101 protein-coding genes, 14 tRNA genes and 1 other RNA gene (1 of these 116 only partly in view) are annotated in these 113,754 nt (G+C 71.8%); 67 read left to right on the top strand and 49 right to left on the bottom strand.

Annotated features, from left to right (window positions below):
- The 3 genes from ACFYOB_RS11495 to ACFYOB_RS11485 all read left to right on the top strand — a co-directional run.
- Positions 1-70: the 3' end of a YeiH family protein gene (locus ACFYOB_RS11495; RefSeq protein WP_388557948.1), read on the top strand. Its footprint begins 977 nt before the window's first position; 70 of the gene's 1,047 nt are visible here — the last part of the coding sequence; the start codon falls outside the window, past its left edge; the stop codon is at positions 68-70.
- 244 nt (positions 71-314) lie between these two features.
- Positions 315-1,277, top strand: a complete 963-nt coding sequence (locus ACFYOB_RS11490) for a trypsin-like serine peptidase (RefSeq protein WP_388557945.1) — start codon at positions 315-317, stop codon at positions 1,275-1,277.
- Positions 1,278-1,327: 50 nt separating this feature from the next.
- Positions 1,328-1,415: transfer RNA gene (locus ACFYOB_RS11485), tRNA-Ser, on the top strand.
- A gap of 206 nt (positions 1,416-1,621) precedes the next feature.
- Here the strand turns inward: ACFYOB_RS11485 and ACFYOB_RS11480 are convergent.
- The gene (locus ACFYOB_RS11480; RefSeq protein WP_388557942.1) at positions 1,622-2,245 is read right to left on the bottom strand and encodes a hypothetical protein; all 624 of its coding nucleotides are present in this window, start codon (positions 2,243-2,245) and stop codon (positions 1,622-1,624) included.
- A gap of 386 nt (positions 2,246-2,631) precedes the next feature.
- Here ACFYOB_RS11480 and ACFYOB_RS11475 point away from each other — a divergent pair, with 386 nt between their 5' ends.
- The 8 genes from ACFYOB_RS11475 (at position 2,632) to ACFYOB_RS11440 (ending at position 10,887) form a co-directional block, all read left to right on the top strand.
- Entirely contained in the window at positions 2,632-3,069 is a 438-nt protein-coding gene (locus ACFYOB_RS11475; protein WP_388557939.1) for a DUF6344 domain-containing protein, read from the top strand.
- A 654-nt stretch (positions 3,070-3,723) separates the two neighbouring features.
- Positions 3,724-4,902, top strand: a complete 1,179-nt coding sequence (locus ACFYOB_RS11470) for an acyl-CoA dehydrogenase family protein (protein ID WP_388558678.1) — start codon at positions 3,724-3,726, stop codon at positions 4,900-4,902.
- Positions 4,899-5,816 (top strand): bifunctional MaoC family dehydratase N-terminal/OB-fold nucleic acid binding domain-containing protein, encoded by a 918-nt coding sequence (locus ACFYOB_RS11465; protein WP_388557936.1) that lies wholly within the window; start codon positions 4,899-4,901, stop codon positions 5,814-5,816. The genes ACFYOB_RS11470 and ACFYOB_RS11465 overlap by 4 nt, the downstream gene beginning before the upstream one ends.
- Positions 5,816-6,853, top strand: coding sequence for an acyl-CoA dehydrogenase family protein (locus ACFYOB_RS11460; protein ID WP_388557934.1), 1,038 nt, complete (start codon positions 5,816-5,818; stop codon positions 6,851-6,853). The genes ACFYOB_RS11465 and ACFYOB_RS11460 overlap by 1 nt, the downstream gene beginning before the upstream one ends.
- A 15-nt stretch (positions 6,854-6,868) precedes the next feature.
- On the top strand, positions 6,869-7,252 hold the full coding sequence (locus ACFYOB_RS11455; protein ID WP_388558675.1) for a MaoC family dehydratase: 384 nt from the start codon (positions 6,869-6,871) through the stop codon (positions 7,250-7,252).
- Complete coding sequence (locus tag ACFYOB_RS11450; protein WP_388557931.1) at positions 7,249-8,415, top strand: lipid-transfer protein; 1,167 nt, start codon at positions 7,249-7,251, stop codon at positions 8,413-8,415. The genes ACFYOB_RS11455 and ACFYOB_RS11450 overlap by 4 nt, the downstream gene beginning before the upstream one ends.
- A gap of 135 nt (positions 8,416-8,550) precedes the next feature.
- Positions 8,551-9,084, top strand: coding sequence for a SigE family RNA polymerase sigma factor (locus tag ACFYOB_RS11445; protein WP_388557928.1), 534 nt, complete (start codon positions 8,551-8,553; stop codon positions 9,082-9,084).
- Positions 9,085-9,237: 153 nt separating this feature from the next.
- Positions 9,238-10,887, top strand: a complete 1,650-nt coding sequence (locus ACFYOB_RS11440; RefSeq protein ID WP_388557925.1) for a long-chain fatty acid--CoA ligase — start codon at positions 9,238-9,240, stop codon at positions 10,885-10,887.
- Here the strand turns inward: ACFYOB_RS11440 and ACFYOB_RS11435 are convergent.
- The 3 genes from ACFYOB_RS11435 to ACFYOB_RS11425 form a co-directional block, all read right to left on the bottom strand.
- Positions 10,884-11,459, bottom strand: a complete 576-nt coding sequence (locus ACFYOB_RS11435; protein ID WP_328926505.1) for an antibiotic biosynthesis monooxygenase — start codon at positions 11,457-11,459, stop codon at positions 10,884-10,886. The two genes, ACFYOB_RS11440 and ACFYOB_RS11435, sit on opposite strands and share 4 nt — an antisense overlap.
- Before the next feature lie 13 nt (positions 11,460-11,472).
- Entirely contained in the window at positions 11,473-14,790 is a 3,318-nt protein-coding gene (locus tag ACFYOB_RS11430; RefSeq protein ID WP_388557922.1) for a PAS domain-containing protein, read from the bottom strand.
- Between the two features lie 119 nt (positions 14,791-14,909).
- Positions 14,910-15,335: an SSI family serine proteinase inhibitor gene (locus ACFYOB_RS11425; RefSeq protein ID WP_388557919.1), complete on the bottom strand. Its 426-nt coding sequence runs from the start codon at positions 15,333-15,335 to the stop codon at positions 14,910-14,912.
- 185 nt (positions 15,336-15,520) lie between these two features.
- On the opposite strand from ACFYOB_RS11425, the gene ACFYOB_RS11420 reads away from it, so the two are divergent.
- Both ACFYOB_RS11420 and ACFYOB_RS11415 read left to right on the top strand, forming a co-directional pair.
- Positions 15,521-15,611: transfer RNA gene (locus ACFYOB_RS11420), tRNA-Ser, on the top strand.
- A 236-nt stretch (positions 15,612-15,847) separates the two neighbouring features.
- Positions 15,848-15,920 (top strand) — tRNA-Arg (locus ACFYOB_RS11415).
- Between the two features lie 79 nt (positions 15,921-15,999).
- On the opposite strand, the gene xerC is transcribed toward ACFYOB_RS11415, so the two are convergent.
- Positions 16,000-17,229: a tyrosine recombinase XerC gene (xerC, locus tag ACFYOB_RS11410; RefSeq protein WP_388557916.1), complete on the bottom strand. Its 1,230-nt coding sequence runs from the start codon at positions 17,227-17,229 to the stop codon at positions 16,000-16,002.
- A gap of 9 nt (positions 17,230-17,238) precedes the next feature.
- On the opposite strand from xerC, the gene ACFYOB_RS11405 reads away from it, so the two are divergent.
- Complete coding sequence (locus ACFYOB_RS11405) at positions 17,239-17,472, top strand: HAD family hydrolase (RefSeq protein WP_388557913.1); 234 nt, start codon at positions 17,239-17,241, stop codon at positions 17,470-17,472.
- 517 nt (positions 17,473-17,989) lie between these two features.
- Here the strand turns inward: ACFYOB_RS11405 and ACFYOB_RS11400 are convergent.
- Positions 17,990-18,205, bottom strand: a complete 216-nt coding sequence (locus ACFYOB_RS11400) for a hypothetical protein (protein WP_388557911.1) — start codon at positions 18,203-18,205, stop codon at positions 17,990-17,992.
- Between the two features lie 1,110 nt (positions 18,206-19,315).
- On the opposite strand from ACFYOB_RS11400, the gene ACFYOB_RS11395 reads away from it, so the two are divergent.
- On the top strand, positions 19,316-19,681 hold the full coding sequence (locus ACFYOB_RS11395; protein WP_376677907.1) for a PH domain-containing protein: 366 nt from the start codon (positions 19,316-19,318) through the stop codon (positions 19,679-19,681).
- 18 nt (positions 19,682-19,699) lie between these two features.
- Here ACFYOB_RS11395 and ACFYOB_RS11390 read toward each other — a convergent pair whose 3' ends face one another.
- Positions 19,700-20,611 carry an SMP-30/gluconolactonase/LRE family protein gene (locus ACFYOB_RS11390; RefSeq protein WP_388557907.1) on the bottom strand — a complete coding sequence of 304 codons (912 nt, stop codon included), beginning with the start codon at positions 20,609-20,611 and terminating at the stop codon, positions 19,700-19,702.
- 107 nt (positions 20,612-20,718) lie between these two features.
- On the opposite strand from ACFYOB_RS11390, the gene ACFYOB_RS11385 reads away from it, so the two are divergent.
- From ACFYOB_RS11385 to ACFYOB_RS11345, 9 genes are all read left to right on the top strand, one after another.
- Entirely contained in the window at positions 20,719-21,153 is a 435-nt protein-coding gene (locus ACFYOB_RS11385; RefSeq protein WP_388557904.1) for an Lrp/AsnC family transcriptional regulator, read from the top strand.
- Positions 21,150-22,037 carry a DUF2797 domain-containing protein gene (locus ACFYOB_RS11380; protein ID WP_388557901.1) on the top strand — a complete coding sequence of 296 codons (888 nt, stop codon included), beginning with the start codon at positions 21,150-21,152 and terminating at the stop codon, positions 22,035-22,037. The genes ACFYOB_RS11385 and ACFYOB_RS11380 overlap by 4 nt, the downstream gene beginning before the upstream one ends.
- 113 nt (positions 22,038-22,150) lie before the next feature.
- Entirely contained in the window at positions 22,151-22,489 is a 339-nt protein-coding gene (locus ACFYOB_RS11375) for an antibiotic biosynthesis monooxygenase family protein (RefSeq protein WP_388557898.1), read from the top strand.
- Complete coding sequence (locus ACFYOB_RS11370) at positions 22,473-23,354, top strand: amidohydrolase family protein (RefSeq protein ID WP_388557895.1); 882 nt, start codon at positions 22,473-22,475, stop codon at positions 23,352-23,354. Before ACFYOB_RS11375 ends, ACFYOB_RS11370 begins: the two co-directional genes overlap by 17 nt.
- A gap of 69 nt (positions 23,355-23,423) precedes the next feature.
- The gene (locus ACFYOB_RS11365) at positions 23,424-24,191 is read left to right on the top strand and encodes a response regulator transcription factor (protein WP_388557890.1); all 768 of its coding nucleotides are present in this window, start codon (positions 23,424-23,426) and stop codon (positions 24,189-24,191) included.
- Complete coding sequence (locus ACFYOB_RS11360; protein WP_388557888.1) at positions 24,191-25,822, top strand: sensor histidine kinase; 1,632 nt, start codon at positions 24,191-24,193, stop codon at positions 25,820-25,822. Before ACFYOB_RS11365 ends, ACFYOB_RS11360 begins: the two co-directional genes overlap by 1 nt.
- A 25-nt stretch (positions 25,823-25,847) precedes the next feature.
- Positions 25,848-27,116: a glycosyltransferase gene (locus tag ACFYOB_RS11355; protein ID WP_388557885.1), complete on the top strand. Its 1,269-nt coding sequence runs from the start codon at positions 25,848-25,850 to the stop codon at positions 27,114-27,116.
- Positions 27,113-29,320, top strand: a complete 2,208-nt coding sequence (locus ACFYOB_RS11350; protein ID WP_388557882.1) for an ArnT family glycosyltransferase — start codon at positions 27,113-27,115, stop codon at positions 29,318-29,320. Before ACFYOB_RS11355 ends, ACFYOB_RS11350 begins: the two co-directional genes overlap by 4 nt.
- 141 nt (positions 29,321-29,461) lie before the next feature.
- Positions 29,462-30,082, top strand: a complete 621-nt coding sequence (locus ACFYOB_RS11345) for a TetR/AcrR family transcriptional regulator (protein WP_388557879.1) — start codon at positions 29,462-29,464, stop codon at positions 30,080-30,082.
- Here ACFYOB_RS11345 and ACFYOB_RS11340 read toward each other — a convergent pair.
- Positions 30,079-31,659, bottom strand: a complete 1,581-nt coding sequence (locus ACFYOB_RS11340; protein ID WP_388558672.1) for an MDR family MFS transporter — start codon at positions 31,657-31,659, stop codon at positions 30,079-30,081. The two genes, ACFYOB_RS11345 and ACFYOB_RS11340, sit on opposite strands and share 4 nt — an antisense overlap.
- A 74-nt stretch (positions 31,660-31,733) precedes the next feature.
- Positions 31,734-32,147: a MarR family winged helix-turn-helix transcriptional regulator gene (locus ACFYOB_RS11335; RefSeq protein WP_388557877.1), complete on the bottom strand. Its 414-nt coding sequence runs from the start codon at positions 32,145-32,147 to the stop codon at positions 31,734-31,736.
- 118 nt (positions 32,148-32,265) lie between these two features.
- Here ACFYOB_RS11335 and ACFYOB_RS11330 point away from each other — a divergent pair, with 118 nt between their 5' ends.
- The gene (locus ACFYOB_RS11330; RefSeq protein WP_388557874.1) at positions 32,266-32,505 is read left to right on the top strand and encodes a hypothetical protein; all 240 of its coding nucleotides are present in this window, start codon (positions 32,266-32,268) and stop codon (positions 32,503-32,505) included.
- A gap of 19 nt (positions 32,506-32,524) precedes the next feature.
- Here the strand turns inward: ACFYOB_RS11330 and ACFYOB_RS11325 are convergent, their stop codons facing one another.
- From ACFYOB_RS11325 to ACFYOB_RS11280, 10 genes are all read right to left on the bottom strand, one after another.
- Positions 32,525-33,301: a hypothetical protein gene (locus ACFYOB_RS11325; RefSeq protein WP_388557871.1), complete on the bottom strand. Its 777-nt coding sequence runs from the start codon at positions 33,299-33,301 to the stop codon at positions 32,525-32,527.
- Positions 33,302-33,351: 50 nt separating this feature from the next.
- Positions 33,352-34,191 carry an RNA polymerase sigma factor SigF gene (locus ACFYOB_RS11320; protein WP_328926486.1) on the bottom strand — a complete coding sequence of 280 codons (840 nt, stop codon included), beginning with the start codon at positions 34,189-34,191 and terminating at the stop codon, positions 33,352-33,354.
- Between the two features lie 231 nt (positions 34,192-34,422).
- Positions 34,423-35,208: an RNA polymerase sigma factor SigF gene (locus ACFYOB_RS11315; protein WP_388558669.1), complete on the bottom strand. Its 786-nt coding sequence runs from the start codon at positions 35,206-35,208 to the stop codon at positions 34,423-34,425.
- A 408-nt stretch (positions 35,209-35,616) separates the two neighbouring features.
- Positions 35,617-35,778, bottom strand: a complete 162-nt coding sequence (locus ACFYOB_RS11310) for a hypothetical protein (RefSeq protein WP_215014193.1) — start codon at positions 35,776-35,778, stop codon at positions 35,617-35,619.
- 374 nt (positions 35,779-36,152) lie between these two features.
- The gene (locus tag ACFYOB_RS11305; protein WP_388557867.1) at positions 36,153-36,443 is read right to left on the bottom strand and encodes a hypothetical protein; all 291 of its coding nucleotides are present in this window, start codon (positions 36,441-36,443) and stop codon (positions 36,153-36,155) included.
- A gap of 145 nt (positions 36,444-36,588) precedes the next feature.
- Positions 36,589-36,673 (bottom strand) — tRNA-Ser (locus ACFYOB_RS11300).
- A gap of 80 nt (positions 36,674-36,753) precedes the next feature.
- On the bottom strand, positions 36,754-37,182 hold the full coding sequence (gene tadA, locus ACFYOB_RS11295) for a tRNA adenosine(34) deaminase TadA (protein WP_388558666.1): 429 nt from the start codon (positions 37,180-37,182) through the stop codon (positions 36,754-36,756).
- A gap of 59 nt (positions 37,183-37,241) precedes the next feature.
- Positions 37,242-37,790, bottom strand: a complete 549-nt coding sequence (locus ACFYOB_RS11290; RefSeq protein WP_388557864.1) for a hypothetical protein — start codon at positions 37,788-37,790, stop codon at positions 37,242-37,244.
- A 303-nt stretch (positions 37,791-38,093) separates the two neighbouring features.
- Positions 38,094-38,273: a hypothetical protein gene (locus tag ACFYOB_RS11285; RefSeq protein WP_030027564.1), complete on the bottom strand. Its 180-nt coding sequence runs from the start codon at positions 38,271-38,273 to the stop codon at positions 38,094-38,096.
- 83 nt (positions 38,274-38,356) lie between these two features.
- Positions 38,357-39,304, bottom strand: coding sequence for a universal stress protein (locus tag ACFYOB_RS11280; protein ID WP_388557861.1), 948 nt, complete (start codon positions 39,302-39,304; stop codon positions 38,357-38,359).
- Positions 39,305-39,467: 163 nt separating this feature from the next.
- Here ACFYOB_RS11280 and upp point away from each other — a divergent pair, with 163 nt between their 5' ends.
- The gene (upp, locus tag ACFYOB_RS11275) at positions 39,468-40,103 is read left to right on the top strand and encodes a uracil phosphoribosyltransferase (RefSeq protein WP_388557858.1); all 636 of its coding nucleotides are present in this window, start codon (positions 39,468-39,470) and stop codon (positions 40,101-40,103) included.
- Positions 40,104-40,131: 28 nt separating this feature from the next.
- On the opposite strand, the gene ACFYOB_RS11270 is transcribed toward upp, so the two are convergent.
- Positions 40,132-40,818, bottom strand: a complete 687-nt coding sequence (locus ACFYOB_RS11270) for a LytR C-terminal domain-containing protein (RefSeq protein WP_388557855.1) — start codon at positions 40,816-40,818, stop codon at positions 40,132-40,134.
- Positions 40,819-40,993: 175 nt separating this feature from the next.
- Positions 40,994-41,290: a type II toxin-antitoxin system VapB family antitoxin gene (locus tag ACFYOB_RS11265; RefSeq protein WP_017240525.1), complete on the bottom strand. Its 297-nt coding sequence runs from the start codon at positions 41,288-41,290 to the stop codon at positions 40,994-40,996.
- An 88-nt stretch (positions 41,291-41,378) separates the two neighbouring features.
- Between ACFYOB_RS11265 and ACFYOB_RS11260 the strand changes: the two genes are divergently transcribed.
- Both ACFYOB_RS11260 and opcA read left to right on the top strand, forming a co-directional pair.
- Positions 41,379-42,989 carry a helicase HerA-like domain-containing protein gene (locus ACFYOB_RS11260; RefSeq protein ID WP_388557851.1) on the top strand — a complete coding sequence of 537 codons (1,611 nt, stop codon included), beginning with the start codon at positions 41,379-41,381 and terminating at the stop codon, positions 42,987-42,989.
- A 122-nt stretch (positions 42,990-43,111) separates the two neighbouring features.
- Positions 43,112-44,044, top strand: a complete 933-nt coding sequence (gene opcA, locus ACFYOB_RS11255; RefSeq protein WP_388557848.1) for a glucose-6-phosphate dehydrogenase assembly protein OpcA — start codon at positions 43,112-43,114, stop codon at positions 44,042-44,044.
- On the opposite strand, the gene ACFYOB_RS11250 is transcribed toward opcA, so the two are convergent.
- On the bottom strand, positions 43,993-44,466 hold the full coding sequence (locus ACFYOB_RS11250) for a cupin domain-containing protein (protein ID WP_388557845.1): 474 nt from the start codon (positions 44,464-44,466) through the stop codon (positions 43,993-43,995). The genes opcA and ACFYOB_RS11250 overlap by 52 nt on opposite strands.
- Positions 44,467-44,554: 88 nt before the next feature.
- A complete protein-coding gene (locus tag ACFYOB_RS11245) occupies positions 44,555-45,157 on the bottom strand; it encodes an HhH-GPD-type base excision DNA repair protein (protein WP_388557842.1) in 603 nt (200 codons plus the stop codon).
- Positions 45,158-45,268: 111 nt separating this feature from the next.
- Between ACFYOB_RS11245 and ACFYOB_RS11240 the strand changes: the two genes are divergently transcribed.
- From ACFYOB_RS11240 to ACFYOB_RS11215, 6 genes are all read left to right on the top strand, one after another.
- Entirely contained in the window at positions 45,269-46,087 is an 819-nt protein-coding gene (locus tag ACFYOB_RS11240; protein ID WP_388557840.1) for a VOC family protein, read from the top strand.
- A gap of 216 nt (positions 46,088-46,303) precedes the next feature.
- Positions 46,304-46,690, top strand: coding sequence for a hypothetical protein (locus tag ACFYOB_RS11235; protein ID WP_388557838.1), 387 nt, complete (start codon positions 46,304-46,306; stop codon positions 46,688-46,690).
- Positions 46,691-46,877: 187 nt separating this feature from the next.
- On the top strand, positions 46,878-47,219 hold the full coding sequence (locus tag ACFYOB_RS11230) for a DoxX family protein (RefSeq protein ID WP_388557835.1): 342 nt from the start codon (positions 46,878-46,880) through the stop codon (positions 47,217-47,219).
- Between the two features lie 203 nt (positions 47,220-47,422).
- A complete protein-coding gene (locus ACFYOB_RS11225; RefSeq protein WP_388557832.1) occupies positions 47,423-48,352 on the top strand; it encodes a hypothetical protein in 930 nt (309 codons plus the stop codon).
- A gap of 513 nt (positions 48,353-48,865) precedes the next feature.
- Positions 48,866-49,153 carry a hypothetical protein gene (locus ACFYOB_RS11220; RefSeq protein ID WP_388557830.1) on the top strand — a complete coding sequence of 96 codons (288 nt, stop codon included), beginning with the start codon at positions 48,866-48,868 and terminating at the stop codon, positions 49,151-49,153.
- Positions 49,150-49,578: a type II toxin-antitoxin system VapC family toxin gene (locus tag ACFYOB_RS11215; RefSeq protein ID WP_388557827.1), complete on the top strand. Its 429-nt coding sequence runs from the start codon at positions 49,150-49,152 to the stop codon at positions 49,576-49,578. Before ACFYOB_RS11220 ends, ACFYOB_RS11215 begins: the two co-directional genes overlap by 4 nt.
- A gap of 129 nt (positions 49,579-49,707) precedes the next feature.
- Here ACFYOB_RS11215 and ACFYOB_RS11210 read toward each other — a convergent pair.
- Positions 49,708-49,795, bottom strand: a tRNA-Ser gene (locus ACFYOB_RS11210).
- A gap of 107 nt (positions 49,796-49,902) precedes the next feature.
- Between ACFYOB_RS11210 and ffs the strand changes: the two genes are divergently transcribed.
- From ffs to ACFYOB_RS11180, 6 genes are all read left to right on the top strand, one after another.
- Positions 49,903-50,001: signal recognition particle sRNA small type (ffs, locus tag ACFYOB_RS11205), an RNA gene on the top strand.
- A gap of 64 nt (positions 50,002-50,065) precedes the next feature.
- Positions 50,066-52,261: a DNA polymerase III subunit gamma and tau gene (locus ACFYOB_RS11200; RefSeq protein ID WP_388557822.1), complete on the top strand. Its 2,196-nt coding sequence runs from the start codon at positions 50,066-50,068 to the stop codon at positions 52,259-52,261.
- 61 nt (positions 52,262-52,322) lie between these two features.
- Positions 52,323-53,576, top strand: coding sequence for a phosphoribosylamine--glycine ligase (purD, locus tag ACFYOB_RS11195; RefSeq protein ID WP_388557818.1), 1,254 nt, complete (start codon positions 52,323-52,325; stop codon positions 53,574-53,576).
- Positions 53,577-53,875: 299 nt separating this feature from the next.
- Complete coding sequence (locus ACFYOB_RS11190) at positions 53,876-55,537, top strand: hypothetical protein (RefSeq protein WP_388557813.1); 1,662 nt, start codon at positions 53,876-53,878, stop codon at positions 55,535-55,537.
- Positions 55,538-55,693: 156 nt separating this feature from the next.
- The gene (locus tag ACFYOB_RS11185) at positions 55,694-57,181 is read left to right on the top strand and encodes a N,N-dimethylformamidase beta subunit family domain-containing protein (protein ID WP_388557810.1); all 1,488 of its coding nucleotides are present in this window, start codon (positions 55,694-55,696) and stop codon (positions 57,179-57,181) included.
- Between the two features lie 91 nt (positions 57,182-57,272).
- Positions 57,273-58,202, top strand: coding sequence for a phosphoribosylaminoimidazolesuccinocarboxamide synthase (locus tag ACFYOB_RS11180; protein ID WP_388557808.1), 930 nt, complete (start codon positions 57,273-57,275; stop codon positions 58,200-58,202).
- Positions 58,203-58,249: 47 nt separating this feature from the next.
- Here ACFYOB_RS11180 and ACFYOB_RS11175 read toward each other — a convergent pair.
- The 7 genes from ACFYOB_RS11175 to ACFYOB_RS11145 form a co-directional block, all read right to left on the bottom strand.
- A tRNA-Gly gene (locus ACFYOB_RS11175) sits at positions 58,250-58,322 on the bottom strand.
- A gap of 22 nt (positions 58,323-58,344) precedes the next feature.
- Positions 58,345-58,956 (bottom strand): response regulator, encoded by a 612-nt coding sequence (locus tag ACFYOB_RS11170; protein ID WP_388557805.1) that lies wholly within the window; start codon positions 58,954-58,956, stop codon positions 58,345-58,347.
- Positions 58,953-60,191, bottom strand: a complete 1,239-nt coding sequence (locus ACFYOB_RS11165) for a sensor histidine kinase (protein ID WP_388557802.1) — start codon at positions 60,189-60,191, stop codon at positions 58,953-58,955. The genes ACFYOB_RS11170 and ACFYOB_RS11165 overlap by 4 nt, the downstream gene beginning before the upstream one ends.
- Positions 60,179-60,349, bottom strand: coding sequence for a hypothetical protein (locus ACFYOB_RS11160; RefSeq protein WP_388557799.1), 171 nt, complete (start codon positions 60,347-60,349; stop codon positions 60,179-60,181). Before ACFYOB_RS11160 ends, ACFYOB_RS11165 begins: the two co-directional genes overlap by 13 nt.
- 145 nt (positions 60,350-60,494) lie before the next feature.
- Positions 60,495-60,570: transfer RNA gene (locus tag ACFYOB_RS11155), tRNA-Gly, on the bottom strand.
- 77 nt (positions 60,571-60,647) lie between these two features.
- A tRNA-Gly gene (locus ACFYOB_RS11150) sits at positions 60,648-60,719 on the bottom strand.
- Between the two features lie 88 nt (positions 60,720-60,807).
- Positions 60,808-61,125, bottom strand: coding sequence for an Lsr2 family protein (locus tag ACFYOB_RS11145; RefSeq protein WP_388557796.1), 318 nt, complete (start codon positions 61,123-61,125; stop codon positions 60,808-60,810).
- 350 nt (positions 61,126-61,475) lie between these two features.
- Between ACFYOB_RS11145 and purS the strand changes: the two genes are divergently transcribed.
- The 6 genes from purS (at position 61,476) to ACFYOB_RS11115 (ending at position 67,743) form a co-directional block, all read left to right on the top strand.
- A complete protein-coding gene (purS, locus tag ACFYOB_RS11140; protein ID WP_030009438.1) occupies positions 61,476-61,721 on the top strand; it encodes a phosphoribosylformylglycinamidine synthase subunit PurS in 246 nt (81 codons plus the stop codon).
- A gap of 2 nt (positions 61,722-61,723) precedes the next feature.
- Complete coding sequence (gene purQ / locus ACFYOB_RS11135; protein ID WP_008740951.1) at positions 61,724-62,404, top strand: phosphoribosylformylglycinamidine synthase subunit PurQ; 681 nt, start codon at positions 61,724-61,726, stop codon at positions 62,402-62,404.
- On the top strand, positions 62,401-64,650 hold the full coding sequence (gene purL / locus ACFYOB_RS11130) for a phosphoribosylformylglycinamidine synthase subunit PurL (protein ID WP_388557792.1): 2,250 nt from the start codon (positions 62,401-62,403) through the stop codon (positions 64,648-64,650). The genes purQ and purL overlap by 4 nt, the downstream gene beginning before the upstream one ends.
- A gap of 175 nt (positions 64,651-64,825) precedes the next feature.
- Entirely contained in the window at positions 64,826-66,106 is a 1,281-nt protein-coding gene (locus tag ACFYOB_RS11125; protein ID WP_388557789.1) for a hypothetical protein, read from the top strand.
- A 17-nt stretch (positions 66,107-66,123) separates the two neighbouring features.
- A complete protein-coding gene (locus ACFYOB_RS11120; RefSeq protein WP_388557786.1) occupies positions 66,124-66,912 on the top strand; it encodes a sterol carrier family protein in 789 nt (262 codons plus the stop codon).
- A gap of 36 nt (positions 66,913-66,948) precedes the next feature.
- The gene (locus tag ACFYOB_RS11115; protein ID WP_388557783.1) at positions 66,949-67,743 is read left to right on the top strand and encodes an META domain-containing protein; all 795 of its coding nucleotides are present in this window, start codon (positions 66,949-66,951) and stop codon (positions 67,741-67,743) included.
- Between the two features lie 6 nt (positions 67,744-67,749).
- Here ACFYOB_RS11115 and ACFYOB_RS11110 read toward each other — a convergent pair whose 3' ends face one another.
- From ACFYOB_RS11110 to ACFYOB_RS11100, 3 genes are all read right to left on the bottom strand, one after another.
- A complete protein-coding gene (locus tag ACFYOB_RS11110; RefSeq protein WP_388557781.1) occupies positions 67,750-68,220 on the bottom strand; it encodes a hypothetical protein in 471 nt (156 codons plus the stop codon).
- A gap of 82 nt (positions 68,221-68,302) precedes the next feature.
- The gene (locus ACFYOB_RS11105) at positions 68,303-69,736 is read right to left on the bottom strand and encodes a sulfatase-like hydrolase/transferase (RefSeq protein ID WP_388557778.1); all 1,434 of its coding nucleotides are present in this window, start codon (positions 69,734-69,736) and stop codon (positions 68,303-68,305) included.
- 116 nt (positions 69,737-69,852) lie between these two features.
- Positions 69,853-69,948 carry a putative leader peptide gene (locus tag ACFYOB_RS11100; protein WP_324617183.1) on the bottom strand — a complete coding sequence of 32 codons (96 nt, stop codon included), beginning with the start codon at positions 69,946-69,948 and terminating at the stop codon, positions 69,853-69,855.
- A gap of 148 nt (positions 69,949-70,096) precedes the next feature.
- Here ACFYOB_RS11100 and purF point away from each other — a divergent pair, with 148 nt between their 5' ends.
- Together purF and purM are read left to right on the top strand one after the other, a co-directional pair.
- Complete coding sequence (purF, locus tag ACFYOB_RS11095) at positions 70,097-71,614, top strand: amidophosphoribosyltransferase (RefSeq protein ID WP_356881406.1); 1,518 nt, start codon at positions 70,097-70,099, stop codon at positions 71,612-71,614.
- 103 nt (positions 71,615-71,717) lie between these two features.
- A complete protein-coding gene (purM, locus tag ACFYOB_RS11090) occupies positions 71,718-72,788 on the top strand; it encodes a phosphoribosylformylglycinamidine cyclo-ligase (protein ID WP_388557773.1) in 1,071 nt (356 codons plus the stop codon).
- A 79-nt stretch (positions 72,789-72,867) separates the two neighbouring features.
- Here the strand turns inward: purM and ACFYOB_RS11085 are convergent, their stop codons facing one another.
- Positions 72,868-73,128: a DUF3073 domain-containing protein gene (locus ACFYOB_RS11085; RefSeq protein WP_328926452.1), complete on the bottom strand. Its 261-nt coding sequence runs from the start codon at positions 73,126-73,128 to the stop codon at positions 72,868-72,870.
- Between the two features lie 289 nt (positions 73,129-73,417).
- Positions 73,418-74,512 carry a Leu/Phe/Val dehydrogenase gene (locus ACFYOB_RS11080; protein ID WP_388557770.1) on the bottom strand — a complete coding sequence of 365 codons (1,095 nt, stop codon included), beginning with the start codon at positions 74,510-74,512 and terminating at the stop codon, positions 73,418-73,420.
- A 183-nt stretch (positions 74,513-74,695) separates the two neighbouring features.
- On the opposite strand from ACFYOB_RS11080, the gene ACFYOB_RS11075 reads away from it, so the two are divergent.
- Both ACFYOB_RS11075 and bldC read left to right on the top strand, forming a co-directional pair.
- Entirely contained in the window at positions 74,696-75,550 is an 855-nt protein-coding gene (locus tag ACFYOB_RS11075) for a hypothetical protein (RefSeq protein ID WP_388557767.1), read from the top strand.
- A gap of 567 nt (positions 75,551-76,117) precedes the next feature.
- On the top strand, positions 76,118-76,324 hold the full coding sequence (gene bldC, locus ACFYOB_RS11070; protein WP_003949541.1) for a developmental transcriptional regulator BldC: 207 nt from the start codon (positions 76,118-76,120) through the stop codon (positions 76,322-76,324).
- A gap of 673 nt (positions 76,325-76,997) precedes the next feature.
- On the opposite strand, the gene ACFYOB_RS11065 is transcribed toward bldC, so the two are convergent.
- Positions 76,998-77,071, bottom strand: a tRNA-Asp gene (locus tag ACFYOB_RS11065).
- 69 nt (positions 77,072-77,140) lie between these two features.
- Positions 77,141-81,064 (bottom strand): ATP-dependent RNA helicase HrpA, encoded by a 3,924-nt coding sequence (gene hrpA, locus ACFYOB_RS11060; protein ID WP_388557764.1) that lies wholly within the window; start codon positions 81,062-81,064, stop codon positions 77,141-77,143.
- A gap of 121 nt (positions 81,065-81,185) precedes the next feature.
- Here hrpA and ACFYOB_RS11055 point away from each other — a divergent pair, with 121 nt between their 5' ends.
- From ACFYOB_RS11055 to ACFYOB_RS11045, 3 genes are read left to right on the top strand one after another with little or no spacing between them, the layout of a single operon-like run.
- A complete protein-coding gene (locus tag ACFYOB_RS11055) occupies positions 81,186-81,647 on the top strand; it encodes a hypothetical protein (RefSeq protein WP_388557761.1) in 462 nt (153 codons plus the stop codon).
- 51 nt (positions 81,648-81,698) lie between these two features.
- Positions 81,699-82,409, top strand: a complete 711-nt coding sequence (locus ACFYOB_RS11050) for a DsbA family protein (protein WP_388557758.1) — start codon at positions 81,699-81,701, stop codon at positions 82,407-82,409.
- A complete protein-coding gene (locus tag ACFYOB_RS11045; protein ID WP_388557755.1) occupies positions 82,406-83,242 on the top strand; it encodes a cytochrome c biogenesis CcdA family protein in 837 nt (278 codons plus the stop codon). Before ACFYOB_RS11050 ends, ACFYOB_RS11045 begins: the two co-directional genes overlap by 4 nt.
- 38 nt (positions 83,243-83,280) lie before the next feature.
- Here ACFYOB_RS11045 and ACFYOB_RS11040 read toward each other — a convergent pair.
- The 3 genes from ACFYOB_RS11040 to ACFYOB_RS11030 form a co-directional block, all read right to left on the bottom strand.
- Positions 83,281-83,357: transfer RNA gene (locus ACFYOB_RS11040), tRNA-Phe, on the bottom strand.
- Positions 83,358-83,379: 22 nt separating this feature from the next.
- Positions 83,380-83,453: transfer RNA gene (locus ACFYOB_RS11035), tRNA-Asp, on the bottom strand.
- A 39-nt stretch (positions 83,454-83,492) separates the two neighbouring features.
- Positions 83,493-83,565: transfer RNA gene (locus ACFYOB_RS11030), tRNA-Glu, on the bottom strand.
- 126 nt (positions 83,566-83,691) lie between these two features.
- Between ACFYOB_RS11030 and ACFYOB_RS11025 the strand changes: the two genes are divergently transcribed.
- The 7 genes from ACFYOB_RS11025 to ACFYOB_RS10995 all read left to right on the top strand — a co-directional run bounded on the left by ACFYOB_RS11025 (position 83,692) and on the right by ACFYOB_RS10995 (position 90,137).
- The gene (locus tag ACFYOB_RS11025; protein ID WP_328926445.1) at positions 83,692-84,042 is read left to right on the top strand and encodes a metallopeptidase family protein; all 351 of its coding nucleotides are present in this window, start codon (positions 83,692-83,694) and stop codon (positions 84,040-84,042) included.
- Positions 84,039-84,518, top strand: a complete 480-nt coding sequence (locus tag ACFYOB_RS11020; RefSeq protein ID WP_388557752.1) for a CrcB family protein — start codon at positions 84,039-84,041, stop codon at positions 84,516-84,518. Before ACFYOB_RS11025 ends, ACFYOB_RS11020 begins: the two co-directional genes overlap by 4 nt.
- The gene (locus ACFYOB_RS11015; protein WP_388557749.1) at positions 84,515-84,889 is read left to right on the top strand and encodes a fluoride efflux transporter FluC; all 375 of its coding nucleotides are present in this window, start codon (positions 84,515-84,517) and stop codon (positions 84,887-84,889) included. Before ACFYOB_RS11020 ends, ACFYOB_RS11015 begins: the two co-directional genes overlap by 4 nt.
- A gap of 86 nt (positions 84,890-84,975) precedes the next feature.
- Complete coding sequence (locus ACFYOB_RS11010) at positions 84,976-85,533, top strand: hypothetical protein (RefSeq protein ID WP_388557745.1); 558 nt, start codon at positions 84,976-84,978, stop codon at positions 85,531-85,533.
- 308 nt (positions 85,534-85,841) lie between these two features.
- Positions 85,842-88,136 (top strand): DEAD/DEAH box helicase, encoded by a 2,295-nt coding sequence (locus ACFYOB_RS11005; protein WP_388557742.1) that lies wholly within the window; start codon positions 85,842-85,844, stop codon positions 88,134-88,136.
- Between the two features lie 250 nt (positions 88,137-88,386).
- A tRNA-Lys gene (locus ACFYOB_RS11000) sits at positions 88,387-88,459 on the top strand.
- Between the two features lie 181 nt (positions 88,460-88,640).
- The gene (locus ACFYOB_RS10995; protein WP_388557738.1) at positions 88,641-90,137 is read left to right on the top strand and encodes a serine/threonine-protein kinase; all 1,497 of its coding nucleotides are present in this window, start codon (positions 88,641-88,643) and stop codon (positions 90,135-90,137) included.
- Between the two features lie 55 nt (positions 90,138-90,192).
- Here ACFYOB_RS10995 and ACFYOB_RS10990 read toward each other — a convergent pair whose 3' ends face one another.
- Positions 90,193-91,455 carry a hypothetical protein gene (locus ACFYOB_RS10990; RefSeq protein ID WP_388557735.1) on the bottom strand — a complete coding sequence of 421 codons (1,263 nt, stop codon included), beginning with the start codon at positions 91,453-91,455 and terminating at the stop codon, positions 90,193-90,195.
- 324 nt (positions 91,456-91,779) lie between these two features.
- Between ACFYOB_RS10990 and ACFYOB_RS10985 the strand changes: the two genes are divergently transcribed.
- Positions 91,780-91,853: transfer RNA gene (locus ACFYOB_RS10985), tRNA-Met, on the top strand.
- 368 nt (positions 91,854-92,221) lie between these two features.
- On the top strand, positions 92,222-93,265 hold the full coding sequence (locus ACFYOB_RS10980; protein ID WP_388557732.1) for a M23 family metallopeptidase: 1,044 nt from the start codon (positions 92,222-92,224) through the stop codon (positions 93,263-93,265).
- Here the strand turns inward: ACFYOB_RS10980 and ACFYOB_RS10975 are convergent.
- The 4 genes from ACFYOB_RS10975 to ACFYOB_RS10960 all read right to left on the bottom strand — a co-directional run bounded on the left by ACFYOB_RS10975 (position 93,174) and on the right by ACFYOB_RS10960 (position 98,360).
- A complete protein-coding gene (locus ACFYOB_RS10975) occupies positions 93,174-94,550 on the bottom strand; it encodes a PrsW family intramembrane metalloprotease (RefSeq protein WP_388557729.1) in 1,377 nt (458 codons plus the stop codon). The genes ACFYOB_RS10980 and ACFYOB_RS10975 overlap by 92 nt on opposite strands.
- Before the next feature lie 43 nt (positions 94,551-94,593).
- On the bottom strand, positions 94,594-95,406 hold the full coding sequence (trmB, locus tag ACFYOB_RS10970) for a tRNA (guanosine(46)-N7)-methyltransferase TrmB (protein ID WP_388557726.1): 813 nt from the start codon (positions 95,404-95,406) through the stop codon (positions 94,594-94,596).
- A gap of 80 nt (positions 95,407-95,486) precedes the next feature.
- Positions 95,487-96,719 (bottom strand): L-2-hydroxyglutarate oxidase, encoded by a 1,233-nt coding sequence (gene lhgO, locus ACFYOB_RS10965; RefSeq protein ID WP_388557723.1) that lies wholly within the window; start codon positions 96,717-96,719, stop codon positions 95,487-95,489.
- 30 nt (positions 96,720-96,749) lie between these two features.
- Complete coding sequence (locus ACFYOB_RS10960; protein ID WP_388557720.1) at positions 96,750-98,360, bottom strand: sporulation protein; 1,611 nt, start codon at positions 98,358-98,360, stop codon at positions 96,750-96,752.
- Positions 98,361-98,989: 629 nt separating this feature from the next.
- On the opposite strand from ACFYOB_RS10960, the gene ACFYOB_RS10955 reads away from it, so the two are divergent.
- On the top strand, positions 98,990-101,221 hold the full coding sequence (locus tag ACFYOB_RS10955) for an asparagine synthase-related protein (protein ID WP_388557717.1): 2,232 nt from the start codon (positions 98,990-98,992) through the stop codon (positions 101,219-101,221).
- Between the two features lie 170 nt (positions 101,222-101,391).
- Positions 101,392-104,664, top strand: a complete 3,273-nt coding sequence (locus ACFYOB_RS10950; RefSeq protein WP_388557715.1) for an ATP-binding protein — start codon at positions 101,392-101,394, stop codon at positions 104,662-104,664.
- Here ACFYOB_RS10950 and ACFYOB_RS10945 read toward each other — a convergent pair.
- Positions 104,651-106,696 (bottom strand): sigma-70 family RNA polymerase sigma factor, encoded by a 2,046-nt coding sequence (locus tag ACFYOB_RS10945; RefSeq protein WP_388557713.1) that lies wholly within the window; start codon positions 106,694-106,696, stop codon positions 104,651-104,653. The genes ACFYOB_RS10950 and ACFYOB_RS10945 overlap by 14 nt on opposite strands.
- A gap of 136 nt (positions 106,697-106,832) precedes the next feature.
- Positions 106,833-107,606, bottom strand: a complete 774-nt coding sequence (locus ACFYOB_RS10940) for a TetR/AcrR family transcriptional regulator (protein WP_388557711.1) — start codon at positions 107,604-107,606, stop codon at positions 106,833-106,835.
- Positions 107,607-107,947: 341 nt separating this feature from the next.
- Between ACFYOB_RS10940 and ACFYOB_RS10935 the strand changes: the two genes are divergently transcribed.
- Both ACFYOB_RS10935 and ACFYOB_RS10930 read left to right on the top strand, forming a co-directional pair.
- Positions 107,948-109,366: an NAD(P)/FAD-dependent oxidoreductase gene (locus ACFYOB_RS10935; RefSeq protein WP_388557710.1), complete on the top strand. Its 1,419-nt coding sequence runs from the start codon at positions 107,948-107,950 to the stop codon at positions 109,364-109,366.
- Positions 109,367-109,501: 135 nt separating this feature from the next.
- Positions 109,502-111,295: a SpoIIE family protein phosphatase gene (locus ACFYOB_RS10930; RefSeq protein ID WP_388558663.1), complete on the top strand. Its 1,794-nt coding sequence runs from the start codon at positions 109,502-109,504 to the stop codon at positions 111,293-111,295.
- 129 nt (positions 111,296-111,424) lie between these two features.
- Here the strand turns inward: ACFYOB_RS10930 and ACFYOB_RS10925 are convergent, their stop codons facing one another.
- Entirely contained in the window at positions 111,425-112,714 is a 1,290-nt protein-coding gene (locus ACFYOB_RS10925; RefSeq protein WP_388558660.1) for an MFS transporter, read from the bottom strand.
- A gap of 130 nt (positions 112,715-112,844) precedes the next feature.
- Here ACFYOB_RS10925 and ACFYOB_RS10920 point away from each other — a divergent pair, with 130 nt between their 5' ends.
- Positions 112,845-113,381, top strand: a complete 537-nt coding sequence (locus ACFYOB_RS10920; protein WP_069921218.1) for a MarR family winged helix-turn-helix transcriptional regulator — start codon at positions 112,845-112,847, stop codon at positions 113,379-113,381.
- Positions 113,382-113,754: the final 373 nt, after the last annotated feature.

Here is a 113,754-nt window from a genome sequence, read left to right as displayed (position 1 = left end):
GGCGCTCGGGCTCGGGGCCTGGGTAGTGGTCGCGGGGGTCTCGTACGTGGGCGTGATGCTCACCGTATGACGCCGGGATGGAAGGGAGTTGGCCAATTCGTGGCCGGAACCGACCGAACGTTCTGACTGCCCGCTGACAATGACGCGCGGCCGTGCCACTCTGCCCGGCAAGTCGCACGGCGCGCACAGCACACGGCACGACGCACACAGCGCAGCGCACATGGCACAGCCGATCCGCACCGACCGTTCTTCACCCCCACCCTGCCCTGGTCCGACCGACAGGACCGGACCGGGCACGGCAGAAGGAGTCATGCGTGAATCGTCATCGCACCGCCGCATCCGTCCTCTTATCGGCAGGCGCCCTGATCGCGGGCGTCCTGACAGCGGCCACTCCCTCGATCGCGGCGGACGCTCCCGCGTCCTTCCGGCAGCAGCACATCCAGGGTTTCTGGACAGCCGAGCGCATGAGGAGCGCCACCCCGCTCGACGTCACGGCGGCCCCCGGCGTGGCCCGGACGCCGGTCGCCACCTCGGCCGCGCCCACGAGCGTCCCCCCTACGGCGCCTTCATCGCCCTCGGCGGCGTCACCCGCGTCCTTCCCGCAGGCGGGCGGCGCCTGGACGGGTTCCGGCGCGGTCGTGAAGACCTCGGGCCGGGTCTTCTTCAGCATGGGGGACCGGACCGCCTCCTGTTCCGGTGACTCGATCACCAGCGCCAACGGCAGCACGGTCATCACGGCCGGCCACTGCGTGAAGTACCAGGGCGCCTGGCACACCAACTGGGTCTTCGTACCCGCCTACAACAACGGCAGCGCGCCCTACGGCCAGTGGTCGGCCACCAAGACCTTCGCCACCGACCAGTGGGCGGCCAGCGAGGACATGAACATGGACGTGGGCCTCGCCGTCGTCGCCCCGCTGAACGGGCAGACCCTCAGCCAGGCCGTCGGAGCCCAGGGCATCCTCTTCAACGGTGGATACAGCAAGAAGATGTACTCCTTCGGCTTCCCCGCGGCGGCCCCGTACGACGGCACCAAGCTCGTCTACTGCAGCGGCAACAGCGGCAAGGACTTCCTGCTGACCAAGGACCACAGCCTGGCCTGCAACATGACCGGTGGCTCCAGTGGCGGCCCCTGGTTCCAGGACTTCAACGAGGCCACCGGCCTCGGCACCCAGGTCTCGGTGAACAGCTTCGGCTACAACTTCCTGCCGAACCGGATGTACGGCCCGTACTTCGGCAACGAGGCGAAGGCGGCCTACGACAAGGCTCAGACCGCCTGACCCGTACCCTCCCCCGCCATCCCCGCCTGGCCGGTACTCTGTACCGGCCAGGTGGGTTGCCCGAGCGGCCTAAGGGAACGGTCTTGAAAACCGTCGTGGCGCGAGTCACCGTGGGTTCAAATCCCACACCCACCGCCAGGCAGGGCCAAGGCCCAGCTCAGAAGGGGTGCCACCAACCGGGCACGGTTGGTGAATGCCTTCTCCTCAGCCCCACCGGATCTATCCGGTGGGGCTGAGTGCTGTGAGGTATGAGGTGCCGGTGAGCCATGCGGCGGTACCGGGAGTTGCGCAGGCTCCACGAGCAGCATTGATTCCCACTCGACTTCGCGCCGTGACGGGGGGAGTCAGCCGTCGAACCAGACGACCAGGCGTACGCCCTCGTCGCCGTGCAGGCTTGCCAGAGTGCGCATCACAGACCAGACGGCGCCCCAGTCGCTGTCGGGCACGGCATCCTTCCGCCGGAGGCGGCCGATGCGGAAGAGACGATTGCCGTCGGGCCACTCGGTGCCCTCGGGGTAAGTGCGGCCCGCGCGGTAGAGAGCGTGGGGGTCAGCGCAGCCGGCGAGTTCGGCAAAGCGGTCGAGGCTGGTGTTCCGGCCGTGCAGCTCCCAGGCCCCGTCCGGGCCGCGGCGGTACTCGTGAACGCAGTCGTCCACCTCGTTCGCGACCTCGTCCCAGTCCGTAGCCGCCAGCTCCGCCCAGGCGATCCAGGATGTGCCGGTCGCGTCCGAGCGCCAGGACTCGAAGTCGGCAAGGGTCTCCGGCGACACGTCAGAGGGCAGGCCACGGTAGTCGGCGAGCGGGTGGAAGGACGTGGTGCCGCGCACGCCGAACAGGCAACCGAAGGCGGCGTAGGAGCGCCTGTTGTAGAGGTGGGCGAGGTCGATCGCCCCGTGCCAGTTGCGGTCGTCCTCGTCCAGCCAGCGATCCCAGCGGCACTCGATGAACCCGTGGATGTCTGTCCCCATGTCCGGAAGTGTTCTCCGTCGGGGTAAGGCGTGCGACGAGATTTCCCGCTTGCCGGCCTGCCCCGAGCGTGCTTGGCGGAACGCCGACGCGGGGCTGGTCCCCCAGAGGCCGCCCGGGTCCCGGCGATCAGCGTCGGCCGAGGGTTTTCTTGCAGGTCAGCGAGGTGAGCGCGCTGCAGCCACAGCCTCACAGGACGGCAGCGGCGCAGGCCGCATGGGGGTATCCCCATCTGCGGGCATCCCTTCTCCATCGGCGGTCCTTGGGCCTTCCGGGTGGTGTTTGTCGGAAGATCGGCGCGCGTCGAGGGGGCGGTGCGGTTGCGGCCACATCATGACGAATGTATTCAGATCCGCCCGTCGGAACATCCTGAAACGAGGCACCCGTCATGGCTCACCGCAGCATCCTCCTGTCGATCTGGACCTCCGTCCTCGCCGCGCTCGTGGCGGTCCTCTCCTCCCTCGGTCTCGCCGGTAAGGCCGCTCCGGCCGCCGCACCCGCCGCGGCTCCCGTCGGCCCGGCCGCCGTGGTGCCTCGCCCGGCCTTCACGGCCCGGCGGACCTGGCGGGCGCTGATGCGGGGAGGTTCGCTCCCGCCGACCATCAAGCAGCGGATCCGCGCCGAGGCGCACGGCAAGTCCCCGTCCGTTCGCCGGTCCACCACCGCCGCGGCCATGGGCGCCGGGACGGGAAGCACGGACCAGGCCCTGCCCCTTGTCGGATCTACGGTCGGACCCCAGGTCGCCGCCATGACCGGAGCCACGACCCGAGTCCCCGCCGCAGCCTCCGCCGGAGCCGCCCGGGACGGGCTCGCGCTCGCCGCTTAGGCCCGTACCGCAGTCGCAGGGCCCGGTGTCGTCGGCGTACGCGCCGCGACCGGACAGGAACACGTACGCGAGCAGGACCAGAGTGGGAAAAGGCGCTGGAGCCCGGTCATGCGTGACCGCGGATCGCGCCGCGTGCCCCCAGAGCGGGGCGCGGATGAATTGCCCCGGCGGGCGCCGGAGCGCGCAGGGGGCGCGAAGCTTGGCATTGCAGGGTCGCAGGCCCGGGAGACGGTGGGGTTCCCGGACGGCGCGGCCCTTTTGTGGCATGTCCGGGTCACGGCAATCCCGCGAAACGGTTCACCGGTGGGATTGAGGTTTATCCCATTCTGGGCGTTCTTGCGAGGGAGTCGATCGATTCAGGGTGGCTCGCCGCGAATTCGGTGGGTACCTCTGATCTCGCGACGTCGTCACCACACGGAAGGGCCGAGAATGCGAGCGTCGCGGACAACTTGCACCCCTGGTGGTGGCGGCCTGAGCTGCTCCGACTGTTGAGGGCGCCTGTGCGACCGTACCGGCTGGGGTCCGGTAGCGCAGGCGCCCTCGCGCATGCCCGGCCCGATCCGCGTCGTCCTCCGTCACCCGACCTTGACACCACGGGTGAATCTGACGGACAGTCAGGTTCGACCGATGATGCGATGCCGGGAGGCCAGCGCCGTGCACCTCGCCCCGACCGAAGGTCAGTTGCGGCTGCGCGCCGAACTGCGGGAGTACTTCCAGGAACTCATGCCGGACGGTCTCCCCGAGGGCCCGGCCCGCCAGCGCGAACTGCTGCGCCGCATCGGCGCCGACGGCCTGCTCGGCCTCGGCTGGCCCGTCGAGTTCGGCGGCCAAGGCCGCGGCCCCGACGAGCAGTTCGTATTCTTCGACGAGGCCTACCGGGCCGGCGCCCCCGTCTCCATGGTCACGCTCAACACCGTTGGTCCGACCTTGATGAAGTACGGGACCCAGGAGCAGAAGGACTACTTCCTGCCCCGGATCCTCAAGGGCGACATCACCTTCGCCATCGGCTACTCCGAGCCCGAGGCCGGCACCGACCTCGCCTCGCTGCGCACCCGCGCCGTCCAACAGCGCGGCGAAGGCGGAGACAGCGGCGAGGGCGGCGACTGGCTGATCGACGGGCAGAAGATCTTCACCTCCAACGCCCAGAACGCGGACTGGATCTGGCTCGCCTGCCGCACCGACCCGCAGGCCCCCAAGCACAAGGGCATCTCGATCATCCTGGTGCCCACCGACGCCGCCGGTTTCTCCTGGACCCCGATCGACACCGTCGGAGGGCTCACCACCACGGCGACGTACTACGACTCCGTCCGAGTCCCCGCCGGCAACCTCGTCGGCCCCGAGCACGGCGGCTGGGGCCTGATCACCAACCAGCTCAACCACGAGCGCGTGGCCCTCGCCGCCATAGGCATGCAGGCCGAGGACTTCTACGAAGCCGCCCTCGCCCACGCCCGCACCTGCGACCCGGTCACCGGCGACCGCCCGGCGGACCTGCCCTGGGTGCGGTCCCGGCTCGCGGAGGCCCACGCCAGGTTGGCCGCCGTACGCCTCCTGAACTGGCGCCTCGTCCAGGACGTGGGCGCCGGCACCCTGGCCCCCGGAGACGCCAGCGGCGTCAAGTTCCTCGGCACCGAATCCACCGTCGAGGTGTACCGGATGTGCCAGGAGGTGGTGGGCGAGGAGGCCCTGATCCGGGGGCCCGCGGCCTTCGCGGACGGAGAGCTGGAGCGGATGAACCGGGCCGCGCAGATCAACACCTTCGGCGGCGGGGTCAGCGAGGTCCAGCGGGAGATCGTCGCCATGATGCGGCTCGGCATGAAGGGGAGGAAGCGATGACGGCGGACAGGGGCGAGGAAGCGGCCCGTTTCCACGAGCTGCTCAAGTCCTTCGAGGGGCAGCCCGCCGCGACCGCCGGCCGGGGCAAGGACGCGGTCAACGAACCGATGATCCGCCACTGGTGCGAGGCGATGGGCGATGCGAACCCCGCCTACACCGGTCCGGACGCCATCGCCCCGCCCACCATGCTCCAGGCCTGGACCATGGGCGGCCTCTCAGGCCACACCGACCGGTCGTCCGCCTGCGACGAGCTGTTCGCGCTCCTCGACGGCGCGGGCTGTACCTCCGTCGTCGCGACCGACTGCGAGCAGGAGTACCTGCGCCCGCTGCGGCCCGGCGACGCCGTCACCTTCGACGCCGTCATCGAGTCCGTCTCCCCGAGCAAGACGACCAAACTGGGCACCGGCCACTTCGTGACCACCCGCACGGACATCCGCGTGGACGGCGAGCTCGCCGGCACCCACCGCTTCCGGATCCTCAAGTACGCGCCCGCGGCCCGACGGGACAAGCCCACCGCCCGGCGGCCCCGTCCAGTGATCAACCGCGACAACCAGGGCTTCTGGGACGGGGTCCGGGAGCACAGGCTGCTGATCCAGCGCTGCACCTCCTGCGCCACCCTCCGCTTCCCGTGGCTGCCCGGCTGCAATGCTTGCGCCTCCCCCGACTGGGACACGGTCGAGGCGTCGGGCGTCGGCACGGTGTTCAGCTACGTCGTCATGCACCACCCGCCTTTCCCGGCCTTCGACCCTCCATACGCGGTCGCGCTCGTCGAGCTCGCGGAGGGCGTCCGGATGATCAGCAACATCACCGGCGTCCCCTACGACAAGGTGCGCATAGGCCTGCCCGTCCAGCTGGAGTTCCTGCGCGTCGACGACGACCTCGAACTCCCCGTCTTCCGTGGGAACGAGGGCTGATGGACTTCCACCCCACCGAGGAGCAGGCCGCCGCGGCCGGCCTCGCCGCCCAGATCTTCGGCGACCTCGCCACCCACGAGCGCCTGGCCGCCGCGGGCACCGGCAGCGACGCCGAGCTGTGGAAGGCCCTCGCCACCTCCGGACTGATCGCCGCCGTCCAGGACATCGGCCTGCTCGGCCTGGTCCTGCTGCTGGAAGAACAGGGCCGCACCACCGCACAGGTCCCCTACGCCGCCACCTGCGCGTACGGCATGCTCCCCCTCGCCGCGCACGGCAGCGACGAGCAGCGCGCCCGACTGCTGCCCGCACTCGGTACCGGCGAGGCGGTGGCCACCGGGGTCTTCCCGGCCCGCGGCAGGATCACCGCCGAGCACGGCCGGCTCACCGGCTTCGCCCCCGCCGTGCCCTGGCTGCGCGAGGCCACACACGTACTGGTCCCGGACGCGGACCACGCGCTGTGGCTCGTACGGACGGACGCGCCGGGCGTACGGACCTCCCCGGTGGAGACCACCGCCCCCTGGTCGGCGGGCCGGCTGACGCTGACCGGAGCCGAGGCCGAACGCGTCGGGACCGGCAGCGCCCACCGGGACGCTTACGAGGACACGCTCGCCGCCGCGCGCACCGCCTTCGCCGGACTCCAGGCGGGCGTCTGCGCGGGCTCGCTCGCCCGGGCCGTGGAGTACACGTCCACCCGCGAGCAGTTCGGCCGGCCGCTCTCCACCAACCAGGGGGTCATGCTGCGCGCGGCCGACGCGTACATGGACACCGAGGCGATCCGGGTGACCGCGTACGAGGCCGCCTGGCGCATCGACCAGGGACTCGCGGCGCGAGAACACGCGTTGACGGCGGCATGGTGGGCCTCGGAGGCGGGCAAGCGGGTCGTGCACGCGGGCCAGCACCTGCACGGCGGCATGGGAGCCGATCTGGACCACCCCGTGCACCGGCACTTCCTGTGGGGGCGCCAGCTGGACGCGTATCTGGGCTGCGGCAGCGAGCTGCTGGCCGAACTGGGCGCCGTACTGGCGCAGGAGGGTTGAGTCATGGTCGGCGCGCTGAGAGTCGGCGAGGAGCTCCCGCCGCTGGAGATACCGGTCACCCGCACCCTGATCGTCGCGGGCGCGATCGCCTCCCGCGACTACCAGGACGTGCACCACGACGCGTCACTCGCCCGGGAGAAGGGCTCCCCCGACATCTTCATGAACATCCTCACCACGAACGGCCTGGTCGGCCGGTACGTCACGGACCACCTCGGGCCGCATGCCGTCCTGCGCAAGGTGGCCATCCGCCTCGGCGCCCCCAACTACCCGGGCGACACGATGACCCTGACCGGCACCGTCACCGCGGTGGCTGGCAACACCGTCGAGATCCGGGTCGTCGGCGCGAACGGGATCGGCCACCACGTCACGGGGACGGTCACCGCGGAGGTGCCGGCATGAGCGTCCGCACCCGAGACGAGCTCGGTGGCCGCGCCGCCATCGTCGGCATCGGAGCGACTGAGTTCTCCAAGGATTCCGGCCGCAGCGAGCTCAAGCTCGCCGTCGAGGCCGTGCACGCCGCTCTCGACGACGCCGGGCTCACCCCCGCCGACGTCGACGGCATGGTCACCTTCACGATGGACACCAGCCCCGAGATCACCGTCGCCCAGGCGGCGGGCATCGGGGACCTGTCCTTCTTCTCCCGCATCCATTACGGCGGTGGCGCGGCCTGCGCCACCGTCCAGCAGGCCGCCCTCGCCGTCGCCACCGGGGTCGCGGAGGTCGTAGTCTGCTACCGCGCCTTCAACGAGCGCTCCGGGCGCCGTTTCGGCTCCGGAGTCCAGCAGCGGGAGCCCTCGGCGGAGGGCGCGGCGCTCGGCTGGTCACTGCCCTCGGGGCTGCTGACACCCGCCTCCTGGGTAGCCATGACCGCCCAGCGCTACCTGCACACGTACAACCTCACCCCCGAGGCGTTCGGACACGTCGCGGTCACCGACCGCCGTCACGCCGCGAACAACCCGGCCGCGTACTTCCACGGCAAGCCCATCACCCTCGCCGACCATGCCGCCTCTCGCTGGATCGCGGAACCGCTGCGGCTGCTGGATTGCTGCCAGGAGACCGACGGCGGTCAGGCCCTCGTCGTCACCACGGCCGAGCGAGCACGCGACCTGAGGCACGCGCCCGCCGTGATCACCGCTGCCGCGCAGGGTGCAGGCCGACGCCAGGAGGGCATGACCTCCTTCTACCGGGACGACCTCACCGGGCTGCCGGAGATGGACGTGGTCGCGCGCCAGTTGTGGCGAACCAGCGGGCTGCGGCCCTCGGACATCGACGTCGGCATCCTCTACGACCACTTCACCCCCTTCGTGCTCATGCAGCTGGAGGAGTTCGGCTTTTGCGGGCCCGGCGAGGCCGCCGATTTCGTGGCCGCGGACGCACTGCCGCTCAACACCCACGGCGGCCAGCTCGGGGAGGCCTACCTGCACGGCATGAACGGCATCGCGGAAGCCGTCCGCCAGCTGCGCGGAACCTCCGTCAACCAGGCCGCGGGGGCCGAGCACGTACTTGTCACAGCCGGCACCGGGGTACCGACGTCCGGGCTGATCCTCGGCGCCGACGGCTGAGATCCGCAAGCTGCCGGGTTCCGCCTCCTCCACCTTCAGGAGGTGGAGCCCGTCCCGGCCCTACAACCTGAGGTGGACCCCCCTTCGGCACTTGCGGCCGATCCCAGGAGGAGCGTGCGCTCCTAGCGTGGAGCCATGACCACGCCTGTGTGCACGCTCGCCTCGAACCCGACGCCGTACCCGTCGTTCTCGGCGTACGTCAGGACCCGCGGCACGGTCCTCATGCGCACCGCGCGCTCCCTCACAGCCAACCCGTGCGACGCCGAGGACCTGCTCCAGACGGCCCTCGCGAAGACGTACTTGGCCTGGGACCGCATCGAGGACCACCGTGCCCTCGACGGCTATGTCCGGCGGGCCCTGGTCAACACCCGCACCTCCCAGTGGCGCAAGCGCAAGGTCGACGAGTTCGCCTGCGACGAGCTCCCGGAGACCGAGGAGTACCCCGCAGCCGACCCCGCGGAGGCGCAGGCGCTGCGCGACGCGATGTGGCGCGCGGTGACCCGGCTGCCCGACCGGCAGCGGGCCATGGTCGTCCTGCGGTACTACGAGGACCTCAGCGAGGCGCAGACCGCCGAACTGCTGGGGGTCTCGATCGGCACGGTCAAGAGCGCCGTGTCCCGCGCGCTGGTCAAGCTTCGCGAGGACCCGGAGCTCACTCCTGTCAGGTGAGCCGGGAGATGTTTCACGTGAAACGAGGGGATGTTTCACGTGAAACACCACGCAGGTTTCTACCCCCGGGTAGTGACATGCCGACCGGTACGTGCGCAGAATCGGCAGCATCCGTAGCCGCCGCAGCGCCGCAGCGCTCACCGGGAGGACGCTTTGCTGAGCACCATGCAGGACGTACCGCTCCTCGTCACCCGCATACTCCGACACGGGATGACAATCCACGGGAAGTCCCAGGTCACGACCTGGACCGGGGAGGCCGAGCCGCACCGCCGCAGCTTCGCCGAGATCGGTACCCGCGCCACCCGCCTCGCGAACGCCTTGCGCGACGAGCTCGGTGTCCAACAGGACGACCGGGTCGCCACGCTCATGTGGAACAACGCGGAGCACGTCGAGGCGTACTTCGCGATCCCCTCCATGGGCGCGGTCCTGCACACGCTGAACCTGAGGCTCCCTCCCGAGCAGCTGGTCTTCATCGTGAATCACGCCGCCGACCGGGTAGTCCTGGTCAACGGGACGCTCCTGCCCCTGCTGGCGCCGCTGCTGCCGCACCTGCCGACCATCGAGCACGTCGTGGTCTCCGGCATCGGCGACCGCTCCGCGCTCGACGGCCTGGACGTGCGCGTGCACGAGTACGAGGAGCTCCTCGCGGGCCGTTCCGACAGCTACGACTGGCCCGAGCTGGACGAGCGCCAGGCCGCCGCCATGTGCTACACCTCCGGCACCACCGGGGACCCCAAGGGCGTCGTCTACTCCCACCGCTCGATCTACCTGCACTCCATGCAGGTCAACATGGCCGAGTCGATGGGACTGACCGACAGGGACACCTCCCTCGTCGTGGTCCCGCAGTTCCACGTGAACGCCTGGGGGCTGCCGCACGCCACCTTCATGACCGGCATCAACATGCTGATGCCGGACCGCTTCCTGCAGCCCGGCCCGCTCGCGGAGATGATCGAGCGGGAGAAGCCCACGCACGCCGCGGCCGTTCCCACCATCTGGCAGGGGTTGCTGGCCGAGGTCACCGCCAACCCGCGTGACCTGAGCTCGATGAAGCACGTCACCATCGGAGGATCGGCCTGCCCGCCCTCCCTGATGGAGGCCTACGACAAGCTCGGCGTCCGCGTCTGTCACGCCTGGGGCATGACCGAGACCTCCCCGCTGGGCACGATGGCGCACCCGCCGGCCGGTCTGAGCGCCGAGGAGGAGTGGCCCTACCGGCTCACCCAGGGCCGCTTCCCGGCCGGCGTCGAGGCCCGCCTGGTCGGCCCCGGCGGCGACCACCTGCCCTGGGACGGCGAGTCGGCGGGCGAGCTGGAGGTACGTGGAAACTGGATCGCGGGCGCCTACTACGGCGGCGCGTCAGGCGAACCCTTCCGCCCCGAGGACAAGTTCAGCGCGGACGGCTGGCTCAAGACCGGGGACGTCGGCGTCATCAGCCCCGACGGCTACCTCACCCTCACCGACCGAGCCAAGGACGTCATCAAGTCGGGCGGCGAGTGGATCTCCAGCGTGGAGCTGGAGAACGCGCTGATGGCGCACCCCGAGGTCGCCGAGGCTGCGGTCGTCGCCGTCCCCGACGACAAATGGGGCGAGCGCCCGCTGGCCACCGTGGTCCTCAAGGAGGGCGCGGCCGTGGACTATGCGGGACTGCGCGTGTTCCTCGGCCAGTCGATAGCCAAGTGGCAGCTGCCGGAGCGCTGGACGGTCCTCAAGGAGGTGCCGAAGACCAGCGTCGGCAAGTTCGACAAGAAGGTGATCCGCAAGCAGTACGCGGACGGCGCGCTGGACGTCACGAAGCTCGACTAGCCGCGCGTGAGCCATGGCCGCAGCAGCTTGCTGACGGTGGGCATGGCCACGTAGGTCATCAGGGTGCTGAAGACGACGGCGAAGGCCGCCGTCCGCACCACGAAGTGCAGATCCACCAGGTACGGCCCGAGCACCGCGTTGCCGATCAGCGAGATCGGGAAGATGGCCAGCCCAGAGCTGATCGCCATCTTCCACCGTGGCGGCGCGGGCCGGGTCGTACCCGGCTTGGCGAACCACGTCTCCATGCCATGCAGTTCCCGGCGGGCTATCTCCGTGTGGTGGTGGCCGAGGCAGTTGGAGAACCACTGGGCCCGCTCCGCGGAGTCCTGCCAGCGCTGGAACGCCGCCTGGTTGCGGAAGCGGTGGACCAGGAACCACGGCCCGCCCTCGACCGCCGGGCGGAAGAGCCCGTATCCGAGGTGGTCCGGGAAGCTCGCCGCCGTCTCCAGGATCCCGTGGGCCCAGGCCTCGAACGTCTCCTCGTGCCCCGGCTCCACCTGTCGCGCGATCAGCAGGTTCACCTCCCCGTTGTCGGCGGGGACGGTCTGCTCGGTGGTGTTGATGGTGGCCATCGGGCCAGGATCGCTAGTTGGTGCCGATCTTGGCCAGCAGGTCCACGATGCGGCCCTGTACGTCCGCCGTCGTGGCCCGCTCGGCGAGGAAGAGCACGCTCTCGCCCGAGGCCAGCTTCGGCAGTTCGGACGAGTCGATGCCGGCCGTCGTGTAGACGACCAGCGGGGTGCGGTTCAGCTGCCCGTTGGCGCGCAGCCAGTCCACGATCCCGGCCCGTCGGCGGCGCACCTGCATCAGGTCCATGACGACCAGGTTGGGCCGCATCCGCGTCGCGAGTTCCACGGCGTCGGTGTCGGCGCCCGCCCGGGCGACCTGGAGGCCACGCCGCTCCAGCGCGGCGGTCAGGGCGGTCGCGATCTCGTCGTGCTCCTCGATCAGCAGCACCCGCGAGGGGTGCTGCTCGCTGTCGCGCGGAGCGAGCGCCTTCAGCAGGACGGCCGGATCCGCGCCGTACGCCGCTTCGCGCGTGGCGTGACCGAGGCCGGCCGTGACCAGCACGGGCACCTCTGCGGCCACGGCGGCCTGGCGCAGGGACTGCAGGGCCGTCCGGGTGATCGGCCCGGTCAGCGGGTCCACGAACAGCGCGGCGGGGAACGCGGCGATCTGCGCGTCCACCTCCTCGCGGGAGTGCACGATCACCGGCCGGTATCCACGGTCGCTCAGGGCCTGCTGCGTCTGTACGTCGGGCGCGGGCCACACCAGCAGCCGCCGCGGGTTGTCCAGCGGCTCCGGCGGGAGCTCGTCGTCGACCGGCCGTGGCACGGGACGGTTGACGACCTCGACTGCGCCACCGGGGCCGTCGAGCGGTTCGGGACCCTCGTCGGCGCCCGCCTCGGGGGCCTCTATCGCGAAGGCCCGGCCCTGGGGGGCGGGCTCGGAGAGCCGGCGTCGGCGGCCGGAGCCGGATCCGGTGGGGTCCACGGAGATGCCCTGGCCGAGCGTGCCGAGGGCGCGCACGCTGATCGGCTGAGCGGCCTGGCCCTCCGCCGGGGTGTCCTGCGGCTGCCTGGCCCCGGGCACCGGGACCGGGCCGGAGGCCTCGTCTGCGTCGGGAGCGGTCCGGGCCGCCGGAACCGGCCATGCCGGGGTGGCGGGCAGCGCACGACGTCGCCCGGTGGGATGTACGGGGTCACCTTCGGCCGCGGCCGACTGCGCGGCGGGAGCTTCGGCCTCGGCGACCGGCGCGCTCAGGACCCGGCGGCCACGCCGCCCGCCGGGGGCGTCGGCTTCGGACTCGGCGGGAGCGGAGGCCGAACCGGCCATCGCGGGGGCCTGAGGAGCGGAGGGGACCGAGGGCGCCGGGGTCGGGCCGGCGGGCAGCGCGAAGCCGCCTTCGGGAGCGATGGGCCGCGCGGGAGCCTGGGTGGGAGCGGGCGCAGGCCCGAGCCCGGTCGCCGGTACGGGACCGCCGGTCTGCGCGGGCCCGGCCGGACCCAGCGCCCGCCGGCGCCCCGCGGGATGCTCCGTCACCGGAACCGGAGGGACCGCGGCTACGGGCGGGAGCGCGGGCATGGCGGTGCCCTGCGGGGGCACGGGCTGCCCGGTGCCGACCGCACCGCCTTCGCCGCTGCCGTCACCGTCGCGGCCACGGCGTCGCCCGGTCCCGAGCCCCGCCGGGTTCACCGGGGACTGCGCGAGGTCCGGACCAGTCTCACCTTCGCCACCGGCCTCGCCCGCCCGCCGTCGCCCTGACGGCAGGGCCAGCGCGCCGCCGCCCTCGGCGGCCTTCCGGGCGCCGGGCGCACCGGAACCGGCCTCGTCCTCCAGGAAGGCGTCCACCCCGCGCCGGGCTCGCCGTCCACCGGATACCCGGCCCGCGGCGCCCATATCGGCCGTCTCGGCCGGGGGCTCCTCCGCCGGCTCGGGCAGGGTGACCGTCCCCGCGCCCGCGCCCAGCGGCAGCTCCAGTACGTACGCGCCGCCGGGCGCGCCGGGGACCTCCACCGTCTGCAGCACGCCTCCGTGCGCGGCCACGATGCCCCGGACGATGGGCTCGTGGACCGGGTCGCCGCCCTCGTACGGTCCGCGCACCTCGATCCGTACGACATCGCCGCGCTGGGCGGCAGCCACCACGATCGTCGAGTCGCTGTACCCGCTGCCCTGGCGGGTCTTGCCCGTGGCGTCCACCCCGGCCACATCCGCGATCAGGTGCGCGAGCGCGGTCGCGATCCGGCCCGAGTCCACCTCGGCCTCGATCGTCGGCGCGTGGACGGCGAACTGCGCGCGGCCCGGGCCGATCAGCTCGATCGCGCCGTCGACTCCGGCCGTGACCACGCCGTTGATCAGAGCCTTCTTCTTCGTGAGCCGGTCGGTGCCGGCGTCCAGGCGCTGGAAGCCGAGCACGTTGTCCACGAGGGTGGTCATCCGGGAGTAGCCGGCGGCCAGATGGTGCAGCAGCTGGTTGGCCTCGGGCCACAGCTGGCCCGCGTCGTCGGCGGCCAGCGTGGCCAGCTCCCCGCGCAGCTCGTCCAGCGGGCCGCGCAGCGAGTCGCCGAGGACGGCCAGCAACTGCGCGTGGCGCGCGGCGAGGGCGTCGTAGGGCCGCCGGTCGGTGAAGGTCATGACGGCGCCGACGAGCTGCTCCCCGTCCCGTACGGGCGAGGTGGTCAGGTCGACGGCGACCGGCTGGCCGGCCTTGTTCCACAGCACCTGCCCGCGGACGCGGTGCTTGCGCCCGCTGCGCAGGGTGTCGGCGAGCGGGGACTCCTCGAAGGGGAACGGCGAGCCGTCGGCGCGCGAGTGCAGGACCAGGCCGTGCAGTTCGCGGTTGCCCAGGTCGGTGGCGCGGTACCCGAGGATCTGGGCGGCGGCCGGATTGACCAGCACCACCCGTCCGTCCGTGTCGGTCCCGACGACGCCCTCCGCGGCGGCCCGCAGGATCATCTCGGTCTGCCGCTGGGAGCGGGCCAGCTCGGCCTCGGTGTCCACTGTCTGCGAGAGGTCCCGTACGACGAGCATCAGCAGCTCGTCACCGGTGTAGGGCTGAGGCTCGCGGTAGGCGTCGCGGCCGTCGAGATGGGCGCTGGTGACCTCGACGGGGAACTCGCTGCCGTCGGTGCGGCGCGCGGTCATCCGTTTGGGCTTGGCCCGGCCGCCGTCGTCCTCGCCGGGCCGGCGCATGGAGCCGGGGATCAGCTTGGAGTCGAATTCGGGCAGAAGATCGAGCACGCCGCGGCCGACGAGCCCGGTGCCGGGACTCTCCATGACCTCGAGAGCGATCGAATTGGCGTTGACGACAGTGCCGTTGGCGTTGACGAGCAACAGCGCGTCGGGAAGAGCGTCGAGTATTGCTGCGAGGCGAGCAGCGCCTCGGGATGGCCTGCTGCTCACGACGAGCTTCCTCCCTGACCACAACTACCGGCATGTCACGGGAGGAGTCTAAGGCCACAGTGCCCCGCCGGGGTGGCCGATGTGAGGTGGATACCGCCCGTTCCGCGCATCCTCCCAGGTCAGGAACGCCCGGGTGGAAGCAGAGGTTCCATCTCGTCCCAACGGCTGATTTCGCAACCGTTCGTCCGGCGGAAGGTCGTGTCCACCCGCTGCCCGTGCCAGGTCCCGGTGATCCGGGCGGTGGCGGGGCCCCCGTACTGCAGCGAGCAGATCTGCCGCTGGGAGACGGGTGCGAACGGGTCCTTCCCCTCCTTGGCGAGCTGCTCCAGCCGGTCGCAGGACTGCTCCTTCCAGGGGTGGTCGCCGCCCACGGGGTCGCATTCGAGCCGGAACTCGCGGTCCAGCCGAGGGGTGCCGGTGTCGGTCATGGCGATGGTGAGGCGATCGGGTGCCGCCAGCAGCCGGCCGAGGGGCAGTGGGGGCAGTGGCCCCGCGGCGGCGGTGGCGAGGGCAGAAGTGACGGCGAAGGCCGCGAGACGCAGCATGGGGCACTCCAGGTCGTCCGTACGTCGTACGCCTGACCAACGACGCGGGCCCGCCGACGTTGCGTACCGGAGGGCTTTAAGGCTTTGCCCTCCGGCCGTCCCTCCTAGTACCGTGGGAGCGGATTGGTGAGGGGCCCTGCGCCTGTGTCATCATCTGCACGCACCTTCGTACGCGGGGGTGTGCTGGAGGCGTCGCCTAGTCCGGTCTATGGCGCCGCACTGCTAATGCGGTTTGGGCTTTACGGTCCATCGAGGGTTCAAATCCCTCCGCCTCCGCACCTCATCGAAGCCCCGGTCCTGACGGACCGGGGCTTCGATGCGTTCCGGGGCTCCAATGCGTTCCGGGGTAATCCGGTCCGCTCCGACCTCTGTGCGAACCCATCCGGACGATCTCCATCCGGCTCGTTTCCGCAGGTCAGCAGTGGTTTGGGTAATGGATTTCGCGTCCCGGCGAGGTCCATGTATTGTTGTTCTCGCAAGGCCAACGGGGCGCAAAACCCCGGGAAGCTCAAGCACTCGTAGCTTAACGGATAGAGCATCTGACTACGGATCAGAAGGTTGCAGGTTCGAATCCTGCCGAGTGCACAGCAGGCCAGAGGCCCCGGACGGAAGTCCGGGGCCTCTGCCGTTTCTGGCCGTACAGCAGCGAAGTACAGCAACCGCCTCAGCCGCTGCCGCCGCCCATGGCTTCGGACAGCTTGCCGATTGCTTCCCGCACCTCTTCCTCGCTCGCCTCGGCGTAGACCTCCATCGTCATGGCGATCTGCGAGTGCCTGAGGATTCGCTGGGCCACCTTCGGGTGGACCTTGAGGGCGACCAGGAGCGAGCTGCACGTGTGCCGGGTGTTCCGGAGCGGGATGACCCGTAGACCGGCCCGCCGAGCCCGCAGCGCGAACATCCGCGTCAGATTCCCCGGCTCGATCGGCGTTCCGTACCTCGTCGTGAAGACCAGGCCGTGACTGTCCTGCCACAGCTCCCCAGCAGCCTTCCGGTCTCCGTTCTGCTGGGCCCGCCGCATCCGCAGGGCCTTGAGGCAGAGGGAGGGCAGCGGTAGGTAGTCGTCGGAGTCCTCGGTCTTGGTCTCCCGGTGCAGGATCTGCCGCCCGGCCCGCTGGATCTGGTGATCCACGTACAGCTCCCCGGCATCGAAGTCGATCGACTTCCAGGTCAGCCCCAGCACCTCACCGCGCCGGAGCCCGAGGCACAGCACGAGCATCCACGCGGCGAAGAGGTGATCCTCCCGGACGAACCCGTCTGCCAGGAAGCGGCCCGCCTCGACCACGGACCACGGCTTGATGCGCTTGCGGCGCGGCTTGGGCACCTTCACGAGAGAGGCGACGTTCTTGCTGATCTCCTCCTCGGTGACGGCGTGGGACAGGGCCGCCCGCAGTGCGTCACGCGAGCCTTGGATCACCCGCCGGGACGGGTAGGACTCGCAGCAGTCACCCGCGGCGCAGCACCGGCGGCTTGCGGGGGCCCGCCTTGCATCCTTGCCCTGAGCGCAGCACTGGCAGATGGCTGCCAGCTTGGTCAGCCACTCGCGGACGTCGCGGACGGTCAGCTTGTCCAGCCGCTTCGTGCCGATGTGCGGGGCGATGTAGAGGCGGACGCACCCCTCGTACGAGACGTAGGAGAGCGGGGCCAGGTTGGGCTTCACGATCGACTCCAGCCAGTAGGCGAGGAAGGCGGAGACGGTCCGGTGCCGGGTGGCGACGGGCTCCTTCTTCGCCTCAGCGTGGAGGTGGAGCCACTTCTCGTGGACCTCCTCGCGGGTCTTGCCGTAGGCGTACTTCCGGGCGCGCTTGCCGTCAGGCTTGGTGACCCAGACGTAGGCGGCGTAGCCGTTCTTGTAGGGGTAGATGGAGCCTTCGCCGTTACCCCGCTTGCCGCTCATGCCGCCCTGATGAAGCCGAACCCGTACCCGCTCATCACGGCGGCCGAGCAGGCGCACATGGACGTCACGCACTGCACGCTGATCGGTGACTCGCTCACGGACATCCAGGCCGCTCGGGCAGCCGGCACGACGGTCATCCGCTACGCCAACAAGCCCCACAAGGCCGCGCTGTTCGCTGACGCGGGAGCCAACGCCGTTACGGATGACATGCAGGCCATCGCCGAGGCCCTCATCGCGTCGTAGCCGGAGGAGCAGCACGGACCTGTTACAGGTTTCTCTACCTCATCAAGCACCCGGCTGCGCTCCGCTCCGCCGGGCGGGCTTCCCGGCTCCGCTCCGCGCGACGCTCCTGCCTTCGGCCCGCTCCGCGCGCGCTGCGCCGACGCCCGCCCCTGCAAGACGGGATAGGCCCAAGGGCATGAGTCGAGCCCTACGGGCCGGCGGCTCCATCGCTCATCGACATGCCTCCGGCGGGGGCGCTCCGACTCCGGGATGGCGGGGGCGCCGTTGGCGAGTGCCGGCCCGTGGGTGGCTGGGGGCGGGGAACTCCCATCCCGTCTGCCATCGGCCCAGGACAAGCCGAGCGGACACGGCACCGGGCGTCCGGGTCGTTCGTACAGTGGCGCGCTCCACCTGGACGCCCGGCACCGTGTCCGCTCCACATGCGTGTGGGCCGACGGCAGACGGGACGGGAGTTGGGGAGGGCGGTGGGTAGAGCAGGAAGCCACAGGTGCGGCCAGAAGCCAGCGGGCCTTCCGCCTCAGGAATAGAAGCCCACCCAGTACCCTTCGGGCGCCATGGTGAAGGCTTCCGGCCGTTCACGCTGTAGCACTTCATACCGGGCGTAGAACGCGAGGAAGGCATCTTGTAGCGAGCAGCCGAGGTGCTCTCGCATGGCCTTGATGCCGGGCAGGATACGACCTGCAAGGATCTCCCCGTCGGCGATGGTTACGGGGGCCGAGGCGTTCTCATCCATGTTGGCAAGATCGCACAGAGCAGTAACAGGGCGCAGCTGAGATTCTGGGTAGCGGGTTCGTCGGGCCGTTCCTGGGCCGTGGGAGGGTGGCCAAGGGCGGCCGAGGGTGACAGCCACTGACCGCCGACCGCAGGTCAGGGCAGGAGTGCCCGGTAGAGCCCCAGGCCGGAGCAACAACCGGGGCAAGAAGTACGTGCCAACCTGACACTGATCATCAGCCGCGCAGTCGGCCTAGAACGCGGCGCCTAAGCCCGGTACGTTGATCCCATGACTGACAACCGAAAGGGCAATGCCGCGTAGGCGCCCCTCTGACGTGCGGGCCAGCATCCCCATACGGAACCGCGACCACCGACGCCTCTATCCGGCGATCGACCGCCTGTCCGGAGCCTGCACAACCGACATCCGCCAGCTGGATCAGAGTCGCTACTGGTTTGAGGCCACAGCCGGAGCCTTTTGGCACTGGGCTGCCCTGGCCCATGGCCCGCTAAGGCGGCTGGCCAGTCCGCGCACCGAAACCCGATGCGACATCCGCGAATGCGGCTGCGATCCCTCTCTCTACCGCGACCACCTCGAAGAGGTCCTGCACGCCCTTCCTACGAAGTCAGCCCGCGAGCTGCGACGACGCGTATGGGCTCTCGACGCAAAGATCCTGGCCCGCGCCAAGGTCATCCCCGCCGACTGTCCTGACGCCAGATGGTGGCCAGGCCTGCTCTAGCCCCCGGTTGGTCGGTGATCACGGACTGCCGACGCGACTGGTGATGCCCGCGCTGTACAGCGGCGACGTACCGCAACCGCAGCAACCGCGCCTGACTGGCAACGACTCGGCGGGGCCTTGAAGGTGCCGGTATGACCGTCGCTGACCGATCCATTCTTAGGTACGGATCCGAAGGTTGCAGGTTCGAATCCTGCCGAGTGCACAGCAGGACGAAGGTCCCCAGGAGAGATCCTGGGGGCCTTCGTCGTATGCCTGACGCGCCCGGTCTCCTCCTTCTTGGGGAGGGGGTACCCCGGGAGTAGTCGGGGGTGAGATGGCTCTGGCGGGGGACGCGGGTTACGTCCGGCCCTCGGTACGGTTTTGAAGATCGTTCGAACCGGAAAACGGGGGCTCTCATGGGACTGTTCGGAAACGCGCACAGCGTCGACCCGGCATCGGCGCAGCGGGACTACGCGCGACTGCTGGGGCACGGCGAGCAGGTGCACGCCGCGTATCTGCTGATCCGGGACACGATCTTGTTCACCGATCGCAGGCTGGTGCTCGTCGACAAGCAGGGGCTCACGGGGAAGAAGGTGGAGTACCACTCCGTCCCGTACCGGAGCATCACGCACTTCTCCGTGGAGACCGCCGGCCACTTCGATCTCGACGCCGAGCTCAAGATCTGGATATCCGGGAGCTCGGCGCCGATTGAGAAGACCTTCACCAAGGGTGTCGACATCTACGAGGTGCAGGCGATCCTGACGCAGTTCGTCGCCCGGTAGCTGGGCGCCCCCGGATCCTCAGAGGACCCGGGGGAGACCGGTCACGGACATCACCAGGGAGTAGAGGGAGGTGGTGGCGGTGATGAAGAGGCGGTTGTTCTTGGGGCCGCCGAAGGCGATGTTCGAGACGGGTTCGGGGACGCGCAGGCGGCCGATCAGGGTGCCGTCCGCGGCGTAGCACTGGACGCCGTTCTCCATCGCGGCCGCCCACAGCCGGCCCTCGTCGTCGAAGCGGATGTTGTCGACCCTGGGGCACGAGGTGAAAACCCGGTCGCCCGTGAGGGTGCCGTCGTCGGTGACCTTAAAGGCCCTGATGTGGCCCGCGCGGGTGTCCGCCGCGAAGAGCTCGCTCTCGTCGGGGGAGAAGACCAGCCCGTTGGGGCCGAGGAAGCCGTCGGCGACCATGCGGACCTCACCGGTTGCCGGGTCGGCCCGGTAGAGGTTGCAGGCGCCGATCTCGCTGGGCGCGCGGTGGCCCTCGTAATCGCTGGTGATGCCGAAGTCCGGGTCGGAGAACCAGATCGAGCCGTCCGAGCGGACCACTGCGTCATTGGGGCTGTTGAGCCGCTTTCCCTCGAAGCGGTCGGCGATGACGGTGATGCTGCCGTCGGGTTCGGTGCGGGTGACGCGACGGCCGCCCTGCTCACAGGTGATCAGGCGGCCTTCGCGGTCCAGGGTGTTGCCGTTGGAGTGTCCGGCCGGGGAGCGGAAGACGGAGACCGCGCCGGTCGTCTCGTCCCAGCGAAGCATCCGGTCGTTGGGGATGTCGCTCCACACCAGTTGCCGCCAGGCCGGCAGGTACAGCGGGCCTTCCGCCCAGCGGCAGTCGTCGTAAAGCCGGTCCAGGCGCGCGTCGCCGTTGGCGCAGCGGCCGGTCTTGAAGCGTTCGTCCAGGATCTCGTACAAGGTGAGGTCGGCTATGGCAGACATGATTCCCCCTGAGAGAGTATTGCCGAATTTTGTTCGGTTCGATGGTGAGATTGCAGGATCAGGTACCGTCTTCGCAAGGGCCGACGGGCCCATGGGAGGAAGACCGAGTGGACGACATCGACCGGGCGCTCGTTCTGCGCCTGCAGGAGGACGCCGGCCAGTCGTACGCCGCTCTCGGCGCGGCCGTGGGGCTCTCTGCCGGGGCCACCCACGAACGTGTCCGCAAGCTGCGCGAGCGCGGGGTGATCCGGCGGACCACCGTCGAGGTCGACCCGGCGGCCGTCGGCAGTGGGGTACTCGCCTATGTGATGGTCGACTCCAACGCCTGGATGGGTGAGTCCGCCGCCGCCTTTGCCGCGATCCCCGAGATCCAGGAGGCGCACATCATCGCGGGCAGTGCGTCCGTCATGGTCAAGGTGCGCACGGCCTCGACCGGGCAGTTGCAGGACGTGCTGCGGCGGCTCTACGCGATCGACGGGGTCAGCGGTACGCACGCCACCGTCGTCCTGGAGACCTTCTTCGAGCGGCCGCTCCCGCTGTGAGCTGGTGGTGCACCGGGATCCGGTGGAACGACGGCCGCCCCGCCGTCGGCTGGTACGGGGAGGGGCGCGGCGAGCGGGCGAGCGTGCTCGCGTACGGGCAGCGGCTGGCCTTCGTCGCCCGGGCGGAGCGGCGCTGCCTCGGCGTCCGGCGGGCCGGGAAGCGGACGCCCTGCCCCACCGGCGGGACCGTGCCCGGCCGCGCCTCGAACGCGCAGTGTCCCGAATGCGCGCGCCTCGACCGGTCGTTCTCGGTGGCTGCCGACACCAATGCCGCCGATCCGCGCACCTACCGCGTCTATCTGGCGTGGTTCGGGCCCGGGATGGTCAAGGTCGGCATCACCGCCGAGGAGCGCGGCTCGGCCCGGCTGCTGGAGCAGGGCGCCGTGGCCTGGGCCTGGCTCGGTCGCGGGCCGCTCATGGCCACCCGGCGCACGGAGGAGCTGCTGCGGGCTGCCCTCGGGGTGCCGGACCGGATCGCGTATGCCCGTAAGCGCGCCGTACGGGCGCACCTGCCGGCCGCGCCCGACCGGGCCCGGGAGGTCGTCGAGCTGCACGCCCGGGCCGCCGCACTGCCCGGGTGGCCGGAATCGCTGGAGCGGGTGGAGTGCGAAGTCGCCGACCACGCGGAGCCGTTCGGGCTGGACGAACTGCCCGCACCCACGGGCGTGATCACCGAGATGGTGTCCGGTGGGGCCGTCGCGGGCCGGCTGGTGGGCGCGGCCGGTCCCGATCTGCACCTGGCGGACGGGCTGGTGGTGGACACCCGGCTGCTGGCCGGGTGGGAACTCGCCGCCCCGGAGGGCGAGGCCGTGACGACCGTGCCGGTGGCGGTGGTCCCGCCCTCAGCCGCGCGGCCGTCCGCCGAGCAGGACGGGCTGTTCTGAGGAGCGCCTCCTGCGGCCGCTCTGGCCGGGGATGGTCAAAACTTGGATCCCTTTGGCCTTCCGGGGCCGATTCCGGTGGACATGCCCGCGGCGCGCCGCCGAGGGTGGTGGACATGAGCATCCAGCCCGTACAGGCCTTCGAACCGCCTTATGTCATGGCCGTTTTCACCAACGTCCGCTCCGCCGACGACAGCGGATACCCCGAGACCCTCACCCGGATGCAGGAGATCGTCGCGGAGAATCCCGGGTTCCTCGGCTACGAGTCCGCCCGCACCCCGGGAGGCCTCGGCATCACGGTCGCCTACTTCCGTGACCACGAGTCCCTCGCCGCGTGGCGGGGGGACCTGGAGCACCAGGCGGCCATGAAGCAGGGCCGCGCCGACTGGTACGAGAGCTACACCCTGCACGTCGCGACCGTCGAGCGGAGCCACGGCTTTGCCCGCAACGGCTGAGGCCGTCCGTGCCTTCCGGGAGCGGCTCGGGCTGCCCGGACTGGTGGACGTCCACACGCACTTCATGCCCGAGCGGGTCCTGGACAAGGTCTGGGACTACTTCGACGCGATAGGCCCCCTGACCGGTGTCGAGTGGCCCATCACCTACCGGCACGAGGAGGAGCAGAGGGTCGCGCTCCTGAGGCAGTTCGGGGTCCGGGCCTTCACCGCCATGCTCTACCCGCACAAGCCGGCGATGGCCGCATGGCTCAACGCCTGGTCCGCCGACTTCGCCGCCCGGACGCCCGACTGCCTGCACACCGCGACCTTCTTTCCGGAGGAGGGCGTCGCAGAGTACGTCCGCCGGGCCCTCGACACCGGTGCCCGGGTCTTCAAGTCGCACATCCAGGTCGGTGGCTACGACCCGAACGACGAGCGGCTCGACCCCGTCTGGGGACTGCTCGCCGAGGCCGGCGTCCCGACCGTGATCCACTGCGGGTCCGGGCCCGCGCCGGGCAAGCACACCGGGCCCGAGCCCATCGCCCGACTGCTGGCCCGCCACCCACGGCTGCCGCTGATCGTCGCCCACATGGGCATGCCCGAGTACGCCGACTTCCTCGACCTCGCCGACCGGTACACCGAGGTGCGCCTCGACACCACCATGGCGTTCACCGACTTCTCCGAGCGGCTCAGCGGCTTCCCGCCCGGGGACCTCGGGCGGCTCGCCGGCCTCGGCGACCGGATCCTGCTCGGCACCGACTTCCCGAACATCCCCTACCCCTACGAACACCAGCTCGCCGCCCTCGAACGGCTCGGCCTCGGCGACGACTGGCTGCGCGCCGTCTGCCACGACAACGCAGCCCGCCTGTTCCGGCTCGACGGCTGAGCGGCGTTTCTCAGGAAATTCACAGATAGGGACAAGAACGCTCTCAGAGGCGCCGGACAGCGTGGTCGTATGACTGCGACGACCACATCCCACGCGTCCACGTCCACCAGCAACCCGACGGCCCTGACCCGGCCCGACGGCGGAGCTTGCCGGGTCCTCGTCGTCGACGACGAGGCCTCACTCTCCGAGCTGCTGTCCATGGCCCTGCGCTACGAGGGCTGCGAGGTCCGCAGCGCCGGTGACGGGGCCGGCGCGGTGCGGGCGGCGCGCGAGTTCCGGCCGGACGTCGTGGTCCTCGACATCATGCTCCCCGACATGGACGGGCTCGCCGTCCTGGGTCAGCTGCGCCGGGAGATCCCCCAGGTCCCCGTGCTCTTCCTGACCGCCAAGGACTCCGTCGAGGACCGCATCGCGGGCCTGACGGCGGGCGGGGACGACTACGTCACCAAGCCGTTCAGCCTGGAGGAGGTCGTGGCCCGGCTGCGCGGCCTGGTCCGGCGCTCGGGCGCGGCGCAGGCCGCGCGCGGCGGCTCGGTGCTCGCCGTCGGGGACCTGCACCTCGACGAGGACAGCCACGAGGTGGTCCGCGGCGGCCGGGAGATCCACCTGACGGCCACCGAGTTCGAGCTGCTGCGCTACCTGATGCGCAACCCGCGCCGCGTGCTGAGCAAGGCCCAGATCCTGGACCGGGTGTGGTCCTACGACTTCGGCGGCCAGGCCAATGTGGTCGAGCTGTACATCTCCTACCTGCGGCGGAAGCTGGAGAGCGGGCCGGGAATGGCGCCGATGATCCACACCCGGCGGGGCGCCGGCTACCTGATCAAGCCGGCCGAGTAGTGGCCGTCCGCCTCCGCCCGAAGCGGCCGGGCCGCCCCTGGTCCCTGCGGACCCGGCTCGTCGTCTCGGCGGTGGCGCTGATCGCCGTCGTGGGCGCGGCCATCGGGACCGTCACCACCCTCGCCCTGCGCTCGTACCTGGTCGACAAGCTCGACGAGCAGCTGCGGATCTCGGTCGGCATGGCCGCCTCGCCCCCCGGCATGCAGAAGGCGATCAGGGAGGGGAGGTTCGTCCTCGGCCCGGGCACACCGCTCGGCGCCGTCGGACTGCGCATCGACTCCGACGGCAAGGTGTTCATGGCCGACCGCAGCGTGCGAGACGAAGACCCCGAGCGCAGTCGCCGGCCCCTCACCGAGGCCCAGACCGCGGTCCTCGCCAAGGCCGCCCGCACGGCCGGGGAGGGCCGCAGCGCACCCGTGAACCTGAGCCTGCCCGGGCTCGGGTCGTACAGGGTGCTGCCCGCGCCCGACGGAAGCCTCGTTCTCGGCTTCCCGCTCCACGAGGTCGACTCCACCGTGAGTACCCTGGTCGCGGTGGAGGTCTGCGTCACCCTCGCCGGTCTGATCGCGGCCTCCCTCGCCGGGCAGGCACTGGTCGGAGTCGCCCTGCGCCCGCTGCGCCGGGTGGCCGCCACCGCCACCCGGGTCTCCGAACTGCCCCTGCACAGCGGCGAGCCCGCGCTGCACGAACGGGTCCGGGGTGCCGAGGCCGACCCCCGCACCGAGGTGGGCCAGGTCGGCGCGGCCCTCAACCGGATGCTGGGTCACGTCTCCTCCGCGCTCACGGCCCGCCAGCAGAGCGAGATGCGGGTCCGGCAGTTCGTCGCCGACGCCAGCCACGAACTGCGCACCCCGCTGGCCTCCATCCGCGGATACGCCGAGCTGACCCGCCGGGGGCGGGAGGAGCCGGGCCCCGACACCCGGCACGCACTGGGCCGGATCGAGTCCGAGGCCACCCGCATGACCGGCCTGGTCGAGGACCTGCTGCTGCTGGCCCGGCTCGACGCGGGCCGGCCCCTGTCCACCGGCGACTCCGACACCGACCTCGCCCCGCTCGTCGTCGACGCCGTCAGCGATGCCAGGGCCGCCGGCCCCGAGCACCACTGGCGGCTGCGCCTGCCCGACGAACCCGTGCCCGTCCGCGTCGACCCGGCCCGTATCCAGCAGGTTCTGGTCAACCTCCTCGCCAACGCCCGCACCCACACCCCGCCCGGCACCACCGTCACCGCGCACGTCTCGCTGGGGGCGCCCGCAGCGGTAGCCGGGGGAGAGACGCCGGCCGTCCGGCTGCGGATCGAGGACGACGGGCCCGGCATCCCGCCCGACCTGCTCCCCCACGTCTTCGAGCGCTTCGCCCGCGGCGACGCGTCCCGATCCCGTGCGGCGGGTTCCACCGGACTGGGGCTCGCCATAGTCCAGGCCGTGGTCACCGCGCACGGTGGACGGGTCGGCGTGCGCAGCGAGCCCGGGCGGACCTGCTTCGAGGTCCTGCTGCCGTACGAGCAGACGCACACGAAGCCGGACCCACGGACGGGCTCACGGACGGACCCAGAGACGGACCCAGAGACGGACCCAGAGACGGGCTCACGGACGGACTCACAGACGGGGCACAGGCTCATCACACAGCGGTGACAGGCCGCCCGGCGAGTGTCGGTACATGCCAATCGACGCCTCTCCCGGGGCCCTTCCGGCACGGGCTCCACTCGCGCCCCTGCCCGGCGAGCCCGTGCTCGACGTGGTGATCCCGGTCTTCAACGAGGAGAAAGACCTCGGACCGTGCGTGCGCAGGCTGCACGAGCACCTCACCCGCACCTTCCCCTATCCCTTCCGGATCACCGTCGCCGACAACGCGAGCACCGACCGCACCCCCGAGGTCGCGGGCGAGCTCGCCGCGGCCCTGGACGGGGTACGCAGCGCGCGGCTGGAGGAGAAGGGCCGGGGCAGGGCCCTGCGCACCGTCTGGTCCGGCTCCGACGCACCGGTACTGGCGTACATGGACGTGGACCTCTCCACCGACCTCAACGCCCTGCTGCCCCTGGTCGCCCCGCTGATCTCCGGCCACTCCGACCTCGCCATCGGCACCCGCCTCGCCCGGTCCTCCCGGGTGGTGCGGGGAGCGAAGCGGGAGTTCGTCTCCCGCGCCTACAACCTCCTGCTGCGCTCCTCGCTCGCCGCCCGCTTCAGCGACGCCCAGTGCGGGTTCAAAGCCATCCGGCGGGAGGTCGCCGAGCGTCTGCTGCCCCTGGTGGAGGACACCGGCTGGTTCTTCGACACCGAAATGCTCGTGCTCGCCGAGCGGGCCGGGCTGCGGATCCACGAGGTGCCGGTGGACTGGGTCGACGACCCCGATTCCACCGTCCACATCGTGAAGACCGCCACCGAGGACCTCAAGGGCGTCTGGCGGGTGGGCCGGGCACTGGCCGTCGGCGCGCTCCCGCTCGACCGGCTCGCCCGCCCCTTCGGCGACGACCCGCGCGACCGCACCGCGCTGCCCGGCGTGGACGGCGGACTGGCCCGCCAGCTCCTCGGCTTCTGCGCCGTCGGAGCCCTGTCCACCCTGCTCTACCTGCTGCTGTACTCCTCCTTCCGCACCGGAGCGGGCCCACAGGTCGCCAACGGCGCCGCCCTGCTGCTCTCGGCCGTCGCCAACACCGCCGCCAACCGCCGGCTCACCTTCAAGGTGCGCGGCCGGGACCGGGCCGTGCGCCACCAGGCCCAGGGGCTGGTGGTCTTCGCCATCGGCCTCGCCCTGACCAGCGGCTCCCTCGCCGCCCTCGGAGCGGCCGCGGCCGCCCCCGCGCACAGCACCGAGCTGGCCGTCCTGATCACCGCCAACCTCGCCGCCACCGTGCTGCGGTTCCTGCTCTTCCGCGCCTGGGTCTTCCCCGAGCGGCGCGACACTCCCGTGAAGGACGACATCCGATGACCACCGCAGCAACTCCGCTCTTCCCGATCCCCGAAGCCCGGGCCCGTACCGGCCTGCACGCCGCCGACCGGCCCCGCTGGGAACGGCCCGCCTTCGCCGCCCTGCTGATCGCCACGGCCGTCCTGCTGCTCTGGGACCTGGGGTCCTCCGGCTACGCCAACTCCTTCTACTCCGCCGCCGTACAGGCGGGCAGCGAGAGCTGGAAGGCCTTCTTCTTCGGTTCCTCCGACGCCGGGAACTCCATCACCGTCGACAAGCCCCCGGCCGCCCTGTGGCCGATGATGCTGTCGGTCCGCCTGTTCGGGCTCGGCTCCTGGCAGATCCTCGTCCCGCAGGCCCTGATGGGCGTCGCGACGACCGGTGTGCTGTACGCCGCCGTACGGCGCCAGTTCGGGCCGGGGGCCGCGCTGCTGAGCGGCGCCGCCTTCGCGCTCACGCCCGTCGCCGCGCTGATGTTCCGCTTCAACAACCCCGACGCGCTGCTGACCCTGCTGCTCACGGTCACCGTGTACTGCGTCCTGCGCGCCCTCGACGGGGCACGCACCGACTGGCTGGTGTGGGCCGGTGTCGCGGTCGGCTTCGCCTTCCTCACCAAGACCCTCCAGGCCTTCGTCATCCTGCCGCCGCTCGCCGTGCTGTACGCCGTCTGCGCGCCCACCCGGCTGCGCAGGCGCCTGGGCCAGCTGCTGCTCGCCGGGCTCGCGATGGTGGTGGCCGGCGGCTGGTGGGTGGCCGTCGTGGAACTGTGGCCCGCCTCCTCCCGCCCGTACATCGGCGGCTCGCAGAACAACTCCTTCCTGGAACTGACGCTCGGCTACAACGGCCTGGGCCGGATCAACGGCAACGAGACGGGCAGCGTCGGCGGTGGCGGACGCGCCGGTGGCGGCGGCGGTGGCGGCTGGGGCGAGACGGGCATCGACCGGCTCTTCTCGGCCAACATCGGCGGTCAGATCTCCTGGCTGCTGCCCGCCGCCCTGGTCCTGCTCGTGGCCGGACTGGTGGTCACCTGGCGCGCCCGCCGGGCCACCGACTCGCTGGAGGGCATGGCCCGTGCGGCCTTCCTGGCCTGGGGCGGCTCGCTGCTGATCACCGCGGTCGTCTTCAGCTACATGCAGGGCATCTTCCACGAGTACTACACCGTGGCGCTGGCGCCGTTCGTCGCCGCGCTGATCGGCATGGGCGTCGCCGTGCTGTGGGAGGAGCGGGGCTCCCGGGCCGCGCTGTTCACCCTGTCCGGGACGCTGGCACTGACCGCCGTCTGGTCGTACGTCCTGCTCGGCCGGGCCACCGGCTACCTTCCGTGGCTGCGCTGGGCGGTCCTGGTGGGGGGCCTGCTCGCCGCGGCCGCGCTGCCGTTCGTCGCGGCGGCCGGGCGCCGGGTGCTGCTGGCCACCGCGGCGCTGGGGGTGGGTGCGGCGCTGGCGGGCCCGTTCGCGTACTGCCTGACCACCGTGCAGACCGGGCACGCGGGCTCGATCGTGACCGCCGGACCCGCGGTCGCGGGCGGCCGGGGCGGACCCGGCGGCATGATGCGGGGCGCCGGCCCCGCCGGTGAGGTGCCGCTGGGCGGGCCCGGTGGCATGCAGCAGGGCGGCCCGCGGGGCGGCAACACCCCGCCGCAGGGCGGCATGCCGCCGGGCGGGGGCGGTCAGGGAGCCCCGGGCGGTATGGGAGCGCCGGGCGGTGCGGGGGCCCCGGGCGGTCAGGGCGGGCGCGGCACGGAGCGCGCCGGCGGCGGCCAGGGCGGGCCCGGCGGCCTGCTGGGCGGCACCCGGGTCGGCGCCGAGGCCAAGGCTGCCCTGCGGGCCGACGCCGGAAAGTACACCTGGGCGGCGGCCGCGGTCGGCTCCCAGAACGCGGCGAGCTACCAACTGGCCTCCGGTGTGCCCGTGATGCCCGTCGGCGGCTTCAACGGCAGTGACCCCTCGCCCACGCTGGAACAGTTCAAGCAGTACGTGAAGGACGGCCGGATCCACTGGTTCATCAGCCAGGGAGGCAGTCAGGGCGGCGGCCAGGCAGGCGGCCAGGCAGGCGGCCGGGGCGGCGCCCAGGCAGGCGGATCCGCCGAGGCCGTCGGCGGGATGCGGCAGGGAGGTCCGGGCGGCGGCACCAGCAGCGCCATCGAAAGCTGGGTGAAGGCCACGTTCAAGGCGTCGACCCTGGGCGGAGCCACCGTCTACGACCTCACGGCTCCCACGTCCTGATCCGGCCCGACCACGCGGCACCCTCAGGCCCTGTCGTCAAAGTAGCGCCGGTAAGGCCCTGCTTCGACGACAGGACCTAGCATCGAGAGGGCGGACCCGGGCATTCCGGGCTGATCCACCTGGTGTGAGGAGGGTGCCTCCATGGCGACCGCGGCCGATTCCTGTGATCCGCTCCGGGGCGAGTCCAGTGTGTGGCTGGCCGCCAGACCCGCCGCACCCGCCAGACGTCGCAGCGAGGCGCCCTCCGGGCTCGACCGGGAGCGGATCACCGCCGCCACCGTGCGGCTGCTCGACGCCGATGGGCTGGCCCGGTTCTCGATGCGGCGGCTCGCCGCCCGGCTCGGGGTCACCGCGATGTCCCTGTACTGGTACGTGGACACCAAGCACGATCTGCTCGAACTCGCCCTGGACAGCGCGCTGGGCGAGCTGACCCTGTCGGCCGGGCCGGTGCCGGAAGGCTGGCCCGGCCGGCTGCGTGCGCTGGCCCGGGGCTACCGGCGGATGCTGGCGGACCATCCCTGGGCGGCTCCGCTCGCCGCCGCCTATCCGAACATCGGCCCGCACGCCCGGGCCTTCGACGCCGCCCTCCAGCGGCTGTTGGACGCCACGGGCCTCGCCGACTCCGCCCGGACCGGCGCCCACCTGGCCGTCTCGCACTTCCTGCACGGCTGCGGGGGCGCGGCCCGGCGGGCGCCCGAGGGCGACTTCTGTCTCGCGCTGGACGTCCTGATCGCGGGCATCGAGGCGAAGGCCGACGCCTAGGCGGAGGCCTCGGCGGCTGCCTTGGCGGAGGCCTCGGCAGACGCCGCCGCCGGGGCGTGGGCCGCGGGCTTCGACTTCAGCGCGACCTCCTTGATGAACAGGCAGAGCAGCAGCGCCAGCAGGGCGGTGGGGGCCGCGTAGAGGAAGACGTCGCCGACGCCGTGCCCGTACGCCGACTCGACGACCGTACGGAACGGGGCCGGCAGCTTGTCGAGGTCCGGGATGGCGCCGCCGCCCGTGCCGCCGTGGCCGAGCGCCGCGGCCTTCGGGCCGAGAGCGGCCAGGCCGTCCTTCACGTATCCGGTGACCTGGTGCGCCATCACCGCGCCGAGCGCGGAGACGCCCATGGCGCCGCCGAGCGAGCGGAAGAAGGTGACGACCGAGCTGGCCGCGCCCAGGTCCTCGGGGGCCACCTGGTTCTGGGTGGCGAGGACCAGGTTCTGCATCATCATGCCGAGGCCGAGGCCGGTCAGCGCCATGTAGACCGCGATGTGCCAGTACGGGGTGTCGTACCGCAGGGTGCCCAGCAGCCCCAGGCCGGCGGTCAGCAGCACACCGCCGGAGACGAGCCAGGCCTTCCACCTGCCGGTCCTGGTGATCACCAGACCGGAAACCGTGGAGGAGACGAAGAGCCCGCCGATCATCGGAATCGTGAGGACTCCGGACATCGTGGGGGACTCGCCCCGGGCCAGCTGGAAGAACTGGCTGAAAAATACTGTGCCCGAGAACATCGCGATGCCCACGAACAGCGAGGCCGCCGAGGCCAGGGTGATGGTCTTGTTGCGGAACAGCCGCAACGGGATGATCGGGTCGCTCGCACGGGACTCGACGAGGACGAAGAGCAGGCCGAGCGCCACCGCGCCGCCGGTCATCGCCCAGGTCTGCCAGGAGATCCACTCGTAGGAGTCGCCGGCCTGCGTGACCCAGATCAGCAGCAGCGAGACGGCGCCGCTGATCAGGAAGGCGCCCAGCCAGTCGACCTTGACGTCGCGGCGCACGACCGGCAGGTGCAGGGTGCGCTGGAGCACGATCAGGGCGATGACCGCGAAGGGCACGCCGACGTAGAAGCACCAGCGCCAGCCCAGCCACTCGGTGTCGGTGATGACGCCGCCCAGCAGCGGCCCGCCGACGGTGGCGACGGCGAAGACCGCGCCGAGGTAGCCGCTGTAGCGGCCGCGCTCGCGCGGGGAGATCATCGCGGCCATCACGATCTGCGCGAGGGCGGACAGGCCGCCGACCCCGATGCCCTGGACCACGCGGCAGGCGATCAGCATGCCGGTGTTCTGGGACATGCCCGCGACCACGGAGCCCAGCACGTAGATCACGAGGGATACCTGGACCAGCAGCTTCTTGCTGAAGAGGTCGGACAGCTTGCCCCACAGCGGGGTCGCCGCCGTCATCGACAGCAGGGCCGCCGTCACCACCCAGGTGTAGGAGGACTGGGTGCCTCCGAGGTCGCTGATGATCTGCGGCAGGGCGTTGGAGACGATCGTGGAGGACAGGATCGCCACGAACATGCCGAGCATCAGCCCGGACAGCGCCTTCATGATCTGCGGATGGGTCATGGCCGGAGCCATGGCCGGGGTCACGGACGGGGTGGTGGACGTGCCGTCTGTCGGCGTCTCCGACTTGGCCATGTGTTTCCTTCTGTCTAGAAGCTCGATCGGAGTCGGGCCAGCAGGGTGTTGAGTACGTCGATGTCCTGGGCGGACCAGTCGGCCAGCGCCTTCTCCAGTGCCGCCGTGTACCGGGCGCCGAGCTCGGCGAGGAGCGCCTGCCCGGCCGGGGTGAGCCGCAGGATGCGGCAGCGGCCGTCCCCCGGGTCGGTCTCGCGCTCGATCCAGCCGCGTTCGGCGACGTGGGTGACGTGCCGGCTGGTCACCGAGATGTCGACGGCCATGAGCTCCGCCAGCCGGCTCAGCCGCATCTCTCCGTGCCGGTCGAGCACGGTGAGGACGGCGGCCGCGCCGGGCGGGCAGTGCGAAGGCAGGGCGCGGGCCAGCTCGCGCTTGACCGCGCCGACCCCGGTGAGCCGGCGCGCCAGCTCCTCGTACCGCGTGGTCATCGGCCGACCCCCCCATCTTGTTGCTTAGAGCAACCATAGAAGAGGATGGTTGCTACAGGCAAATGAATCTGGGGGCGAGGCGGTAAAGGAATCGGAAAACCGGCTAGGGTCCTGCTCCATGGCTGACAACCACAACTCACAGGTCCCCGAGGGCAACTACGACCCCGCGGGCAGCACCCAGATGTTCCGCGCCTTCGTCGAGGAGGCCGCACCGGCCCGGCAGACGCCCACCGGCTCGCGTCGCCAGCGCCGCGAGGAGGAGCAGCAGGCCGCCGGCTCCAAGAAGGGCGCGTGGCTCGGGGTGGGCATCGCGCTCGTGCTCGCCTTCGGCGCCGCCCTGTGGGTCGTCCTGCACTGACCGCCGCGCCCGCCCGGGCTCAGCTCCAGGTGGCGGTGACCTTCTGGGTGTCCACGTGCATGCCCAGCGGCACCCGCCAGGCCTCCACGCACACCGTGTAGGTCTGCGTCCTGGCGGCTCCGCCCGTGATCGGTGCGGGGAGCGGCTGGGTGGTGGTGATCGTGGCCCAGTCGACGCCGAGGGCGCCGATGATGTGCGTCGCGAAGCTGACCGTGCCCGAACGGGCCGCGGTGGTCCCGGCGTTGGTGAAGGTGACGGTGACCCGCTCGCACCAGCGATCGGCCGCGGCCGCCCTGACCGGGGTGGACAGCGTCAGCCTCGCCGGGGTCGCCGGCGGCGCCGGCGGGGTCGTGCCGGGCTTGGTGGACGGGCTCGACGGGCCGGACGGCGTGCCCGGGGAGTCTGGCGTGCCCGGGGAGTCCGGGGTGCCGGGTGGGGTGGTGGACGGGCCCGCACCGGGCGGGATCCCGGGTGTGCGTCCGGAGCCGCCGGGGGTGGTGGTCGTCGTTCCGCCCGGGGCGGAGCCGCCGAGTGCCCGGGACTCGGGAGTACTGGCCGACGTACTGGACGACACGGAGGAGCCGCCCGCCGCGGACGGGTCGCCGAGCTGCTGGAACTCCACCCGGCCCTGCGGCGCCACGTTCTCCCCCGCGCCCCGTTCGGGACCCGGGGCCGCGGCGCCCACGGCGACATAGCCGTCCCGCGGCGGGCCGCCGCAGCCGGTGAGGCCGGCGACGGCCGTGCAGCACAGGGCGAGGAGAGCGGCCGGGGCGGCCGTACGGGATCCCGTTCGCATCGCGCCAGTTTTGCTGACGCCCCGTCAATTGGGAACCCTGCGGCGCTCCGTCACTCGCCGATGAGTCCTACGCGCAGTTGCGCGAGGGTACGGGTGAGCAGCCGGGAGACGTGCATCTGGGAGATGCCGACCTCCTCGCCGATCTGCGACTGCGTCATGTTCGCGAAGAACCGGAGCATGATGATCTGCCGCTCCCGGGGCGGGAGTTTGGCGAGCAGCGGCTTCAGCGACTCGCGGTATTCGACGCCTTCGAGCGCGGTGTCCTCGTAACCGAGGCGGTCCGCGAGCGAGCCCTCGCCGCCCTCGTCCTCGGGCGAGGGCGAGTCGAGCGAGGAGGCGGTGTAGGCGTTGCCGACGGCGAGACCGTCGACCACGTCCTCCTCCGAGACGCCCAGCACGGCGGCGAGCTCCGGCACGGTCGGCGAGCGGTCCAGTTTCTGGGCGAGCTCGTCGCTGGCCTTGGTCAGCGCGAGACGCAGCTCCTGGAGCCTGCGCGGGACGCGGACGGACCAGGAGGTGTCCCTAAAGAACCGTTTGATCTCGCCCACGACGGTCGGCATCGCGAACGTCGGGAACTCCACGCCGCGTTCGCAGTCGAACCGGTCGATCGCCTTGATCAGGCCGATGGTGCCGACCTGGACGATGTCCTCCATCGGCTCGTTGCGGCTGCGGAAGCGGGCGGCGGCGTACCGGACCAGGGGCAGGTTCAGCTCGATCAGGGTGTCGCGTACGTACGCCCGGTCGGGGCTGTCCGCGTCCAGGGCGGCAAGGCGCTGGAAGAGGGAGCGGGAGAGGGTGCGGGTGTCGATGGCTTCCGAGCGGTCGGCCACTGCCGGAGTCGCGCTCTTGACGAGCGTGAGCACCTTGGAGCTGCCCTGGTCTACGGACATGCCACCCCCTTGAGGTCGCGGACGGTCGCGTGTGGCGCGCCCGTCAGAGGAACGCAGCCTCCACCTGAATACCGGAGGCGGGGCTGCGGCAAACGCGGTTCAAGCAGAATGTCACATGTCGGCAACACGCTGTAGCGCCAAGTCGACATATATCTCCAGCGACAGAAGAGGTCAGAAGGGGATCGGCCCCGTTCTGTCGGGAAACGTGTGGATGATCTCCACTCGTTACGGTTACGCCTCGATCCTGTTTGCGGATCTCAGTCGGGCGAAGCTCCGGGCGAGGAGCCGGGAGACGTGCATCTGGGACACGCCCAGCTCGGCGCTGATCTGCGACTGCGTCAGATTGTTGTAGTACCGCAGCAGCAGGATCCTTTGTTCACGCTCGGGCAGTTGTACGAGGAGGTGGCGGACGAGGTCGCGGTGCTCGACCCCGGCCAGCTCCGGGTCCTCGTAGCCGAGGCGGTCGAGGAGGCCGGGCATCCCGTCGCCCTCCTGGGCGGCCTCCAGCGAGGTCGCGTGGTAGCTCCGCCCGGCCTCGATGCAGGAGAGGACCTCGTCCTCGCTGATGCGCAGCCGCTCGGCGATCTCGGGGGTGGTCGGGGTGCGGCCGTGGAGGGTGGTGAGGTCCTCGGTGGCGGCGTTGACCTGCACCCACAGCTCGTGGAGGCGGCGCGGCACGTGGACGGTGCGGACGTTGTCGCGGAAGTATCGTTTGATCTCGCCCACCACGGTCGGCATCGCGAAGGTCGGGAACTGCACGCCGCGGTCGGGGTCGAACCGGTCGATGGCGTTGATCAGCCCGATGGTGCCGACCTGGACCACGTCCTCCATCGGCTCGTTGCGGCTGCGGAAGCGGGCGGCCGCGTACCGCACCAGCGGGAGGTTGGCCTCGATGAGGGCTCCGCGCACCCGGTGGTGCTCGCTGGTGCCCGGCTGCAGGTTCTTCAGCTGCCCGAAGAGGACCTGGGTGAGGGCCCGGGTGTCCGCGCCCCGGCTCGGCGGTCTCTGGGGCGCCAGGGCGGGCGGGGGCTCCTCCTGGGGCTCCTCCTGGGCTGCTTCCGGGGCCGCCTCCTGCCGACAGTCCTGCCGGGCCTCCTGCCGGGGCTCCTGTCGGGCCTCCTGCCGGGGCTCGCGTCGGGGCTCGTACTGGGGTTCATGCTGGGGCGGCACCTGGGGGTCCTGCTGGGGTGGCACCTGAGGCGCTGTACTGGCCGGCACGGTCACGCCACCCCTTCAGTCAACTCATCCGTCAAAAGCGGTCATAGCATCACAAGACATGTGCACTGTGTGCAAGCACCGTATATCACCGTGTTGAGGGCAAGTTGGGCATATTGGGGCATTGTGCCTAGTGATGGGTATGCAAAAAGCCCCCCACCTGTCGGAGTGGGGGGCCGGTAAGTCCGGAAGCCGCTTCAGCGTACGGGTTCAGCGCACCAGTTCGGTCATGAACTCGCCGATACCGGAGGCGGCATCGGATATGCCCTGGAAGCCGATTCCCACCATCTCGGCCGCCCGCTTGGGCTGGGTGATGATCACGAACAGGACGAAGACGGTGAGGGCACCCGTGATGAGCTTCTTGGTGTCCATGAGCGGTGACGGCCTCCCCAACCGGTCCTGCAAAGTCGGGTGAGTCTAACCGGTCAGGTTTGGACACTCACCCGCCCTTTAAGGACCAATGACCCGGTACTCCAGGTCCTTTGCCGGGGTGCCTGCGGTTGCGGGGGGCGCACGATTGATGTGCGCCCACCGGTTCTGGCAGGAAACCGGTGGGTGAGGGACAGGACCTCACTGCGGGGTCCGAGCCGCGAGCTTCCCCCTGACCGCGGCCCGGACTGGCAGGTTCCGTCCTCGTCGGGGGAAGTGGCTCGTCCCACGGTGCCACTTCTCCCGTCCCACACGTGGAAGGTCCCGACCCCGGTCGGGGCCTTCTTCGCGTTTCCCGCTCCGCGGCGCCGCTGCGGCTACTGCAGGCCGCCGGCGAGGTCCGTGAGGGGCTGTACGGGGGCGATCACGGGCGCGAGCTGGTTCGGCAGCTCCATCAGCTGGTTGAGCTGGTTGGCTCCTTCGCTGAGCTTCCCGCCGATCTCCTGGATGGACGACGGCGTGGCCCCGGCGGGCATGCCGGGGGCGGCCGTCGGGAGGTCCGGGAGGGTGAGGGGCGCGATGGGTGCGGCGGAGGCGGCGGGTGCGGCGAGGCCCGCGGCGGCCCCCGCGAGGGCGAAGGCGGCGAGCATGCGCTGGGTCTTGGTCATGCCGTGACAACGGCCGAGGGGGCGGGCGGTCACGCGGCCGTACTCCGGAGAGCGGAGCGGAGAACGCCGGGAGCCGAACCGGACACGTTGAGCCGTACGAACGCCGAAAGCCCCGACCCTTGCGGGTCGGGGCTTTCGATCGGAGCGGTAGTGGAGGGATTTGAACCCCCGATGGGTTGCCCCATACTCGCTTTCGAGGCGAGCTCCTTCGGCCACTCGGACACACTACCGAGATGGATCCTAGCCTAAGGAGGTGCATTCGCCGAAATCGGCATCCCGCGTCGGCTGCCGGCCCTGCGGACGGCCGTCGTCACAGGTCGCGGAAGAAGTCCGTCAGCTGCTGCGCGCACTGCGCCGCCAGGACGCCACGGACCACTTCGGGCCGGTGGTTGAGCCTGCGGTCCCGTACGAGGTCCCACAGCGAGCCCGCCGCGCCCGCCTTCTCGTCGTCGGCGCCGTAGACGACCCGGGCGATGCGCGACTGGACGAGCGCGCCCGCGCACATCACGCATGGCTCGAGGGTCACCACCAGGGTGCACCCCGGAAGCCGCCATTCCCCGAGTGCGGCGGCGGCCCGGCGCAGCGCCACCACCTCGGCGTGGGCCGTCGGGTCGCCGGTCGCCTCGCGCTCGTTGTACCCGGTGGCGAGGATCCCGCCGTCCGGGCCGAGCACGACGGCGCCGACCGGCACGTCGCCGGCCGGCACCGCCCGGGCGGCCTCCTGGAGCGCCAGGCGCATGGAGTCCCGCCAGGGATCCCGTACGGGATCGGGGGTGTGCGTGTCGTGCGTGTGGATCACTAGCGGACGGCCTCCAGGACCTCGGTGGCGCCGAGCGCGTCGGCGATCTCCGAGAGGGCGTCCCCGTCCAGGGTCATCAGTTGTTTGTGGGTCACCCCGAGGTCGTCCAGCAGCCGGGGGTCGCCGAGCGGACCGGCCGGTACCGGCTCCGAGCCGCTCCCGCCCGCCGCGTCCTCGTCGTCGTCCTCGTCGGTGAAGGCGGCGAGTGCTTCTTCCTCGCCGTCCTCGGTGCCGTCCAGGTCCAGTTCGTCGAGTTCGTCGTCCTCCTTGTCGCTGCCCAGCAGCTCTTTGGTCAGCATCGAGCCGTAGGAGCTGCGGGCGGCCGCGGCGGCGTTCGATACGAAGTACCGCGGGTCCTCCTCGCCGTCCACGCGGACGACGCCGAACCAGGCGTCCTCCTGCTCGATGAGGGCGACCACCGTGTCGTCGTCGACAGCGGCGGAACGGGCGAGATCGATCAGATCACTGAGGGACTCGACGTCGTCGAGTTCCATGTCGCTCGCTTCCCACCCGTCTTCGGTGCGCGCGAGCAGTGCGGCGAAATACACCGTGACTCTCCCACTGGTCTTAGGCGTGCCGGTTGGAGGTCCCCCCGGCCGGAGGATGGGGTCGAACGGCTGTCGTGCTCGCCGTCCGTACCCCGCCCAATCGGCATCGTGGCAGAAACAGCGGCTTTGCGAGAGGTCTTCCGCGCTTGCGTCGTCCCGTGCCGTGCGCCGCGCGGCCCGGACGGGGGGTGCGGCACGGCGGTGTCGTACGGCTGCCGGGCACCACCGGGGGCCGGGGCGGCTCCCCCGCGGAGGCTGCCGCGCCCGGTCGTGTCGCGGGCCTGGGCGCGGCGCCGGACCCGGTTACCAGCGGAAGGTGCGCATGCGCATCTGCTGGCGCATGCGGGCCGCGCGGGCGCGGCGGGGCTGGACGCGGTCGCGCAGGGCGCGCGCCTCCATCAGGTCGCGCAGGAACTGCGCGCGGCGTGCTCGGCGCTGCGCTGCGGTCTCCGGCGCGTCGTCGCTCGGCTGCGTGTCGGGCATCGGCCACCACCCCGGGCTGGTCGGTCGTTCCCCCTGCACCCAGCTTCCCCCGGACGGGCGGTTTGATGCCACCCCCTTGCAGGTCAGACGTCGTCCGACAGCGTCGGGACCACGGCCACCGGGCCGTGCGCGTGGTGGAGCACCGCGTGCGCCACCGAGCCGATGTGCAGGGACATGGCGGTGCGCCGCGGGTGGTGGCGTCCCACGACGACCAGCGCCGCCGTTTCGGAGGCGATGACCAGCCGGCCCGCCGCGTCCCCGGGCACGGCGGCCTGCTCCACGCGGACGTCCGGGTACCGGGTGCGGAAGGGCGCGAGCCGCTCCGTCTGGGACCGCAGCATCTCCCGCTCGGCGGGTACGGCGTCCCCGTCGTCGGCCAGCCCCTCCGGCGGGATCACCGCGAAGGGGCTGTCGATCACCATGGTCGGCGCGGGCGGAATGGCGTACGTGGACACCACCTGGACGGTGGTCCCCCGCACGGCCGCTTCCGCGAACGCGAAGGCCACCACGTCGTCGGACGTCTCGGCGGCGTGCAGGCCGAGCACCACCTGCCCGGCGGACTGCCCGGCGGCGGCGTCCTGCGCCTGCACGCTCCGCTCCGCGTGCGGGACCACCACGACCGGGCACGGCGCCGTGGCGGCCACGGCGCGACTGTTGGAGCCGAGCAGCAGGCTGGCGAAGCCGCCGCGCCCCCGGGAGCCCATCACCAGCATCAGGGCCTCCGCCCCGATCACCCGCAGCGCCTCGGGGACGGAGCCCTCCAGCGACACGTACTCGACCCCCTCGGGCAGCCCGGAGCGGCCGCCGAGCAGGGCCCCGATCCGGTCGCTCACCGGGTCGGCGAACTCCTCCGGCTGTGAGGCGTCGTGCAGCGCGGTCCGCCGCCCCGCGTACAGCTGGGCGTGGTCGGGCAGTACATGGGCGATCAGCAGCCCGCTGCCGTGCAGCAGCGCCGCGGTCCTGGCCCACTCCAGGGCCCTCAGGCTGTGGTCGGATCCGTCGACGGCCGCGATCACCGGTGCGTTGCTCACCAGTCCAGCGTGCTGGGCGTCCGGGCGGGTCGCATCCGCAGGCAGTGGCGGGCGTGGCTGCGGCTTCCGACACGAAGGGGTCGCGTCAACGCGTAGCCTTTTGGGTGCAGGTCGCGTCGTGCGGCCGTTTTTGCAGGTCGCAGGCCGAGTTTTGGAGGATGTTGTGCGTTTGCAGGTCGTCGATCACCCCTTGGTGGCGCACAAACTCACCACCCTGCGCGACAAGCGCACCGACTCCGCCACCTTCCGGCGGCTCGCCGACGAGCTGGTGACCCTGCTCGCGTACGAGGCCACCCGGGACGTGCGCACCGAGCAGGCCGACATCGAGACCCCGGTCGCCCCGACCACCGGTGTGAAGCTCTCGCACCCGCGCCCGCTGGTCGTGCCGATCCTGCGCGCCGGCCTCGGCATGCTCGACGGCATGGTGCGGCTCCTGCCGACCGCCGAGGTGGGCTTCCTGGGCATGGTCCGCAACGAGGAGACCCTGGAGGCCTCCACGTACGCGACGCGCATGCCGGAGGACCTCTCCGGGCGGCAGGTCTACGTCGTCGACCCGATGCTGGCCACCGGCGGCACGCTCGTCGTGGCGATCCGGGAGCTGATCAAGCGCGGCGCCGACGACGTCACGGCCGTGGTGCTGCTGGCCGCGCCCGAGGGCGTCGAGATCATGGAGCGCGATCTGGCGGGCACGCCGGTGACGGTGGTGACCGCCGCGGTGGACGAGCGGCTCAACGAGCACGGTTACATCGTTCCGGGCCTGGGTGACGCGGGCGACCGCATGTACGGCTCCGCGGAGTAGTTCTCCGCGGAGCGGACTTCCGGCTCGATCAGCACTTCTTGGCGGGCGCGGGCACGGGGTTGGCCAGGAGGGCCAGCGCCTTGTCCGCGTCCTCCTTCGTACTCAGCTCCTTGAAGGCGTCGCCCAGGATCAGGTCGATGTCCGCGGTCTCGCGGGCGTCCGTCTGCTGGGTGGCGCCGACGAGCTGGGTGCCCAGTACGGAGAAGGCGCCCTTGTCGGTGGCGGGGGAGCCCAGCAGTATCGCGGTGCCGGGGACCTTCTTGTCGAAGTTGGCCGGGGCGTTGCCGACGTTGCCGATGACGAAGCCGCGTTTGGCCAACTCGTCGCCGACGGCCTTGGCGAGCCCGGCGCGCGGGGTCGCGTTGTAGACGTTGACGGTGATGTCGCCGGGCTTGGGCAGCACGACCGCCGGTTCGGCCGCCGCGGAGGCGGCGTCGGCGGCTTCGGGGCCGGCCTTGGAGCCGCCCTTGGCGGCGGGATCGGCGGCCTTGGTCGGACAGTCCTTGGCTCCAGCGGCGGTATTCCGTTTCGGGCTGTTGCCCTGGAACACGTCGATGAGCTGCAGGGCCCCGTAGCCGAGCAGGGCCAGTGCGAGGACCGAGCCGAGCACGGCGAGGACGATCCGACGGCGGCTCCGCTTACGGCTCATGCGGGGGTAGGCGGCTCCCGTGACGCGGTACTTTCCGCCCATGCCGGGGGGAGTGAGCATGCTCATGGGCGCAGCGTAGTGCCGCCCGCCGACGATGCCTACTAAATGATCTGCTGATAGGTCAATACTGACCCGAAAGGCGCAATCTACGCGAAGCGGCGGCCCGCTCCGGGGTCGTTCCGAGGTCGGTCCCGAGATCGCCCCGATGCCCGTTCCGACGCCCGTTCCGAGGGGCGGGGCGTCAGTCCATTTCGAGGACGCGGGCGTGCAGGACCTGGCGCTGCTGCAGGGCCGCGCGCACGGCGCGGTGCAGTCCGTCCTCCAGGTAGAGGTCACCCCGCCACTTGACGACGTGGGCGAAGAGGTCGCCGTAGAACGTGGAGTCCTCGGCGAGCAGCGTTTCGAGGTCGAGCTGCCCCTTGGTCGTCACCAACTGGTCGAGCCGGACCGGGCGCGGCGCGACGTCCGCCCACTGCCGGGTGCTTTCCCGGCCGTGGTCGGGGTACGGCTTTCCGTTACCGATGCGCTTGAAGATCACACGGAAAGCCTACCGGGCCGGGTGCTCCGGGCGCAGCCTCGCAGCGCGGGTGCAAAAGTGGCGGACAGGGCCAATTCGGGAGTGATGCATGAGCGAGAGCACCGAAGCCGCCGCCTCGGCGGAGCAGACCGGCCCGGCCGACAAGATCGCCGCCGGGTACGCCTTCACCGGCCCCGCGCTCGATCTGGGAGCCCTGCTCTGGGACGGCGCCTGCCTGCCGGACCGGCAGATCCGCATCCCCCTGACGATGCTCAACCGGCACGGGCTGGTCGCGGGCGCCACCGGCACGGGCAAGACCAAGACCCTCCAGCTCATCGCCGAACAGCTGTCGGCGAGCGGTGTCCCGGTCTTCCTCGCGGACATCAAGGGCGACGTCTCGGGAATCTCCGTCCCGGGCGCGTCGCACCCGAAGACCGAGGAGCGGGCCGCGGACGTGGCCCAGCAGTGGGAGGCCACCGGATACCCCTGCGAGTTCTACTCGCTCGGCGGCATCGGCCCCGGCATCCCGGTCCGCTCCACGGTGACGAGCTTCGGTCCGGTGCTGCTGTCGAAGGTGCTCCAGCTCAACCGGACGCAGGAGCAGTCGCTCGGCCTGATCTTCCACTACGCCGACGCCAAGGGCCTGGAGCTGATCGACCTCAAGGACCTGCGCGCCGTCGTCGCCTTCCTCGTCTCGGACGAGGGAAAGCCTGAGCTCAAGGGCATCGGCGGACTGTCCACGGTGACGGCCGGGGTGATCCTGCGGGCGCTGACCGCCTTCGAGCAGCAGGGGGCCGCGGAGTTCTTCGGCGAGCCGGAGTTCGACACCGGCGAGTTCCTGCGGACGGCCGCGGACGGGCGCGGACTGGTCTCCGTACTGGAACTCCCTGCGGTCCAGGACAAGCCGCAGCTCTTCTCCACCTTCCTGATGTGGCTGCTGGCCGACCTCTTCCACGACCTGCCCGAGGTCGGCGACGTGGAGAAGCCGAAGCTCGTCTTCTTCTTCGACGAGGCGCACCTGCTCTTCAACGGCGCGTCGAAGGCCTTCCTCGACTCCATCACCCAGACGGTGCGCCTCATCCGCTCCAAGGGCGTCGGCGTCATCTTCGTGACGCAGACCCCCAAGGACGTGCCGTCGGACGTGCTCGCCCAGCTCGGCAACCGGGTGCAGCACGCGCTGCGCGCCTTCACGCCCGACGACGCGAAGGCGCTGAAGGCGACGGTGAGGACCTTCCCCCGCGCCGCGTACGACCTGGAGGAGCTGCTTACCCAGCTGGGCACCGGCGAGGCGGTCGTCACCGTGCTGAGCGAGAACGGCGCCCCGACCCCGGTCGCGGCGACCCGGCTGCGCGCTCCGCAGTCGCTGATGGGGCCGGTCGAGGCGGCCGCGCTGGACCGGGCCGTGAAGTCCTCGCCGCTCTGGCCGCGCTACGCGGAGCCGGTCGACCGCGAGTCGGCGTACGAGAAGATCAGCGCCGAGCAGGCCGCCGCCGAGGCGCAGGCGGAGGCGGCCGCGGCCGAGAAGCAGGCCGAGGAGGCGGAGAAGGAGACCGAGAAAGAGGCCGCGAGGGCGGCCCGCAGGGCCCCGGAGCCGGAACCCTCGCTGGCCGAGCAGGTGGTCGGGAGCGGGCTGTTCCGGTCGCTGACCCGGTCGATCGGGACACAGCTGGGCCGGGAGATCTCGCGCTCGGTCTTCGGTACGGCCCGCCGCCGCAGATGACCGCGGCCCGGCCGGGCGCGGGAGCGGCCGGCGGAGCCGGGGAGCGGCCAAGGAGGGCCGTTCGAGGCGGAATCGAGCGAACCGGGTGCCCGGACCGGGATGCGCGCTGACAGACTCGTTCCATGCGGACCGAACTGACCGACACCACGTCCAGCAAGATCAACCGGGCCCTGCTCCAGGCCCGCCGGGCCATCGGCAGCCCCACCACGGGACTGGTGCTGACCCTGGTGGTCGTCACCGACGAGGAGAACGCCTACGACGCCGTACGAGCGGCCTCCGAGGCCTCGCACGAACACCCGTGCCGCATCATCGCGGTGATCAAGCGGACCTCCCGGGGCCCGCACAAGCTCCGCGCGACCCGGCTCGACGCCGAACTGCGCGTCGGCTCGGACGCCGGCACCGGGGAGACCCTGCTGCTGCGCCTGCACGGGGACCTGACAGGGCAGGCCGGCTCGGTCGTGCTGCCGCTGCTGGTGCCGGACGCGCCCGTGGTGGCGTGGTGGCCGGCCGACGCCCCCGCCGACCTGGCCAAGGACTCCCTGGGCGCGCTCGCGCAGCGCAGGATCACGGACGCGGCCGAGGCCCCCGACCCGGTCGGCGTGCTCGACGAGCGGGCCGCCGCCTACCGGCCCGGCGACACCGACCTGGCCTGGACCCGGCTGACGCCGTGGCGGGCCCTGCTCGCCGCCGCCCTGGACCAGAAGCCGCTGCCGGTGACCGGCGCGAGGGTGGAGAGCGAGCCCGACAACGCGAGCGCCGAGCTGCTGGCGCGCTGGCTGGAGGACCGGCTCGGCACGCCGGTGGCCCGGGTGGCGAGCGACGGCCCGGTGATCACCCGCGTGGCGCTGCAGACCACGGGCGGCGAGATCCGGATCGACCGGCCGGCCGGCGCGCTGGCCACCCTGATGCTGCCGGGGAGCCCCGACCGCAAGGTGGCCCTGAAGATCCGCAGCGGCGCCGAGCTGATCTCGGAGGAGCTGCGGCGCCTCGACGCGGACGTGACCTACGGCTCCGCGCTGCGGCGGCGGCCGCTCCAGGCGGCGCTCTCCGCGTAGTGGTTGTCGTACGTCGAGGAGCTGTCCTTGATGTCCTGCACGGTGGCCTCGCCCGCGTTCACGCGGCCGAGGAGGCGGTAGTAGTCGAAGCGGCCCATGCCGGGGGTGAAGCCGACGAAGACGCTGGCCGTGTGGCCGGCGGCGGGGGCGAAGGCGTGCTTGACGCCCGGCGGGATCGCGATGAAGTCGCCGGCTTCGAGGGTCTGGACCTCGTCGTCGACCAGGATGTCGAGCCGGCCGGCGGTGACGTGGAAGAACTCGGTGGCCTTGGTGTGGAAGTGCACCGGGGCCCCGGCCGCTCCCTCGTCGAACGTGGCCGTGTTGCAGGTGAGTTCGGCGGTGTCCGTCAGTAGCGTGATGAGGCTGCCCGGGGCGTCGTAGATGGCTTCGGCGGTAGCGGCGCGGGTCACGATCTCTGTCATGTCCGCAGCTTTTCACGCCTCGGACCGCCCGGGGCGGCACGGCTGCGGGAGTCAGTCAGGTCGGCCGCTCCGCCGTGCCGCGGGCGCCTCACGAGCCGCCGGAGGCCTTCGCGGCTTTGGCCGCGGCCTTCATCTCCTGCTTGTGCGCCCGGACCTTGGCCAGGGACTCGGGCCCCGTGATGTCGGCCGCCGAGCGGTACACGTTCGCCTGTCCGTAGCCGCCCGCGGCCTCCCGCCAGCCCTTCGGGCGCACGCCGAACCGCTTGCCCAGCAGGGCGAGGAAGATCTGCGCCTTCTGCTCGCCGAATCCCGGCAGCTCCTTGAGGCGCCGCAGCAGTTCCTCCCCGGTCGTGGCGTCGGCCCAGAGGGCGGCGGCGTCCCCGTCGTAGTGCTCCACCAGGTACGCGCACAGCTGCTGGATCCGCTTCGCCATCGACCCCGGATACCGGTGGACGGCGGGCTTCTGCGACAGCAGCGCGGCGAAGGCTTCCGGGTCGTACGCGGCGATGGCGTGCGCGTCCAGGTCGTCGGAGCCGAGCCGCTGGGCGACCGTCCAGGGCCCCGAGAACGCCCACTCCATCGGCACCTGCTGGTCCAGCAGCATCCCGACGAGCGCGGCGAGCGGGCTCCGGGCGAGCAGCGCGTCGGCCTCCGGCTGCTGGGCCAGCCGGATGGTGATGTCCTTGTCCATGGATCCAGCCTGCCGCGCGGACGCGCTCCCCGCGCGGCCGCCGCACCGCGCGCCTAGCGTGTGTACGACGTCAGGTACGACGACACGTACGAGTCGAGGAGTCGATCGATCATGGTTGAGTTCACCGAGGGCGCGCCGTGCTGGGCGGACGCGATGTTCGCCGACGTGGAGGCGGCGAAGAGCTTCTACGGCGACGTGCTGGGCTGGACCTTCGGCGAGGCGAGCAGCGAGTACGGCAACTACACGCAGGCGTATTCGGACGGCAAGGCGGTGGCTGCCGTGGTGCCGCCGATGCCCGGCGTGGACGCCCCCTCGCAGTGGTGCCTGTACTTCGCCTCGCCCGACGCGGCTGCCACCGCCGAGAAGATCAAGTCGGCCGGCGGCGAGGTGGTGATGGAGCCGATGCAGGTCGGCAGCTTCGGCACGATGCTGATCGCGAAGGAGCCGAGCGGCGCGGTCTTCGGCGTCTGGCAGCCGGGCGAGCACAAGGGCTTCGAGAAGACCGGGGAACCAGGCGCGTACGCCTGGGCGGAGGTCTTCACCCGTGACCCGGCGAAGGCGGACGGCTTCCTCCCGAAGGTCTTCCCGTACGGCGTCCAGAAGATGGAGCCCGGCGACGACCCCGAGATGGCGGGGATGGACTTCAAGATCTTCAGCGTCGGCGGCACGGGGAACCCGGTCCTCGGCCGGATGAGCATGGGCGACGAGTTCCCGCCCGAGATCCCCCCGTACATCCAGGTCTATTTCGCGGTACCGGACTGCGACGAGGCGGTGGCCAAGGCGAAGAAGCACGGCGGCGCCCTCCACTTCGGCCCGATGGACAGCCCCTTCGGCCGCTTCGCCGCGCTGACGGACCAGCAGGGCGCGGCGTTCGCGGTGATCGACATGTCGACGACGACGGGCGACATGCCGAAGATGTCCGACGCGTAGCCGTACGCCTGCGCGGGCGGGGGCTCACCGGCTCGGGCCGTGAGCCCCTGCCCGCGCGCCTGGGCGACCGGCGCCCCGGGCATTACCGGCGCCCCGGGCATTACCGGCGGGCGCTGGCAAGCCACGAGATCGAGGGGCATGCCGCGACGGACGGAGCGGGGCCCAATGGAAGAGCGACCACAACGGCGCCCAAAACCCCCTTCGAGGAGCTCTCCCATGGCCCGCACCACGATCCGCCGACTCGCCCTGATCACCGCCACCACGGCACTGGCCACAGGAGCCGCATCCCTCACCACCAGCGCGTTCGCCGCACCGGCCACACCCCAGACCACGGCGACCGCAGTTCTCACCGATGACAACGGAAGTGCCGTTGGCGGCGACAGCAACACCGGCGGTGACGCCACCCCCACCAGCGGCGACAACACCACCGTCAGCGGCGAGGGCAACGAAAACGGCGAGATCACCGTCAAGCCGAGGAAGCTCGTGACGAAGTCGAGCCCCGCCATCCACGTGGGCGGCAACCAGGCCGCCCCGCCGAAGCTGTACGCGACCAAGATGTCGGCCGTCCCGCTCTACATGACCGACATCCGCGCCGGGTTCTGACGAGTGGCACCACGACGTGCGGGGGGCGTGACCGGCTGAAGCTGGTCAGGTCCACCGAGATCTCGCTCCCGCCGCCTCCGGCCCTGGGGCGCTGAAATCTTTTTTCGCGAGCCGGTCACACTCCCGTGGCGCGGCGGGTCATTGGAGTGAGACGCACACAAGGGAATCCACCAGAGGAGCAGATCCCATGTCCACCACCGCTGTTGTCGTCACCCTCGTCGCCGCCTTCATGACCGGCTTCTCGGCGGTTTCGGTCTTCATCGGCGCCAAGTGGGTCGTCGAGCCCCTCGCCGAGTACGGCGTCCCGCGCACCTGGTGGACCCGGCTCGGCGCGGCCAAGGCCGCCGGAGCCGCGGGTCTGGTCGCGGGCCTGTTCGTCCCCGCCCTCGGCATCGCCGCCGCCATCGGCCTCGCCCTCTACTACACCGGGGCCGTCATCACCGTCGTGCGGGCCCGCTCGTACGCACACATCCCCTTCCCCGTCATCTACGCCGCCCCGGCCGTCGCCGCCTTCGCCCTCGGCTTCTGACGGACCGGCGGATCAACGCCGCGCCCACGCCCTGACCGTTCCCGCAACTCCCGAGGCCCGTTGGTGGGGTGAGTGTGGGCTGAACCGTTGACGCCTGCGCGAGGCACGCGCCTGCTCGCGACCGCGATCCCCACGATGACCGAGGTGGCCCGAGGGGATCCATCGCACATCGTTCGATCCGGTTGGGAGAAGGAGCGGCGCACATGAGTCCCGAGAACAGGACCAGGTCAGTACTCGGCCCGCTACCGAGGCGGAGCGGCTGGCTGACCGGCGGAACCCTCGCATCGCTCACCCTGGTCATGGCGGGGATCGCCGGCCCGGCGCTCGCCACGGCTCAGAGCATGCGGGCGGCCGAGACGGTCAACGCCGCGACCCCGACGGGCGGGGACCACTGCGAGGCGCAGCACACGAAGCCGGACCACGGCCGCAGAGCGGCGGCGGCCGAGGCCGGTCCGCGTGGTGGTGGCGGCGACGACTGCGATCAGGGCAAGCAGGGCCCGACGGGTCCGACGGGCCCCAGGGGCCCGAAGGGCGACACGGGTCCGGCGGGCGCGACCGGTGCGACGGGGAACACGGGTCAGACCGGTGCGACCGGTGCCACGGGTGTGACGGGGGACACGGGTCAGACCGGCGCGACCGGCGCCACGGGTGCCACGGGGGACACGGGTCAGACCGGCGCGACCGGCGCCACGGGCGGCACGGGTGGCACCGGCCCCGCCGGCGCCACGGGTGCGACCGGCCCGTGTAACGACGTCGACAGCTACATGCCCAGCAACACCGAGGCCTTCAGCGCCGCGCTCACCGACGGTCACGCGTACGGCGGCCGGGCATCGGCTCCCGGTCTCTCGCCTGCCTGGCAGGACTTCTCCGACATCGAGGGCTACCCGCTCGGGGAGGCCTGCGGGATCTCCATCGAGGGATTCGCGAACAGGGCGTTCATCAAGGTACTGACGGTGGACGGCCGGGTGTACCAGCTCGCCCTCGCCATCAACGGCACCGCCTTCGGCCCCGTCCCCGACGCGACCTGGACCGAACTCACGCCGGCCCCGGTCCCCGACTTCCGCCGCTCCAAGGGCGCCCACAAGGGCGCGTACAAGGAAGACCTCGCCTACTCGGGTCGCCCGGAACACTGAGACGCGATCACGGAACGCAGAAGGCCCCGGCCGGTTTCCCGGTCGGGGCCTTCAAGTGCCCGGTGCCAGGGCCGGGATTCCTCACGCACCTGAACTGCTCCGAACTGACGAGCCGTCGGTGGTGACACGCCAGGCCTCCAGAGCCTGGGCCGGTCCCTCCGATAAACGCCCCGTGTGGAAGCGTCCGGCTAGGGCGGCTGTGCTCTGCGTCATTCGCTGCCTTCGGTGGAGGGGACGACAGCTGATCTTCGCCATGTCCCAATAACGCGGTGCACGCGACCGGCTACAAGGCGGTGCTCCCCATTGTGTCCAGCCCGACAGCTTCGTTCAGGTGGTTCCAACCAAAGGGGCATCGTTGTCGCCGGCAGGGCGGCTGCCAGACACAGCCAGCGGCGACTCGGCGGTGGGTCCCGTCAAAGCTCGGATTCGGGTCGTTTACGACCCTCTCCCGGGCCGCCCGGCCTAGGGTGGTCATCAGGCACGAGCCCGTGACACAGCGTGGAGGAGCCGATCATGAGCACTGCCCCGAATCTGCCGCTCCCGCCGCGCAGGCCCGAGGAGTCCCGTCCTCAGTCCCATCCGCTACGGACGATCCGGGAGATCCGGGAGTCTCTTCCCGAGCACCAGCTTGGGCACTTCGATGCCGAGCTGGCCGACACCGACATCGATGCCTTGCCTGACATGCTTCACCGTTGGGCGACCCTGGGCAGCGACGGATTCCTTGAGCGGCTTGCGGCGGCCCCGTTCGAGGGTCTGGAGTTCGGGCAGCGGTCCTACGACGATGCGGCGGACGGCGAGTGATCTATCTGCTCGACACCAATGTGGTCGCCGAGATCACCACCCGGCCGAAGCCTGCCCCGGCCGTCGTCGCATGGGCTCGATCGATTCCCTCTCCTGCCCTCTACCTGAGCGTCATCACGGTTGCGGAGATCGAAGCAGGCATTGAGGGAACACCTGATCCGGTGTGGCGTACGGCCTTCGAGCGGGCGCTCACGGACATCCGCGATCAGTACCGCGACCGGATCGCCGCCGTCGGCGAGCGGGAGGCACGCGCCTATCTCGCTCTTCACCGGAGGCTCAAGAGTGCCGGAACCAGCATCGATCCCCCCGATGCGCTGATCGCCGCCACTGCTCTGGCGAACGGCTGGACGCTGGTGAGCCGCAACATCAAGCATCTGGCGCGATCAGGCGCACTCCTGCTGAACCCTTGGGAGTACGAGGGATAGGCCATAGAGGCCGAAACGCACGAAACGTCCGGTTACTAGGCAAATGAATGAGACGGGAACTGAGACCACGGAACGCAGAAGGCCCCGGCCGGTTTCCCGGTCGGGGCCTTCAAGTGCCCGGTGAGGCACTGGCGGAGGATACGAGATTCGAACTCGTGAGGGGTTGCCCCCAACACGCTTTCCAAGCGTGCGCCCTAGGCCACTAGGCGAATCCTCCGCCGCAAACAATACAAGACGTTGAGGGGTGCTCGCGAACGTGATCGTCCGCGGGAGGGCAGGTCGGGGCCGGGCTCGATTCCAGGGGTGTCCATCCGCTAGGGTGGGCTCAGCCCCTCACGTGGCGCTATCTCACCCAACTCCCCCAGGGCCGGAAGGCAGCAAGGGTAAGTGGGCTCTGGCGGGTGCGTGAGGGGCGCTTTGCGTTCCGGGGGCCTTGGTGGGCGCCGGCGGGCCGCCGTTGTCGGCGGGCCCGGATAACCTCGTAGACGTGTCGTCCCTTGCGCTGTACCGCCGCTATCGCCCCGAGTCGTTCGCCGAGGTCATCGGGCAGGAGCATGTCACTGCCCCGCTGATGCAGGCCCTGCGGAACAACCGGGTCAATCACGCGTACCTGTTCAGCGGGCCGCGCGGGTGTGGAAAGACGACCAGCGCGCGCATCCTCGCCCGCTGCCTGAACTGTGAGCAGGGTCCCACCCCGACCCCGTGCGGGGAGTGCCAGTCCTGCCGCGACCTGGCCAGGAACGGGCCGGGGTCCATCGACGTCATCGAGATCGACGCCGCCTCCCACGGTGGTGTGGACGACGCCCGTGACCTGCGGGAGAAGGCCTTTTTCGGGCCCGCCTCCAGCCGCTACAAGATCTACATCATCGACGAGGCCCACATGGTCACCTCGGCGGGCTTCAACGCCCTGCTGAAGGTGGTCGAGGAGCCGCCGGAGCACCTCAAGTTCATCTTCGCCACCACGGAGCCGGAGAAGGTGATCGGGACCATCCGGTCCAGGACGCACCACTACCCCTTCCGGCTGGTTCCGCCCGGCACCCTGCGGGACTACCTGGGCGAGGTCTGCGGGCGCGAGGGCGCCAAGGTCGAGGACGGCGTGCTGCCGCTCGTCGTGCGCGCCGGCGCCGGGTCCGTGCGTGACTCGATGTCCGTGATGGACCAGCTGCTCGCCGGCGCCGCCGACGACGGTGTGACATACGCCATGGCCACCTCGTTGCTCGGGTACACCGAGGGGTCGCTGCTCGACTCCGTCATCGACGCCTTCGCCGCCGGTGACGGGGCCGCCGCCTTCGAGGTCGTCGACCGCGTCGTCGAGGGCGGGAACGACCCGCGCCGGTTCGTCGCCGACCTGCTGGAGCGGCTGCGCGACCTGGTGATCCTGGCCGCCGTGCCCGACGCCGCGGAGAAGGGGCTGATCGACGCCCCCGCCGATGTCGTGGAGCGGATGCAGGCCCAGGCGTCCGTGTTCGGGGCCGCCGAGCTGTCACGGGCCGCCGATCTCGTCAACACCGGCCTCACCGAGATGCGCGGCGCGACCTCGCCGCGGCTGCAGCTGGAGCTCATCTGCGCCCGCGTGCTGCTGCCCGCCGCCTTCGACGACGAGCGGTCCTTCCAGGCCCGGCTCGACCGGCTGGAGCGCAGCGGGCCGCCGGCCGCCGCCTTCGCCGCGCCGCCCGCCATGGGCTACGTACCGGGTCCCGAGGCGCACGCAATGGCGCCCGCCGGTCCCGGCGGGGGCGTCGCCGCCGCGCGTGCCGCCGTACAGGCCCCCGCGCCGGTTCCGGCCGCCGCGCCGGCCGCCGCCCCCGAGCCGGTACGGGCTCCCGCGCGGCCGGAGGCGCCGGTTCACGCCGCTCCCGCCGAGGCCCCCGCCCCCGCTGCCCCCGCCCCCGGGGCTTGGCCCGGAGCCGCACAGCCCGGCAGCGGCGCCCCCGGCGCCTGGCCGGGAACCGCCGCCCCGGCCGCCCCGGCCCCGGTCACCTCGGCTCCGGTCACCTCGGCTCCGGCCGCTGGTGCTTGGCCGAGCGCGGCCGCCCCCGGCCAGGGAGTGCCGGCCGCGCCCGCCCCCGCCCAGCAGGCCCCGGCCGCCGCCGCTCCCGCCGCCGCGCCCTCCCCCGGCATGGCCGCCGGCGCCGGACAGGTCCAGGCGATGTGGCCCGGCGTCCTGGAAGCCGTCAAGAACCGCCGCCGCTTCACCTGGATCCTGCTCAGCCAGAACGCCCAGGTCACCGGCTTCGACGGAACCACCCTCCAGCTCGGCTTCCCCAACGCCGGCGCCCGCGACAACTTCGCGAGCAGTGGCAGCGAGGACGTGCTGAAGGCCGTCCTGGCCGAGCAGTTCCAGGTCAACTGGAAGATCGACGCCGTCGTCGGCGGCGGCTCGCCCGCCCCGCTCCAGACGTCCTCGTACGCCGCCCCGCCCGCGCCCGCCCCGGCCTACAGCCCGCCGCCCCAGGCGCCGTCCGCCCCCGCCCCGCAGCCGCCGCAGTACCAGCAGCAGCCGCCCCAGCAGGCGGCCTCCGCCCCGCAGCCCCCCGTACAGCAGGCGCCCCCGCCGGTCGCCCCCGAGGACGACTTCGCGGAGGAGGACGATCCCGACCTCGTCGAGAGCGCCCTGACCGGACACGACCTCATCGTGCGCGAGCTCGGAGCGACCGTTGTGGAGGAATACACGAATGAGTAGTCCCTCCTGATTGGGGTGGCCGCACGAAACCGGCCGCGCCGTCCGGGCTAGTCTGAGCAGCGTGAAGGTCCTCGTCATCGGCGGCGGCGCCCGCGAACACGCCCTGTGCCGCTCTCTGTCCCTCGACCCCGACGTCTCCGCGCTGTACTGCGCTCCCGGCAACGCCGGCATCGCCGAGGTGGCCGAGCTCCGCCCGGTCGACGCCCTCGACGGCGATGCCGTCGCCGCTCTCGCCACCGAACTCGGCGCCGACCTGGTCGTCGTCGGCCCGGAGGCCCCGCTGGTCGCCGGGGTCGGCGACGCCGTGCGCGCCGCCAGCATCCCCGTCTTCGGCCCGTCCGCCGAGGCGGCCCAGCTGGAGGGCTCCAAGGCCTTCGCCAAGGACGTGATGGCCGCGGCCGGGGTCCCGACCGCGCGCAGCTACGTGTGCACCACCCCGGAAGAGGTGGACGCCGCCCTCGACGCCTTCGGCGCCCCGTACGTCGTCAAGGACGACGGCCTCGCGGCCGGCAAGGGCGTCGTGGTCACCGAGGACCGCGCCGCGGCCCGCGCCCACGCCCTCGCCTGCGACCGGGTGGTCATCGAGGAGTACCTCGACGGTCCCGAGGTCTCGCTCTTCGCCATCACCGACGGCGTCACCGTCGTCCCGCTCCAGCCCGCGCAGGACTTCAAGCGGGCCCTGGACGGCGACGAGGGCCCCAACACCGGCGGCATGGGCGCGTACTCCCCGCTGCCCTGGGCCGACCCCAAGCTGGTCGACGAGGTCATGGAGCTGGTCCTCCAGCCGACCGTGGACGAGCTGCGCCGCCGCGGCACCCCCTTCTCCGGGCTGCTCTACGCGGGCCTCGCCATCACCAGCCGCGGGACCCGGGTGATCGAGTTCAACGCCCGCTTCGGCGACCCCGAGACCCAGGTGGTCCTGGCCCGGCTGCGCACCCCGCTCGCGAGCGTGCTGCTGAACGCCGCCAACGGCACCCTGGACGCCGAGCCGCCGCTGAGCTGGCGCGAGGACGCGGCCGTCACCGTGGTCATCGCCTCGCACAACTACCCCGAGACCCCGCGCACCGGCGACGTCATCGAGGGTCTGGCCGACGTGGCCGCCGAGGACGGACCCGACGCGTACGTGCTGCACGCCGGGACCCGGCGCGAGGGCGACGCGGTCGTCAGCGCGGGCGGCCGCGTGCTGTCGGTCACGGCGACCGGTTCCGATCTGGCGCAGGCCCGGGAGAAGGCGTACAAGGCGGTGGCGCGGATCCGGCTGGACGGCTCGCAGCACCGTACGGACATCGCCGCCAAGGCGGCCGAAGGACGCTGACCAGCGGCTCCGCCGACCCGCGGGCCCGGTGCGCACGAGGTGCGCACCGGGCCCGCGGGCGTGTCCGTGCGTGTAGGCGTGCGAGTGCCTTCATCCTCGTTCGAACGCACCCAGCTTTACCCAAAGCCATTCCATCGGGTGATCGTCACCCGGTCCGCCTGACGGCCGGGCGTACCCCAACTAGGGTGCGATGCCAAGCATTCCGGCACTTGGCCCACCGGCATTGCGATGTCAGTGGCGGGTGTCACAGTGGGGGAGTGAGCAAAGCCGCCGCAGGGCAGAGGGGGTGAGGTCCGGCCGTGTCCGGAACCGGTTCGATCATGGAAGTGGGCGTGCCGTCCGCGCGGTCCCGCGCCCTGGCCGTGCTGCGCGTGCGCAGCAGAGCCCTGGCCGTCGGGCTGCTGCCCGCCGCCCTCGCGGTAGTGCTGGTGACCGCCCGGATGACGGGTCGGCTGGCCGGTGACCCCTGGCCCGCGGTGACCCTCGCCGTGTGCGCCGTCGCCGCGCTGGTCCTGCTGGCCGGCGGGGTCTTCGCAGCCGTGGTGCTGCGGGCCGGCCCCGCCGTGACGCCGACGGTGCCGGTCCCGGAGGCCGCCGCCCCCGATCTCTACCGGCTGGTGCGGGACCTGGCCGACCGGATGGACGTACCGCCGCCCTCCGCGATAGCCCTGACGCCGGACTGCGACAGCTGGCTGGAGGACCGCACGCACGCGGCCCACCGCCGCGGCGGCGCGCGAACGTTCGCCGGCATATCCGGACCCGCCGGCCCGGAGTCCGAGCCCGGCGCGGCTCCCGTGCTGGTGATCGGCTCGCCCTTCCTGTGGTGGATGCGGGTCGCGGAGCTGCGGGCGGTCCTCGCGCCGGTCGTCGCGGGTACGGGACCTTCCGCGCATCCGGACATAGCCGACGCGCGCGGCTTCGTGCGCGGCCTGGACGCCGCCGTGGACGTGGGCGGCAGGCCCGGTCTGGGCTGGATCGCCGGGCCCGCCCGGCTGCTGCTGCGGCTGTGCCGGGCGGATGCCGCCGAGATGGAACGCGGGGTGGCCGTGGCTGCCTCGGAGCGTGCACAGGGTGTGGATTACGGACTGCGCATCGTCGCCCAGGAGCAGGTCGGTCTGGCCTACGCGGGCTGGGACCGGCTGCTGACCCGGGTCGCGCTGCCCGCCTGGCGGATGGGCCGCTGGCCGGCGCATCTCGACGCCGGGGTGGTCTCCGCGCTGACCGAGCTGTCGCGGCGGGACCGGCTGGCCGAGGGGTTCACCTCCCGGCTCGGTGAGCGCCCCGCCTGTGACCTGCTGGAAGAGCCCGGGGTGGTCGACGAGGCGGCCTCCCTGCTGGCCGCGCGGCTCTTCCACGGCGGTCCGGCCGAGGCCGGTCCGGACTGGTCCCCGGTGGACTGGACGGCGTATCCGGAAGAGGTCGTGGACCGCAAGTGGCGCACGGAGGCGGCCCGGCTGCACGCGGCGCTGGACGCCCTGGCCGCCCCGGCGGGACTGCCGGTCGGCGCCGCCGGTTCGGGCGCCGCCGCCGGACCCACACTGGAGCGGGTTCTGGGCTATCTCACCGACCGGGCCGGCGAAGGCGCCGCCGGGGAGGCGCTGGCCGGACGGCTCAGCGGCGACCTGGCCCGCGAGGAGCGGGCCGCCGGTCCGTCCACCGGGGCCGGGAAGGCGCGCGGAGCGGACGCCGTACCGCTGTTCCCGCTCCAGCCGCCGCGCAGCGGCCGGGACCTGCTGGCCGACCACGTCACGGCGATGGTGTGCTGCGCCGCCGTCGACTCGGCCGGGGCCGCGCCCGGCCTGGACTGGCTCGACGGCCCGATCCTGCTGATCGGCGGCGACCGCCGGTCCGACCTGGCGCCGCGCGTGCTGTGCCTGGTCGAGGACGGGGACCCGGATCCCCTGCGCGACTGGCTCGCCGACCTCGGCGTCCGCCCGGAGAAGCCCGTCCGCCTGGTCTGACGGCCCCCGCCCCGGAGAGCGACGGATCGCACAGGCAACCGGATCTCAATGTTCCGATCACGTCAATTCGCGACGAACGGTGACGGACTACATGCGTTATGTGATGTGCTGGGCCCGATGCACGCCCGTTCGGGGGAGCGAAGGAGGGGAACGGTCATGGGAGCGGACCAGATCCGGCGTTGGGAGTCAGGTGCGCTCGCGCACGCGGTGACGGACCCCTTCGGGCAGGGCCCCCTGCCCTGGTTCCGCGGCAGCGAGCTCTACTTCGACGACACCGGCCAGGTCGTGCCCTGGTACGTGGACCCGGCCGCCGCGGCCGCCGGCACCGGCCAGATCCCCCGCGCCCGCGGCGCCGGCGGCCCTCGTACGGCCGACGACGTGCACCGGCAGATCAAGGGCTTCTCCTCCACCGGCGCCGTGGCCCCCGGCGAGGCCATCGACTTCCACATCACCGTCGACCCGCCCCAGCAGTTCTCGGTCGACGTCTACCGCATCGGCCACTACGGCGGCGACGGCGCCTCCAAGATCACCACGAGTCCCCGTCTGTCAGGCATCGTGCAGCCGACCCCCCTGGCCGCCGACCGCACCGTCTCCTGCCACCACTGGTGGCTGTCCTGGCGCCTGCAGGTCCCGTCCTACTGGAGCGTCGGCGCGTACGTGGCCGTCCTCACCACCGCCGACGGCTACCGCTCCCACATCCCCTTCACGGTCCGCGACGACCACCCCGCCGACCTCCTGCTCCTGCTCCCCGACATCACCTGGCAGGCGTACAACCTCTACCCGGAGGACGGCCGCACCGGCGCCAGCCTGTACCACGCGTGGGACCAGGAGGGCCGGCTGCTCGGAGAGCAGGACGCGGCCATCACCGTCTCGTTCGACCGCCCCTACGCGGGCGCGGGCCTGCCCCTGCACGTCGGCCACGCCTACGACTTCATCCGCTGGGCGGAGCGCTACGGCTACGACCTCGCCTACGCCGACACCCGCGACCTGCACGCCGGCCGCGTCGACCCGACCCGCTACCGCGGCCTGGTCTTCCCCGGCCACGACGAGTACTGGTCCGCCCCCATGCGCCGCACCGTCGAGCGCGCCCGCGACCACGGCACCTCGCTCGTCTTCCTCTCCGCCAACACCATGTACTGGCAGGTCGAGCTCGGCCCCTCGGCCTCAGGGGTCGACGACCGGCTCCTCACCTGCCGAAAACGCCGCGGCCCCGGCCGCCCCAGCCTGTGGCGCGAGGTCGACCGCCCGGAACAGCAGCTGCTCGGCATCCAGTACGCGGGGCGGGTCCCCGAGCCCGCGCCCCTGATCGTCCGCAATGCCACGCACTGGCTCTGGGACTCCACCGGCGCCGGCGAGAACGACGAACTGCCCGGCCTGGTCGCGGGCGAGGCCGACCGCTACTTCCCGCGCACCCAGCTCCCCGAGCACCAGGACCGGATCCTGCTCGCGCACTCCCCGTACCTCGACGGCGAGAACCACCGCCGCCACCAGGAGACCTCGCTCTACCGGGCGCCCAGCGGCGCGCTGGTCTTCGCGTCCGGCACCTTCGCCTGGTCCCCGGCGCTCGACCGCCCCGGCCACGTCGACGAGCGAGTCCAGCGGGCCACCGCCAACCTCCTCGACCGGATCTGCAAGAGGGACTGACCGACGCCCGGGACGGACACCCCCTGGACGGGGCGGACGACCAGGTACGGGAGAATGGGTTTGCGCTCGTACAGACCCACAGGGAGATCCCGTGTCCGGATTCGTCGAAAAGCCCGAGCCGGTTGAGGTTCCCGGCCTCGTCCACCTCCACACCGGCAAGGTGCGCGACCTCTACCGCGACGAGGACGGCCGCCTCGTCATGGTCGCCAGCGACCGGATGTCCGCCTTCGACTGGGTGCTGCCCACCGAGATCCCGGACAAGGGCCGCGTCCTCACCCAGCTCTCCCTCTGGTGGTTCGACCAGCTCGCCGACCTCGTCCCGAACCACGTCATCTCCACCGACCTGCCAGCCGGCGCCCCCGCCGACTGGGCCGGCCGCACGCTGGTCTGCCGCAACCTCGACATGGTTCCCGTCGAGTGCGTTGCCCGCGGCTACCTGACCGGCTCCGGCCTCGCCGAGTACAAGCAGACCCGTACCGTCTGCGGGCTCGCCCTCCCCGAGGGCCTCGTGGACGGCTCCGAGCTGCCCTCGCCGATCTTCACCCCGGCCGCCAAGGCCGAGGTCGGCGAGCACGACGAGAACGTCTCCTACGAGGAGGTCGCGCGCACCACCGGCGCCGAGACGGCGGCCCTGCTGCGCCAGACCACCCTGGCCGTCTACAGCCGCGCCCGGGACATCGCCCGCGAGCGCGGGATCATCCTGGCGGACACCAAGTTCGAGTTCGGCTTCGACCCGAAGGACGGCACGCTGGTCGCCGCCGACGAGGTGCTGACCCCGGACTCCTCCCGCTTCTGGCCGGCCGACCTGTGGGAGCCGGGCCGTACCCAGCCCTCCTTCGACAAGCAGTTCGTCCGCAACTGGCTGTCCTCCCCGGCCTCCGGCTGGGACCCGAAGGGCGAACTGCCGCCGCCGGCCCTCCCGCAGGAGGTCGTCGAGCAGACCCGCGCCAAGTACGTCGAGGCCTACGAGCGGCTGACCGGCCTGACCTGGACGGAGACGACCGGGATCACCCCGGCCTGAGACACGAAGAAGCCCCCGGTCGAGGACCGGGGGCTTCTTCCTTACAGAGCGGACAACGCGACTCGAACGCGCGACATCCACCTTGGCAAGGTGGTGCTCTACCAACTGAGCTATGTCCGCAAGCGCCGTAAGGCGAGACCTACTATACCCAACCTCGCTCCCGTGCGAGACGCACTGCCGTGTGCCGGTTCTCGGCGCCCAGCTTCGACGCCGCCGAGGACAGGTAGTTCCGTACGGTCCCCTGCGACAGCGAGGCCCGCTCGGCGATCTCCGCGACGGGCGCGCCGTCCGCCGCGAGTTCCAGCACCTCCGCCTCCCGCGCGGTCAGCGGCGAGTCCCCCGCGCTGATCGCGTCGGCCGCCAACTCCGGGTCCACGTAACGCCCTCCGGCGTGCACGGTCCGGATCAGCTCGGCCAGCCGCTGTGCCGATACGGTCTTCGGCGCGAAGGCCCGCACCCCCGCCGCCAGGGCCCGCTTCAGGTGGCCGGGACGGCCGTGACTCGTCACGATCATGGTCTTGCAGTCGGGGAGTTCGGCCCGCAGCGATGTGGCCACACTCACACCGTCGGCGCCCGGCATCTGCAGGTCCAGCACCGCCACGTCCGGCCGGTGCGCCCGCGCCATGGCGAGGGCCTCGGGCCCGGAGGCCGCCTGGGCGACGACCAGCAGGTCGTCCTCCAGGGCCAGCAGGGCGGCCAGCGCCCCGCGGATCAGGTGCTCGTCGTCGGCGAGCAGTACGCGTACGGGGCTCACGCCCGCACCTCCAGTCGTTGCGCGTGTCCGCCGGGTATTTCGGCGCACAGCCGGAAGCGGCCGCCTGCAGCCGGTCCCGCCTGCAGGGTTCCGTCCACCACCGCGAGCCGTTCCCGCAGCCCGGCCAGCCCCGATCCGGGGGGACCTGCGGGCGTTTCGGGAGCTCCGTCGTTCTCCACCACCAGGGTCACCGGACCCGCCTGCGGCGCCGTCAGCCGGATCACGCAGCTCTGAGCGTCCCCGTGCCGCAGGACGTTCGTGGTCGCCTCGCGCACCACCCAGCCGAGCGCCGACTGGACCTCGGGCGGCAGCTCGTGCCCGGCCGCCTCGAAGTCGACCCTGCAGTCCATTCCGGCCGCCCGCAGCACCCCGCGCGCGCCCTCCAGCTCCACGACGAGGTCCGCCTCCCGGTAGCCGCGCACGACGTCGCGCACCTCCCGCTGGGACTCCTGGGCGATCCGCTGCACCTCGATCATCTGGTCCACGGCCTCCGGCCGTTCGCGCCGTGCCAGCTGGACCGCCAGCTCGCTCTTGAGCGCGATCACCGCCAGGTTCCGGCCCATCACGTCGTGCAGGTCCCGGCCGAAGCGCAGCCGCTCCTCGGCGACCGCGAGGCGTGCCTGGAGCTCGCGGGACCGGTCCAGTTCGTAGACCGTCTTCAGCAGCCATGCCGAGAACGCGCAGGTGGTGCTGAAGAGCAGATTGCCGAGCAGCACAGCGACCGCGTAGCCCAGCGCCTCCCCCGGCGCCAGGCCGAGCGCGAGCACGGCCACGGCCGTACCGGCGGCCACGGCCGGGGCGACGCACCAGATGAGCTTCACCGACCGCAGGGACAGGACCAGCGAGCCGGTGGCGAAGCAGGTGAGCCCCGAGACCAGCGACGGCGCCACGGACGGGTCGAGTCTCCCGGTCGCGCGCAGCGCGAGGACGCCGAGCGCGGCCGCACCCGTCGACAGGGCCAGGGCCGCCGCGAGCCGGGTGGGGCGTTCGCGCCGCCCCACCACCCAGTGCAGGGCCCTGGAGGAGTGCCCCGCGCACAGCACCGCGTGGGTGCACGCCATCAGGGAGAGCGATACCGGCAGCAGCGGCGAGGTCCTCTCGGCCGCGCCGGTCAGCGGGGCCAGCCCGATCCCCAGGAGTTCCATGACCCCGAAGAAGTGGAACGACCAGCGCGTGTACAGCTCGACCTTCCCGGCGGTGGTGCGGTTCTTCCACCACCCCTTCAGCTTCGGCATGCCGCCCGTCCCCCGGATCTTTCTTCTTGCCCGCCGCGCGGTTCCCGGCGGAACCACCGTGGATCAGCAAACACGGTGATCATGATCCGGGCCAGTGCGGTGAGCGCGGTCCGGTGGCGCACCGGCAGCGCGGGCCGGCCGGCCGCGGTGTCGGTCATGACCCAAGCCTCGCGGCGCACGGACGGGCCCGGCAGTGCGCGCCGTCACGATCCGCGATGACATTTGTCAGGGAAGATCTGAAGCCGCAAAGGCCGGGGACACACGAAGAAGGCCCCGGTCGTAATGACCGGGGCCTTCTCCTTATGGAGCGGACGACGCGACTCGAACGCGCGACATCCACCTTGGCAAGGTGGTGCTCTACCAACTGAGCTACGTCCGCATGTACTGCGTGCACTGCCTTGGCAATGCGTGCATCACTCTACCTGATCCACGGAGGTGGCCGGTAAACCGATGCAGAGCGGGTGACAGGAATCGCACACTGCGCCTTCCCCCTGGAAGGGGGACGTTCTACTACTGAACTACACCCGCACGACCTTCGGGGCTCTGACCTGCGGCCTGGCCCCTCGGCGTGATCCACACACTAGCCGACACAGGGGGGTGGATGGCAAATCGGCCCTCAGTGAGCAGCGTTGTAGGCCTCGTAGATCTTCTTGGGGATGCGGCCGCGGGGCGGGACCTCGTACTGGTTGGACCGGGCCCAGGCCCGGACGACCGCCGGGTCGGGTGCGATGGACGTGTGCTTGAAGGTCTTCCCCGAACGCGACTGGCGGCGGCCGGCGGCCACGAACGGCTCCAGGCCCTTCCGCAGTTTCTTTGCGTTGGCCGCATTGAGGTCGATCTCGTACGACTTACCGTCCAGAGCGAACACGACCGTTTCCGCCGCTTCTCCGCCGTCGATGTCGTCGGAGAGCGTTACTACTACGCGCTGCGCCACGGATATCGGTCCCTTCGGTGCGACGCCGCCACCTGCTGACGTGCGGCGATGTCGCCTGTGTGGATGTTTCGGAGCAATGCATCTTTCCGCCCCCGTTGTGAAGCGGCGAAATGCTGTCCCGCGGGGTGATTCCTTTGTACCCCGATTCTCATTGCATTGCGAAGCCCAGTTAATTCTCTCCGCGTGTCCCGCCGCAATCCCGGACGCGTGTTTTTCCTGGTGATTTTGCGAAGCGTTGGTGAAGCCAAACCGGCCGGTGATCGCGCCCCGGAGATATCTACCCGCGTAGAAATTTCGGCCGGGTACGCTGATGGAACCGCCTTCGCACCAACCACACACGGGAGTGCCCGATGGCACGCGTCGTAGTCGACGTCATGCTCAAGCCGGAGATCCTCGACCCCCAGGGCCAGGCGGTGCAGCGTGCACTGCCGCGCCTGGGCTTCGAGGGAATCGCCGACGTCCGCCAGGGGAAGCGCTTCGAACTGGAGGTGGAGGGACCGGTCGACCAGGCCGCCCTCGACCGCATCCACAAGATGGCCGAAACGTTCCTCGCCAACACCGTCATCGAAGACTTCACCGTGAAGGTCGAGGCCTGACGGTGACCACTCGCATCGGAGTCGTCACGTTCCCCGGAACGCTCGACGACCGTGACTCGCTGCGCGCCGTCCGCCTCGCGGGGGCCGAGCCGGTTTCGCTCTGGCACCGCGACAAGGACCTGCACCAGGTCGACGCGGTCGTCCTCGCGGGCGGCTTCTCCTACGGGGACTACCTGCGCGCCGGGGCCATCTCCCGCTTCTCGCCGGTGATGGAGACCATCATCGAGCAGGCCAAGGCGGGCATGCCCGTCCTCGGCATCTGCAACGGCTTCCAGGTCCTCACCGAGGCCCACCTGCTGCCGGGGGCGATGCTCCGCAACAACCACCTGCACTTCATCTGCCGCGACCAGAAGCTGCGGGTGGAGAACGCGGAGACCGCGTGGACCGGCGACTACACCGCCGGCCAGGAGATCTCCGTACCGCTCAAGAACATGGACGGCCGGTACGTCGCCGACGAGCGCGTGCTCGACGAACTGGAGGCCGAAGGCCGCGTGGCCTTCCGCTACGTCGACATGAACCCGAACGGGTCGCTCCGCGACATCGCCGGCATCACCAACGCCGCGGGCAACGTCGTCGGCCTCATGCCGCACCCCGAGCACGCGGTCGAGCCGCTGATCGGGACGGGCCGCACCGACGGCCTCCCGTTCTTCACGTCGGTCCTGAAGAAGCTGGTCTCCGCATGAGCCTCGACACGGTCAAGAACGCCACCGAAACCCCGGACGCGGCGCAGCCCTGGAAGGAGCTCGGCCTCAAGGAGGACGAGTACGCCCGCATCCGGGAGATCCTCGGCCGCCGCCCCACGGGCGCCGAGCTCGCCATGTACTCGGTCATGTGGTCGGAGCACTGCTCGTACAAGAGCAGCAAGGTCCACCTGAAGCAGTTCGGCGAGAAGGTCCCGCAGAACGACGCCATGCTCGTCGGCATCGGCGAGAACGCCGGCGTCGTCGACGTCGGCCAGGGCTACGCGGTCACCTTCAAGGTCGAGTCGCACAACCACCCCTCGTACATCGAGCCCTACCAGGGCGCGGCCACCGGCATCGGCGGCATCGTCCGCGACATCCTGGCCATGGGTGCCCGCCCGGTCGCGGTCGTGGACCCGCTGCGCTTCGGCGCGGCCGACCACCCCGACACCAAGCGCGTCCTGCCGGGCGTGGTCGCGGGCATCGGCGGCTACGGCAACTGCCTGGGCCTGCCCAACATCGGCGGCGAGGTCGTCTTCGACGCCTGCTACCAGGGCAACCCGCTGGTCAACGCCGGCTGCATCGGCGTGATGAAGCACGAGGACATCCACCTCGCCAAGGCCTCCGGCCCCGGCAACAAGGTCATCCTCTACGGCGCCCGCACGGGCGGCGACGGCATCGGCGGCGTGTCCGTGCTGGCCTCGGAGACGTTCGACGACTCCAAGCCGACCAAGCGCCCCGCCGTCCAGGTCGGCGACCCCTTCCAGGAGAAGCTCCTCATCGAGTGCACCCTGGAGATCTTCAAGGAGAAGCTGGTCGCGGGCATCCAGGACCTCGGCGGCGCCGGGCTCTCCTGCGCCACGTCCGAGCTGGCCTCCGCCGGTTCCGGCGGCATGCGCGTCGAGCTCGACACGGTCCCGCTGCGCGACGCGACGCTCTCGCCCGAGGAGATCCTCATGAGCGAGTCGCAGGAGCGCATGTGCGCCATCGTCGAGCCGCAGTACGTCGACCGCTTCATGGAGATCTGCGAGAAGTGGGACGTCATCGCCACCGTCATCGGTGAGGTGACCGACGGCGAGCGCCTGGAGATCTTCTGGCACGGCGAGCAGATCGTGGACGTGCCCCCGGGCACCGTCGCCCACGAGGGCCCGGTCTACAACCGCCCGTACGCCCGCCCGTCCTGGCAGGACGCGCTCCAGGCGGACGACGCCGGCAACCTTCCGCGCCCGGCGACCTCGGCCGAGCTGCGCGCGCAGGTCCTCGCGCTGGTCTCCTCCCCGAACCAGGCGTCGAAGTCCTGGGTCACCGACCAGTACGACCGCTTCGTGCAGGGCAACACCGTCCTGTCGCAGCCCGAGGACGCGGGCATGGTCCGCATCGACGAGGAGTCCAACCTCGGCGTCGCCATGGCCACGGACGGCAACGGCCGCTTCGCCAAGCTCGACCCGTACACGGGCGCGCAGCTGGCACTGGCCGAGGCCTACCGCAACGTCGCCGCGACCGGCGCCAAGCCGCTGGCCATCTCCGACTGCCTGAACTTCGGCTCCCCCGAGGACCCGGACGTCATGTGGCAGTTCGCCGAGGCCACCCGCGGTCTGGCGGACGGCTGCCTGGAGCTGGGCACCCCGGTGACCGGCGGCAACGTCTCGCTCTACAACCAGACGGGCGACATCGCCATCCACCCGACCCCGGTCGTGGCGGTCCTCGGTGTGATCGACGACGTCAACCGCCGTACGCCGATGGCGTTCGCCGAGGCCGGCCAGCTGCTGTACCTGCTGGGCGACACGGCCGAGGAGTTCGGCGGCTCGGCCTGGTCCCAGGTCGTCCACGACCACCTCGGCGGCATGCCGCCCAAGGTGGACCTGGGCCGCGAGAAGCTGCTGGGCGAGATCCTGATCTCCGCCTCGCGCGACGGCATGATCGACGCCGCGCACGACCTGTCCGACGGCGGCGTCATCCAGGCGCTCACCGAGTCCTGCCTGCGCGGTGGCAACGGCGCGCGGATCGTGGTTCCCGAGGACCTGGACGCCTTCACCTTCCTGTTCTCCGAGTCCGCGGGCCGCGCCATCGTGTCCGTCCCGCGCAGCGAGGAGCTCCGCTTCACCGACATGTGCGGCGCGCGGGGCCTGCCCGCCACCCGCATCGGTGTGGTGGACGGCGAGGAGATCGAGATCCAGGGCGAGTTCACGATTCCGCTCGCGGAGCTGCGTACCGCTCACGAGGCGACGATCCCGGCGCTGCTCGCCTGATCCCGCACTCGCTTCCGAGCCCCCGTCCTGAGTTTCCGGGCGGGGGCTCGGGCATGTCCGGGGTCTCGCGGCGGCCGGCGCCGGAGCGCGCGCCGGATTCCCGGCCGCCGTTTGTAGTGATTCCGTGCCCTCGCAGGCCTTCTGACCTGCGCGTCCGCGTCCGCATACTGACGCCGTGAGCGACATCGTCAAGTTCGTGCCCGAAGCCGCCCTGCCCCGCGGTGGCGTCCGGGCCTGGAAGCCCGAGGCCGCGCGGCGCTGGCGCGACGCACGCGTCCCCCTGGTCTTCGCACCCACCGTCGTCTGCTGGCTCCTCGTGCCGCTGGTCTTCTACGGGTTCTCCGTGGTCGGCACGCAGGACAGTGAGGCCGCCGCGTCGCCCGGCACCGACTGGGTCGGATTCCACTCCGCGATCCTGTTCCTCGCGCTCCCCGCCTGGTACCGCTTCCTGCCGGCCGCCACCACCCTGTCCGCACCGGTGATCGCCCTGGACATGGCCGCCCGCCTGTACGGACCGGACGCCCCGGCCGGCGAGAACCGGGCCGGCTGCTGGCTGGTCATCGGCCTGTGCGCCTGGGCGTTCACCGGGGCCCTGCTGCGGCTGCGGTCCAGGCGCCGGCAGCGGGCCCTCTTCCTCGAAGCGACCGGGGGCGTCCGCGGCCCGATTCCGGAGCACCTCCCCGCGGGCCACCGCCACCGGGGCCGGTGGCTCCTCGTCTCCGGGGGGCTGCTCACCCTCGCCGGCGCCGTGTTCCTGGCCTGGGCCCTCGTCGCGGACCTGGGGGCGAGCACGGACGCCCCGTACGACGCCGTCGGCCAGCAGGTGGCGGCCCTGTTCCTGCTCCTCCCCGGGCCCCCCTTGCTCGGGCACGGCCTCGCGGCACGGCGCGCCGCCCGGCGGCTGCACGACGGACCGCAGCCGGTGCTGCGCGTCGGAGTCCGCCGCAAGATCCTCAAGAACAGCTGGCTGGTCGCGGACGCCCGGACGACCACCGCTCCGCCCCTTATCGCGTTCCGCGACCGGTACGAGGACAGCACCCGGCCCTGGGACCGGGGCAGCCGGACCCTCCTCGGCGGGCCCGAGGACAGGCTGCGCGTCGAGCACCACGACATCGACGGCAAACGCGAGCCCTACGAGGCGATCCTGTACGGCCTGCCCTGCGAGGGAGCCGAGGTGATCCTCGAGCACGCCGTCTACTACGACGGCCGGACGATCACCTCGCAGGTCACCGCCGCCCCGCTGCTGCCGGCCCGCCGCCACGGCCTGCGGCCGTGGACGCCGGCCGGATCCTCGCACCGCCTCCGGCGCCGGGCGGAGGAGGACCGCCGCCGTACCGAGCGGGCCGCCCGCGGCGACAGCAGCTCGGGCGGCTCCGGCTGCGGTTCGTCCGGCAGCTGCGGCAGCGACAGCAGTTGCGGCAGCAGCTGCGGAGGTGGCTGCGGCGGCGGCGACTGATCCGGCAGACTCGCCGCATGGCATCCAGGACCCGCACCCGTACGTACGACGCCGCGAAGATCCGCGCGGCCGTCACCGCGCAGTTCGGCCACATCGCGGCAGCCGTCCGGGAGCTGACCCCCGAGCAGCTCGGCCGTCCCAGCGGGCTCGGCGACTGGACCGTGGCCGATCTGGCCGCGCACATCGCGTGGATCGCCGATTCGCTGGCCGCCGGCCTGGCACGGCCGCCGGCGGCCGTGCCGGAGCTGACGGCCGTCGAATGGCCCTCCGCCACAGCCTCCCTCGCCGGGAAGATCGCCGAGGCGGCCAAGGAGACCCTCGAAGGCGGCCCGCTGCCCGAGCTGTACGAGCACGCCGGCGCCCGCATGGCCGAGGCGCTGGCCGCGAACCCCGGCAGCCGGGTGCTGGACCTGTGGATCGGGGACATGACCCTGGCCGACTTCCTGGTCACGCGGACCGTGGAGCTGGTGGTGCACGCCGACGACCTGGGCCGGGCCACCGGGGTGGACATCCCGATCGAGCGGCAGGCCCTGGCCGCCTGCACCCGGCTGCTCGCCGACGCCTTCGCGCTCAAGGCGCCCGGCGGCGCGGTCGAGGTACGGATCCCGCCCTTCGCCGTGGTCCAGTGCGTCGAAGGCCCCCGGCACACCCGCGGCACCCCGCCCAACGTCGTGGAGACCGACCCGCTGACCTGGATGAGGCTCGCCACGGGCCGTACCGGATGGGCCGAGGCCCTCGACGCGGCGCAGGTCAGCGCCAGCGGCGAGCGGGCCGACCTTTCGGCGCTGCTCCCGCTCATGAGCTGAGCGGAACCGGCCGGGCGCCGGCTCCGTCCCAGGAGCATGCGTACCTTTCGGAACCTTCCGGCAGGCCTGGCGCTCGCGCTCGCGCTGGCCGCGTGCGGCCAGTCCGAGGACGGCGGCGCCGCCGCGCTCCCCGACCCCGTCGGCTCGTGGACCGTGCAGTCCCTGACCACCGGCGGCCGCACCCTGCACGCGCCCGACGCCGCCCACGTCGACATCTCGGAGAACAAGGCCACGGGCAACTACGGGTGCAACGGCTTCAGTGCCGTGGTCGCCTTCGCCGGGACGTCCGCGGTGACCGTCACACCCGGCGGCTCGACCCTCAGGAACTGCGCGGACATCGAGTTCGAGAAACAGTTCGCCGAGCTCTTCAAGGGGCGGCTGACCATCGACCGCGGACCCGACCGCCTCACCCTGAAGACCGCCGACGGGAGCACCATCGCCATGACCCCGAAGCCCCCGCGGGCGGACGCCCCACTGACCGCGACCCTCTGGACGGTCGACTCCCTGATCAGCGGAGAGACCGTCTCCTCCGTCCCCGCCGAGGCGGTGGGCAAGGCCCACTTCACCCTCGCCGCCGACGGCACCGCGAGCGGCGTCCTCGGCTGCAACCGGTTCAGCGCCAAGGCCACCGTCGAGGCATCCACGCTCACCTTCGGGCCGGTCACCTCCACCCGGATGGCCTGCGAGGGGCCGGCGGGCGAGATCGAGCGGGCGCTGACCGGGCTGTTCGGCAGCGGCCCGCTCAGCTGGAAGATCCAGGGGCAGGCCCTGACCCTCACCGCCCCCGACGGCAAGGGCCTGACCGCCAGGGCGGCCTCCGCCGCCGAATAGCGGGGCTCAGACGTGGGCCGTGCCGCCGTCCTTCGCCATCGCTTCGGCGATCCGGCGTGCGGACTCGGCCCACACCTCGTCGGGGAGCGGCAGGCAGGAGCCGCGCAGCTGCAGCATCCCCTCCGGGCGCGCCGTCAGGAACAGGTACAGATGCGTGCCCCCGTCGCCGATCTCGCTGACGTGCACGCGGCCGATCCCGCCGAGCGTGCGGATCGTCCGCTCGATGCGCTGCGCCATCCCGCCCAGCTCGGCGGCCCGTTCGGCCGGCAGGTCCAGCAGGGTGTGGTGGCCGCGCGGGATCGGCATGAGGATGGCCGGCAGCGAGCCGTGGACGCCCTTCAGCCGCCAGTGCTCCTCCGTCCACAGGAAGTCGCGGTCCGCGGGGACGCAGCCCTCACAACCCTCCGGCCCGGCCTCCCCGTTGCGGGGCGGCTCGGGCAGGACGGGCTCCCCCAGCGGCCTGACCTGTAGCTCCACCTCGAAGGGGGACCGATCGACAACTGGCGTACGTACTCGCTGGGTTGAGTCATGCGGTGATCACGGCAGAGCGGGCGCCGGATCAGCCCGGGTACGGAAGCAGCCCCGCGTTCACGCGCTCCCATGCCGCCCGCAGCTCCGCCAGCCGGGCCGGGTGAACCGCGGCCTTGTCGGCCTGCTCGCGGATGTCCCCGGCCAGGTCGAACAGCTGGTCCCGGCCCGCCTTGCCGCGGTAGTACTTCCAGTCGCCGCGGCGCAGCGCCCGCTCCCCGCGCACCCGCCAGAACAGATCGCGCTCGGCCGGCTCCTCGCCGCGCAGCAGGTACCCCGCCAGGCTCACCCCGTCCAGCGGGTACGCCCGGTGCGGCCGGGTCCCGGCCACCTCCAGCAGCGTCGCCGTCCAGTCCGGGCTGAAGACCGGGACGTGGCTGACCTGGCCGCCGTCCAGCCGCGCGGGCCAGCGCACGATGTTCGGCACCCGGATGCCGCCCTCCTGGAGGGAGGCCTTGTTGCCGGACAGCGGCCAGTTGTACGAGAAACGCTCGCCGCCGTTGTCGCTGGAGAAGACCACGAGGGTGTCCTGCTCCTGGCCGGAGCGCCGCAGCGCCTCCAGCACCTTGCCGATCGAGCGGTCGAGGTCCTCGACCATCTCCTTGTACTTCTCGACCGAGCCGCCGTCCTGGTGCCACAGGGCGCGCCCGTCGCCCGCCTTGATCCGCCGGACGATCTCGGCGCTCTGCTCGGTGTCCCCGTCGGCGATCCACGGCCAGTGCGGGGTGGTGAAGTTGAGGTTCAGCAGCCACGGCTTGCCGTGGTGGTCGCGCGAGACGTACTCGCTCGCCCGCTCGGTGATGATCCGGGTGTAGTAGCGCAGGTCCTTGTACTCGGCGTCGCCTTCGTAGAGGTCGTACTCGCCGCCCAGGCCCAGCTTGGAGTAGTACTCCAGGGCCCCGCCGAAGTTGCCGAAGAACTCGTCCCAGCCGGACCTGGTCGGGCTGTAGTCGGGCAGGTAGCCCGCGTGCCACTTGCCGATCAGCGCGGTGGAGTAGCCGGCCGACTTCAGCAGCGAGGCGAGCGTCGGGTGGGTCGGGTCCAGGCCGGCCGACTTGTCGGCGATCGGTTCGGCCAGCCCGCCCTTGGTACGGGCCGGGTAGCGCCCGGTGTACAGGCTGAACCGGGTCGGCGAGCAGGTCGCGGAGCCCGAGTAGGCGTCGGTGAACCGGACGCCCTGGCGGGCGAGGCGGTCCAGGTTCGGGGTCTTGATGTGCGGGGAGCCGTACGAGGACAGGTCGGCCCAGCCGAGGTCGTCGCCCAGGACGAACAGGATGTTCGGGCGGCGCGAGCGCCGGCCGCGAGCCGCCCGGAAGGCGCGCTCCCCGGCATCCGCGCGCCGCTCCTCGGCGGCCTCGGCGGCCGCGGCCGGGCCCGCTCCCAGCCCCACCGCCGCGGCGGCGGCACTCACTCCGACGGCGCCGCCGAAGGCACGCCGGGACAGCTTGTTCTCGTACGAAGACACAGGTACTCCAGGGCACGGCCCGCCCGCCCGCTCCCGGCGGGGCGCGGGACGGCGCGCGGCGCGGCAGGGCAGGGCTGGGCGGAGCTGAAATGTGGAAAGGGGAGAAAGAGTTGCGGCTACGCGGAACAGCGACAGATGGCGCTCGCGACACGGACCAGGTCTACGTGGCGGCGCTCGACGAGGGTGACCGTACGGTCACCGAGAGGCTGCATGGGCCGAGAGCTTGTACGAATGCGTTTGTGTATGTCAACAAGGTGATCCGAATACCGAGACGGAGGCGTCCGGTCACCCTCTGTGCTGTGACATTTCCCGGCCGTCCCCAATTCGGACCAGTGGTCGATCTCGCCTACACTCGGAAGCGTGCCTCGTGGTGATGGACGACTCAACCACGACCTGCTCCCCGGCGAAAAGGGCCCCCAGGACGCTTGCGGCGTCTTCGGTGTCTGGGCTCCGGGTGAAGAGGTCGCCAAGCTCACCTACTTCGGACTGTATGCGCTGCAGCACCGTGGACAAGAGTCCGCGGGAATCGCTGTGAGCAACGGTTCCCAGATCCTCGTCTTCAAGGACATGGGCCTCGTTTCCCAAGTCTTCGACGAAACCTCTCTCGGCTCGCTCCAGGGTCATATCGCGGTCGGTCACGCCCGCTACTCGACCACCGGAGCCTCCGTCTGGGAGAACGCTCAGCCGACCTTCCGTGCGACCGCCCACGGCTCCATTGCCCTGGGTCACAACGGCAACCTGGTGAACACCGCCGAGCTTGCCGAGATGGTCGCCGACCTCCCCCGTCAGGACGGCCGCGCCACCCAGGTGGCGGCCACCAACGACACGGACCTGGTCACCGCCCTCCTGGCCGGCCAGACCGACGAGGACGGCAAGCCCCTGACCATCGAGGAGTCGGCCACCAAGGTCCTCCCGAAGGTGAAGGGCGCCTTCTCGCTCGTCTTCATGGACGAGGGGACCCTCTACACCGCCCGTGACCCGCAGGGCATCCGCCCGCTGGTCCTCGGCCGCCTGGAGCGCGGCTGGGTGGTCGCGAGTGAGACCGCCGCCCTCGACATCTGCGGCGCCAGCTTCGTCCGCGAAGTCGAGCCGGGCGAGCTCATCGCGATCGACGAGAACGGCCTGCGGACCTCACGATTCGCGGAAGCGAAGCCCAAGGGCTGTGTCTTCGAGTACGTCTACCTGGCGCGCCCGGACACCGACATCGCCGGCCGGAACGTCTACCTCTCGCGTGTCGAGATGGGCCGGCGCCTGGCCAAGGAAGCCCCGGTCGACGCCGATCTGGTGATAGCGACGCCGGAGTCCGGCACGCCCGCCGCCGTCGGATACGCCGAGGCCAGCGGGATTCCGTACGGCTCCGGCCTGGTCAAGAACGCCTACGTCGGCCGGACCTTCATCCAGCCCTCGCAGACGATCCGCCAGCTGGGCATCCGCCTGAAGCTCAATCCCCTCAAGGAAGTCATCCGGGGCAAGCGCCTGGTGGTCGTCGACGACTCGATCGTCCGCGGCAACACCCAGCGCGCCCTGGTCAAGATGCTCCGCGAGGCCGGCGCGGCGGAGGTCCACATCCGGATCTCCTCACCGCCGGTGAAGTGGCCGTGCTTCTTCGGCATCGACTTCGCCACCCGGGCCGAGCTCATCGCCAACGGCATGACGGTCGACGAGATCGCCACGTCGCTCGGCGCGGACTCGCTCTCGTACATCTCGCTCGACGCGATGATCGAGGCGACCACCATCCAGAAGCCCAACCTCTGCCGTGCCTGCTTCGACGGCGAGTACCCCATGGAGCTGCCCGACCCGCAGCTCCTGGGCAAGCAGCTGCTGGAGACCGAGCTGGCCGGGGGCACGGACGCCGCCGACGCGCTCCGCCGCCCGTAGTCCGCGGCTTCACCCTGGCTCAACCTGCGCTGGGCCCTCTCTTTGAGGCTTCTCCGGGGGCCCAGCACCAAACGCAGTAACGACACGAAAGCTCTCTCCTGTCATGACAGAGAAGACCACCGGTGCCAGCTACGCAGCCGCAGGCGTGGACATCGAAGCGGGAGACCGCGCCGTCGAGCTGATGAAGGAGTGGGTGAAGAAGACGCAGCGCCCCGAGGTCCTCGGCGGCCTCGGCGGCTTCGCCGGCCTCTTCGACGCCTCCGCCCTCAAGCGCTACGAGCGCCCGCTGCTCGCCTCCGCCACCGACGGAGTCGGCACCAAGGTGGACATCGCCCGCCAGCTGGGCGTGTACGACACCATCGGCCACGACCTGGTCGCGATGGTCATGGACGACATCGTCGTCTGCGGCGCCGAGCCGCTCTTCATGACCGACTACATCTGCGTCGGCAAGGTCCACCCCGAGCGTGTCGCGGCGATCGTCAAGGGCATCGCCGAGGGCTGTGTCCTCGCCGGCTGCGCCCTGGTGGGCGGCGAGACCGCCGAGCACCCGGGCCTGCTGGGCCCGGACGACTTCGACGTGGCGGGCGCCGGAACCGGCGTCGTCGAGTACGACCGGCTGCTCGGCGCGGATCGCATCCGTACGGGTGACGCCGTCATCGCGATGGCTTCGTCCGGCCTTCACTCGAACGGGTACTCGCTGGTCCGGCACGTCCTCTTCGACCGGGCCGGGATGTCCCTGGAGCAGGAGATCGCGGAGCTCGGGCGCACCCTGGGCGAGGAGCTCCTGGAGCCCACCAAGATCTACTCGCTGGACTGCATGGCCCTCACCCGCACGGCCGAGGTGCACGCGTACTCGCACATCACCGGCGGCGGCCTGGCGGCGAACCTGGCCCGGGTCATCCCGGACCACCTGCACGCCACGGTCGACCGTGCCACCTGGACGCCGGGCGCGATCTTCGACCTGGTCGGCAAGGCCGGGCAGGTGGAGCAGCTGGAGCTGGAGAAGACCCTGAACATGGGCGTCGGCATGATGGCCGTGGTCCCGCAGGATTCGGTGGACGTGGCCCTGACCGCGCTCGCCGACCGGGGTGTGGGCGCGTGGGTCGCGGGAGAGATCCTGGACCGCGGCGACCGTACCGAGGGTGCGACCCTCACCGGTTCCTACGCGAGCTGAGCAGCACTGAAACCCGGCCCGGGGCGATGCCCTGGACCGGGTTTCAGTCTTTGACCTGTTGTGCAGACGCCTCAGAGCGTCAAGCGCCGCGACGCTGTGCCGACGGACCGGACTCTTCGTCCTCGTCGTCGTCATCGCTGTTGTACAGATCCGCGTACTTGGCGTACGGGTCGTCGTCGTCCAGATCGTCATCGACTTCGACCGGCTCGCTGACAGGCAGCGGATCCGTCGGCGATGCGCCCAGCTCATTGGCCAGACGCGAGAGGTCAGTCCCGCCGCTGTTGTACTTCAGCTGGCGGGCGACCTTTGTCTGCTTGGCCTTGGCCCGGCCGCGCCCCATGGCTCGACCCCCTCGGTGACGGGGCTCGACGGCCCCAGAGTCTGACACGCGTTCATGGTTCGGAGCGGGCTCTCCGTGGAGAGACCGTCCGTAGGGGTTTAACGGTACCTGCTTCCGCGGCCATACGGTACGCCGCCCGCATGACGCGCCCCGGTGCAGAACCAACAAGGCGCCCCGTCCTCGCTGGTCACCGCGATTTTAACGCTTTCCTGGCCCGCGACCCGCCGAAGTGCAGTGAGTTCCGTCTCGCCGCACCCCGGCGGGCGCATCCGGGAGCCCCGCCAGATGCCTAGACGGCGCGCGCGGCGCGGGCGTCCGCCATGCGCTGCTCGGCGATCCGGTCGGCCGCGGCGGCCGGCGGGATGCCGTCCGTCTTCGCGCGAGCAAAGATCTCCAGAGTGGTGTCGAAGATCTTCGTGGCCTTGGCCTTGCAGCGGTCGAAGTCGAAGCCGACCAGCTCGTCGGCGACCTGGATCACGCCGCCGGCGTTGACCACGTAGTCCGGGGCGTAGAGGATCCCGCGGTCCGAGAGGTCCTTCTCGATGCCGGGGTGGGCGAGCTGGTTGTTCGCCGCACCACAGACGATCTTGGCGGTCAGGACCGGAACCGAGTCGTCGTTCAGGGCGCCGCCCAGAGCGCAGGGGGCGTAGATGTCCAGGCCCTCGACGCGGATCAGCGCGTCCGTGTCGGCGACCGCGGTGACCTTGCCCGGGTGCTTGTCGAGGATCCGGCGCACGGACTCTTCCCGCACATCCGTGATCACGACCTCGGCGCCGTCCTCCAGGAGGTGCTCGACCAGGTAGTGGCCGACCTTGCCGACGCCCGCCACGGCGACCTTGCGGCCGCGCAGGGTCGGGTCGCCCCACAGGTGCTGGGCGCTGGCGCGCATGCCCTGGAAGACACCGAAGGCGGTGAGCACCGAGGAGTCGCCCGCGCCGCCGTTCTCGGGGGAGCGGCCGGTCGCCCAGCGGGTCTCGCGGGCCACGACGTCCATGTCGGCCACGTAGGTGCCGACGTCGCAGGCGGTCACGTACCGTCCGCCGAGGGACTCCACGAACCGGCCGTAGGCCAGCAGCAGTTCCTCCGACTTGAGGACGTCCGGGTCGCCGATGATCACGGCCTTGCCGCCGCCGAGGTCGAGACCGGCGAGGGCGTTCTTGTACGACATGCCGCGCGAGAGGTTCAGCGCGTCGAGGACGGCCTCCTCGTCGGAGGCGTACGCGTGGAACCGCGTACCGCCGAGGGCGGGGCCCAGAGCGGTGGAGTGGATCGCGATGACGGCTTTCAGGCCGGTGGCTCGGTCCTGGCACAGCACGACTTGCTCGTGGCCGCCCTGTTCCGTACGGAACAGGGTGTGCAGGACGCCGTCGGTCATTTCGGTCACGGTGGTGACTCCCATGGAAGAGATGCGGCGGAATGACGCCCGCCCTGCGGGTGGGGGAGGGCGTGCTGGGAGCAGAGTAAGACCTCCGGGGCGCGTGTAGTCGACCTGTCCGAGGATCGGAACTCTCCCGGGGTACGACGGCCCCTCGGAGTACGCCCGGGCGGCGCGGGGGATGAGGAGGGCGTGAGCGAAACCCCGGATCCCCTGCTGCCCTCCGCGCGCTCGGCGCCGACCGTCCCGTATGCCTCCTACCTGCGAGTCTACGAACCCTTGGTGGCCTTTCCCGAGGAGGAGCGCATGCACTGGGCCGATTACGCCCGGCGCGGGACGGCTCCGACCGCCCAGGACGAATTGCGCAGATCGCTCACGGACTTGGTACGGGTGCCCCTGGTGGGCGTTCCGGCGCAGGAGAGCGCGGACGCCTTCACGGCGGAGGTCGACGGGGTGCTGCTCGTCTGTCCGTGGCGCACCCGGCTCCGCGGCTGGCTGGCGCTCCAGGAGCTGGTCGAGTGGTTCCCGCGCCCGGTGCTGGACGCGGCGCTCCCGCCGGTGATGCGCAGGCAGGCGGCCGAGGAGTACGAGCGCTGGCGCGAGCGGAACCCGGACGCGCGCCCCTGGATCCGTACGGGCGTGTGGCAGGTGCCCCTGCGCTGGTTCGTGCTGGTGGCCGACGAGGAGCGGGAGTACGTGGCGGGCGAGCGGCTGCGCTACCGGACGCCGATGGTGCAGGCGCGGAGGCGGCTCGCGCGGGCCTTGCGGACCCTGCGCGAGGCGGAGGGGTACGGGGTGCTCGCCGACGGTCTGGTGGAGGTCGGGAGCTGGCTGGAGGAGTTCCACCCCCGGTCGATGGTCGAACTGGATTACGGCGGGCTGCTGCACGCACTGCCGGCGGACCGGCTCGCGGCGGACCGGTCGGCGGGGGAACTGGCTGCGGGGATCGCGGCCTTGCGGGCGGGGGACGCGGAGGGGGCGGCCGAGGCTTACGGGGAGCTGGCGGACCGGTGGCGGGCGGTCCGGGAGAGACTGTTCGCCAATTAGCTCCAGAGGGCCGAAACTGGCTCCGGCAGGCCTCGCGGCACCCGTACGGACCACCGCGTATCGGCCGAACGGTCATAAATGGCTGATCAGCGCCTTGATCATGGCATTCAGGACTTAGTGCCAGGACCTACGTCCCGATACGGGCCATTGGCCCAAGCGTGACGGACCGCACTAACTACACCCTTGCGCCCTTCCCCTACCCTCGTGCCAAAATAGGACAAGGAGTCCGGGGAGGGTTCCTTCCGCCCAAGTAAGGGCGGAATGCTCGGCATTGCGCTCTACGGGGGGTCTGACGACTCCTGATCGCTCTGTGACTGATCGTCACAGTGGGGTGACTGTCCGTTATGGGACGGTCCATCGGCTTCCGCCGCTGATGAACACCTCGGAGGGCAATTCCATCGGTTTGGCCCTTAGGGCTGGACGGATGGTGTAGTTGTAGTGCCGAGGACAAGCCGTTCGTCCTATAACCGACTCGGCCCGCGTATGTCCATTTCGGGCAACGCGGGCCAAGGTGCAGAATTTAGAGGAAAGAACCGAGATGGTTCGGTTCTCCCGAGGAGGCCGCTCATGACCGCTCGCACCCCTGATGCCGAGCCGCTGCTGACCCCGGCTGAGGTTGCCACGATGTTCCGCGTGGACCCGAAGACGGTCACCCGCTGGGCCAAGGCTGGCAAGCTCACGTCCATCCGCACCCTGGGTGGACACCGCCGTTACCGCGAGGCTGAGGTTCGCGCCCTGCTCGCGGGAATTCCGCAGCAGCGCAGCGAGGCCTGAGGTCGCGCAAACACCCCGCTTTAACGGGTCTATCGGGTCCCCCAATCCGATGAAACCCACATAGCTTCATACGGCCGGACCTGCCCCAACAGGACCTCAGTCGTCGATCGCGCTGGACTCCGCCGGGTCCAGCGCGATCTTTTTTGTGCCCAGTCAGGGCGGCATCGAGCGGATGGCGGCGGAGCCTACGGGCAGGTGCCATTGCACATATTAAATCGAGGGCGTGTATGGGTGCGATAAAAGTACATGTCCCAAAAACCCGTGCGGTGACTCCCGTCACAGATGATCACTCTTGTATTACCGGCCGTGTTCCCCGTAAAGGGGACGTGCCTCGCGCGGAGCATCCTGCGAACGGGGGAATCCCGGCCGCGGGTCGACGGGGCGACCGGGCGGCGGGGATGACGGGGTAGTGGCGGGGGTGACCGGGGTGTGGGACGGCGCGGCGACAGGTGACGCGGCGCGCGGCCCGGCAGGCCGCCACAGGGCGCCGTGGCCGCCGGATGAGGCGCAGAGGGTGCAGAGGGTGCGGGGAGGGTGCCGAGGGGCGCCCCCGAAGCCGTGCGGGCCGCGCAGGACGCCGAGCCCGCCGAGGAGGCCAAGGCGGCCTGGAAGGTTTCCCCGCCAACGCGTCAGGGCCCGTATCCCTTGGGGGATACGGGCCCTGACGTTTCTGCGAACCTGACGGGACTTGAACCCGCGACCTCCACCTTGACAGGGTGGCGAGCTAACCAACTGCTCCACAGGTCCTTGATTTGCGGCCGCTGGGCGGCTGCGAATCAGACTGTACCGCAGCTCAGGGGGTGCAGTCGAACCGGATCACGGGGCCGCCGCGTCCACGGCCTTCACGATCCGCTTGTCGGAGATCGGATACGCCGTTCCGAGCGCGTGCGCGAAGTAGCTGACCCGCAGTTCCTCGATCATCCAGCGGATGTCGGTGACCGCGGCCGGCACCGGCCGACCCTTCGGCAACTGCTCCAGCAGCCAGGCGTACTCGTCCTGCATCTCGTGGACCTTCTCCATGCGCGTGGTGTCGCGCTGGACGCCCGTGGGCATCTGCTGGAGCCGCCGGTCCACTGCCACCAGGTAGCGCATGAGGTCCGGCAGCCGGCGCAGCCCGGTGAGCGTCACGAAGCCGGCCGGCATGAGGGCCGCCAGCTGCGTCTTGACGTCCTGCAGGTTCGCCACCAGTGCGAGGCTGCCGGTGGCCTTCAGGCGGCGCTCGCAGGCCTGCCAGGCGGCCAGTACCTGCTGCACCTGGCCGACCGTTCGCACGGTCGTGTCCACCAGGTCGGCGCGGACGGCCTCGTAGAGCTTCCGGAAGCCCGCCTCGTCCCACGCGGGGCCGCCGTGGTCCGCGATCAGCTTGTCGGTCGCCGCGGTGGCGCAGTCGTCGAACAGCGCCTGGATGGAGCCGTGCGGGTTCCTGGAGAGGGCGAGCTTCTGCTGGTTCGTCAGGTGGTCCGAGGCGAACTTCGCGGGATTCACCGGGATGTTCAGCAGGATGAGCTTGCGCGTGCCCAGCCACATCGCCTGCTGCTGCTCGGCCTCGGTGTCGAAGAGCCGCACCGACACGGTCGTGCCCTCGTCCACCAGCGCCGGGTAGGCCTTCACGGGCTGACCCGCCCGACGGGTCTCGAAGACCTTGGTCAGCGTGCCGATCGTCCAGTCGGTGAGCCCGGTGCGCTCCACCGACTCCCCGCCCGCCCGCTCGGCCGTGGCCGCGGCGGCCTTGGACAGGGCCTGGCGGGCCTTGGGCTTCAGGCGCAGCCGCAGGGCCTCCAGGTCCTTGTCCTCGGCGAGGTTCCTGCGACGCTCGTCGACGATCCGGAACGTGATCTTCAGATGGTCCGGGATCCGGCTGAGGTCGAAGTCCTCGGCGGAGACCGGGACCCCGACCATCCGCTGGAGCTCGCGCGCCAGCGTCACGGGCAGCGGCTCCTGCAGGGGCACCGCCGTGTCCAGGAAGCGGGTCGCGAAGTTCGGCGCGGGCACGTAGTGCCGGCGGATCGGCTTCGGCAGCGAGCGGATCAGCTCGGTGACGACCTCCTCGCGCAGACCCGGGATCTGCCAGTCGAAGCCCTCGTCGGTGACCTGGTTCAGCACCTGGAGCGGGATGTGCACGGTCACGCCGTCCGCGTCCGCGCCCGGTTCGAACTGGTAGGTCACCCGGAACTTCAGCTGCCCCTGCCGCCAGGAGTCCGGATAGTCGGCCTTGGTGACCCCGGCCGCCTTCTCGGTCAGCAGCATCGCGCGCTCGAAGTCGAGAAGTTCGGGCTCCTCGCGCTTCTTGTGCTTCCACCAGGAGTCGAAGTGCGCCCCGGACACCACGTGCGCGGGGATCTTCTGGTCGTAGAAGTCGAAGAGGGTCTCGTCGTCCACCACGATGTCGCGGCGCCGGGCCCGGTTCTCCAGCTCCTCCACCTCGGTGAGGAGCTTGCGGTTGTCGGCGTAGAACTTGTGGTGCGTGCGCCAGTCGCCCTCGACCAGCGCGTTGCGGATGAACAGTTCGCGCGAGACCTCGGCGTCGATCCGGCCGTAGTTGATCTTCCGCTGGGCCACGATCGGTACGCCGTACAGCGTGACCTTCTCGTACGCCATCACGGCCGCCTGGTCCTTCTCCCAGTGCGGCTCGCTGTACGTGCGCTTGATCAGGTGCTGCGCGAGCGGCTCCACCCACTCGGCCTCCACCTTGGCGTTGACCCTGGCCCACAGCCGCGAGGTCTCCACCAGCTCCGCCGACATCAGGAACTTCGGCTGCTTCTTGAAGAGCGCCGAGCCCGGGAAGACCGCGAACTTGGCGCCGCGGGCGCCGAGGTACTCGTTCTTGTCGGTGTCCTTCAGGCCGATGTGCGAGAGCAGACCGGCCAGCAGGGAGATGTGGACGTGCTGTTCGGGGGCGTCGGCCTCGTTGACGTGGATGCCCATGGTCTTGGCGACCGTACGCAGCTGCGAGTAGATGTCCTGCCACTCGCGGATCCGCAGGAAGTTCAGGTACTCCTGCTTGCACATCCGGCGGAACGAGGACGAGCCGCGCTCCTTCTGCTGCTCGCGCACGTAGCGCCACATGTTCAGGAACGAGAGGAAGTCGCTGGTCTCGTCCTTGAACCGGGCGTGGTTCTGGTCGGCCTGCGTCTGCTTGTCCGAGGGGCGCTCGCGCGGGTCCTGGATGGACAGTGCCGCCGCGATGACCATGACCTCGCGCACGCAGTTGTTCTTGTCTGCCTCGACGACCATGCGGGCCAGGCGCGGGTCCACGGGGAGCTGGGAGAGCTGGCGGCCCATCTGGGTGAGGCGCCTCGACGGATCCTTCTCGGACGGATCCAGCGCGCCGAGCTCCTGGAGGAGCTGCACGCCGTCACGGATGTTGCGGTGGTCCGGCGGGTCGATGAAGGGGAACTTCTCGATCTCGCCGAGGCCGGCCGCGGTCATCTGGAGGATGACGGAGGCCAGGTTCGTGCGCAGGATCTCGGCGTCCGTGAACTCCGGGCGGCCGTTGAAGTCGTCCTCGGAGTAGAGCCGGATGCAGATGCCGTCGCTGGTGCGGCCGCAGCGGCCCTTGCGCTGGTTGGCGCTGGCCTGCGAGATCCGTTCGATGGGCAGGCGCTGCACCTTGGTGCGGTGGCTGTAGCGGGAGATCCGGGCGGTGCCCGGGTCGATCACGTACTTGATGCCCGGGACGGTGAGGGAGGTCTCGGCGACGTTGGTCGCGAGGACGATCCTCCTGCCGGTGTGCTGCTGGAAGACGCGGTGCTGCTCGGCGTGCGAGAGGCGCGCGTAGAGCGGGAGCACCTCCGTGAAACGGAGATTGCGCTTGTTGAGGGCGTCCGCAGTGTCGCGGATCTCGCGCTCTCCGGACAGGAAGACCAGGATGTCGCCCGGCCCCTCGGAGTGGAGCTCGTCCACGGCCTCGCAGATCGCGGTGATCTGGTCGCGGTCGCTGTCGTCCCCCTCCTCTTCGAGCAGGGGCCGGTAACGGACCTCGACCGGGTACGTCCGCCCGCTGACCTCGACGATCGGCGCGTCCCCGAAGTGCCGGGAGAACCGCTCCGGGTCGATGGTCGCCGAGGTGATGATCACCTTGAGGTCGGGGCGCTTCGGCAGCAGCGTGGCGAGATAGCCGAGCAGGAAGTCGATGTTCAGCGACCGCTCGTGGGCCTCGTCGATGATGATCGTGTCGTACGCGCGCAGCTCGCGGTCCGTCTGGATCTCGGCGAGCAGGATGCCGTCGGTCATCAGCTTCACGAAGGTCGCGTCCTGGTCCACCTGGTCGGTGAACCGGACCTTCCAGCCGACCGTCCGGCCGATCTCGGACTTCAGCTCCTCGGCGATGCGCTCCGCGACCGTGCGGGCGGCGATCCGGCGGGGCTGGGTGTGCCCGATCATGCCCCGGACCCCGCGGCCCAGCTCCATGCAGATCTTGGGGATCTGCGTGGTCTTGCCGGAGCCGGTCTCGCCCGCGACGATCACGACCTGGTGGTCGCGTATCGCCTCGGCGATCTCGTCCTTCTTCTGGCTGACGGGCAGGTTCTCGGGATACGTGACCTCGGGCATCCGCGAGGCACGGCCGGCCAGTCGCGCGGCGGCCTTCTCGGCCTCCGCGGCGATCTCGTCGAGCACGGCCTGCTTGGCCTCGGGCTTGCGGATACGGCGGGCGCCCTCTAGGCGGCGGCCGAGGCGGTGCGCGTCGCGGAGGGAGATCTCACCGAGAAGCGTCTGCAGGGCGGCGAAGGAAGTAGACATACCTGGTCGAGGATCTCACCCGGGGCCGCCGGGTGGCGAACGCATTTGTGAGGCGGACCCGTACCATTTCGGGACGACTCCGTCAGTATCCGAGCAGTACGCGAGTGAGAGGCCGCCCACCATGTCCCGCCCCCGCCGCGTCTGGTGCCGATGGGGCTGTGCCGCTCTGGCGGTGATGGCCGGCCTGGCCGTGGTGATCTGCGCGGTGATCCCGTCAGCGGCCGGCTCCGCCACGGCCGGCCCGGCCGGGGTGACGGCCCCGGCGGTGCGGTCGGCGGCAGCGGCGCGTGGGCTGGTCCCCGCCCGGGCCGTGCCAGGTCCGGCGGCCGCCCTGGACGCCGCTCGGGGGCAGGTGGCCGCGGTCGCCGACGACCGGGGGCCGTCGTGCGCCCCGGGGGCCCCGGACCACGGCGGCCTCCCCGCCGTACCGCCGCGCACCGGGTCCGACCACGCCCAGGTCCCGCCGGCGCGGCTGTGCCCCGAGGCGGCCCGGGCGTACGGGACGACGCCCGTACGGATCCTCGTACGCGGACCCGGCGGGCCGGCGCCCGGCCCGGTGGAGCCCTCCGTGATGCGGATCTAGGGGGACCGGTCGTGCCGGTCCCCTTGTCATCCGCATCTCTGGAGTACCCCTATGTCTTCGCCCTCCCGCAAGTCCCTCCTCGCCTCCGCCGGCGTCGCGGTCGCCGCGATCACCCTCGGCCTCGTCTCCTGGCAGGCCACCGCCCCCGCCGATGAGCCCTCCGGCGGCCCCGCGGCCTCCGCCGCGCCCCGCCGGGACCCGGCCGCCGGGCTGAAGGCGCTGGCCCGCCGCGAGGCCGCCGACAAGCTCGCCGTCGGCAGCGCGGACGCGCCCGTCGTACTGATCGAGTACTCCGACTTCAAGTGCGGCTACTGCGGCAAGTTCGCCCGGGACACCGAGCCCGAGCTGATCGAGCGGTACGTGCACGACGGCACGCTGCGCATCGAGTGGCGCAATTTCCCGATCTTCGGCGCCGAATCCGAGGCCGCCGCCAAGGCCGCCTGGGCGGCCGGGCAGCAGGACCGGTTCCGGCAGTTCCACGAAGCCGCGTACGCCGACGGCGCCAAGGAGAAGGGTTTCGGCGAGGACCGCCTCCTGGAGCTGGCCCGCGTGGCCGGCGTCCCCGACCTGGAGCGCTTCAAGAAGGACATGGCCGGGGAGCAGGCCGCCGCGGCCCTGAGGAAGGACCAGGAGGAGGGCTACGCCATCGGCGTCACCTCCACCCCGTCCTTCCTGGTCAACGGGCAGCCGATCGCGGGCGCCCAGCCGATGGGCGCCTTCACGGCGGCCATCACCCAGGCCAGGACGGCGGCGGGGAAGTGACCGGCATCGGATACCTGGCCGCCCTGCTCGGCGGCCTCCTCGCGCTGCTCAGCCCGTGCAGCGCCCTGCTGCTGCCCGCCTTCTTCGCGTACTCGATCGACTCGCCGTCCCGGCTGCTGGCGCGGACCGGGATCTTCTACGCGGGCCTCGCGAGCACCCTCGTACCGCTGGGGGCGGCCGGCTCGTACGCCGGGCGGTTCTTCCACGGCAACCGCGACGCGCTGGTCCTCGCCGGCGGCTGGCTCATCATCGCGCTCGGGCTCGCCCAGATCCTCGGCCTGGGCTTCGCCTCGAAGCGCGCCTCGGAGCTGTCGGGCAGGATCCGGCCGACGACCGCCCTTTCGGTGTACGCCCTCGGCGCGGTCTACGGCCTGGCCGGCTTCTGCGCCGGCCCGATCCTGGGCAGCGTCCTGACGGTCGCGGCGGTCAGCGGCAGCCCGGTCTACGGCGGCCTGCTGCTCGCGGTCTACGCCCTGGGGATGGCCGTACCGCTGTTCGTGCTGGCCCTGCTGTGGGAGCGCTTCGACCTGGGCAGGCGGCGCTGGCTGCGCGGCCGGGGCTTCCGGGCGGGCCGCTTCGAGCTGCACACCACCTCGCTGCTGTCGGGGCTGTTCTTCATCGCGCTGGGCGCGATGTTCCTGGCCTTCGACGGAGCGAGCGCGCTGCCGGGACTGCTGGACGTGGACGATTCGTTCGCGGTGGAGCAGCGGGCCCGGTCCCTGGCGGCCGCGGTCCCGGACGGGGTGCTGCTCGGGCTGGTCGTGGCGGGGGCGGCGGCCGTCGGGCTGGTGCAGTGGCGCCGCAAGGCCCGGGCGGTCACCGAAGGGGAGTAACCACAGAAGGCCCCGTCCGACGGACGGGGCCTTCTTGATGGTGGCTGGGGCCGGGGTCGAACCGGCGACCTATCGCTTTTCAGGCGATCGCTCGTACCAACTGAGCTACCCAGCCACGAAACCGTTTCCGGCTTCAGCGATCCTGACGGGACTTGAACCCGCGACCTCCACCTTGACAGGGTGGCGAGCTAACCAACTGCTCCACAGGACCTTGCAGTGTGCGAGAACAAGTCTTGCACACGGTAATGCGTACCCCCAACGGGATTCGAACCCGTGCTACCGCCTTGAAAGGGCGGCGTCCTGGGCCACTAGACGATGAGGGCTAAAGGCCCGCCGGGCACTTTCCAGCGCGTCGGGGACGTGAGAAGCATATGGGATCCGGGGAGCTATCGCCAAAACGGTTTCCCCCGGCAGGCGGGGGGTGCCCCTGCCGGAGGGACAATGGCCCGGTGCTGGAGATGACGCGCGAGGAGTTCGAAGAGCTCGTCGCAGAGGCCCTGGACCGGATCCCGCCGGAGCTGACGCGACTGATGGACAACGTGGCGGTGTTCGTCGAGGACGAGCCGCCCAGCGACGACCCCGAGCTGCTCGGTCTGTACGAGGGGACCCCGCTGACGGACCGCGGCGAGTGGTACGCCGGGGTGCTGCCGGACCGGATCACGATCTACCGGAACCCCACCTTGCGGATGTGCGAGGACCGGGAGAGCGTGGTCGCGGAGACGGAGGTCACCGTGGTGCACGAGATCGCCCACCACTTCGGGATCGACGACGACCGGCTGCACGCCCTGGGTTACGGGTGACCCGGCCGGTCCCCGGCGGCGAGGCGATCGACCCGGACGTCGACCTGCACGTTCCCGCGCAAGCCGCCGAGCCCCAGGGCCGCGTGCTCGCGGCGGTGGCGGTGGGCGGGGCGCTCGGGGCCTCGGCGCGGTACGGGATGCTCCTGCTGTGGCCGGCCGGGCCCGCGGGCTTCCCGTGGGCGACCCTCTGGATCAACACGATCGGCTGCGCCCTGATCGGCGTACTGATGGTGCTGATCAGCGAGGGCGGCCGGGCGTCGCCGCATCCGCTCGTGCGGCCTTTCGCCGGGGTCGGGGTCCTCGGCGGCTTCACCACCTTCTCGACCTACGCGGCGGACTTCTCGCGGCTCCTGGACGAGGGGGAGGCGGGCACCGCGCTGGCCTACGCCGGGCTGACGGTGGCCGCGGCGCTCGGCGCGGTGTGGGCGGCGGCCTCGGTGACCCGGTGGGCGCTGCGGTCGCGGTGTCGCCGGTGAACTGGCTGCTCGTGATCGCGGGCGCGGTCGTGGGCGCGCCGCTGAGGTACCTGACGGACCGTGCGGTGCAGGCGCGGCACGACTCGGTGTTCCCGTGGGGCACCTTCGTGGCCAATGCGGCCGCCTGCCTGGTGCTGGGGGTGCTGACCGGCGCGCTGCTGGCCGGGTCCGCCTCCTCGCAGCTGCAACTGCTGCTGGGGACGGGCCTGTGCGGGGCGCTGAGCACGTACTCGACGTTCTCGTACGAGACGCTGCGGCTGGCCGAGCGGGGCTGGGTGTTCCTCGCGGCGGCGAACGTCGCGGCCTCGGCGCTGGTCGGGCTGGGCTCCCTACACCTCGGGTCGCAGGTGGCGCAGCAGCTGTTCGGCTGAGGGCGTGTCCCTTACGGGGTAAAGGGAGTTGGGCACATTGACCCGCTCATGCGGACCCGCTCACCCTCAGGCTCCGGAGGTACCCCGTGCGCCAGTTGTCCGCTTCCCTCCGACTGGCCGTCACCGCGCTCGCGGTCGCGGCGACGGCCGGCTGCATGAGCGTCGGCGACGACGCCGCGAAGCCCGGGGCCTCCTCCGCGGCGGACCGCAAGGGCGCCGACGCTCGGGGCGCCTCCACGGCCGGGAAGGGCTCCGGGGTCCACGGCAACGGGCACGGCACGAGGGAGGGCGTGGGGAGCCAGGACGGCAGGCCCAAGGAGGACGGGAAGGCGTCCGGCGCGACCGGGGCCTCGCCGAGCCCGGGGGCGACGGGCGCCAAGCCGGGAGTGCCCTCCCCGTCGGCGGGGCCGGCCGGCGGCGCGGGCGGCCAGGGCCCGCAGCAGCCGTCCGGGGGCGGTTCGGGGGGCTCCGGCGGCTCCGCCGGATCGGCAGGTTCCGGAGGCTCGGCCGGTTCGGGTGGCGGCCAGCCCTCGGCCAGCCCGGTCCCGGACCCGCCGGCCACGACGCCTCCTGTGACGGAACCCACGCCGCTGCCGACGAGCCCGCAGCCCGACCCGAGCACCCAGCCGGGGACGCAGTCCTAGCGCCGGGAGCCCGCCGGGAGCCGCTCCGCCCGCTCTACCTGTCGCTCGGCGTAGGATCGTTTTTGCAGGTCAGAGCCGTTGTGATGGGAGCGATTTGCCAGACCCCGGGGAGGGTGCGTATGGTTATAGATCGTTTGATCCCATTGCCCGGCGCCGAATCCGAAGAGCGCCGTGTGGCGCGTACTCTCCCTAGCCGTGGCTGACCGCATTGAGGCGGTCGATTTGCGATTCACGGAGTTTGGGCGCGTGCCGAGACTCCGGAAGGTTTCGCATTTCGCATGTCCATTTCCAGTTCTGACCGTGCCGTCATGCCCGAGAACGACTCCAACGAGATCGTCGACGCCGTTGAGACCCTTGTGGTCGACGAGGCGATCGAGGCTCTTGAGGCAGACGTGACGATCATCGAGTCCGACGAGTTCAACGACTCCGTCGAGGACTCCACCGACGACTTCGGCGACGACGACGCCGAGCCCACGATCACCTTCGGCGACCTCGGTCTGCCCGACGGCATCGTGCGCAAGCTCGCGCAGAACGGCGTCACCGCCCCCTTCCCGATCCAGGCCGCGACCATCCCGGACGCCCTGGCCGGCAAGGACATCCTCGGCCGTGGCCGCACCGGCTCCGGCAAGACCCTCTCCTTCGGTCTGCCGACCCTGGCCCGCCTGGCCGGTGGTCACACCGAGAAGAAGAAGCCCCGCGCGATCATCCTCACCCCGACGCGTGAGCTCGCGATGCAGGTCGCGGACGCCCTCCAGCCCTACGGCGACGTGCTCGGCCTGAAGATGAAGGTCGTCTGCGGCGGTACCTCCATGAGCAACCAGATCTACGCCCTGGAGCGCGGTGTCGACGTCCTCGTCGCCACCCCGGGCCGTCTGCGCGACATCATCAACCGCGGTGCCTGCTCCCTGGAGAACGTCGAGGTCGCGGTCCTCGACGAGGCCGACCAGATGGCCGACCTGGGCTTCCTGCCCGAGGTCACCGAGCTGCTCGACCAGGTCCCGGCCGGCGGCCAGCGCATGCTCTTCTCCGCCACCATGGAGAACGAGATCGGCACCCTGGTCAAGCGCTACCTGTCCAACCCCGTCACGCACGAGGTCGACAGCGCGCAGGGCAACGTCACGACCATGACGCACCACGTCCTCGTCGTGAAGCCGAAGGACAAGGCGCCGGTCACGGCCGCCATCGCCGCCCGCAAGGGCCGCACCATCATCTTCGTCCGCACCCAGCTGGGCGCCGACCGCATCGCCGAGCAGCTCGTCGAGGCCGGTGTGAAGGCCGACGCGCTGCACGGCGGCATGACGCAGGGCGCCCGTACCCGCGTCCTCGCCGACTTCAAGGACGGCTACGTCAACGCGCTCGTCGCCACCGACGTCGCCGCACGCGGCATCCACGTCGACGGCATCGACCTGGTCCTGAACGTGGACCCGGCCGGCGACCACAAGGACTACCTGCACCGCTCGGGCCGTACGGCGCGAGCCGGCAAGTCCGGTGTCGTCGTCTCCCTGGCCCTGCCGCACCAGCGCCGCCAGATCTTCCGCCTGATGGAGGACGCGGGCGTCGACGCCTCGCGCCACATCGTCCAGGGCGCCGGCGCCTTCGAGCCCGAGGTCGCCGAGATCACCGGTGCGCGTTCGCTGACCGAGGTCCAGGCCGACTCCGCGAACAACGCCGCCAAGCAGGCCGAGCGCGAGGTCGCCGAGCTCACCAAGCAGCTGGAGCGCCTGACCCGCCGCGCCGGCGAGCTGCGCGAGGAGGCCGACCGCCTGGTCGCCCGCTCCGCGCGTGAGCGTGGCGAGGACCCGGAGGCCGCTGTCGCCGAGGTGGCCGAGGCCGCCGAGGCCGAGGTCGCGGCTGCTGCCGCCGCCGCTGCCGCCGAGCTGGCCGCGCAGGAGCGCCGCGAGGAGCAGCGCGCCCAGCGCGACGACCGCGGCAACTTCGAGCGCCGTGACAACCGCGGTGGTGACCGTGGCGGCTTCCGTCGTGACGACCGCGGTGACCGTGGCGGTGACCGTGGCGGCTTCCGTCGTGACGACCGCGGTGACCGTGGCGGTGACCGTGGCGGCTTCCGCCGTGACGACCGTCCGTCGGGTGGCTTCCGTTCCGGTGGCGACCGTCCGTCCGGTGGTGGCTTCCGTCGCGACGACCGTCCGTCCGGTGGCTTCAACCGTGACGACCGCGGTGACCGTGGCGGCGACCGTGGCGGCTTCCGTCGCGACGACCGTCCGTCGGGTGGCTTCCGTTCCGGTGGCGACCGTCCGTCCGGTGGTGGCTTCCGTCGCGACGACCGTCCGTCCGGTGGCTTCAACCGTGACGACCGCGGTGACCGTGGCGGCGACCGTGGCGGCTTCCGTCGCGACGACCGTCCGTCCGGTGGTGGCTTCAACCGCGACGACCGTCCCTCCGGCGGCTTCCGCTCCGGTGGCGGCGACCGTCCGTTCAACCGCGACCGTCGTGACGACCGTCCGTCCGGTGGCTTCCGCTCCGGCGGCGCCGGCGACCGCCCGTACGGCCGCCGCGACGACCACCGCCCGTCGGGCTCCGGTTCCACCGGCTCCTTCGGCGGCCGCCGCGACGACAAGCCGCGCTGGAAGCGCAACGGCTGATCCCAGCTGAGCTGAACCCCTGACAGGGCCCCCACGACACGGTCGTGGGGGCCCTGTCGCGTTGCTGCGTACGGACCTTGCACGAGGCGGGCCCGGAGGGCGTGATGCTCCTGGAGGTCTTCAACCGGCGTTCCGGCGCACCGGTTCGGGAGCGCGGAACGGCCAAGGCGCGGACGCCGACAGGCCGGTCAGCCGATACCCGATCGGCTGACGGGCGCTGTCCGGCTATGCTCTGGGGTGAGCACCTGGAGGGCCATTAGCTCAATTGGCAGAGCAGCGGACTTTTAATCCGTTGGTTGTCGGTTCGAGTCCGACATGGCCTACCGCTCACAGGCCGAGGCGATGCCTCTGACCTGGCGCTGAGCGCCCCATCCGGTTCCGGCCGGTGGGGCGCTCAGTCGTTTGCGGATCCTCGTGGCGTTCGCACTCTGGGCAGGAGTGGGCATCTGACCTTTAATCAGGATCAGGCGGGCCCCGGGGAGGGGCTTCGGCGGAGGAGGTGCCGTGGAAGAGCTGGAACCGGGGGATCCCAGGAAGTTAGGCCGGTACCGCATCGTCGCGCGTCTCGGCTCGGGCGGGATGGGCCGCGTCTACCTGGCGCGGTCGGTGAGCGGACGGGCGTTGGCGGTCAAGGTCGTACGGGCGGAGCTCGCCGAGGACCCGGAGTTCCGGCGGCGCTTCGCACGGGAGGTCGAGGCCGCCCGGCGGGTGACGGGATTCTTCACCGCCGCGGTCGTCGACGCCGACCTGGAGGGGACGCCGGCCTGGCTGGCCACGGCCTACGTCGAGGGGATGTCGCTCCAGCAGGCCGTACAGGCCCACGGCGGGTGGCCGCAGCGGTCCGTGCTCGCCCTGGGGACAGGACTGGGCGAGGCGTTGGAGGCCATCCACCGGGCCGGGCTGGTGCACAGGGACCTGAAGCCCTCGAACGTCCTGCTGGCCGCCGACGGTCCGAGGGTGATCGACTTCGGCATATCCGTCGGGTCCGATCTGAGCGCGGTGACGCAAACGGGTGCGGCGATCGGCACGCCCGGCTTCATGTCGCCGGAGCAGGTCAGGGGCGAGCCGGTCGGGCCGGCCGCGGACGTCTTCGCGCTGGGCGGCGTACTCGCGTACGCGGCGACCGGGGCCGGTCCTTTCGGGACCGGATCGGCGCATGTGGTCAACTTCCGCGCGGTCTACGAGGAGCCCGATCTCACCGGGCTGCCGCCGGGTCTGGAGGTGATCGGCCGCTGTCTGGTCAAGGAACCCGGGCTGAGGCCCGCGCTGTCCGAGGTGGTGTCGGAACTCGCCCAGGCGCTCGGGACGGGCGACAGCGAAGCGACCCCGACCGTGACCGCGACCGCCATCCTGACCGAGAGGCAGTGGCTTCCCGAGGCCGTGGCCGTCGCACTGCCCACGGACGTGACCGAGCCACAGCAGCCACGCGCGGCGGCGGACGAGCCCGGAACCACCGCGGTGTTGGCCGACGCGCAGAACCCGCCGACGCCGAGCCCGACCGAAGTCTGGCTCACCCCGGGGGCCACGGCCTTCCTCGACCAGCTCCAGGCGACGCGCGCCGCGGGCGACTCCGTCCAGGTCTTCCTGCTGAACGGCGGAGCGGTGCTGCCGGTCGCCGATTTCCCGGCGCTTGTGTCACACCTGCGCTCCGAGGGCATGGAAGAGGAGGCCCGCACGCTCCTCGTCGGAGGCGCGCAGCGCCGGAACGCGTCCGACGTCGCGCTCTTGGTCGACGCCCTGAGGAGCGCGGGAGCCATGGCCCACGTGTCCGCCGAGGGCGACTCGGCGGCGGTGATCCGGTTCTGTGCCAAGCGCATGACCGGCGACCTGATCAGGATTCTCGACGACCTGGACTGGCTGGGGAGGGCTCCCCTGAAGGGCGAGGTGATCCGGGCCGCGGCGCGCCACCGCTTCCCCGGCAGGCTGGATCTGCTGATCACCGAACTGAGGGAAGCCGGGCGTCACAGGGACGCCGACGAGGTGCAGCGGCAGCGCCGGTAGCCGAAGCGCCCCACCCGGAGTCATCGGGTGGGGCGCTTCGGCTTACGGGTACCGGTCAGGCCGAGAGGCCGCGGCGGCGCCGGGCGCCGAGCCAGGCGACGGCCGCGCCGAGGCTGACCAGGGCGGCCGCGAGGCCGGCGTACAGGCCCGTGCCCGAGCTCGAGCCGGTGCTGGCGAGGGAGCCGGTGGCCGAACCCGTGGTGGTCACGTTGGTGTTGCCCGAGGCGACGGCGGCCGAGGAGGTGGCCGAGGCCGGCTTCACCGTGGTGGCGGACGAGGTCTTGGAGGGCGTGGTGGACGGGGTCGGGCTCGGGGTGGGCTGCGTCTCCACGATCGGGGTGAGCGGGAACTTCACGGAGCCGGAGTTGAACGGCCAGGTGTTGCCCTTGGCCAGCGAGACCTCGACCGACATCGTGATGGTGGTCTTCTTCTTGAGCTCGGTGCCCTTGCCGAGGCTGACCCGCAGCGGCAGGGTGCGGACGCCGGACGAGGCGCTGAAGCCCTTGGGGATCTCGGGCAGCGTGTACTGGCCGTCCTTGGCCGTCAGGTCCTGCCAGCGGCCGTCGATCATGGCCTGCAGCCGGAAGTCGGCCTCCTCCTTGCCCGGGTGCGTCAGGCTCAGGGTGCTCGCCAGCGCGGAGTCGAAGGAACCGTCGCCGGTGGCCTGGTAGTTCAGGTCCAGGTACGCGCGCTGCTCCTGGCCGTCCTTGCCGGAGCTGATCTGCTTGAACGAGGTCTTCAGGGCGCCCGTCTTGATCTTCGGGTCGACCTTGAACACGCGGGAGTCCTTGGCGGAGGGGTCCACCGAGTTGTTGTAGCTGTCGGCGGTGAACTTGAAGTCCCCGTCGTTCGTCGGGTAGTTCGCGCCGAGACCGAGGGTGACCTTCCAGGTCATCTTGCCGTTCGCGGGGATGTCGAAGCCGTGCGAGGCGTCCGCCCCGGAGGCCGCCGGGTAGAACAGGCCCTGCCACTCGCCGTCCTGCTGGCCGATCGAGAACTTGGTCGCCGGGGCGTCCACCGCGTCGACCTTGAAGACGACGGCGTCATGCTCCAGCGGGCTCGGGCCGGTCGGGTGCAGGAGCATCCACGGGTTGTACGTGACGGGCTTGCCGGTCGGGTTCTTCACCGTGAGGTCGAAGGTCTCGGTGGCGCCGCCGCGGGTCAGCGGACCGCTGGGGACGGGAGTGCCCATCTCCGTACGCAGCACGGCGTGGTCGTCGGCGGCGGGTGCGGCGGACGCTGCGGTGGCCGAGAGCGGCAGCAGAGTGGTGACAACGCCGGCGACGACTGCGATGGCGGCTGCGGTGCGAACGGACATGGTGGACTCCCCCCAGGAATCACAGGGGCATCGGCAGAGCGCCGAGCCGTTGGTGTGGTTGGTTGTCGCCCGCCGGTCCGTGTTCCCCCTGGCCTTGGCGACAGGTGAATCCTCGCCCGGATCCGATCCCGGAACCATCCCCGAAGTGTCACCGGCGTGCAACAGAGATGATCTTCGTTGGCGGGCCCCCGGTCCCGGCCTGGTCCCGGTCCCGCGGAAGCCCGGTTTCAAGGCTCTGACCTGCGGTGATGTGGGTCTTTGGGGTGGGGCGGCGGTTAATTGGCGGAGTCCTCCCCCCGGATGGCGTAGAGTTGTGTTTACCGACGCGGGGTGGAGCAGCTCGGTAGCTCGCTGGGCTCATAACCCAGAGGTCGCAGGTTCAAATCCTGTCCCCGCTACTCAGTACGAAGGCCCGGTTCCCTTGGGAACCGGGCCTTCGTCGTGCTCCCGCCCGCCGGTCGACGGCTCGCATGACGGTGCGTAATCAAGACGGTGCTCTCCGCAAGGAAATTGACGGCTCGTCATGTCTGGCGTGTGGCTGGAGAGGTGGGGGAGTCGCTTGATTTTTGCCCGAGTTGATCCGCTTTTGGGGCGGAAAGGCGTGGCCAAGACCCATCGGTGCGTGGCCGATTGGTACGAACGATCAAGCGCAACAGCTTGGAATCACTCCCCCGCGTCTATTACCTTTCGATAACGCAGCGCGGTCGTCCCAGCCGTCGTAAGAGACGGCGCCCTGCGCGTGCGTGTCAATGAGGAGCGTGCCCCGGTGGCCTCCAACTTGCCTGCCCCTGAAGGCACCGAGATCCAGGAGCCGCCCACCGCGGGTGCCTGGGGCGAGTGGAATCCCACCGAGGATTCGGTCCGTCCGGTCCGCGGCAAGCACCGGGTGGCCAAGCAGCGCGGGGGACTCGCGCGCAGCTCCACCGTGCTGGGTGTCGGTGTCATCGCGGCGGTCGGCGCGGGCGGCATCGCCACCGCGCAGGACCGCCCCCAGGTCGCGATATCCCTGCCTTCGCTGCCCGACCTGATGCCCGACGGCACCGGCGACGGGCTCACCGGGGACGACGTCCGCCAGGCGGAGGACGCTTCCGGGGAGACGGCCGGGGCGGCCGCGAGGAACGGGATCATCCCCCAGCAGTCCGACCGGCGCGCGGACGCCGGTGAGGTGCTGCGCAACCGCATCCTCCAGCAGGCCGACTCCCAGCACGCCGCCGCGGCGGCGCAGGCACAGGCGGAGGCCGAGCGCCTCGCCCGTGAGACCGCCGCCCAGGAGGCCAAGGCCAAGGTGGAGGCCGCGCGCAAGGTGGCCGAGGAAGCTGCGGCGCAGGCCGAGGCGAAGGCGGCGCAGGAGGCCGAGGAGGCCCGGAAGGCCGCCGAGGCCAAGGCCGAGCAGGAGCGCGTCGCCAAAGCGGCCGGAAGCTACTCCCTGCCCACCTCCGCCTACACCCTCACCTCGCACTACGGCGACTCCGGCTCCATGTGGTCCTCCGGCTACCACACGGGCCTCGACTTCGCCGCTCCCACCGGCACCCCGGCCAAGGCCGTGGCCGCCGGGAAGATCGCCTCGGCCGGCTGGTCCGGCGCGTACGGCTACCGGATCGTGCTGCAGCTGGAGGACGGTACGGAGGTCTGGTACTGCCACCTCTCCTCGATGTCGGTGACCTCCGGCACGGTCGCTCCCGGCGAGACCATCGGCCGCGTCGGCGCCACCGGCAACGTCACCGGACCCCATCTCCACCTGGAAGTCCGCAAGGGCGGCTCGACGATCGACCCGCTGGCGTGGCTGACCTCCAAGGGTCTGGACGTCTAGGCGAAGGAGACGGCCTGGGCGCCGGTACGCCGGCCAGCGCGTCGGCGGGTGCGACGCCGCAGCACGGCCTGCGGTCCAGGGGGTCGAACCAGGGCGGAAGCAGCTCCTCCATGACCGCCGCCCTGGCCAGCGCGGGGCCCGCCGTCGCCCGGCGCTGCCAGAGGCTGCGCAGCAGCTCCCGCTCCCGGCCCGCGAAATCCGGTTCGCGCACCGGGCCGCCCCGGCGCGCCCGGTTCCGCAGCAGCGCCAGGGCCGCCGCGTCCGCCTCGTACAGGGCGACCGCCCGCCCGGCGGCCCGGCCCCCGCTGCGCCGGGCCAGGCTGCGGGCCAGCGACCGGGCCGGCATCGAGGCCAGGGCCGGGACCTCGGCCGGACCGAGCCAGCCGGCGGCCGCGTACACCGCGAGCTCCCCGGCGACGGCCCGCAATCGGCGTCGCCTTATCCGGACCGCCAGCCACAGCAGCACCCCGAACGCCGGGACCATCACGCAGGCGTAGACCACGTAGAACCCGGACTCCCCGAACTGGGAGGCGCTGTTCCACAGCGCGTGCATGCTCATGGCGAGCGCCAGGCCGAGCAGCGGCAAACCGATCCTGCGCACCCGGCGGGCGCTGACCGCGGCCGCGCCGAAACCGAGCCCGGTGAGCACGGTGAACAGCGGATGCGCGAACGGCGACAGCACTATCCGTACGAAGAACGTCGCCGCCGTCACCGAGTCCAGGACGCCGGTGCCTCCGGCCACGTCCTCACCGAAGGCGTTGCCCAGGTAGAGGATGTTCTCGGTGAAGGCGAAGCCGGTGGCGGTGAAGCCGGCCACCACGAAGCCGTCGGCGGGGCCGGTGAAATGCCCTCTGCGGAAGACGAAGACGAGGAGCAGGGCCGCCGCCTTGGCGCTCTCCTCCACCACCGGGGCGATCGCCACCGAGCCGAGGGTGTCGGCATCGCCGGGGTCGGCCGTGGCCGTGGCTATCCACTCGGTGGCGAAGCTGTTGGCCAGTATGGCGATCAGCGCGGCCGTGCAGGCGCCCCAGCCGAAGCAGAACAGCAGCTGGAGCCAGGGCGCGGGCACGGCCCGGCCGAGCCACCGGAAGGCCGCCATGAGGGGCGCCACCGGTAGCAGGGCCAGGCCGAGGCCTACGAAGAAGCCTGCCGTGCCCGTCTGTTCCCGTACGAGTTCGAGGATCGTGATCCCCGTGCCGGCGAGCAGGACGACGAGCACGCACACGCGGACGGTGCCCGACGGGCGTGCGAGCCGGGCGAGCTGAGGGCGGAGCGCTCGGAACACATGATGACCCTACCGAGTCGGTCCGACACGTGGAGTGACGTTGTCAGTTCTCCGTACGACGGAAGAGCAAGTCGTGTACGACATGGCCCTTGTCGAGGCCCTGGCCCTCGAAGCGGGTGAGCGGACGGAAGTCGGGGCGCGGGGAGTAGCCGCCGTTGCTCTGCGTGTTCTCGAAGTCCGGGTGAGCGGTGAGCACTTCGAGCATCTGCTCCGCGTACGGCTCCCAGTCGGTCGCGCAGTGCAGCACGGCCCCGGGGGCCATGCGGGTCGCGGCCAGGGTGAGGAACTCGGGCTGGATCAGCCGGCGCTTGTGGTGGCGGGCCTTGGGCCACGGGTCCGGGAAGTACACGCGGATCCCGGCGAGCGAGTCGGGCGGCAGCATCTCGCGCAGCAGGATGATCGCGTCGCCGTTGGCCACGCGGACGTTGGTCATGCCGCCGCGCTCCGCGAGGGCGAGGAGGTTGCCCTGGCCGGGGGTGTGCACGTCGGCGGCGAGGATGCCGGTGGCGGGGTCGGCGGCGGCCATCTGGGCGGTGGCCTCGCCCATGCCGAAGCCGATCTCCAGGACGACGGGGAGGCCGCCGAAGAGGGCCTCCAGGTCGATGACCTCGTTGCCGTCGATGTCGAGGCCCCAGGTGCCCCACAGACGCTTCAGGGCTTCGCCCTGGCCGGTGGTGACCCGGCTGCGCCGGGGCTGGAAGCTCCGGATGCGCCGCTCGTGGTGCGAGCCGGCCGGGTCCGGCGACGGCCCGTCGGGGAACCGGGGCTCGGTCCGCCACTTGGGAGGCACGTACGAGGTCGCCTCCGGAGCGGCGTCCGGGAGGCTGGGCGGCTGGGGGTTTCGGGACTCAGACACAATGCGCTGATTCTACGACGGGGGCCGGGGTCGGGTCCCGGCTGCGCCGGGCCACCCCGCGGCGCACGGCGGCGACCCGGTCAGGAGGCGCGCAGGGTGGCCAGGGCGCGGGTGGCGATCTCGCGGCCGATCGGGAGCGAGGCGGTCGCGGCCGGCGACGGGGCGTTGAGGACGTGCACCGTCCGCGGGGCGTCCCGGATCAGGAAGTCGTCCACCAGGGTCCCGTCCCGCAGGACGGCCTGTGCGCGGACCCCGGCCGCGGCGGGTCGCAGATCGGCCGGGGTGACGGCCGGCAGCAGGCGGCGTACCGCCCGGGTGAAGGCCTGCTTCGACAGCGAGCGGTGGATCTCGCCCGCCCCGTACCGCCAGTGCCGCGCGGCCATCCGCCAGGATCCCGGCCAGGACAGCCCGGAGCCGATGTCGCGCGGCCGGACCGTGGACCAGGCGTACCCCTCGCGGGCCAGGGCGGGCACGGCGTTGGGGCCGACGTGGACGCCGCCGCCGATGCCCCGGGTCAGGTGGACCCCGAGGAAGGGGAAGGCCGGGTCGGGGACCGGGTAGACGAGCCCGCGGACCAGCTCGGGGCGGGCCAGGTCGTAGTACTCGCCGCGGAACGGGATGATCCGCATCCCGGGGTCGTCACCGGCGAGGCGGGCGATCCGGTCGCACTGCAGGCCCGCGCAGTTCACCAGGACCCGGGCCCGGACCACCAGGCCGGAGGTGGTGCGCACCGCCACGGCGGAGGGGCGGCGGGAGATCAGGTCCACCGCGCCGCCGTAGACGATCTCCGCGCCGGAGGACTCCGCGAGCTGGGCGGTCACTTCGCCGAAGTCCGCGATGCCGGTGCTGGCCACGTGGATCGCGGCCAGGCCCCGCACCTCCGGTTCGTACTCCGCGATCTGGGCCGGGCCCAGCTCGCGCACCGGAATGCCGTTCTCCCGGCCCCGCTGGACCAGGGCGTGCAGCCGCGGCAGCTCCTCGCGCCCGGTGGCGACGATCAGCTTGCCCGTCACCTCGTGCGCGATCCCGTGTTCCGCGCAGAACTTGACCATCTCGGCGGCGCCGCGCACCGCGAAGCGCGCCTTGAGCGATCCGGGGCGGTAGTAGATGCCGCTGTGGATCACCCCGCTGTTGCGGCCGGTCTGGTGCCGGGCCGGACCGTCCTCCTTCTCCAGGACCACCACCCTGGTCCCGGGAGCCAGGCGCGACAGGGCGTGCGCCGTCGACAGGCCGACGATTCCGCCGCCGATCACCAGCACATCGCAGTCCACGCCACCGCCCACGCCGATACCTCCCACCCCTGCATACTGCACCCCGCCACCGACAACGCGGCCGGAGCGGCCCTACGCCGGCGCCACCAGCAGCGGCCGGGCCCGCTCGCGCAGCTCCGCGACGCGCGGCTCGTCCCCGTACGGTTCCAGGCGGTGCAGCAGGTCCCGTACGTATTCGGTCGTCCGCGCCGAGGAGATCCGGCCCGCCACCTCGACCGCCCGGGTGCCCGCCGCGCAGGCCGCGTCGAGGTTGCCCGACTCCAGCTCGGCGACCGCGCTCACCACCAGACGCAGCCCGTGCGACCGGACGTACTCCTCGGTGGGCCGGGACAGGGCCTGCTCGGTGAAGCGCCGGACCTGCCGCGGGAGTTTGAGGTCCCGGTAGCATTCTGCCGCATCCGCCGCGAAACGGTCGTACGAGTAGAAACCGAGCCAGGTCGGGTCCGGATCGCCGTCCCGGGCGCGTTCGAGCCAGCCCTCGGCCGCCCGCAGCGCGGCGCCCGCGGCCGCCGAGTCGCCCGCCTTCGCGTGCGCCCGGGCCTCGACGAGGCGGAAGAAGCTCATGGTGCGGGCCGTGGCCAGGCCCCGGTTGCGTTCGACGGCCGCCTGCGCGAGGTCCACGCCCTCGTCCGGGAAGTCCCGGTAGGTCGCCTGCAGGGACATCGAGGCCAGTACGTAACCGCCCAGGGGTACGTCCGCGGCCGCGCGGGAGAGGCGCAGCGCCTGGATGTAGTAGCGCTGGGCCGCCTCCTGCTGGCCGGTGTCGAAGGCCATCCACCCCGCGAGCCGGGTCAGTTCGGCGGTCGCGCCGAACAGGGCGCGGCCCACGTCGTCGCTGTAGGAGCCGAGCAGCAGGGGCGTCGCGTCCACCCGCAGGCACTCGGGCACCATCGACGAACGCCAGTCGCCCCCGCCGTACTTGGAGTCCCAGCGGCGGGCGTCCTCGGCGGCCTCGCGCAGCTTCGTCACGTCACTGTGGCCCACGCGCTGGACGTGGTCGCGCGGCGTTTCGGGGCCGGGCTGGGCGGGCACAACGGTGGACGGCGGAGCGGGCAGACTGCCTGCCGCCCCCGTCACGGGCCCTGTCGTCGGGCCGGTCGCGGGGCCGAGCGCCGGGGCGTCGTGCGGCGGCGCGTCGTGAGCCGTGGGTGCCTGGGCCGTGGGCGCCTGAGCCGAGGGGGTCTGGACCGATGTGCCGGGGACCGTCGGCTCGCGTGCCACCGAACTGTCGGCGGGAGATATCAGCCAGCGCGAGACGGGCGTCGCGTACGCCGCCACCGAGAAGGAGCCGGCGAGCGACTGCCAGATCCCGCCACCGCCGCGCCGGCCCGCCAGGTCGAGCCGGTAGAGGTCGGTGGCCGACCGCACCGACGCACCCACGTCACGCGGGAAGGCCAGGCCGACCTCGGGCGCGGGGTCCGCGTCCGCCAGGCCGATCTCGTGCAGGGGCACCGGCCGCCCCAGCTTCGCGCCGATGGCGGCCGCGATCAGATGTGGGGCGGCACCCTGCGGCACCATCCCCTTCGACACCCACCGGGCCACCGACGTCTTGTCGTACCGAAGCGTCAGGCCGCGCTGCGCGCCGAGGTCGTTGACCCGCCGGGCCAGCCCGGCGTTGCTGATGCCCGCGAGGGCGAGGACGGCGCCGAGCTTCTCATTGGGCTCGCGGAGCTCCCTGGACATGCGCCACCCCTCGTCACACGCGGAACGCATACGCCGCCGGGGCATAGGCGCCCGGCATTTCGTAAACCCAGCGTAGTTCCCCGCCTCCCAAGCGTTAAGGCCCCGACTTCCGTATGGCGGGATTGTTGTCCGTTTGCACAGTCCGGTCCGGACCTGTACTCGGGGCGCACGTGTCATCGCGTGCTCCGTCCGTGTGGCCGTGCGCCCGTCCGTGCGCTCTGGCCGGTCGGGGGGCCCGGCGATTCGATGTGCGGTGCGTGGGTCGGCCCGCTGCGCGGATCGGGCGGGCCGGGGGATGCCGCCACCTCAATCCCCGCGGGTGGCGGAACGGTCCGGGGGGTGGATTCCGCCTCCCGTACCGCGCCCGCGCACCGGTGGCCGACGGCCTCCGGCGGCTCTCAGTACGGCCGAAGAATGGCCGAAAGTGACCTATGGGGCGAGTGGAACGGAACGCCAAATACCGCGTGGCGGGGGCGTGTTCGTTTGCATGCGCGCCCCCTTTGACCCTCTCGCACGCCTCTCCCGTGGCAGCATGGACCCGAGCCATCCGGGGTCCCGCCGGCCGCGCCCTCAGCGCCGACCGTGCTGCCCGTGCCCCGGTCATGTGCCCACAGGCTGGGGAGGCGGCGGTGCGCTGGTTGGTGGGTTGGAGCAGTATCGCCGCGAGCTTCGGCACGGCCGGCCGCGTCTTCGGCCAGGGCGGTTACGACCAAGACGGCTACGGCGAGAGCGGCGCACCCGTGCGCGGCGGCATCGCGGACGCCGCCCACCCGGGCGATCCCGGGGTGGACGCCGAGCGCACCGTCCACCCCGTCGGCGCCCAACTGCTCTGGGGCGATCCCGACCCGCTCTGGGCCGTCGGCGACTGGCGCCCTGACGAGATCCGCACCCTCACCGCAGACCCGGCCGATCCCTTCACCCGGCTCGCCGTCCTCGGCTGCTGCGGCGCGACCGACGCCGAACTGCGCCGCGCGCTCTACGCCGCCCGCGGCGGGGCCCTGCGCCACCTCACCCAGTGGCCCGGCAGCTACACCGCCGTCGTCCAGGCCGGCCGCCGGATCACCGTCGTCGGCGACCTCGCGGGCGCGCGGCCCGTCTTCTACACCCCCTGGGCGAGCGGCACGGCGTACGCCACCGCCGCCCTCCCGCTCGCCGACCTCATCGAGGCGCAGCTCGACGTCGGCCATCTCGCCGCCCTGCTGGCCTGCCCCGACAGCCCGGAGGCACTGGGCGACGGCACACCGTACGCCGGTGTCCGCCGCATCCCGCCCGGGCACGCGCTCATCCTGCGCGAGGGCTCCCGCGAGATCACCGGCTACGAGGCGGTCGCCTCGCTCGCGGTGGCCGCGCCCGAGTCCGAACCCGACCGCGCGGTGGAGGGCGTACGGGAAGCTTTGGTGGATGCCGTGCGCGCCCGGCTCACAGCGCCCCGCCATGCCCCCGACACATTGCCGCCGTACGATCCCGGCCCCGTGCCCGGCATGGGCCCCGCCGACCGGCGCGCGGCCCGCGGCGCCCCGGCACCGGGGGTGGGCGCCGACCTCTCCGGCGGCAGCGCCTCCGCGACCCTGGCCCTGCTCGCGGCCGGCCTGCCCGGAGCCCCGGGCAGCCTGGCCGGCCCGGGCGGGGCCCGGCTGCTGGCGGTCACCTTCAACGACCTGGCCACCCCGCAGGGCCGCGAACCGGAACTGGAGCGGGCCCGGGCCATCGCGGCCGACCCGCGCCTGCACCACGTCGTGGTGGCCGCCGCCGAGGAAGCCCTCCCGTACGCCGAACTCGACGGCCCGCTCACCGACGAACCCGGACCGTCCCTCGTCTTCGCCGCCCGCGAGCGGCGCCGGCTGGCCGCCGGCTCGGCCGACCACTTCACCGGCCACGGCGCCCGCCAGGTCCTCGACGCCCACCCGGCCCGCATGGCCGACCTCCTGATGGACCGCCGCCGCCGTCACCTGCTGCGCCCGGTGGCCGCCCTGGCCCGCTCGGCCTCCGCCTCCGGAGCTTCCGGAGAGTCCCTGCTGGTGCCGCTGACCGTGTACTCCGCGGCCCGCAGACTCGCCCGTACGCCGTACCGCACGGGCATGGAAGCCGCCGCGGCCAGACTCCGCGAGGGCGGGGTCACCGAGCGCGTCTTCGGTCCGGTGGACGCTTCCCTCGCCGCCCTGACCTGGTCCCGGCCGGGACCGGCGGCGGGCTGGCTGACGGGTGAGGCACTGGCGGAAGTATCGATCCGTCTCACGGCCGCCGCCGGCCGCCCTCCCCTGTCGCTGCGGCCGGGGGAGGCCCGCGCCCGCGCGCTGCTCGCCCGGCACGCCGCGGACCACCGGGTCTTCGAACAGGCCGTGGAGGTCCGCAGCCAGCGCCTGCACGCCCCCTTCCTGGACAACCAGGTCGTACGGGCGGCCCGCGCCCTCCCCGAATCCCTGCGCGTCCAGCCCGGGGCCCGGGCCGCGATCCTGCGCAGCGTCCTGTCCTCGGCCGGTGTACGGGAACTCCCGCCGGGCTGGGGTGTCACGGCCCATGCCCCGAACGAGACGGCCACCCGGCTGGGGCTGCGGGCGGCCCTGACCGAGCTGCTGTCGCTGTTCGCCTCACCGCTGCTGGCGGACGCCGGGCTGATCGACGCCCGCGTCGTCCAACAGGCCCTGCTCGACGCGGCGGACGGCCGCCCGGTCCCGCTGGACGGGCTGGCGGAACTCGTCTCGATGGAGCTGTGGCTGCACCGCCTCCTGGCCCGCCGCGGCACCTGCTGGACCGGCACGTCCACGGCCCGCCGCCGCGCGGTCCCGGCCCCTCCCCTCGACGCGCCGCTCGCGCGGCTCGGCCCCGGAGGGGCTCCCCGCCCGCTGCGCAGCGGCTCCTGACGCCGCGCCCAGCCGCCCCGGACTCCGGCCGTCGGCCGGCCGGGCCGCTTGCCGCCGATCAGGCGCGGCCCCGTACCGGATCGGGCGCGGCCCCGTACCGGCGGACCCGGGCCACGCGCACCGGCCGGGAAATCGCTGCCGCCCGCCGCCGGACCAGGCAGAATTGGCCGGTGCGGTATCTCATACTTGGCGCCACCGAGGCACGCGACGAGACCGGCGCCCCCCTCCCGATCGGCGGCGCCCGCCTGCGCGCGCTCCTCGCCGCCCTCGCCCTCCGCGGCGGCGGCCGGGCCTCCGTACCCGACCTCGTCGACGAGGTCTGGGGCGACGACCCGCCCCACGACGCCCCCGCCGCCCTCCAGGCGCTCGTCGCCCGGCTCCGCCGCGCCCTCGGCGGCCGGGACTCCGTCCACGCCGACCCCGTCGGCGGCTACCGCCTCGCCGCCGCCCGCGAGGACATCGACCTGCACCGCTTCACCCGGCTCGCCGCCCAAGGCGGCCGACAGCTCGACACCGATCCCGCTGCCGCCGCCGACACCCTGCGCACCGCCCTGGCCCTGTGGCGCGGACCCGCCCTCGCCGACCTGCCCGAGCCCGCCCGTACCGCCCACGCGGCCGCCACCGAAGCGCACCGCACCGCCGCCGTCCGCGACCGGATCGACGCCGAGCTCCGGAGCGGCTCCGCCGACCCGGCGTCCCTCCTCCCGGAGATCGAGGCGCTGATCCAGGAGCGCCCGTACGACGAGCCCCTGCGCGCCCAGCAGCTCCGCGCCCTCCGCGCGGCCGGCCGCCCCGCCGACGCGCTCGCCGCGTACGAGCGCACCCGCCGCGCCCTCGCCGGCGGTCTCGGCACCGACCCCGGGCCCGAACTCACCGCCCTGCAAGCGGAGCTGCTCCGGCCCGCGCCGCAGGTGCCCGCCGGCAACCTCCGCCCCCGCCTCACCTCCTTCGTCGGTCGCGAGCCCGAACTCGCCTCCCTGCACACCGACCTGGCCCGCCTCCGCCTCGTCACCCTCACCGGACCGGGCGGCTCCGGAAAGACCCGGCTCGCCGAGCACGCGGCCCGGGCCCATCCCGAACCCGGCTGGCTCGTCGAACTCGCCCGCCTCGACCACCCCGCGGCCGTACCCGGCGCCGTCCTCAGCGCCCTCGGCCTGCGCGAGAACACCCTGGTCGGCCGCGAGAAGACCACCGCCGACGACCCCACGGCCCAGCTCGTCGAGCACTGCGCGCAGCGCCGCCTGCTCCTCGTCCTCGACAACTGCGAACACGTCATCGGCGCCGCCGCCGAGCTGGCCGAGGAGATCCTCACCCACTGCCCCGGCGTCCGGATCCTGGCCACCAGCCGTGAACCCCTCGGCGTGCCCGGCGAAACCGTCCGCCCCGTCGACCCGCTCCCGCCCGACCACGCGCACCGTCTCTTCGCCGACCGCGCCGCCGCCGTCCGCCCCGGTTTCACCCCCGCCGCGGACCCGGAGGCCGTCGCCGAGATCTGCGCCCGCCTCGACGGCCTGCCGCTCGCGATCGAACTGGCCGCGGCCCGGCTGCGGCTGCTCACCCCGCGCCAGATCGCCGACCGCCTCGACGACCGCTTCCGGCTCCTGACCAGCGGCGCCCGGACCCTCCTGCCGCGACAGCAGACCCTGCGCGCCGTCGTCGACTGGTCCTGGGACCTGCTCGACGAGCCCGAGCGGGCGGTGCTGCGCCGCCTGTCCGTCTTCGCCGGCGGCTGCGACCTGCCGGCCGCCGAAGCCGTCTGCACCGCCTCGGACTCCGCCTCCGCCTCGGACTCCGCCTCCGCCTCGGACTCCGCCTCCGCCTCGGACTCCGCCTCCGACTCCGACTTCGACGCCGACGGCCACAGCCCCGACGTCGCCCACGTCCTGGGCTCCCTCGTCGACAAGTCCCTCGTCCTGGCCGAACCGGGCCCCGAGCCCGGCGACGGCATGCGCTACCGGATGCTGGAGACCATCCACGAGTACGCCGCCGAGCGCGCGGCCGCGCACCCCGCCGACCGCGCCGCCGCCGCCCACCGCCACGCCGCGCACTTCCTGTCCCTCGCCGAGGAGGCGGAACCCCTCCTGAGGTCCGCCGCCCAGCTCCCGTGGATCCGCCGCGTCGAGACCGAGCTCGACAACCTCCGCGCCGCGCTCCTCCACACCACCGCCGCCGGGACCACCGAGTGCGCCCAGCGCCTCGCGCTCGCCCTCGGCTGGTTCTGGTGGCTGCGCAACTACCGCGCCGAGGGCGCCCAATGGGCCGAGCGCGTCCTGGCCGTCACCCCCGCCGAGCAGCCCGAGGGCACGCCCGAGTACTGGCGCTTCATGCGCCTGCGGCTCCTGCACCTCATCCTGCTCGGCGACGGCCGTTCGCCCGAGGAGTTCGGCACCCCGCAGAACGTCGCGCTCGCCGCCGAGATGCAGCGGGTGTTCGCCAGCGGCGGCCCCGAGGCCGCCCGGTTCCCCGGCATGCTCTGGCCGATGACGGCCTTCCTGACCGGCGGCACCATCGACTTCCGTGCCGGGCTGGAGATGACCGTCGCCAACTGCCGCAGCCACGGCGGCGACTGGGAAGTGGGCGTCACCCTCATGCTCCGCACCCATGTGGCCATCGACATCACCGGAGGCCTGCCCGCCGTCGACGCCGACCTCGCCGAACTGCACGAGATCGCCAGCCGGGTCGGTGACCGCTGGACCCGCGGCCAGGTCGCCAGCGCCGCCGGCGAGGTGGCGCTCTCCCGCGGCCGCTACGACCAGGCCCGCGCCGAGTACGAGGAGTGCCTGCGCCTGGCCCGCGAGGTCGGCGCCCACACCGAGGCGCCCTTCGCCCTCGCGCGCCTCGCGGAGGCCGCCTTCTGCGCCGGGAACTTCGACGAGTCCGAGCGCCTGGTGGCGCAGGCCCACGGCGAAGCCGAACAGTACGCGCACGGCGGCATCTACGACATCCAGGCCTACGGCGGCCTCCTCACCGCGATGCTCGCCCTCGTACGCGGGGACCACGGCCGGGCCCGCTCCGCCTGCGAACGCGCCCGGACCGCGGCCGGCAAGATCACGGTGCCCCCGCAGCTCACCGCCGGGCTCGACAACATCGAAGCCGTCCTCACCGCCCGCGAACACGGCCCGGAGGCCGGCCTCGCCAAGCTCGGGCCGGCCCTGGCCGTCGCCGTCGCCGCACATTGCGCCGAGCGCGTCCTGGCCTCGCTCACCGACACCGCGGCCGTGCTGCTGGCCGCCGCCGACCGCGCCGCGGAGGCCGTACGGCTGCTCGCGGCGGCCACCGCTTGGCGCGCGGGCCACCCGCGCTCGGTCCCGGAACAGGCCGCGGTCGGCGGACTCCCGGACGACACGCGCGCCGTGCTGGGCCCCGAACGCTACGGGGAGGAGGAGGCGGCGGGCGCCGTACTCTCCCCGGCCGAGGTCGTCACCCTCCTCACCGGCAGCTGATCACGGCGTCGGCCCAGCTCGCCAGGGTCGGCCCACTGCCCTGTCCGGTCGGCTCCACCACCAGCCGCAGCGTCTTGCGCCCGGCCAGCGGGACGTCGACGGCGGCGGTCTGGTCCTCGTAGCCGAGCGCGCCCGACCGCCACAGCTGCTGCCCGTCGGCGTACACGGAGAACCGCACCGTGCCGTCGGTGAGCAGAGACAGCCCGTCCACCCCGGCCCGCGCCGAGAAGGCCGTGCACTGCCGGTTGAGGGTGATCTCCACGGAGGAACGGGAGTTCACGGTGATCCCCTGCCCGAACCGCCGGTCGCCCACCTCCAGGCCCCAGCGCTGCCACACCCAGCTGCTGCGCCAGGTCTGGAGCTCCGGGTCGCGGTGGTCCCCGTACGCCGACTGGCCGAGCCGGGCCAGCTGGAACCCCTGCGGCGGCGTCGGCGGAAGCACGGGTGCGGGGGTGGGCTTCGCCGAGGTCCGGCTCGGAGCCGGGGTCGGCGAGGGCTTCTCGGCGCTGGGCGAGGGAGTCGGCGCGGGCGAGGGGCGAGCGGGCGCGGGCGCGGCGGGCGTGGCAGGCGCCGGACTCCGCGGAGGTACGGAGTCCCGCGCGGGCGGCGGCTCCGCCCCCGGCGGGCCCGGCTCCGGCTGGGGCGGCTCGGGCGAGGCGGCGGGCGCGTCCGGCACCACCGGAGCCGCCGCGCCGGGTACGGGCTTCGCCTGGGCCTGGGGCGCTGTGTCGTCCCCGGCCAGTGCGAACACCACACCGGCGGCCGCGGCGACCGCGATCCCGGCGGCGATGGCGGCCTTGACCGGCAGCCCCAGCCCCTCGGAGATCACGGCGGCGCCGACCCCGGCCCCGGCCCCCCCGGCGGCTCCGCCAGCAGCCCCCGCGCCACCGGCAGCGCCCGCCCCAGCGGCCCCACCGGCAGCCCCGGTGCTCGCAGCCCCGGCGCTCGCAGTCCCGGCCCCGGCAGTCCCGGCCCCCGCGGTCGACCCGCCGACGGCGGCCGCGGCCACCCCGGCTCCACCCGCGGCGACGGCACCACCGGCCACCACCCCCGCGGCCTTGGCCGCGTACCCGGCGGCGAACCACCCGATGACGGCGACCGGAAGCAGCGCGGGAATGCCCGCGTTGACGTCTCTGAGCTCCCTGGCGGCCAGCCGGCACTTCGCGCACTCCTCCAGGTGCCCCCGCAGCCCCCGCTCCGCCCGCATCCGCAGCCCGCCGCGCGCGTACGCGCCCAGCCGGTCCGAGTAGCGCGCGCAGTCGCCGCCCGCACTCAGCGCCGAACTCACATGGGCCTGCAGATACGCCTGCTTGAGCCCCTCACGGGCGCGACTGGCCAGCACCGCCGTCGCGTTGGCGCTCAGCCCGAACAGCGGCGCGATCGCGCTCGGCGAGGCCTCCTCCACGGTGGTGTGCCACAGCACGGCCTGCCACCGCTCGGGCAGACTCCGGAAGGCCTGCATGGCGAGGGACTGCTCTGCCTCGTGCATCGCCCGGACGTCCGCGCCCAGTTCGAGGGTGTCGTCCCCGGACAGGCCGGACAGGCGGGACAGCCCGGCCCCGCCCTCCGTGCCTGTGGCCGCCTGCTCGGCGAAGACGGCGAAGTCCTCGACGAGATGCTCCCGCCTCGCGGTCTTCGTCCAGGCCGCGGCGACCCTGCGCACGGTGGTCAGCAGGTAGGCCCGTACCGACTGGTCCGGGCCGGCTCCGCCCCGTACCGCCTGCAGCGTCCGCGCGAACACCTCGGCGGTCAGGTCGTCGGCGGTGTGCGCGTCCCGGCAGCAGGACCGCGCGTAGCGGCGTACGGAATCGGCGTGCCGGCGGAACAGCTCCTCGTACGCACCATCGTCGCCACCCCGCATCCGGGCGATCAGGTCCCCGTCGGACGGGGGCAGTTGGGCTCCGGTGCCCGCCGAGGCGCGGTGCCGGCCCCGCGGTTCGCGCTGAGCGGGTACCTGGCGTGCGGGCAGGCTGCCCGTCTCGACCTCGCCACCGGTACCACCGAGTGGCCCTTCCCGCCCGTCAACGCTCATCGCGGAAGCCCCCGCACGACACACTCAACCGGTACACCGATCAAGCGTGTCACACGGGTGCCACGCGTCGAACCCTTTTGCACACCATGCACTCATCCGGGGACAGTCCGGCGAAATCCCGCACTGTCACCCGGAATCACACCGTGCGGGACCGCAGCCCTTCGAGCAGGATGTCGAGCAGCCGGGTCGAGGCCGCCGCCTGCTGCGCCGGGTCGGGCAGCGCGGGCGCCGCCGTGGCGATCACGAGCAGCACATCGGCCACCGTGACGTCGGTCCGCAGCTCACCGGCCTCCCGTGCACGGTCCACCAGCCGGCCGACGACCTCCAGCAGCGCACCGGCGCCCGAGTCGTCCGACGGTTCGTCCTCGATCGCCGGCCGGGTGCCCACGACGCGCAGCTCGGGAGCCCCGCTCGCCGCGACCGCCTGGCGCTGGTGCGGAACCCGCGCCGCCGCGGACTCCTCGACGCCGTCCTCGACCGCCGAGCCCACCCGGAGCACCTGCGGCGGCAGCAGCCGCCCGGCACCCGAGGCCACGGAGGTGCGCAGGAAGCGCGACAGCGCCTGCCACGGCTCCTCCTCCTGGCCCAGCGCGGTCCTGGCCTGCTCGGTCAGCCGGGCGGTCTCCTCCTCGGCTATTCGGCGGACCAGGACGTCCTTGCTCGGGAAGCGCCGGTACACCGTGCCGACGCCGACGCGCGCGCGTCGCGCCACGTCCTCCATCGGGGCCCCGTAGCCCAGTTCGCCGAAGACCTCGCGGGCCGCGCGCAGGACGTGCTCCAGATTTCGCTGCGCGTCGACGCGCAGCGGCGTGGACCGCCCCACTCCGTGCGTGGTGCCGCCTGCGAGACCGCGACCGTTGCTCTCGACCGAGAGCGCGGTCGCAGAACCATGGAAATCGGAAATGTTCATATGTTTCCCCCGGTAATCATTTCGTCTCCCCCCGGAGACACTCCCCGCCTTCACGTCGAGGGGGCCACGGTCATGTGGGCCCGGTCTTACTCCTCGACGAGATACGAACATAGTTGAGCCAGAGTCAATTCAGAAGGGGCAGCCCCGGACGGAGCACCGCCCGATCGGAGCATTCACACCCACTTTTCCGTTACACCTCCTCGGAATCACCCCTTCCGCATGCTCTGACCTGCGAATCTCCACCCCTCTCCATGGTCCGGTTCGACCCCGTCCCAGCACTACCTCCGGTCACACAATCTGTCGGGGCTGTGGACAAACTCCCGGCCACGTTGCGTCATGGGATGGTGAAGGCTGCTAACTCCCCGGGCACGGACCCCGGTACCCCGCCCCGCACCCGCATCCTGGTCGTCGGCGGCGGCTACGTCGGCATGTACACAGCGCTCAGGCTCCAGAGAAAGCTGAGAGCCGACGAAGCCGAGGTCACGGTGGTCACCCCCGAGCCCTACATGACCTACCAGCCCTTCCTCCCCGAAGCAGCCGCGGGCTCGATCTCCCCCCGCCACGTCGTGGTCCCGCTCCGCCGGGTCCTCGGCAAATGCCGCATCGTCATCGGCGAGGCCCAGCGCATCGACCACGCCAAACGGACGGCGACCGTCACCACCCTCGCCACCGAGGAGGAAGGCACCGGCGCCGTCGAGATCGAGTACGACGAACTCGTCCTCGCCCCCGGCTCCATCTCCCGCACCCTCCCCATCCCGGGACTCGCCGACTACGGCATCGGGTTCAAGACTGTCGAAGAGGCCATCGGCCTGCGCAACCACGTCATCGAACAGATGGACATCGCCTCCTCCACCCGCGACCCCGCCATCCGCGACGCCGCCCTCACCTTCGTCTTCGTCGGCGGCGGCTACGCGGGCGTCGAAGCCCTCGGCGAACTGGAGGACATGGCCCGCTACGCCGCGCGGTACTACCACAACGTCAAGGCCGAGGACATGAAGTGGGTCCTGGTCGAGGCCAGCGACCGGATCCTTCCCGAGGTCGGCCCCGAGATGGGCGTCTACACGGTCCGCGAACTGCGCCGCCGGGGCATCGACGTCCGCCTGGAGACCCGGCTCGAATCCTGCGAGAACCGCGTCGCCGTCCTCAGCGACGGCGCGCGCTTCCCCACCCGCACCGTCGTGTGGACCGCAGGAGTCAAACCCCACCCGATCCTCGCCGCCTCCGACCTGCCGAAGAACGAGCGCGGCCGCCTGGCCTGCACCTCCTTCCTCACCGTCGAGGGCGTCGAACACGCCTGGGCCGCCGGCGACGCGGCGGCCGTCCCCGACATCACCGCGGCGCAGCCGGGCCGCGAATGCGCCCCCAACGCCCAGCACGCGGTCCGCCAGGCCAAAGTCCTCGCCGACAACCTCATCGCCGCCCTGCGCGACGAAGTCCTCACCGAGTACGCCCACAAGTACGTCGGCTCCGTCGCCTCCCTCGGCCTCCACAAGGGCGTCGCGCACATCTACGGCCGCAAGCTCAAGGGCTACCCGGCCTGGTTCATGCACCGCACATACCACCTCAGCCGCGTCCCCACCTTCAACCGCAAGATGCGCGTCCTCGCGGAATGGACCCTCTCCGGTCTTTTCAAGCGGGAGATCGTCTCCCTAGGCTCACTCGAACACCCCAGGGCAGAATTCGAACTCGCCGCAGGCGGCGGCCCCAAGGAACCCCCGCCGAACCCCGCTCCCAACCCCCCGCAGGACAGCCAGGGCTGACGTTGTCAGTGCGGTCGGCCACACTGGACGTGTGACCATAGGTGGGCTCACACCTGCACAGAGTGACAACGTCCCGTCAGCGACCGACCACCAGCGACACAGCGACCACTTGCGACACCACGAGGCTTGAACGCAGTGAACTTCACGCGCTGGAGCGCCCGGTTTCCCGGAACGCAGCGCCGCGCCGCCGCCCGGACCGAACACGCCGCCGCCCAGGCCAAGCGGGGTGAAGGCTCCGTCCCGGCAGCCCGCGGCGGCCGCGCCGACCCCGGAACCGAGCGGTCCGCGCCCGCCGCGGACGGCCGCCCCGCCGACCCCACGGTCTGCGGCACCGGCAGCGGATCCGGCACCACCCCGGCCGTCGCCCCCGTGCCGAGGACGGGCGTCGTCGCCACGGTGCCCACCCCCGACGAGCTCTCCGTACGCGAGGTCCTCGGCCGCCTGCCGGCCCTGGTCGCCCTCGTCCACGGACCCGAGCACCGCGTCGCCTACGTCAACGACGCCTACACCGCCGGCTTCGGCGCCCGCACCCCCGGCGCCCCCGCCCACGAGGCCCTTCCCGAGCTCGGCGAGCTCGGCCTGCTGCCCCTCCTCGACCAGGTCCAGCGCAGTGGCAGGCCCCGTACCGCCAAGAACCGCACGACACCCGGCGGCACCAGCTCGTACACCGTCACCTGCACCCCGGTGGAGTTCCCCCGGTCCGCCCCCGGGCGGGGCCCCGACCCGGACCCCGACCACACCGGGATCCTGATCCACCTCGCCGACGTCACCGACCACGCCGAGGCCGTCGAACGCCTGCGCGCCAGCGAGCGCCGTCAGCGCGAGGCCGCCGTCACCCTCCAGCGCTCCCTCCTCCCGCAGGAACTCGAACAGCCCGACGACCTGCGCGTCGCCGCCACCTACCAGCCCGGCGGCACCGAGGCGGCCGTCGGCGGCGACTGGTACGACGTCATCACCCTCGGCGCCGGCCGCACCGCCCTCGTCATCGGCGACGTCATGGGCCGCGGGGTCCGCGCCGCCGCCGTCATGGGCCAGCTCCGTACGGCCGTCCGCGCGTACGCCCGCCTCGACCTGCCCCCGCACGAGGTGCTCCAGCTCCTCGACGGCCTCGCCGCCGAGATCGACGCCAGCCAGATCGCCACCTGCGTCTACGCGGTCCACGACCCCAACGAGGGCCTGCTCGCGTACGCCTCCGCCGGCCACCTCCCGATCCTGGTCCGCGACGAGGACGGCACCGTCCGCAGAGCCGCCGACCCCACCGGCCCGCCGCTGGGCACCGGCGGCTGGCTCCACACCTCGGGCACCATCGCCCTGGGCCCAGGCTCCACCGCCGTCCTCTACACCGACGGCCTGGTCGAACGCCGCGGCGAGGACATCGACGAAGGCGTCGCCGCCCTGGAGCGCGCCCTCTCCGGCGCCCAGGGCACCCCGGCCGTCATCTGCGACCGCCTGATGCGCGCCCTCGGCGTGGACGCCGACCACGACGACGACGTCGCCGTGATGGTCCTCCAGCAGCCGGCCCGCACCGGCGCCGACGCCGAGCTCTTCCACAACGCCGCCCTGGACCTCCTCGGCGGCATCGAAGCCGCCCCGCGCGCCCGCGCCTTCGCACAGGGAGTCCTCGCCTCCTGGCGTTTCCCGGTCGAGCTGTGCGATCTCGGCGTACTGGCCGCGAGCGAGCTGGTCGCGAACTCCCTCCAGCACGGCACCCCGCCCATGCGCCTACGGCTGCGCCGCACAGACCGCCGGCTGATCATCGAGGTCACCGACGGGGACGACCACCTCCCGCGCCGCCGCCGCGCCGAACCGGCCGACGAGACCGGCCGCGGCATCTCGATCGTCGCCACCATCGCCTCGTCCTGGGGCTGCCGCCGCACCCCGGGCGGCGGCAAGGCCGTGTGGTGCGAGTTCGCGCTGCCGGAGAAGTAGCCGCAGTACACCCAAGACACCGAAGACACCCAAGACACCGAAAACACGGAAGGCCCCGGTCCACAGGACCGGGGCCTTCCACACGTCAGCACTGCGCAGTGCGTACTGAGCCCTGCGTATCCGTACTACTTACACGGCCACGGGCTCGGAGACCTTGGCCGGCGCAGCCGCAGACCCCTGCGCCACGACCCTGCTCACCGACGACGGGTTGTCCTGCACCGCGCTCAGCTGCTTGCCGAGCCGCAGCGCGAGCCAGGAGATACCGAGCGACACGAGCAGGAAGGTCCCGATGTAGAGCATCGGAACGCCCGCACCCAGCGGCACTCCGAGCGGCCCCAGTGCCAGCGCCATCTGCTTGACCAGCGCGAAGGCCGAGTTGTACTGGCCCACGGAGCCCTCCGGAGCCAGGTCCGCCACCAGCGGCGCGAGGGTCGGCGACAGCATGGCCTCGCCGATGCCGAAGAGCGCGTACGTGGAGACGAACGCGGCGGCGGCCATCATCGCGCTGCCGTGCCCCAGACCCGAGAACCCGGCGATGACCCACGCCACGGTCCAGATCAGCCCGACCAGGGCGATCACACGGGACCGGCGGCGCTTCTCGACCAGCCGCAGCACGACGAACTGCGCCACGACGATCGCACCGGTGTTGGCGGCGAGCGCGAAGCCCAGCGTCGAGGGGGAGATCCCGGCGGCCTCGGTACCGAAGGCGGCCAGACCCGACTCGAACTGTCCGTAGCAGGCGAAGAAGAGCACGAAGCCCAGGACGCACAGCTGCACCATGGCCTTGTGTCGCAGCAGCCGCTTCCACGCGCCGCCGCCGGCCTGGGACGGGTCCTTCGGTACGGCGTCCTTGATGCTCGGCACGCGCGGCAGGCGCACGGTGAGGATGATCCCCGCCAGCACCAGGAACATCACGGCCTCGATGCCGAAGAGCAGGGTGAAGCTGCCGGGCCGGCTCTCGTCGACGATCTGGCCGCCGATGAGACCGCCGATGCCCAGGCCCAGGTTCTGCATGAAGAACTGCATGGCGAAGGCACGCGTCCGGGTGGACGGCGTGGAGCACCACACGATCATCGTGGCGAGGGCCGGCTGCATCACGGCCTGCCCGGCGCCGAGCGTCAGGGCCGACAGCAGGATCGGCACGATGCCGGTGGAGAGCCCGAGGGAGAGCGCACCCGTCGAGGCGGCGACCGCCGCACCGATGACCACGGGGACCGGACCACGTCGGTCGATGACCCGACCGGTGAGGGGCAACGCGACAAGGGCGCCCAGGGCGAACGCCACGAACGCACTCGTGGCGGCCATGGAGCCCAGACCTCGCACCTGCGCCACATAGATGTAGAGGAACGGAACCGTGAAACCGATGCCGAACGCGGTCAGCGCGTTGCCGGCCTGGATCCGCCGCAACGCAGCGCCCATCACCTTGGTCACTTCACCTGCCTTGAGAGCCGAAGACTGAAGACTTCAGAACTTCATACCTAAATTTCGATCCTTAACTCTACACACCGAAGGAGTTAGACGCCAACGGGTTCGTGCGATACTTCGACCCATGGGTGACACCCCCGACGGCACTACGCCCGTCCACGAACCGAGCCTCGATGAGCAGATCGCCGTCTACCAGCGCGAGTTCCAGGACCTCGACCCGCAGGTCGAGAAGGTGGTGTCGGCGCTGAGCCGTCTGAACCGCCGCATGAACGTCGCGTACGGACGCCAGACCGCGGCCCTGGGCATCAGCAACGCGGAGTGGGAGGTCCTCAAGGCCCTCGTCATCTCCGGAGCCCCGTACCGGATGGGCCCGAGCGAACTCGCGAAGCAGCTGGGCCTCACGCCGGCGGCGATGACCCACCGGATCGACCGCATGACGGCGGAAGGACTGGTCACCCGCGAGCGCGACGAGTCCAACCGGGTCCGCGTGATCGTGGAGCTCACCGACGAGGGCCGCAGCAAGTGGCTGGACGCGATGCGCGCCGCCACGGTCTTCGAGGAGGACCTCCTCCAGGACCTCTCCACCGCGGAGCGCGGGGTGCTGGGCGACATGCTCACGCGGCTGCTGGACCGCGTGGAGGACCTCCAGTCCCCCAGCTGACCACCCAAGTTGACACGGCCCCCGAGGATCCGTAAGGTTCTTCGAGTTGTCCCAGAGCCGGAAGGTTTTGGAGGCAACGAATCCCGCCGCCTCGTAGCGGCACCCAACTCAGCACGATCTCCCACTGGGAACGAATTCGGCATGCCCGTATTCATTTCCGAAGGCCGATTATGAATCGCCGGGGAAATCCACTAGAGTTCGGGAGTCGGAAGGGCCCAACAGCCCGGAAGACAAACCCCGCTGACTGGGGGTCAGACACGAAAGAGTCTGATAGAGTCGGAAACGCAAGAACACAGAACGAAAGCCCGGAGGAAAGCCCGAGAGGGTGAGTACAAAGGAAGCGTCCGTTCCTTGAGAACTCAACAGCGTGCCA

Origin of the sequence: Streptomyces sp. NPDC006463 (assembly GCF_042870715.1) — a bacterium.
In the GTDB taxonomy this organism is placed as follows: Bacteria; Actinomycetota; Actinomycetes; order Streptomycetales; family Streptomycetaceae; genus Streptomyces.
This window is presented reverse-complemented; position numbering and strand designations above follow the sequence as displayed.

Excerpts from the sequence above, each read along its gene's own strand:
- ACFYOB_RS11115 (WP_388557783.1), top strand. The coding sequence starts at position 66,949 with ATGCGTACCTTTCGGAACCTTCCGGCAGGCCTGGCGCTCGCGCTCGCG.
- ACFYOB_RS11350 (WP_388557882.1), top strand. The coding sequence starts at position 27,113 with ATGACCACCGCAGCAACTCCGCTCTTCCCGATCCCCGAAGCCCGGGCC.
- ACFYOB_RS11390 (WP_388557907.1), bottom strand. The coding sequence starts at position 20,611 with ATGTCTGCCATAGCCGACCTCACCTTGTACGAGATCCTGGACGAACGC.
- ACFYOB_RS11325 (WP_388557871.1), bottom strand. The coding sequence starts at position 33,301 with ATGCGAACGGGATCCCGTACGGCCGCCCCGGCCGCTCTCCTCGCCCTG.
- ACFYOB_RS11400 (WP_388557911.1), bottom strand. The coding sequence starts at position 18,205 with ATGGATGAGAACGCCTCGGCCCCCGTAACCATCGCCGACGGGGAGATC.
- ACFYOB_RS11160 (WP_388557799.1), bottom strand. The coding sequence starts at position 60,349 with ATGACCGACACCGCGGCCGGCCGGCCCGCGCTGCCGGTGCGCCACCGG.
- ACFYOB_RS11445 (WP_388557928.1), top strand. The coding sequence starts at position 8,551 with ATGACCACGCCTGTGTGCACGCTCGCCTCGAACCCGACGCCGTACCCG.
- ACFYOB_RS11405 (WP_388557913.1), top strand. The coding sequence starts at position 17,239 with ATGAAGCCGAACCCGTACCCGCTCATCACGGCGGCCGAGCAGGCGCAC.
- ACFYOB_RS11305 (WP_388557867.1), bottom strand. The coding sequence starts at position 36,443 with ATGACCAAGACCCAGCGCATGCTCGCCGCCTTCGCCCTCGCGGGGGCC.
- ACFYOB_RS11335 (WP_388557877.1), bottom strand. The coding sequence starts at position 32,147 with ATGACCACGCGGTACGAGGAGCTGGCGCGCCGGCTCACCGGGGTCGGC.
- opcA (WP_388557848.1), top strand. The coding sequence starts at position 43,112 with ATGCGGACCGAACTGACCGACACCACGTCCAGCAAGATCAACCGGGCC.
- ACFYOB_RS10990 (WP_388557735.1), bottom strand. The coding sequence starts at position 91,455 with ATGTCCGTTCGCACCGCAGCCGCCATCGCAGTCGTCGCCGGCGTTGTC.
- ACFYOB_RS11050 (WP_388557758.1), top strand. The coding sequence starts at position 81,699 with ATGTCTTCGCCCTCCCGCAAGTCCCTCCTCGCCTCCGCCGGCGTCGCG.
- ACFYOB_RS11460 (WP_388557934.1), top strand. The coding sequence starts at position 5,816 with ATGGACTTCCACCCCACCGAGGAGCAGGCCGCCGCGGCCGGCCTCGCC.
- ACFYOB_RS11330 (WP_388557874.1), top strand. The coding sequence starts at position 32,266 with ATGGCTGACAACCACAACTCACAGGTCCCCGAGGGCAACTACGACCCC.
- ACFYOB_RS11225 (WP_388557832.1), top strand. The coding sequence starts at position 47,423 with ATGAGTCCCGAGAACAGGACCAGGTCAGTACTCGGCCCGCTACCGAGG.
- ACFYOB_RS11285 (WP_030027564.1), bottom strand. The coding sequence starts at position 38,273 with ATGCCCGACACGCAGCCGAGCGACGACGCGCCGGAGACCGCAGCGCAG.
- ACFYOB_RS11100 (WP_324617183.1), bottom strand. The coding sequence starts at position 69,948 with ATGCAGCCTCTCGGTGACCGTACGGTCACCCTCGTCGAGCGCCGCCAC.
- ACFYOB_RS10940 (WP_388557711.1), bottom strand. The coding sequence starts at position 107,606 with ATGAACATTTCCGATTTCCATGGTTCTGCGACCGCGCTCTCGGTCGAG.
- ACFYOB_RS11260 (WP_388557851.1), top strand. The coding sequence starts at position 41,379 with ATGAGCGAGAGCACCGAAGCCGCCGCCTCGGCGGAGCAGACCGGCCCG.
- ACFYOB_RS11365 (WP_388557890.1), top strand. The coding sequence starts at position 23,424 with ATGACTGCGACGACCACATCCCACGCGTCCACGTCCACCAGCAACCCG.
- ACFYOB_RS11245 (WP_388557842.1), bottom strand. The coding sequence starts at position 45,157 with ATGGACAAGGACATCACCATCCGGCTGGCCCAGCAGCCGGAGGCCGAC.
- ACFYOB_RS11475 (WP_388557939.1), top strand. The coding sequence starts at position 2,632 with ATGGCTCACCGCAGCATCCTCCTGTCGATCTGGACCTCCGTCCTCGCC.
- ACFYOB_RS11165 (WP_388557802.1), bottom strand. The coding sequence starts at position 60,191 with ATGCCGAAGCTGAAGGGGTGGTGGAAGAACCGCACCACCGCCGGGAAG.
- ACFYOB_RS11480 (WP_388557942.1), bottom strand. The coding sequence starts at position 2,245 with ATGGGGACAGACATCCACGGGTTCATCGAGTGCCGCTGGGATCGCTGG.
- ACFYOB_RS11270 (WP_388557855.1), bottom strand. The coding sequence starts at position 40,818 with ATGAGCATGCTCACTCCCCCCGGCATGGGCGGAAAGTACCGCGTCACG.
- ACFYOB_RS11310 (WP_215014193.1), bottom strand. The coding sequence starts at position 35,778 with ATGGACACCAAGAAGCTCATCACGGGTGCCCTCACCGTCTTCGTCCTG.
- ACFYOB_RS10960 (WP_388557720.1), bottom strand. The coding sequence starts at position 98,360 with ATGTCCAGGGAGCTCCGCGAGCCCAATGAGAAGCTCGGCGCCGTCCTC.
- ACFYOB_RS11375 (WP_388557898.1), top strand. The coding sequence starts at position 22,151 with ATGAGCATCCAGCCCGTACAGGCCTTCGAACCGCCTTATGTCATGGCC.
- ACFYOB_RS11085 (WP_328926452.1), bottom strand. The coding sequence starts at position 73,128 with ATGGGGCGCGGCCGGGCCAAGGCCAAGCAGACAAAGGTCGCCCGCCAG.
- purS (WP_030009438.1), top strand. The coding sequence starts at position 61,476 with ATGGCACGCGTCGTAGTCGACGTCATGCTCAAGCCGGAGATCCTCGAC.
- ACFYOB_RS11345 (WP_388557879.1), top strand. The coding sequence starts at position 29,462 with ATGGCGACCGCGGCCGATTCCTGTGATCCGCTCCGGGGCGAGTCCAGT.
- ACFYOB_RS11435 (WP_328926505.1), bottom strand. The coding sequence starts at position 11,459 with ATGGCCACCATCAACACCACCGAGCAGACCGTCCCCGCCGACAACGGG.
- ACFYOB_RS11340 (WP_388558672.1), bottom strand. The coding sequence starts at position 31,659 with ATGGCTCCGGCCATGACCCATCCGCAGATCATGAAGGCGCTGTCCGGG.
- tadA (WP_388558666.1), bottom strand. The coding sequence starts at position 37,182 with ATGCGCCTGGCGCTCCAGGAGGCCGCCCGGGCGGTGCCGGCCGGCGAC.
- ACFYOB_RS11320 (WP_328926486.1), bottom strand. The coding sequence starts at position 34,191 with ATGTCCGTAGACCAGGGCAGCTCCAAGGTGCTCACGCTCGTCAAGAGC.
- ACFYOB_RS11220 (WP_388557830.1), top strand. The coding sequence starts at position 48,866 with ATGAGCACTGCCCCGAATCTGCCGCTCCCGCCGCGCAGGCCCGAGGAG.
- ACFYOB_RS10935 (WP_388557710.1), top strand. The coding sequence starts at position 107,948 with ATGGTGAAGGCTGCTAACTCCCCGGGCACGGACCCCGGTACCCCGCCC.
- ACFYOB_RS11230 (WP_388557835.1), top strand. The coding sequence starts at position 46,878 with ATGTCCACCACCGCTGTTGTCGTCACCCTCGTCGCCGCCTTCATGACC.
- ACFYOB_RS11120 (WP_388557786.1), top strand. The coding sequence starts at position 66,124 with ATGGCATCCAGGACCCGCACCCGTACGTACGACGCCGCGAAGATCCGC.
- ACFYOB_RS11465 (WP_388557936.1), top strand. The coding sequence starts at position 4,899 with ATGACGGCGGACAGGGGCGAGGAAGCGGCCCGTTTCCACGAGCTGCTC.
- ACFYOB_RS11240 (WP_388557840.1), top strand. The coding sequence starts at position 45,269 with ATGGTTGAGTTCACCGAGGGCGCGCCGTGCTGGGCGGACGCGATGTTC.
- purM (WP_388557773.1), top strand. The coding sequence starts at position 71,718 with ATGACAGAGAAGACCACCGGTGCCAGCTACGCAGCCGCAGGCGTGGAC.
- ACFYOB_RS11235 (WP_388557838.1), top strand. The coding sequence starts at position 46,304 with ATGGCCCGCACCACGATCCGCCGACTCGCCCTGATCACCGCCACCACG.
- ACFYOB_RS10925 (WP_388558660.1), bottom strand. The coding sequence starts at position 112,714 with ATGGGCGCTGCGTTGCGGCGGATCCAGGCCGGCAACGCGCTGACCGCG.
- ACFYOB_RS11055 (WP_388557761.1), top strand. The coding sequence starts at position 81,186 with ATGTCCCGCCCCCGCCGCGTCTGGTGCCGATGGGGCTGTGCCGCTCTG.
- ACFYOB_RS11425 (WP_388557919.1), bottom strand. The coding sequence starts at position 15,335 with ATGCTGCGTCTCGCGGCCTTCGCCGTCACTTCTGCCCTCGCCACCGCC.
- ACFYOB_RS11395 (WP_376677907.1), top strand. The coding sequence starts at position 19,316 with ATGGGACTGTTCGGAAACGCGCACAGCGTCGACCCGGCATCGGCGCAG.
- ACFYOB_RS11250 (WP_388557845.1), bottom strand. The coding sequence starts at position 44,466 with ATGACAGAGATCGTGACCCGCGCCGCTACCGCCGAAGCCATCTACGAC.
- ACFYOB_RS10920 (WP_069921218.1), top strand. The coding sequence starts at position 112,845 with ATGGGTGACACCCCCGACGGCACTACGCCCGTCCACGAACCGAGCCTC.
- ACFYOB_RS11005 (WP_388557742.1), top strand. The coding sequence starts at position 85,842 with ATGCCCGAGAACGACTCCAACGAGATCGTCGACGCCGTTGAGACCCTT.
- purL (WP_388557792.1), top strand. The coding sequence starts at position 62,401 with ATGAGCCTCGACACGGTCAAGAACGCCACCGAAACCCCGGACGCGGCG.
- ACFYOB_RS10945 (WP_388557713.1), bottom strand. The coding sequence starts at position 106,696 with ATGAGCGTTGACGGGCGGGAAGGGCCACTCGGTGGTACCGGTGGCGAG.
- xerC (WP_388557916.1), bottom strand. The coding sequence starts at position 17,229 with ATGAGCGGCAAGCGGGGTAACGGCGAAGGCTCCATCTACCCCTACAAG.
- ACFYOB_RS11355 (WP_388557885.1), top strand. The coding sequence starts at position 25,848 with ATGCCAATCGACGCCTCTCCCGGGGCCCTTCCGGCACGGGCTCCACTC.
- ACFYOB_RS11185 (WP_388557810.1), top strand. The coding sequence starts at position 55,694 with ATGGGAGCGGACCAGATCCGGCGTTGGGAGTCAGGTGCGCTCGCGCAC.
- hrpA (WP_388557764.1), bottom strand. The coding sequence starts at position 81,064 with ATGTCTACTTCCTTCGCCGCCCTGCAGACGCTTCTCGGTGAGATCTCC.
- ACFYOB_RS11450 (WP_388557931.1), top strand. The coding sequence starts at position 7,249 with ATGAGCGTCCGCACCCGAGACGAGCTCGGTGGCCGCGCCGCCATCGTC.
- bldC (WP_003949541.1), top strand. The coding sequence starts at position 76,118 with ATGACCGCTCGCACCCCTGATGCCGAGCCGCTGCTGACCCCGGCTGAG.